This window comes from Serratia sp. GW822-FHT06E05, from assembly GCF_058799445.1.
Window position 1 is genome coordinate 55901 of record NZ_JBXALM010000006.1, and the last position, 115343, is coordinate 171243.

Below are 115343 nucleotides of genomic sequence, written 5' to 3' on the forward strand. Positions count from 1 at the left end.
TGCATTGGTCACGCGGTTGAACTGATCCAACTGGGCAAGCAGGACGTGGTCTTTGCCGGCGGCGGTGAAGAGCTGTGCTGGGAAATGGCCTGTGAGTTCGATGCGATGGGCGCACTGTCCACCAGCTACAACGACACTCCTGAAAAAGCTTCTCGTACTTACGACTCTGCGCGTGACGGTTTCGTCATCGCCGGCGGCGGCGGTATGGTGGTGGTTGAAGAGCTGGAACACGCTCTGGCGCGTGGTGCGCACATCTATGCTGAAATCATCGGCTACGGTGCGACCTCCGACGGTGCCGACATGGTGGCTCCATCAGGTGAAGGCGCGGTGCGCTGCATGAAGATGGCGCTGCAGGGCGTTGATACCCCAATCGACTACATGAACGTTCACGGCACCTCCACGCCGGTGGGCGATGTGAAAGAGCTGGGTGCCATTCGCGAAGTGTTTGGCGACAACACCCCGGCAATCTCTTCCACCAAGGCCATGACCGGTCACTCACTGGGTGCCGCGGGCGTGCAGGAAGCGATCTACAGCCTGCTGATGGTTGAACACGGCTTTATCGCGCCGAGCATCAACATCGATAACCTGGATGAGAAAGCCGCTGGCATGAACATCGTGACTGAGCCAACTCAACGTGAGTTGACCACCGTGATGTCCAACAGCTTCGGTTTCGGCGGCACCAACGCCACGCTGGTGATGCGCAAGCTGCAGAAGTAATTCCGGCCTCAAGGTTCTGGATCAAGCCCGCATTTTTGCGGGCTTTTTAATGCCTGCAATCCCTGCCGACGGGCCGCTAGGAGTTATCCCAAATTACATCTCCTGACGGATCATTAACGCTTTGTTCAGCCTTTTGCGCATACAATGGCTCAATAGCGCGAATATCACTCGGCGTAGCGTTTCAGAGTGATCGAACATTGAGGCAAGAGTATGAAAAAGTTAATTGCGGTTGGATTGCTGTCGGTCATTCTGGCTGGGTGCGCGACCGATTCCCCTTGTGTCCCGGTCTATGACGACCAGGGCCGTCTGGTGCACACCAATACCTGCATGAAAGGCACCACGCAGGACAACTGGGAAACCGCTGGCGCCATCGCCGGTGGGGCAGCGGCAGTTGCCGGTCTGACGCTGGGTATTATCGCGTTGACCAAATAACCTTCCGTCGGAGAGTCTCCCGGTTTAAAAGCCCAGCATCTGCTGGGCTTTTTGTTTGGGTAATCCGCCGCCAGTTGATTGAAGTCATGGCATTTATATTACCGGCCCACAGATGGGCAATTCTTTGTCAGCGGATGTAAATTCCATTCCTGCGCCCGGTCCGGGTCGATATACTCCCGCTATCTCCCACTCTGGAACGATCTGATGTCGGCTTTGGCGTCCATCTCCTTATCCATGCACCGCCTGCGCTTTGCTAAAAAGCGGGCCTGCGCATGGTTATTGGTCGTCAGCTGGCTGTTGTTAAATACTCAACTGGCGTTGGCCAGCCACAACTGCAACCTGCAGTTCAGCGGTGAAGCGCCGATGGCTCAGCATATGATGCATATGCAAAACAGCGTGCCGTCGCAGCAGCAGATGCAGACCCAAGAGCCGCTGTGTGAGAAACACTGCGTTCCGGAGTCAGCCCAACAGGATCACAGCAACCTGACGTTGGCTGCGCTGCCCACCAGCAGCGAATTGGCCGTTATTACGCCTTTCCCGTCTCGTTCAGTCCCCTCCAATACCTGGCAAACGCCCCCGATAACAGGTCCGCCGGCAGAGATCGTTTTCTGCCGGTTCCGTGAATAGTTCTGACAACCGCTTTGCCGTCCCCGACGGTTTTCCGCGTTTGTTAACTATTTTATGGAGTACCCGTTATGCGTAATGTATTTGCTGCCGTAGTGATCGCCCTGTTTTTCTCCTTTAGCGCCAGCGCTGCCGATATGGCAATGCAGGATCCTGCCGCAAGAACTGCCGTTGAAATCCACAGCCAGGGCGTCGTCAAAAGCTGGGATGAGCGAAAGGTGTCTATCGCGCACCAGGCCATTCCTGCACTCAGTTGGCCGCCAATGACCATGAGCTTCCTGCTCCCTTCATCGCCTTCATTCGCCGTCTTGCCGGTGGGTACCGAGGTTGATTTCAGCTTCCTGCCGATCGACGGCGGTTATCAGCTGATCGCCATCGCCGCTGCTCGACCATAACGGAGGCGTTATGACCATTATCCTTTCTCACCCTTGGCGGGTGGGCTGGCTGCTGCTTGCCTGTTGGGCACCGGCCACCCTGGCGGCGGGTCTGACGCTGCAACAGTCATTGACGGCGGCCGAAGGTTATTCGGCGGAGTTATCCGCTAATCGTCATCAGGTTGACGCCTTGCAGAACATGGCGGATTCGGCAATGCAGTTGCCCGATCCCAAGCTGAAGTTCGGCATTGAAAACGTGCCGGTGCAGGGCGGCAACGCTCAGCGTTTTACCCGCGAAGGCATGACCATGGGACGAATCGGCATCATGCAGGATTACGTCAGCAGCACCAAACGTCAGCGTAAAGCGGATACCCTGCGCGCCGAAGCCAGCCAGACGGATGCGGGCAGCGCCACCATTCGCGCTCGCCTTCAACAGCAAACCGCACAGGCCTGGCTGGCGCTGGCGCTGAGTCGACAAACCCTGCGGGATGCCTCAGCCCTGGTGACGGAGAGTGAACGCCAGATTGCCACTCAGCGTGCTGCGGTGGCCGGTGGGGGAACCCCTGCGAGTGGAGTGCTGGATGCCAGGCTGACGCTGCTAAGCATGCAGGATCGCATCAGCGAGGCGCAGCGTGATGTTGCTGTCGCGCAGGCGCGTCTGACGCAGTTGACCGGCCTGTCTGCGACGGATACCGCCGGGGCCATGCCGCGCTTTGAACGTTTACCGGCGGACAGCGAAGTGTTGCGGCAGGCCATCAGGCAACACCCCGAGGTGTTGCAGGCCAGCCGTGAGGCGGACGTCGCCAAGGCGCGTTCGGCGCAATCAGAGGTGGCGGCGATACCGGACGTCGGCGTCGAGGTGTATTACGGCAAACGGGCCGATGAGTACGAGGATTTGGCCGGGGTGATGTTTACCGTCGATCTGCCGTTGTTCCGCTCGCAGCGGCAGGATAAGGACTATGCCGCTGATGTTTCCCGCAGCATGGAGGCCAACGATCGGCTCACGTTGTTGATCCGTGATCATCAGGCACAGCTCGATACGCTGTTGGCGCAATATCAGGCGGCTCAGGCACAGTGGCAACGCCAACAGGAGCAGGCTATTCCCCTGCAACAACAGCGGGTCACTTTGCTGTTAGCGCAGTACCGCAGCGGTAAAAGCGATTTGTCGGCGGTACTGGAAGCTCGGCGGGCGCTGCTCGACAGTCGCCTCAGCGCCGGCAAGGCCGCCAGGGAACTGGCGCAGATTTGGGCCGCCATTCGCTATCTCACCCCTCAGGAATCGATGCAATGAAAATACAATTCAAGCTGGCGCTGTTAGCAGCGCTGATTGGCAGTGGGCTGGCGGGATACTGGTTTGGCGCAGCGGGAGAAGCGCCTGCGCCGGCCGTCAAGAGTGAGCGGCAGGTGCTTTATTGGTACGACCCGATGATGCCGGGGCAGCGTTTTGACCAACCGGGTAAATCGCCCTTTATGGATATGCAATTGGTGCCGCGCTATGCCGATGAGGCTGAGCCGGAAGGGGGCGTGACCATCAGCGCCCGGCAACAGCAGAACCTGGGCGTTCGCACCGAAGCTGCACAATTGCGCCAACTGGAGCCACAACTGAACGCTTTCGGCAGCGTCGCCACCGATGAACGCGGGGTTCAGATTGTCGCCGCCCGCGCCAACGGACTGGTGGAAAAACTCTACGTGCGTGCCAGTCAGCAACAGGTGAAAAAGGGCGAAGCCCTGGCATTGCTGTGGATCCCCGACTGGAGTGCGGTACAGCAGGAATATCTGGCAATACGCAAACTGGGCGATAGCGCACTGACCGCCGCTGCACGCCAGCGGTTGCAGTTGCTGTTTATGCCCGAGGCGGTGATCCGCCAAGTGGAACGTTCAGGTAAACCCGAACCGCGGGTGCAGATAGCGGCACCGGAAAATGGTTTTGTGAATAAGCTGAGCGTGCTCGAGGGCGCTCAGGTGACGGCCGCGCAGGGGCTGTTTGAACTAGCCAGCCTCGATCCGGTGTGGATCGTTGCCGATTATCCGCAGGCGCAGGCCGGATTGTTGAAAGTGGGCGATAAGGTGCAGGCCGCTTCCGTCAGCTGGCCTGGTGAACGATTTGAAGGTGAGGTGAGCGAACTGCTGGCCAATGTCGATCCGCTGACCCGAACCTTCAAAGCACGCATCCTGTTGAAAAACCCTCAACAAAAGCTTCGACCGGGCATGTATCTGCAACTGACATTGTCGCACAGCAGCCTCGGCCAGCCGGTGTTGGCGATACCGCAGGAGGCGCTGATCGACAGCGGCGATCGCAATAGGGTGTTGATCGCCGAAGGCAATGGGCACTTCACGCCGGTTGACGTGGTGGCTGGTCGTGCGCAGGACGGCTGGGTAGAAATCAAACGTGGGCTGAATGCTGGGCAAAGGGTAGTGACCTCCGGCCAATTCCTGATTGATTCCGAGGCCAGCATGCGCAGTGCCTTGCCACAAATGGCGGCGCAAAACGAGGTGAAACAATACCAGGCCGAGGGGGTGGTGGATGCCGTGAACGAGAGCACCATCACGCTGTCCCACGGCCCCGTGCCGGAACTACAGTGGCCGGCAATGACCATGGATTTTGCCCTGCCGCCAGGGGGAATACCTGCCGGTATCAAACCCGGTGATAGCGTAAAAATCCACTTTAGCGTTGATGAACAAGGTTCACATATCAGCCAAATCGTGCCGACAAGCGCTGAACACGGGGGCCACTTATGATTGCTTTCGTGATCCGCTGGTCGCTGCGCAACCGGCTCTTGGTGCTGCTGGCTTCGGTGCTGTTGGCCGGTTGGGGGATCTGGGCATTGCAGAAAGCGCCGCTGGATGCGCTGCCGGACCTGTCCGACGTACAGGTGATTGTCCGTGCCACCTATCCGGGCAAGGCACCGCAGGTGATTGAAGATCAGGTGACCTATCCGCTGACCACCACGTTGCTCTCGGTGCCGGGGGCCAAAACGGTACGGGGTTTTTCCATGTTTGGCGACGCCTACGTTTACGTGTTGTTCGAGGACGGCACCGATTTGTACTGGGCGCGTTCGCGGGTGCTGGAGGCGCTCAGCCAGGTGCAATCCTCATTGCCGCCGCAGGTGAAGGTGGCACTGGGGCCGGACGCCACCGGCGTCGGCTGGGTGTACGAGTATGCCCTGGTGGATAAAAGCGGCAAGCACAGCCTGGCCGACCTGCGCGCGCTGCAAGACTGGACGCTGAAGTTTGAACTGAAAACCGTCCCTAACGTGGCGGAAGTGGCCAGCGTGGGCGGCATGGTACGCCAGTATCAGGTGGTGCTGGATCCACCCAGCCTGCGCGCGCTGAACATCACCCATCAACAGGTAGTCAGTGCCATTCAGGATGCCAACCAGGAAGGCGGCGGGGCGCTGCTGGAAATGGGGGAGGCGGAGTATATGGTTCGCACCTCGGGCTACCTGAAAAAACTCAGCGATTTTGCCAACGTGGTAATCACCGTGCGTGACGGTGTGCCGATCCTGCTGTCGCAAGTGGCAACACTGCGCGAAGGGCCGGAGATCCGCCGGGGCGTGGCGGAGCTGAACGGCGAGGGCGAAGTGGCGGGCGGCATCGTCGTGATGCGCTACGGCAAAAATGCCCTGGAAACCATCAACGCGCTGAAGGTCAAGCTGCAGGAGGTTCAGCAGACCCTGCCGCCGGGTGTGGAAATTGTGACCGTGTACGACCGTTCCCAACTGATCGAACATGCAATTGAAACCTTGTCCCACAAGCTCCTGGAGGAGTTTATCGTGGTGGCTTTGGTGTGCACGCTGTTCCTGTTCCATTTTCGTTCGGCGCTGGTGGCGATGATCACGCTGCCGCTCGGTATTCTTGGCGCCTTTGTGGTGATGCATTACCAGGGCGTAAACGCCAATATCATGTCGCTGGGGGGAATCGCCATCGCCATTGGCGCCATGGTGGATGCGGCCATCGTCATGATTGAGAACATGCATAAGGTGCTGGAGCAGTGGCGGCAACGCCATCCCGGACAGCAGCCGACGTCGACGGATTATTGGCGCATTTCAGAGCAGGCGGCGGTGGAGGTGGGGCCGGCGCTGTTTTGCAGTTTGCTGATTATCACGCTGTCCTTCATTCCGGTGTTCACCCTGCAGGCGCAGGAAGGCCGGATGTTCTCCCCGCTGGCCTACACCAAAACCTACGCCATGGCGGTGGCGGCCGGTCTGGGCATTACGCTGGTGCCGGTGCTGATGGGCTACTTTATCCGCGGCCGCATTCCCGACGAACATGCCAATCCGATCAACCGCTGGCTGATCCGCCTGTATCAGCCGGTGCTGGCGTCGGTGTTGGCACGGCCAAAAACCACGCTGGGGATTTCGTGCCTGCTGTTGCTGTTAACCGCCTATCCGCTTAGCCGGTTGGGCAGCGAATTTATGCCGCAGCTCGACGAAGGTGACCTGTTGTATATGCCTTCCTCGCTGCCGGGGATGTCGGCGCGCGAGGCCAGCAGGCTACTGCAACTGACCGACAGGTTGATCAAAACCGTGCCGGAGGTAGCGACGGTGTTCGGTAAGGCCGGCAGGGCGGAAAGCGCTACCGATCCCGCGCCGCTGACCATGCTGGAAACCACCATTCGTTTCAAACCGCGTGACCAGTGGCGACCGGGTATGACCATGGACAAGCTGGTGGCGGAACTGGATGCGGTGGTCAAGGTGCCGGGTATTGCCAACGTCTGGGTTCCGCCGATCCGCAATCGGCTGGACATGTTGGCCACCGGAATCAAAAGTCCGGTGGGCATCAAGGTGAACGGCAATAACATGGCCGATATCGAACGGATTTCCGGGCAGATTGAGCAGGTGGTGAAGCAGGTGCCGGGCGTCACTTCGGCGCTGGCAGAACGCATCACCGGCGGCCGCTACGTGGATATCGATATCGACCGTCAGCGGGCTGCGCGCTACGGCGTTTCGGTGAAAGAGCTGCAATCCATGGTGGCGACGCTGGTGGGCGGCGAAAACATTGGCGAAACCGTCGAGGGCCGGGCGCGTTACCCGATCAATGTGCGTTATCCGCGTGAGGTGCGTGATTCGGTACAGCAGTTGCAGGCGTTACCGGTACTGACCGCCAGCGGTGGCCAGGTGCCGCTGTCGATGCTGGCGGATATTCGGGTTAGCGAAGGGCCGCCGATGCTGAAAAGTGAAAACGCGCGGCTCTCCAACTGGATTTATGTCGATCTGCGCGGGCGCGATCTCAAATCGGCGGTGGAAGAGATGCAGCAGGCCGTCGCGCAGCAGGTCAAGCTGCCGGCCGGGGTGTCGTTGAGCTGGTCCGGGCAGTTTGAATATCTTGAACGTGCCAGCGCTCAGTTGAAAATCGTACTGCCGGTAACATTGGCAATCATTTTCGTGCTGCTGTTTGTCACCTTCAGCAGCGTGCGTGATGCGTTGTTGATCATGGCGACGCTGCCGTTTGCGCTGATCGGCGGGGTGTGGCTGCTCTATCTGCTGAACTACAACCTGTCGGTGGCCGGGGCAGTTGGCTTTATCGCGCTGGCGGGTGTGGCGGCGGAATTCGGCGTGATAATGGTGCTGTACTTGAACCATGCGTTGGAAAAACATCGCCAGCCGGGACAGCCGCTCACGCAAAAACAGCTGATGGATGCCATCATCGAGGGGGCGGTATTGCGGGTGCGACCAAAAGTGATGACCGTTGCCACCATCATGGCCGGGCTATTGCCGATCATGTGGGGTAACGGTGCCGGTTCTGAGGTAATGCGGCGCATTGCGGCACCGATGATTGGCGGCATGCTCAGTGCACCGCTGTTGTCGATGTTGGTGGTTCCTGTGGTCTACCTGTTACTGCACCGAAAAGGATAAGCAAGCGGGGCGCAGTGCACTGCGCCCCGTCTTTACCGCACAGAAACTATTTCACCAGAAACGCCTTGAACTGCGGCGTCATTACGGCGCTGAACCCATCATCGGTTTTGCTGATCAGGTAAACCGCCAAGCCTTTTTCTTCCGCCAGTTTGAGCGCTTTTTCCGTCCCCAACACCATCAACCCGGTATCCCAGCCGTCGGCTTCCAGCGCGGTGGGCGCTATCACCGTAGCGGATACCAGGCGATGAGTAATCGGCCTGCCGGTTGTGGGATCGATCACGTGCGAATAGCGCTGCCCGTCCTGTTCAAAATAGTTGCGGTAGCTGCCGGCGGTGCTGATGCCGTAACCTTGCAAATCAACCAGTGCCTGAACCGCATTTTCGCGGTCGGTCGGTTTTTGGATCGCCACGCGCCAGGGTTTGCCCTGCCCGTTAATGCCGCGCGAGGAAACCGCACCGCCGACCGACACCAGATAGTGGGTGATACCATTACGGGCCATCAGCTGCACCAACTGATCGACGCCATAGCCTTCGCCCAACGTCGAGAGATCAACATACATCCCGGGCAAGTCCTTTTGCAGCCATTCGCCACGGCTGTCGCTGAGTAGCTTCAGGTGCTGCAGGCCAATATTTTTTTGTGCCGCCTCTATTTGCTGTTGGCTCGGTACCTTGACCACACGCTTGTCTGGGCCAAAGCCCCATAAATTCACCAGCGGACCCACGGTGATATTCATCGCGCCCTGAGTGTCGCGGCCAATGCGCTGAGCCATCAGGATAATATCCGCCATTCCGCGCGGGATCGGCTGTGGCTCGGTACTCTGGGTTTGATTAAAACGCGAAAGCACAGAATCATTGCGATAGGTGGAGATATCGTCATTGGCGCGTTCCAGCACGGCGTCAATCTGCTGTTGCAACTGCTGTTTATTGACCGCCTCGTCACCGCTGACCTTGACGCTGTAGAAGGTGCCCATGGTTTTGCCTTCAATGTCGATCTGTGGGCGGGTATCCGGGTCATTACAGGCAGCCAGTAAGCCGATGGTCACACTCAGCAACAGCCCTTTGGCAAAAACGTTAGCCATGAAAACATCCTTTGAAACAGTGAAAGGCGCTACAAATAAAGTAAAGCGCGGCAAATGAAAAGCAGTTAACTGTAAAAGAGCATTTTGCTGGCGTTGCCTCCGTGCTTGGGCTAACGTCTGGTTCCTGATCCCTGGTTGTTTTTTTGAAGCGCTCAACATGAGTTCAAACGCCGTTTCCCGGCTGATTCAGCCGTTCCTGAAAGATCGTTTTTTGCATATTTTGCTGTTAGTCGGCGTACTGATGGCGGCCTTTAACCCGCAACAGCTGCCTGCGTTAAACAGTTTTATCGACTGGCGCACCATCATTACGCTGCTTGGATTGATGTTACTCACCAAGGGCGTCGAGGTCAGCGGTTATTTCGATTTTGTTGGCCGCAAAATCATCAATACGCTGCACAGCGAGCGGCGATTGGCGCTGTTTCTGGTGTTTTCCGCCGCGTTGCTGTCGTCGTTCCTGACCAACGACGTGGCGCTGTTTATCGTCATTCCGCTGACCATCACGCTGAAAAAACTGTCGTCGTTACCGATTGGCCGGTTGATTATCTTCCAGGCGCTGGCGGTCAATGCCGGTTCATTGCTGACGCCGATTGGCAACCCGCAAAACATTCTGCTGTGGAGCAAGTCTTCACTCTCTTTCCTGGGGTTCATTGGCCAAATGGCACCGTTTGGCGTGGTGATGCTGGTCAGTTTGCTGCTGCTGACCGGGTTCTGCTTCCCGGCGCGGGATATCGTTAAAGCGCCGCACACCGAAGGTTATCCGTATCAGCTACGCCTGTTGCTGAGCTGTGTGGCGCTGTACGTGATTTTTCTGCTGTGTCTGGATCTTGATCTGCCGCTGTATGGCCTGTTGGCGGTGTTCGTCGGTTTTTTACTGCTGGCGCGTCGGGTATTGCTGCAGATCGACTGGAGCCTGATTTTTGTCTTTATCGCGATGTTCATCGACGTGGGGCTGTTTACCCGGTTGCAGGCGATCCAGCCTTGGTTCGCCGATATCGCTACGCTGGGTAACGGGGGCATTTACGCTTTGGGGATTGGCCTGTCGCAGGTGATCAGCAACGTGCCGGCGACCATTTTAATGCTCAACTACGTGCCTTCCAGCCAACTGCTGGCCTATGCGGTCAACGCCGGTGGATTTGGGTTGGCGATCGGTTCGCTGGCGAACCTGATTGCGCTGCGTATGGCGGACGAGGGCAAAATTTGGCTGAAATTTCATTACTTTTCGTTGCCGTTACTGGTATGGGCCAGCTTGCTTGGCTGGCTGTTGGCTTAAGCGCGGTATTTTCCTGCCATACCGCGCTTTTACACCATGGCGTCTAACCGCGTGCCGCCAGCAAGCAGATGCTGCGAGTCACCTGATAGGATTTCACAAAGGCGCTGATCGGCAGAAACTCAAAGCGCGAATGGAAATTGTGCGCGCCGGTGAAGTAGTTCGGCGTCAGCAGCCCACGGCTGGAGAGTGCGGCGCCGTCGGTGCCGCCGCGCATCGGGATCACCTTGGGGGGAATGCCGTGGGCGGCCAGGGCACCGAAAATCAGCTCAATGGCTCGCTGGTCTTCCCCGATAGAGTTGCTGATATTGCTGTAGATATCCGTCACCTTGCAACTGACCTTGGCGCGCGGGTAGTTTGCCGCCACCTGTTGCACCACTTCCTGAATGCGCTCTTTACGCGCATTGAACCCGGCCAGGTCAAAATCGCGGATCGACACTTTCAACGTAGCGAGGTTGGCATTGGCGGTCAGATCGTTGAACCAGAAGTAGCCTTCGCGCCCCTCGGTATGTTCCGGCGTGTCCTTGATGTCGAATTGGTTGATGATGTCGTTGGCGATGCGAATCGGGTTGATCAGCACGTTCTTCGCCGACATGGGGTGCGCGGTGACCCCTTCGATACGGATCTCCGCACCTGCGGCATTGAAGTTCTCATACACCACTTCCCCCAACTCGCAGCAGTCGATGGTATAGGCAAAATCCACCTCGAAACGCGTCAGATCCAGCGCTTTGGCGCCGCGCAGGCCAATTTCCTCATCCGGGACAAAGGCCACCACAATGTCGCCGTGGCGATCGGAGGCGCTCAGGTTGGCCAGCAGGGTCATGACCACCGTGACTGCCGCTTTGTTATCGGCGCCGAGCACGCTGGTGCCGTCGCTGAAAATAATTTCTTCATTCGGATAGGCCAGGATCTCCGGATGTTCGGCGGTGCGCAGCCAGATATCGTGTTCGGCATTCAGGCACAGATCCTGGCCGGTAAAGCGCAGGCGCTGCGGGTGAATATGGGCCGACAGGCCAACGTCAACGGTATCGATATGGGTGATAAAGCCGATACGCGGAGCGCCTGGCTGATTGCCGGGTTTGCGGGCGGTCACGGTAGCGTGATCGTCGATTTGCACGTCTTGCATGCCTAGCTGGCGCAGTTCGGCCGCCAGCAGCTTGGCCATATCATGTTGGCCCGGCGTGCTGGGCAAGGTGGTTACGGCGGCGTCGCTCTGGCTGGTCACCGCCAGATAGCGGAAGAAACGTTCGGTGAGCTGTTCGGCAATGGCGCTGGTCATGCGGGTTCCTCTCGATAAGCGGTCTAACGGTTTTAAAGCTAAATCAGCCGGTTGTCCAATGGTGCAATGCTTTCGCTGCCGGAATGCGAGATGCCGCGCAGAATAAAAAAATAGCGGCACAACTAGGAAATAGTCTCGGGTAACTGCGGCAAAATCGTTGTTAGCTGTGGGGGAACGGGTGCCCCCAAATAATAGGATCGTTAAAGGAGAATACATGCGCTCACGTCATGCTTTACTTATCACTTTGTTATCCCTGGGAATATCGCATACGGCCTGGTCATCCACCGATGGTGGCCATGCCAACAGCAACGCCAATAGCCGTGAAGTAGCCAGTGCGCTTGGCGGTCTGAAAAACAAAACCTATAGCCTGGAGCAGGCACCGAAGATCCGCGTAGCCAGCTTCAATATCGCCGCCGGCAAGGTCAGCGACATGACCGCAATCGCCAAAGCGATCAAGGCGATGAATGTCGATGTGGTGGCGCTGCAGGAGGTGGACAAACTGACCGGCCGCAGCGGCAAGCTCGATCAGGCGGAGGAACTGGCCAAACTGACCGGTATGCACGTCGCGTTCGGCCGCGCGATTGATTTTGACGGCGGCGAATATGGGCTGGCGTTCCTATCGAAATACCCGCTGCATGACAGCAAAATTTACCCGTTGCCTTCCGGTCAGCGCGAACAGCGAATTGCATTCAGCGCCCAGACCGACGTGCCCGAGTTCCCGGCGCCGATTACCCTGATCAATACCCATCTGGACACCAAGGAAGATCCGGCGATGCGGCTGGATCAGGTGCGCGAACTGAATGACCGCACGATTGAAATGCGCGGTATCAAGCTGTTGTTCGGCGACATGAACGACGTACCGGGCAGCGTCACCTGGACTGAGCTGAGCCGCTATTGGAACGACATCATGCCCAAGCAGCAGGATGGCCGCAGCTGGCCGGCGGAAAACGCCGAAATCAAGGTCGATTATATCTTTAGCGGCAATGCCCAGCGCTGGCATCTGGACAGCCTGACGGTGCCGAACGCCAGCGGCGACTGGAACGGCATTCACTGGCCGGCAGTCAGCGATCACCTGCCGTTGGTGGCCGAGCTGCGGTTGACCGAGCAATAACCTGACTCGGGGCCGCCAAGCGCCCCGCAAGGTCAAGCAGGCGAGATCCGCGTCAACCGCTCGACGGCGGCGCGGATCTCGCCCGGTGTCAGGGCGGAAAAGCCCAGCAGCCAGCCGTCGCGCTGCAGGCTCGGGGTTTGGTACTGTGCCGTCAATCCGGGCGTGACTATGCCCAGGCGCTGCGCCTGCTGAGTCAGGGCGCTCTCCTGCCCGGGCGGCAGCCAAACGCTGAGCTGCAAGCCGCCCCCTGCCGGTTGCGGGGTGGCGAAATGCCCAAGCTTTTCCTGCACCTCCACCAGTAACAGGTCACGTCGGCTGCGGTACAGCTGGCGCATATAGCGGATATGGGCGGCAAAGTGCCCCTGCTGGATAAATTCGGCGGTCACCGCCTGCATCAATTGGGCGCTGTGGCCGTCGTATACCGTGCGTGCGGTGGTAAAAGGCTCCACTAACGCCGGTGGCAACACCAAATAAGCCAGCCGCAGGGAAGGAAACAGCGCCTTGGAAAAGGTGCCCAGATAAAGCACGTTGCCGTGCCGATCCAACCCCTGCATCGCCGGCATCGGCTGGCCGTCATAGTGAAACTCGCTGTCGTAATCATCTTCAATAATCCAGGCCCGCTGCCGTTGTGCCAGCGCCAGCAGCTCGAGCCTGCGTGGCAGGCTGAGTGCTACGCCGGTGGGGTATTGATGCGAGGGCGTCAGGTAAATCAGTCGAGGTGCAGGCAGGTGTTCATCGGGCATCAGTCCGGCGTCGTCCACCTTGACCGGGACAAGTTCGGCTCCGACGCTGCTAAAGGCGTTTCTGGCACCGCGATAACCGGGGTCTTCCATCCACACTTTGTCACCGCTATCCAACAGCAGGGTGGCAATCAGCTGCAGGGCCTGCTGCGAACTGGTCAGCACCACGACCTGCTGCGCATCGCAGTTAACGCCGCGCGTCTGGCTGACATAGCCGGCAATGGCTTCGCGTAGCGGAAAGTAGCCCTGAGGATCGCCATAGCGCATCAGAGCTTCCCCACGCAGACGCAGTTGTTGAGCGGTGAGCTGTTTCCACAGTTTTAGCGGGAAAGCACGTAAATCCGGCGATCCGGCAGCGAAGGGCAGAGGCTGCAGTGGATCGTGGCAGCCACCGGTTTGCGCGATCTGCGTGCCGCGTTGTGAAAGGCGGGGTTCGCCGCTGACTTTGGCGGCGGGTGGTGACTTGACGATGTTGATCGCCACGAAGGTGCCTTGACCAACGCGGCGCTGCAGATAGCCTTCGGCTTCCAACTGGGCATAGGCTGCTTCGGTGGTTACGCGCGAGACGCCCAAATCTTCAGCCAGGACCCGCGATGAGGGCAAGCGTTGCCCAGGGCCAAGAGCCCCATGATGAATAGCCCGGCGCAGCGTGCTGCAGACGCGTTCACGCAAGGTGCCACCGGCGTGTTCCGGTTGATGAAACAGAGTGGGCAATGCGTTAGCCATAATGGGACTTATCCATGGGCGAAAATGGGTATCAAGCATAAGACCAAAATCAGGCAATATTGTCATCAGTCTTTCTCTACAGGAGTGAATTCCATGGCGGTATCTTCATTGGTTTTGGCTTTTCCACCGGGCAGCGCGGTGCAGAGCCTGGATTATCTGGCCGCAAAGCTGAGTTATTACGCGGATGCGTGGGACGTGGCGGAGGATCTGCGCAACGGGGTCAGTGAGATCCTGGTGATCGATACCCGTGCAGAGGCACTCTATGCGGCCGGGCATATTCCCGGCGCTATCAGTTTGCCGCACCGGTTGATGGACGAGGCGGGCACGGCGCATCTGGATCGCGACAAGGTCTATGTCACTTATTGTGATGGTATCGGCTGCAACGGTTCGACCAAAGGGGCTTACAAACTGGCTCAACAGGGACTGCGGGTGAAAGAGCTGATTGGTGGATTGGACTTCTGGATACGTGATGGTCATCCCCTGGCCACCGGTGAACAGCCGGGCTCGCTGGTGGGAAGTGCCAGTGGAGAGGACTGTGGCTGCGCCTGACGTTGGCCGGAGTTACCGCGAAGTTAATATCAGCATTCGAGTCTGGCCCTGGACAGGGCATCCACAGGCCAGAAATCGTTTGGGAAGGGAAAGCGTTAAAACACCAGCGCCAATACCAGAGCTAGCACCAAAATGAACAGGATAAGCGTCACCGCCGGTTTGCTCAGCGCTTTTTGTAGCGGCTGGGGCAGGGCGGCAATCAGCGGATTGAGCAGCGGTTGCGGCTCGGTAGCGTTGCCGATGATCGGCTGAGCATGACCGGCTTTTTCCAGACGACGTGCAAATAGCTGGTTGATGACGTCGCTCATCTGCGGGTGGGTCAAGGGGGCGCTGGCATTGCAGTTGAAGCGGGACTGGCAGTAGTCATTCAACTGCTGCTGCTCCTGCGCATCCGCCGGCTGTTTGAGCACGGCGAGCAGGTTGTTCAGCGTCGGCGCGGTTTGTGGACTCAGCGCGACCTTCACCTGCAAAAACTGGTTCAGCAGTTGGAAGTGGCGCGCCGGCAGCGGATCGTTGGTTTTAACCCCGGTCAGATCAAACAGCGTTTGCCAGATCTTGGCTGGCGACTCGCCGGTGGCGGCACTGAGCTTGGTGACCTGCTGCTGCAGGCTTTGATGCTCGGCAGGCAGCAGCGGGCGATCGCTGGTGGCAGTTTGCTGCGGGTGAGGGATCGTCAGGCTGCCGGTCTGTAACAGATTCAGTACCTGCTGCAACTGCGAGTGGCTCAACTGGCTCAGTACCGTGTGGCCAAACTGCTGGCGAATGAAATCACTCACCGCCTGGCGGTTATTGCCCTGCGGCAACAGTTCGGTAAGCTGCTGCATCAGTTGGCGACTGGCATGGTTTTGCTGTACCTGCGTCAGACGGTTTTGCAGCAGTTGCTCGGCCGGCTGAAAATGACGCGCCAGCAGTTCACTGCTGTTGTCTGTCTGCAGATCGTGACGCAGCGTGACCCAAATCTCTGCGGATTTGGCCGGGCTTAGCGCCATGATTTTGACCACCAGCTTCTCCAGCGTCGTACGCTGCGCCGGGGAGAGCGGGCTATCGTCTGTGGGGGTGGTTTTGCCCGGGGTTGAAGGACGATCGCTGGCGATCGGGGTGCCCGGTCCACTCAAAGGTTGCATATCACCTGTCCTTCGCTGTGTATCCCCCAGTTTAGCTGGCGTTGCCGCGGTGTGGTCTGCGCAATCTCACTCGAAACACTTACCTGAGTAAGCTCATCGAGACTCGCTTGCTGCCGCCTTGCCGCAACACCCATGACTTTGGGGAAAGAATAATCGTCGTACCCGGCGAAAAGCGCAGGTGTGCGCCTATGATACCCGTAAATGCCCGCCATCAATACCGTCGTAAGACATTTCTTTACAGGCAAAACATTGCTAAACGCGCCTGCGCCGCTAAGATAAGCGCAGACTTGGAATTGAGGGCGGCATGGTTAAACAGCAGCGGATTGCGAAATGGTTTTTATGCCTGGCTTGCCTGGTGGTGCTGACCTGCATGACTCAGCGCATGGCGAGCCTGCATGCGTTGCAGCAAGCGATGGGGATTCCTGCTGCCAGCGCTGCGCCATCCGCCGGCGACGATGCCGCCGAACTGCAACCTACCCCCTGTGAACTGAGCGCTAAATCCTTATTGGCCTCACCGCCGGTGATGTTTGAAACCGTGCTGCTCGGGCTTGGCCTGCTGCTGGCGCTGTTGGCGCCTACCGTGGCTGCGCGCTTGCGCATTCCTCCTCCCAGAGTGATTTCCCCTCCCACCCTCAGGGTGCATCTCCGATTATGCGTCTTCCGTGAATGAGTTAATCGCCCGTTTGTTTTGGTGATTGTCTTATTTATGGAGAAAAAACATGTTGAATATCATCAGGTCGACGTTTGTCTGCCTGTTAATGCTGTGGCTGCCCGCTTTGCAGGCGGCGGACAGCGGCTGGTTGCAAAGCCCGACCAACGATCATGCCAAGGTGCGACTCCGCGCTGACACCTCGCAGCCAGGAGAAACCCGTCTGCTGTTGGCTATTGAGCTGCAAAAAGGCTGGAAAACATACTGGCGTTCGCCGGGGGAAGGCGGCATTGCGCCGGCAATAACCTGGCAAGGCAATCCGCCTCCGGTGACCTGGTATTGGCCTACGCCGCAGCGTTTTGAGGTGGCCGGCATTTCCACGCAGGGCTACCACGATCGGGTAGAGCTGCCGATGGTGATGAAAGGAACGGCAACGCGCCAGTTGGCGGGGACGCTGACGCTGTCCACCTGCAGCAACGTCTGTATTTTGACCGACTATCCGTTCAGTCTGGATCTTGCCGCGCCGTCTGACGCGCAGTTTGACCATGACTTTGCCCAGGCGATGGGCCAGGTGCCGATCGCCGAGGGCCTGGTGGAGAGCATCAAGGCCGGTTATCTCAATGGCGAATTACAGATCAGCGCCGAGCGAGCCGCCGGTTGGCAACAGCCGGAGCTGTTCTTCGACACCTTGGAGGACGCAGACCTCGGCAAGCCACAGGTCAGTAGCGAAGGTTCACTGATGACGGCGCGGGTACCGGTCAGCGATGGCTGGGGTGACAGCGCCCCGGATCTGCGCGGTAAAACCCTGACGTTGGTAATCGGCGACGGCGGCATGGCACAGCAGGTGACGCTGCCGATTGGCGGGCCGCTGACGCTGCCGAGCGCCGCCAGTTTCTCGCTGTGGCAAGCGGTGCTAATGGCGTTGGCGGGGGGCCTGATCCTCAACCTGATGCCCTGTGTGCTGCCGGTTCTGGGCATCAAACTGGGATCGATTTTGCAGGTGGAGCAGCGCGACCGACACAGCATTCGGCTGCAGTTCCTTGCGTCCTCGTTTGGCATTGTGGCGTCCTTTATGGCGCTGGCGTTGCTGATGACGCTGCTGCGCTTGAGCAATCAGGCGTTGGGCTGGGGTATTCAGTTCCAAAACCCGTGGTTTATCGGCTTTATGGTGTTGGTGACGCTACTGTTCAGCGCTAACCTGTTTGGCCTGTTCCATTTGCAGCTGTCCTCCTCCCTTAATACCAAATTGGCGACCCATAACGGCCGTGGCCTGAGCGGGCATTTCTGGCAGGGCGCATTTGCCACCTTGCTGGCGACGCCCTGTTCAGCTCCCTTCCTGGGCACTGCCGTGGCCTTTGCACTGGCTGCGCCGCTGCCGGTGCTGTGGGGCATGTTTGTCGCCTTGGGTATCGGCATGAGCCTGCCCTGGCTGCTGATCGCCGCATGGCCTGCTTTAGCGCTGCGCCTGCCGCGTCCGGGGCGTTGGATGAACACTTTACGGTGGGCCATGGGGCTGCTGATGCTGGCTTCTTCACTGTGGCTGCTGAGCCTGATGGTCAATCATATTGGCACCTTGCCGACGCTGGCATTGGGCGGTATCGCACTGTTGGCCTTGTTGTTGGCGGTAGGCTGGCAACATGGGGTTCGTCTGGCGGCCAAGCTGGCGGCCGGCACGCTGGTGCTGGTCGGCGTGGTGTTATTGGCCGGTTCGCTGACCGCCGGGCTGTGGCGTCAGCCGCTGCACGACAATGTCACCTGGCAACCGCTAAGTGAACAGGCGATCGCCCAGGCACTCGCTCAGAACAAACGGGTGTTTGTCGACGTCACCGCAGACTGGTGCGTAACCTGTAAAGCCAACAAATTCAACGTGCTGTTGCGTGATGACGTGCAGAAAGCGCTGAGCGCCAGCGACGTCGTCGCCCTGCGAGGAGACTGGAGCCGTCCTTCGGCCGAGATTAGCGCTTTCCTGCAAAAACGCGGCAGCGTTGCCGTTCCTTTTAACCAGATTTATGGCCCCGGCAACCCTGATGGCGTGGTGTTATCCCCGCTGTTGACCCGCGATGCCGTCTTGCAAACCCTGTCCGCCGCCAAAGGAAATTCACAATGAAAAAATTACTGATGTTACTGATGCTGATGGTTACTCCGGTCTGGGCTGCGGCTCCTTTTACCCCGGAACAAGAGGTGCGGATTAAAGAGCTGATCCGCGAAACACTGGTGTCGAACCCGGATATTCTGGCGCAGGCGGTGGATGCCTGGCAGCAACAGACCGCCGGTGAGCAAATCAGCCAGGCGATCAAGCAAAACGCCAAAACCCTATACGAAGATCCGGCCAGCCCACGTTTGGGAGCGGCCAACGCCAAACTGACGCTGGTGGCCTTTACCGATTACAACTGCCCATACTGCAAGCGTTTTGACCCGATGCTGGAAAAAATCGTCAAACAGTATCCTGATGTGGCGCTGGTGGTAAAACTGCTGCCGTTCAAAGGAGAGAGCTCCGTCAGTTCTGCACGCGTGGCGCTGACGACCTGGCAGCAACACCCGGACCAATTCTGGGCGCTGCATCAGCGGTTGATGGCGAAAAAAGGCTTCCATGACACGGCCAGCATCGCTGCCGCACAGCAGAAAACCGGGGTTAAAGCCGTTGCACCAAGCGAACAGAGCATGACCACCTTGCGCACCAATATGGCATTGGCGGAGCAGCTTGGAGTACAAGGAACGCCGGCCACCCTGATCGGCGATCAAATGCTGCCTGGCGCGGTGTCGTATGAGGATCTGGAGGCGGTAGTGAAACAACAGCTTGCGAAGGTTAACAATGGCTAAGCTGCGGCGTTGGGGCCGCGAACTGCTGATCCTGTTGTTGATTGTGCTGGCGGTTGCGTTCGGAATGGACTGGTTACGCGCGCCGCAGCCACCGGCGGCGTTCGATTCGCAACCGTTGACGACTCTGAACGGTGAACAAGTTTCGCTGGCGCAGCTCAGCCAGGACAAGCCGCTGCTGGTTTATTTCTGGGCCAGCTGGTGCGGGGTTTGCCGGTTTACCACGCCGTATGTTGCCAGACTGGTCGGCGAGGGCGGCAACGTATTGACCGTGGCGCTGCGTTCCGGCGACGATCGTCAGGTGGAACAGTGGCTGGCGGGCAAGCGTGTGACGTTGCCGGTGGTTAACGATCCCCGTGGCGAGCTGTCGGCGCAGTGGCAGATCGGCGTCACGCCCACCTTGGTGGTCATTTCCGAGGGCAAGGTGGTGCAAAGCACCACCGGCTGGACCAGCTATTGGGGAATGAAGCTGCGGCTATGGTGGGCCGGGCTCTGAACCGCGGCCTATTCTGAAGTGATGACCTCATTAATCGCCCGACACAGTCGGGCGATACCTTCCTCTATCTGCGGCGGCGTATTGGCGGCGAAATTCAATCGCAGGCCATGTGCGCCTTGCTGTTGTTCGGCATAAAAGCACTCCCCACGCGCAAAGGTCACGCCGTGTCGCCAGGCCAGGGGCATCAGTGCCTCGGTGCTGACGGCGGCAGGCAGCGTCAGCCAGATAAACAGTCCACCCTCAGGCGTTTCAAACTGACAGCCGGGCGGCAGTTGCTGCTGCAAGGTTGTCACCATTACGTCTCTATGCTGACGATATAAACGTCCGGTGCGCCGAAGTTGTTTTTCGTAGCGGCCGATGGTGACAAACGCGTCTAGCGCGCGTTGGATCAGACTCGAGCTGGTAAAACTGTCGACGTGTTTCAGACGAGCGACTCGCTGATAGTGTTCGCTGTCCGCCACCAGGTAACCGATACGCATGCTGGGCAGCAGCATTTTTGAAAAGGTACTGACGTAAATCACCGCCCCCGGCTGCGCCAGCGCTCGCAGCGACGGCAGCTGTTTGCCGTTGTAGCGCAAATCGCCGACAAAATCGTCTTCCAATATCACTACACCGGCCTGCTGGGCCAGTGCCAGCAGGCGTCGACGGCGCGCTTCACTCATGCAGCGGCCGGTGGGGTTATGAAAATTGGGAATAGTGTAAATCAACTTCGGTTGGTGTTTTTCGATCAGTGCGGGCAGCTGTTCAACCAGCATGCCGTGCCGGTCGCTGGGGACGGTGACGATATTGATGCGGTGCTGGCGCAGTAGCCCCAGCGCTTCGGCGTAGGTCGGTTGTTCGACAATCACCGTGTCGCCCGGCTCCAGCAGGCTTTGCACTATCAGGCTGATGGCGTGTTGCGAACCGTTGGTGATCAGCAGTTGCTCTGCATGGGTCGGAATACCCTGAGCGGTGAGGATCCGCCCCAGGGTATCGCGCAGCGGATAATAGCCGCAGTATTCGCCATAGCTAAAGGCTTCTTCCGCATGGCGGCTGAGTACCGACAGCAGTATCTTGCGGAACTCCTCTTGGGGGAAGACTTTCGGGCTGCCGACGCCGGCGGCAAAGTTGATGATGTTGTCCGGCAACGGCGTATCGGGGTAGCCATCCAGCCGGGAGGTCAGGGTAGTAAAACGTTCTGCTGGGAAAGTGCTATCGCTTGCTGGGCGTGGCAGCGCGAGCTGGGGCAGTGGGTGCGAAACATAGGCACCGCTGCCGCGCCGTTGACGCAAAAAACCTTTGGCCGCCAGTTCGGCATAGGCGTTGTCCACCGTCAACCGGCTGACCGCTAATTTGGCGGCGAGCGTACGCGTGGAGGGCAACTTATCGCCATCGACAAATACGCCGCTGAGGATTGCCCGCCGCAGCGCTTCCTCAATTTGCAGATACAAAGGAATGCTCTGCTGACGGTCTAAGGGAATATGCATGCGTAATTGGCTCGGTTATCGATGGCGATTTTAACTATACCCCATAGTTACAGGGCTTCAAGCGGTTAAAAGTGGCCTGTATGACATCGGGGAAAAGTGGCTCTGGCGGTAAAACTGCGCGGCGCTAGAATCTCGCCTGAGTTCACTATCGCCGTTTTTTGAGGGTGTCATGTCATTACCATCGGGTATCTCAGCCAGGCCGGTTTTCCCGGGGGCGCGCATTTTACAGGGCAGCAGTCAGGGGTATGTGATTGCTATCGTCAGCGCCATGTTGCTGGCCTTTACCGCCATTATTATCCGCGTGCTGACGGAGTATTATCACCTGCCGACCTTTGTGCTGGCTTTTTGGCGTGCGGCGCTGGTTGCTCTGGTGCTGTTGCCGGTACTGCTGCTGTTCAAACCCGAATGGGCGCGTTTACAGCGCTCGCAGGTCCTCTTTTATGCCTGCTATGGTCTGCTGTTGGCAGTGTTCAACAGTCTGTGGACGCTGTCGGTGGCGCTGAACGGTGCGTCGGTGGCGACCATCCTGACCTACTGCTCGGTCGGTTTTACCGTGTTTCTCGGTTGGATGATGTACAGCGAATGCCTTAGCCTGCGCCAGTTGGTGGTGATTGTGGTCAGCCTGGGCGGCTGTTTTCTGGTCAGCAACGGCGACAGCATGGGCAACAGCCATTTTAACCTGTTGGGGCTGGTGGTGGGCATGCTGTCCGGCATCGGATACACCCTCTATACGCTGGGCGGGCGGGTCGCGACCGAACGGCGTTACCCGGTGTGGAACACCATCCTGTACGTGTTCGGCTTTTCGGCGGTCTATCAATGGTTGTTCAATGCCGCGCTGACCTTTTACCCACTGGAGGCGTTCCACGGCATGACGGGGTCATTGTGGTTCCTGTCCCAGGGCGTTCAGGGTATCGAGTGGGGGGGCTGGTGGTTGCTGCTGACCCTGGCTGCCGGCCCAACGCTGTTGGGGTTCGGCCTGTACAACATCAGTTTGAAAACCTTGCCGCTGGCGGTGGCAAACCTGATTCTGTCGCTGGAACTGGTGTTCACGGCAGCGATCGCTTACTTCCTGCTGGGGGAAAGTATGAATCAGTTACAGCTGCTGGGCAGTGCGTTGGTGATGGGCGGGGTGCTGATGCTGAAGAGCAAGACGGCTGCGACGTGATTTGTTAACATTAGGGCCGGATGTGGAGGCAACAATGACCAATAACCCAAGATTAAAACGGGCGTTAATCGCTTAAAGCGGCAGTGTTTTACGACCAAAAAACACTGCCACAGACATTTGGCTGTGGCTCTTGCAATGAATATAGAGAAAGCGCCATGACTGAAAAACACTGGTCAAAAACAGAACTGTTACACCAAACGGTGACCAACCCCAATATTATCGTCAAAGGGACTCACAGCTATTACAGCGACTACCTGGATGACGGCTTTGAGCGCTCCGTGGTGCGTTATTTGCACGGCGACGAGGTCAGCCAACAGTGGCAGCCGCTAGGAACGATAGACCAATTGCTGATCGGCGATTATGTCTGCATTGCCGCCGAGGCGGTGATCCTGATGGGGGGCAACCATACCCATCGTGCCGATTGGTTCTGCCTGTATCCGATGATGGAAAGCATTCTGGCTTCCTATCAGCCGAAGGGTGATACCCGGTTGGGGGACGGCTGCTGGATAGGCATGCGGGCGATGCTGATGCCGGGCGTGACGATTGGGGAAGGAGCGATAGTCGCCGCCGGTAGCGTTGTGACGAAGGATGTTGAGCCTTACACCCTGGTGGGGGGCAATCCGGCGCGACCAATAAGACTGCGATTTGCTCCGCAGATCGTAGCCAGGTTACTCGCTTTGCGTATTTATGATCTGTCGGCCGAGGATTTTGCTCAGGTGCAGCCTTTGCTGGCCAATGACGATATTGCGGCCCTTGAACGGGCGATAAGCGAAATTAAACGTTAAATGAAAAGGGCGGAGTTAATACTCCGCCCTTTTGCTTATTCGGCCTTGGCCGCTTCCGCCGTCAGGCGGCGTTTGCGTATTCTGCGCAACAGCAGCGGCAGCACCAGCACGGATACCGCCAGCACCAGCAGCGTTTGCGCGATGCCACTACCCCACAGGATGCTGAACTCACCGTTGCTGATCGACAGCGCGCGGCGCAGGTTTTGCTCCAGCATTTCTCCCAGAACGAAGCCCAGGATCAGCGGTGACATCGGGAAGTGCATCTTCCTCAGTATGTAACCAAACACCCCCAGCCCAACCATCAATAGCAGGTCAAAGGTGGTACTGTGCACCGCGTAAACGCCGACCGCCGACACCGCGGCAATCGCCGGTACCAGGAACCACAAAGGGATGGTCAGCATGCGGGTAAACAGGCCCACCAACGGCAGGTTCATGATCAGCAGGATCACGTTGGCAATCAGCAGCGCGGCAATCAGCCCCCAGACAATATCCGGCTGTTCGGTGAACATTGCCGGACCTGGCGTGATGTTGTACAGCGTCAGCGCCCCCATCATTACCGCTGTGGTGCCGGAACCCGGTACGCCCAGCGTCAGCATCGGAATGAACGAACCGCAGGCCGAGGCGTTATTGGCCGCTTCGGGCGCAGCAACGCCGCGGATATCCCCTTTGCCGAAGGTTTCGCTGTTGCCGCTGATCTTCTTTTCGGTCATGTAGGTGAGGGCGCTGGCGATGGTGGCCCCGGCACCCGGCAGAATGCCGACGAAGAAACCGATCACCGAAGAACGCAGCGTGGGGCCCACGCACTCGGCGGCCTCTTTACGGTTAAACAGCAGGCGGCCGGTCTTACGCACCAGTTTTTGCCCAGCGCTGGTGCTTTCGAGCATCAGCAAGATTTCACTGACCGAGAACAGGCCAATCACCACCACGATAAATTGCACGCCATCGGAGAGGTGGACGCTGTCGAAGGTGAAACGATAAACGCCGGTATTGGCGTCCACCCCGACCGTTGCCAGCCCCAGACCAATCAGCGCCGCCAGCAGCGATTTCAACGGGTTTTGGCTCATCATGCTTCCCAGGCAGGCGATAGCGAATACCATCAGGGCGAAATATTCTGCCGGACCAAATGCCAGTGACCAACGGGCCAGCAGCGGGGCAAACAGAATGATCCCGCCGATGGCAATCATCGAACCGACAAAGGAGCTGACCGCCGAAATCGACAGCGCGACGCCGGCACGGCCTTGTTGTGCCATGGGGTAACCGTCCAGTGCGGTCATGATCGCAGCAGCGTCTCCCGGTACGTTGAGCAATATCGAGGAGATGCGGCCGCCGTACTCGCAGCCGATATACACCGTCGCCAGCAAGATCAGTGCCGACTCGGCCGGTAATTTGAGGGCAAACGCCAGCGGCAGCAGGATCGCCACGCCGTTGATCGGCCCCAGACCCGGTAGCAGGCCGACAATGGTGCCGACGAAGCAGCCGATCAGGGCGATAATCAGGTTCTGGGGCACCAGCGCCACCTCGAACCCTTGAGACAAATACATCCAGGTTTCCATCATCGCCCCCGTTAGCTCAGCCAAACGCCGAGTGGCAGTGTCACATCAAGTAAGCGGTCAAAGGCGTAATAGAGCGCAACGCCCATGATCGCGCCAGACACCAACGCCGCTATCAGGCTGGCCTGGAACAGCAGGCCAATGCTGAAGGTCAGCAGTGCGGTTGCCAGCGGAAAGCCCAGCCACTCGAAGCCCCAGGCGTACAGCACCAGCGTGATCACCAGCACCAGCAGACGTTGCATCACCTTGTTATGCGGCCATTCAACGGCCTGCGGTTTGTTCAACAGCAGCAGCGCCGCACACAGCGCCATCAGGCTGAGAATAGCCAGTGGGAAGGGCCGCGGACCCAGTGGTTCATAGCTGTATTCACTCTGGATGCCCCAGCCGATAAACAGGCCGCCGATACACAGCAGCAGCCAGAACCCGGCAAAAATGCGATCGCTCATGGTATGCCCCCGGTTATTTTGCCAGGCCGAAAACTTTGGCCTGTTCGCGGTACTGATTGACCTGGTTTTTCACGTAGGCGTCCAATTCCTTGCCGGTCAGGTCGAATTCAAACAGGCCGCGCAGATCGCGCTGTTGCTTGAATTCCTCGGTCGCCATCATTTTCTTGAAGGTATCGAGCCACCACTGGTACTCCTCTTCCGTGACCTTCGGGCCAACGTAGAAGCCGCGAATGATCGGCCAGACCAGATTGAACCCTTGCTCTTTGGCGGTCGGAACATCGGCTAACTGACCCGGCAGGCGCTGTTCGGAATACACCGCCAGCACGCGAATTTTGTCGCCCTGCAGGTAAGGCACCATTTCGCTCAGATCGCCGGAAACTGCCTGGATGTGGTTGCCGAGCAGGGCAGTAACCGGCTCGCCGCCGCCTTCGAACGCCACGTAACGCATCTTGTGGGGATCGACGCCGACTTCGCGCGCCAGCAGGGCGGTTTTCATCCAGTCCTGGCTACCGATAGAAGCGCCTGCGCCGAACACCACGCTGTTGGGATCTTTTTGGAAGGCGTTCATCAGGTCTTTCAGGGTTTTGTACGGTGAGTCGGCACGCACGGCGATCATGCCGTAGTCGGTGCCGACAGCGGCCAACCATTTGACGTCATCGACGTTGTAACGGCCGAATTTTCCCTGTGACAGATTCAGCAGCGAGCCGCCGGAGAAGGCGACTACCGTGCCGAATTCCGCCGGGCGCTGAGCCACGATGGCGTTGTAAGCCACCGCACCTACGCCGCCGGGCATATAGGTCACGCGCATCGGTTTGTCGATGGCTTTAGTTTCTTGCAACGAGACCTGGATCAGCTTGCAGGTCAGGTCAAATCCCCCGCCAGGCTTGGCAGGAGCGATACATTCGGTGCGTTTCGGCGCTTCCAGGGCAAAAGCCTGATGGGTGGCCAGCAGCAGAGCGGTAGCGGTCAGTGTGCGGGTGATTATTTTTTTCATTGCTTTCCCCAAGGTATTTTTCAGTCGGTGTGGATCCCCGCCGATACGGGTTGCTGGATTGTTAAATCAACAACCTTTCATTTACCTTTCAACCGAGGGAAAAGTTTCCGGGATGTGATACGTGTCTCCTGTTAGCGAGAATTACACGACTGAGCATCGTCCTGATTGCCCGCCGGTTAACACATACGACAGGGGAATAACAGCCCGTAAAACCTGCTGAAAGCCTGCGTAATGTCAGTTTTGGTCGTTCTTTCTTGCGATAAAATGCCGAAAAATAAAATGTATGAAGGTGCGGTATTATGTTTTCATTAGGGAAGTTATTCGGCAGCAAGGACAGCAATAAAGTAAGTGCCATCAAGATGTTGCCCGCGGCTTATGCCGAGGCTGTTGGGGAGGAAGGCCATTGTCGACTGAAGCGCCTGCGTGCAGATATCGGCGTTTTTGAACTGCATTTTTCAAATGGCAAAGGCGAAAAATACACTAGCTACATGACCGCCTGTGTTACTGGCATAGATCTGGTTTTCTCCACCAACAATCGTTTGGTACTGGTGTCTCCACCGTTTACCCCCACCAAATTGAAACCGGTATTTGATATCGCTCTGGCTGACTGCGAATTCGAAATGTAGTGGCTGGATAAACGAATTAGCCCTGTTGCCGGCGGCTCAGGGTTTATTCCGTGTCGCAATTGTGTTCCAGCTCCCAAAACTGAATGGGGGCAACCCTTCTATCACTGCGTCTTCCGTGCCATCCTGCTGTTATAAAGATGTTAATTGACAATAAGTCGGATGCTGGCGCTATCGCTCAGTATTCGGCCTGCGGGCATAGAAAAATCAATGGAATGGAAACATGCGTCTGTTATTGGTTGAGGATCATCCCGAGTTATCCCACTGGCTGCAAAAGGCGTTAACCGGCGTCGGTTTTGCCGTCGACGTCGCGCCGGACGGGCTGGCGGCCGATCATTTGTTGTTAAACGAATCCTATGCGCTGGTGGTGCTGGACGTGGCGTTACCGCGGCTGAACGGGCTGGATCTGCTGGCCCGTCTGCGCAAGCGAGGGCAGGATTTACCGGTGCTGTTGCTGACGGCCAGAACCGACGTCGCCGATCGGGTTAAAGGGTTGAACCTGGGGGCCGACGATTATCTCACCAAGCCTTTCGAACTGGATGAGTTGGAGGCGCGCATTCGGGCGTTGCTGCGCCGCAGCGTTGGCGTGACCCAGCAGGCGCTGCAATACGGTGCGCTGACCTATCACGATGAAGGCTATTTTCAGCTGGACGACAAACCTCTGCAATTGACGCCGCGTGAACTGGCGGTGCTGACCGCGTTGATCCACCGCCGTGGTCGGCCGGTGGCCAAACAGCAGTTGTTTGAACAGGTGTTTACTTTGGCCGACGAGGCCAATCCGGAAAGCATCGAACTCTATGTCCACCGGCTGCGAAAAAAACTGCAGGGCAGCAACGTGGCGATTATCACTCTGCGCGGTCTGGGCTACAGCCTGGAGCTTTGCAATGAGGTGGTTTAACGCGCCGCAATCGCTGTTTTATCAACTGCTGTTGTTTTTTGGCCTGCCGCTGCTGGTGTTAGGCGGTATCTCGATTTATACCCACTACTTCAGCGCGATGAATGCCGCTACGCTGGCTTACGATCGTACGTTGCTGGCGTCAGCGCGTACCGTGGCGGAACGGTTGGTGGTGCGAAATGGCCGGCTTGAGGCGGATGTGCCCTACGTGGTGCTCGACAGCTTTGAGCGCAACATGAACGATCAGCTCTACTACGAAGTGATCTCCCCGCAGGGCGTAAGTATCTCCGGCTATGACGATCTGCCGACGATGCCGCCGCATATTTTACGCTCAAGCCTGTACCCGGCGCTGGTGCATTTCTATGACGCCGAATATCGCGGTCGACCGATCCGCGTCGCTGCCCTGTACCAGCCGGTCAACGAATCCGGAGTGATGGGCATGGCCACCATTCTGGTGGCGGAAACCCTGGAGTCGCGCCGCTATCTGGCAAGGCAGATGATGCTTTCCGCTTTGCTCAGCCAGGGAACCGTGGTTGTGCTGACCATGATCCTGGCCTTTGCGTTGCTCAAGCGGGTGCTTAAGCCGATGCGCAAGCTTTCCGGCATTATGCTGCGGCGTGACCCGGGTGAACTGACGCCATTGCCGATGGTGTTGCCCTGGTCGGAAATGCAGCCGCTGTTGCTGGCATTCAACCGCTATATTGAACGGCTGCGGGTGATGGTCGCACGACAGGAACGTTTTAGCGCCGACGCTTCACATCAGCTGCGCACGCCGTTAACCGTATTGAAAACCCAGGTGGGGGTGGCGCTGGCCAGCGATAAGCCGGAGCAGTGGCGGGAAAGCTTGCTGGCCATGAGCGCAACGCTGGATAACACCGTGGCGCTGACCGATCGCTTGCTCTATCTCTCACGGCTCAAAGCTCATGAGCATCACGCCGATCGCCAACTGCAGCCGGTAAACCTGGCGCAGGTGCTGCGCGATGCCTGTTTTTCACGTTTACCCCAGGCCCGCAGCAAGCGCATCGATTTGGGGTACGAGGGAGAATCGGTTTGTTGGGTCGGCGGAGAAACGCTGTTGCTAACCGAACTGTGCGCCAACTTGCTGGATAACGCACTGAAATATACGCCGCATCAGGGCACGGTCACCGCACGTTTAACCCTGGACAAGCAGGCCGGGGAGGGAATATTGGAAATTGAAGACAGCGGCCCGGGCATTGCCCAACAGGATACCGCGCAGGCGCTGCAGCCGTTTCATCGGTTGGATAACGTGGGTGATCAACCCGGTGCCGGGTTAGGGCTGGCGCTGGTCAGCGATATCACCCGTTATCACGGCACCCGCCCGGAGCTGTTGACCTCGGCCACGCTGGGTGGCCTGCTGGTGCGGGTGCGTTTTCAATTATTATCTTAGCTCTGACACTCCGCGGCTTGTTTGGCCTTGCGTCCCAGCGGTGTGCGCAGACGCTGCGACAGGATCACGCCCAGCAGGGTAATGCCGCCGCCGATCAGATGGTAGCTGTGTAGATGTTCATGCAGGAACAGCACCGCAATGATGGCGGTAAATACCGGTGCCAGGTTCATAAAGATCGACGCGGTATTGGCCCCCAGACGCATAACGCCGTGGATCCACAGATAAGGTGCGACAATCGAGGCCGGAATGCCGGCAAACAGCACCAGCGGGATGTTTTGGCTGGTCAGAGACACGTCTTGTGCCATCAGGAAGTTCGGCAGTAACAGCACCACGCCGAACAGGATCTGCACATACAACGACTGCCAGTTCGGCAGGGCAATCGCCCAACGTTTGGTCAGCACGCCGTACAGCGCATAAGAGGCGGTGGCGGCGAACATCATCAATTCCCCCTTGCCGATGCCGTGCTGCAGCAACTCACCCGGGTTACCGGCACTCACCAGCCAGATCAAGCCGCCCAAAGACAACAGGCTGCCGATGGCAATACCTACCGTGGGAGCGACCCGCAACAGCACGATGCTGATCAGAATGGTCAGTAATGGGATCAGCGAGACAATAATACCCATAAACAGCGCGCTGACGCTGTGCGCCGCGTAATAGGCCAGACTCTGATACAGCACCATGCCCAGCATGCCGAGAACCAGCAATTTCCACCAGTTGGTGCGTATTGCCGACCAATGGCGGATCACGCCGGGCAGCACGAACGGTGTAAGGGTGATCAGCGCCAGCAACCAGCGGTAGAAGGAGATCGCGGCCGGATCGATAGCGGTGGCCGAGAGTTTGCTGACCACGGCGTTGATTGACCAAATCAGAACCGCCAGCAAAGGGAAGAGCATATTCATGATAATTATTCTCATTAACGACTAACATGCTGGCTAGTTTACTCGTGTCCGGTTTATTATATATAGCGATATTCAGACAAATTTTCTGCCAAACAAGACAAGTAACGGGGCGAAACCATGCCAGAAATCCGCCATTTCCCAGAAGCCTTGATCCCGGCGCCGCGGCCGGTGCAGTTCCGCTGCGAAGAGTTCAATGCTCGTACCGAGTTCCAGCCACATCGCCACAGCTGGGGACAGTTGATGTGGGTAAAAGCTGGCGTCATGGTGCTGCGTATCGGCGGCCAGCGCTTTTTGGCGCCGCCAGAGTTTGTGTTGTGGGCGCCGGCGGAGATTGAACACTCCTGCTATAACCAGCGCTTGGCGCAGTGTCGCATGGTGGATATTGCGCTGCCGCTGTGCGCCGGTTTGCCGGAAGAACCTTGTCTGGTCAGCGTGACCCCGATTTTCCGCGCCATTGCCGAAGATTTTTACGCTCGCAAACAATACATCCCGCAAAGCAAACAGGATTTACGCCTGTGCCGCGCGTTGATCGACCAACTGCATATATCACCGGTGCAGCAAACTTATCTGCCGACCTCCGAAGACAAATTTTTGGCACCGGTGTTGGAAGCCCTGGAGCACTGTCCGTCGGACAATACCTCGCTCGCCATCTGGGCCACTCGGGTCTACACCACTGAACGCACGCTGTCGCGCCGTTGCCAGCAGGACTTGGGGATGTCGTTTAGCGAATGGCGCCAGCGCCTGCGTTTTTTGCATGCCGTTTCGCTGTTGGAGCAGGGTAAAACCGTACAAGAGGTTGCGCTGGAAGTAGGCTATAGCTCTGCGTCGGCGTTTATCGTCATGTTTCAGCAAATCGCCGGCACCACCCCCGAGCGCTTTCGCCGGGCATGATTCAGTGGCACACTATTTCCCAGATAACGCTTCATACTTGACGCCGCCTCTGCGTTGGCTGCGAGCACTCACCCCAGTCACTTATTTGAGTAAGCTTCTGGGGACTCCTGCTCTTACCGCCTTGATGCAGCGCCAATTATTTTGGGTATAAATAGCCGTAAACCGTCGGAGCAACAAGTGAAAATCCTGGTTGATGAAAATATGCCGTACGCGACTGAATTGTTCAGTCGCTTGGGGAACGTACAGGCCGTGCCTGGCCGCCCAATTCCGAGTGATGCGTTGGCGGATGCCGATGCGTTGATGGTGCGCTCGGTGACCAAAGTGAATGAAGCGCTGCTTGCCGGCACCCGCATTGGTTTTGTCGGCACCGCGACAGCCGGCACCGATCACGTAGACGACGCCTGGCTGCAACAGCAGGGTATAGGTTTTTCTGCGGCACCGGGGTGCAACGCCATTGCCGTGGTGGAATATGTCTTCTCCGCGCTGATGTTGCTGGCTGAGCGTGACGGTTTTCACCTGCGCGATAAAACCGTCGGTATTATCGGCGTTGGCAACGTAGGTTCACGGCTGGATGCCCGTTTGAAAGCCCTGGGCGTACGTACCTTACTGTGCGATCCGCCGCGTGCCGATCGTGGTGACAGCGGCGAGTTCTGGCCATTGGAGAAGCTGGTGGCGGAAGCTGACGTGCTGACCTTCCATACGCCGCTCAATAAATCCGGCCCTTATCATTCATTGCACCTGGCGGATGCCGAACTGCTGGCGGCACTGCCGGACAATCGCATTCTGATCAACGCTTGCCGCGGTCCGGTAGTCGACAACGCGGCGCTGTTGCAGGCGCTGGAAAAAGGCAAAAAGCTGAGCACGGTGCTGGACGTGTGGGAACCTGAGCCGGAGCTGTCTCTGCCGCTGCTGGCGCGGGTCGATATCGGTACCGCGCATATCGCCGGTTATACGCTGGAGGGTAAGGCGCGCGGCACGACGCAGGTCTTCGAGGCCTTCAGCCGCCACCTGGGACAGCCGCAGCAGATCGAACTGGCCTCATTGTTGCCGGTGCCTGAGTTCAGTCAGATCCAGCTCAATGGGCCACTGGACGAAGGCAAATTAAAACGATTGATGCACTTGGTGTATGATGTGCGCCGCGACGACGCGCCGCTGCGTAAAGTGGCCGGGCAACCGGGCGAGTTTGATCGTCTGCGCAAACATTATCAGGAGCGCCGTGAATGGTCTTCATTACGCGTCCAGTGTGATGATAGCGCCAGTGCGGAGCTGCTGCACAAGCTGGGCTTTTCGATCGCGTAAGGCTTTCTTAAGCCACAGTGACTAATTTTGTTATCAGGGCGGCGAATCAGTCGCCCATCTGCATTTGAAAAATACTCTGGAGAAACCCAATGTCTGACGGCTGGAATATCGCTCTGCTTGGCGCCACTGGCGCGGTAGGTGAAGCGTTGCTGGAATTGTTACAGGAACGCCAGTTCCCGGTGGGCGAACTCTATCCTTTGGCCAGCGAACGCAGTGCCGGTGCCACGGTGCGCTTCAATGGCAAATCGGTTCTGGTGCAAAAAGCGGAAGAATTCGACTGGTCACAGGCCCAATTGGCGTTCTTCGTCGCCGGTAGCGAAGCCTCGGCCCGCTATGCGGAAGAAGCCGGCAATATGGGCTGCCTGGTGATCGACACCAGTGGCCTGTTTGCGCTGGAGCCGGACGTTCCGCTGGTGGTACCGGGGGTTAACCCGCAGGTGCTGGCGGATTACCGTAATCGTAATATCGTCGCCGTGGCCGACAGCATGGTCAGCCAACTGCTGACGGCCATCAAACCTTTGACCGAACAGGCCGGGCTTTCCCGTCTGCACGTCACCACCCTGATGTCGGTCTCTGCCCGCGGAAAAGTGGCGGTAGACGATTTGGCCGGTCAGAGTGCGCGCCTGCTGAACGGCATTCCGGCCGAGCCGGGCGTGTTTGCCAAGCAGCTGGCGTTCAACCTGCTGCCGTTGATGACCGACGAGCAGGGCAGCGTGCGCGAAGAACGGTTGATCGTCGACCAGGTGCGTAAAGTGCTGCAGGACGAAGGGCTGCCGATCTCGGTGAGCTGCGTGCAGTCGCCGGTGTTTTACGGTCATGCGCAGGTGGTGCATCTGGAAGCGCTGCGCCCAATTTCTGCGGAAGAAGCGCGCAGCGAGCTGGAGCAGGTAGACGATATCCAACTGAGCGAAGAAGACGACTATCCGACTCAGGTCACTGAAGCTTCCGGCAGCGATGCGCTTAGCCTGGGCTGCTTGCGCAATGACTACGGCATTCCTGAAATTCTGCAGTTCTGGTCGGTCGCCGACAACGTACGCTTCGGTGGCGCGCTGATGGCTATCGAAACCGCAGAGCGTCTGGTGCAGGAGCAGATGTACTGATGTCAGAGGTTGTTTTGCCCACCCAGCCGACCCTGAAAATCGCGCTGGGGATTGAATATGACGGCAGCCGTTATTATGGCTGGCAGCGTCAGCAGGAAGTGGCCAGCGTGCAGGCCTGTCTGGAACAGGCCTTGAGCAAGGTGGCCAATGCGCCGATCAACGTGCTGTGCGCCGGACGTACCGACGCCGGAGTGCACGCTACCGGTCAGGTGGTGCATTTTGAAACCACCGCGCAGCGCAAGGACGCCGCCTGGACGATGGGGGTCAACACCCATCTGCCGCCGGATATCGCTGTGCGCTGGGTAACCGGCGTGCCTGAAGATTTCCATGCGCGTTTCAGCGCCACCGCGCGCCGTTACCGCTACATTATTTATAATCACCGCTACCGCCCAGCGGTATTGCAGCAGGGGATGACCCATTTTTATCACCCGCTGGATGCCGACCGGATGGAAAGGGCGGCGCAGGCGCTGCTGGGCGAAAACGACTTTACGTCGTTTCGCGCCGTGCAATGCCAGTCGCGTACTCCCTGGCGTAACGTAAAACACGTTAAGGTTACGCGCCACGGTGAATATATTGTGGTAGATATCAAGGCGAATGCCTTTGTGCATCATATGGTTCGCAACATTGTCGGTAGCCTGATGGAAATTGGCTGCGGCAATCAGGACGAGAACTGGATGGCCGAGTTGCTGGCGCTGAAGGATCGCAATCTGGCTGCGGCTACGGCGCGGGCCGAAGGGTTATACCTGGTGAGCGTTGATTATCCTGAGCACTTTGCTTTACCCCGGCCACCGATGGGGCCACTGTTTTTACCCGACGATTAAACGCCGGCGCGACTGACGCGTTGCTCCCTTGTGTACCTGCCGGGTGGGTGAGACACCCGGTCAAAGAGAGAACCTATGGACATCATCAAGTTTGTGATTGATTTTATTCTGCATATTGACGTGCATCTGGCCGAGCTGGTGGCGCAATACGGTATGTGGGTGTACGGTATTTTGTTCCTGATCCTGTTTTGCGAAACCGGCCTGGTGGTGACGCCTTTCCTGCCGGGGGATTCTCTGCTGTTTGTTGCAGGGGCGCTGGCGGCATTGCCGACCAACGATCTGAATGTGCACACCATGGTGGCGTTGATGATCGGCGCGGCGATACTCGGGGATGCGGTGAACTACACTATTGGGCGGTTGTTCGGGGAAAAGCTGTTCAGTAACCCGAATTCGAAAATCTTCCGCCGCAGCTACCTGGATAAAACCCACCAGTTTTATGAAAAACACGGCGGGAAGACGATCATTCTGGCGCGATTTGTGCCGATCGTGCGTACTTTTGCGCCGTTCGTCGCCGGTATGGGGCATATGTCCTATCGCCATTTCGCTGCCTACAACGTGATTGGCGCATTGGTTTGGGTGCTGCTGTTCACCTATGCTGGTTACCTTTTCGGCGACTTGCCGATCGTGCAGGAAAACCTGAAACTGTTGATCGTGGCTATCATCATTGTTTCAATTCTGCCGGGCATCATTGAAATTTGGCGCCACAAGCGCGCGGCTGCTCGCCAGCAAAAACAGTAAAAACATCGCTCAACCTGTCGGTTCGACCAGTTTTTTATCCACAGTGTCGGGCCGATATGGTTTAATGAGCGACATTTATGGTCTGTTCCTGTTAACAACCTTGAAACCAGTGCCTCTGTCGCGCGCTAGTCGCGTTTTGCTCAGGCACTTTTTCATTGGGTTTGTTTTCGGGGGGATTGTTAAAGCATGAACTGCGGACTGGCGTCTGCCAGGTTCAAACAGAAAGGTCATCGATGAGCTGGATTGAACGAATTCTTAACAAGAGCAATATTACCCAAACCCGTAAGGCAAGTATTCCTGAAGGGGTTTGGACCAAATGCGATAGCTGCGGCCAGGTTCTCTACCGCGCCGAGCTGGAGCGTAATCTGGAAGTGTGCCCGAAATGCGACCACCACATGCGCATGACTGCGCGTATGCGTCTGCATACCCTGCTTGATGAAGGCAGTGAAGTGGAGCTGGGCAGCGAACTGGAGCCGAAAGACGTTCTGAAGTTCAAGGATTCCAAGAAGTATAAGGACCGCCTGGTTGCCGCGCAGAAAGCGACCGGTGAAAAAGATGCATTGGTGGTGATGAAAGGCACGCTGTACGGTATGCCGATCGTCGCCGCTTCATTCGAATTCGCCTTCATCGGCGGTTCCATGTCGTCCGTGGTCGGCGCGCGTTTTGTTCGTGCGGTTGAGCAGGCGCTGGAAGACAACTGTCCGCTGGTGTGTTTCTCTGCCAGTGGCGGCGCTCGTATGCAAGAAGCGCTGATGTCGCTGATGCAGATGGCGAAAACCAGCGCAGCGTTGGCAAAATTGCAGGAACGCGGTCTGCCGTACATTTCGGTGCTGACCGACCCGACCATGGGGGGCGTTTCCGCCAGTCTGGCCATGCTGGGCGATATCAATATCGCCGAGCCGAAGGCGCTGATCGGCTTTGCCGGCCCACGCGTCATCGAGCAGACAGTGCGTGAAAAACTGCCGCCGGGCTTCCAGCGCAGTGAGTTCCTGATTGAGAAAGGCGCGATCGACATGATCGTGCGTCGCCCGGAAATGCGCCAGACCTTGGCGAGTATCCTTTCCAAGCTGACCAACCAGCCGCAGCCGCATTTCGATGAGGTTGCGCCGGTGGCCGGGCAGGAAAGTCAGGCCGACGCCTGAGGCTGATAAGTCACCCGCGCGGCGCAGGTCTCGCGGGTTTCAACCGTCATTTTGTGGCTAAGTGACGGTTGAAATACCCTTGTAGATTGAGCGTAGCGGTCCATTCCGACGCTTGGAAGACAACGGGTATCATGCAGAGCATCGCCTTTACCGCGGTGAGGGTGGTGCCCTGATGGATTAATGAACCCAAGTTCAGTGACGGGACTCATGCAAAACCACCAAATTCCCCAAGCCACGTCGCCATTGAGCTCGTGGCTTTTCTATCTTGAGCGTCTGCACAGCCAGGCGATCGAACTCGGCCTGGAACGCGTACAGCGCGTTGCAGCGCATCTTGATTTACTCACCCCTGCACCGACGGTGTTCACCGTTGCCGGTACCAACGGCAAAGGCACCACCTGCCGCACCCTGGAAGCCATTTTGATGGCGGCCGGTCTGCGCGTCGGCGTTTATAGCTCGCCGCACCTGGTGCGCTACACCGAGCGTGTGCGCATTCAAGGCGATGAGCTGAGCGAGGCCGAACACTGCCGTTCGTTTGCCGCCATTGAAGCGGGCCGGGGCGAAACCTCACTGACTTACTTCGAATTTGGCACCCTGTCGGCGTTGCAGCTGTTCAAACAGGCTAAGCTTGACGTGGTGATCCTGGAAGTGGGCCTGGGCGGCCGCCTGGACGCAACCAATATCGTCGATCCGAGCGTGGCGGTGGTAACCAGCATCGCGCTGGATCATACCGACTGGCTGGGCAGCGATCGCGAAAGCATTGGCCGCGAAAAGGCCGGTATTTTCCGTGGTGGTAAACCTGCGGTGGTGGGTGAACCGGATATGCCGGCGACCATTCAGCATGTGGCGGATACGCTGGGGGCGCAGCTGTATCGTCGCGGCGACGCCTGGACCTTCAGCGAACAGGGCGAACGCTGGCAGTGGGAGGGCGGTGGCACCTTGCTGACCGACTTGCCGATGCCAAATGTGCCGCTGGCGAATGCCGCGACGGCGTTGGCGGCGCTGCATTTTTCTGCGCTGGAAATCGATGAACGTGCGATCTTCGCCGGTCTGCAGCAGGCGACGTTGCCTGGGCGCTTCCAGATTGTGCGCCGCGATCCGATGTTGATCCTCGATGTCGCGCATAACCCGCACGCAGCCGGTTATCTGGCCGGGCGTCTGGCGACGCTGCCGCGCAATGGCGGTAAAGTGCGCGCGGTGGTGGGCATGCTGTCGGACAAAGACATCGCCGGTACGCTGGCCTGTCTGAGTGAGCAGGCCGATGAGTGGTATTGTGCGCCGCTGGAAGGGCCGCGCGGTGCCAGCGCCGAGCAGTTGGCGCAACATTTGACGGAACCGCGGCAGTTCGCCGATGTCGAAACTGCCTGGCGTCAGGCTATGCAGGACGCTGATATTCAGGATATTGTGATCGTCTGTGGATCGTTCCACACCGTTGCACAGGTAATGGCGGCGTTAGACGAGATGCGGGGAGTGTGAGTGGCAAGTAAATTTCAAAACCGATTGGTCGGTACCGTCATTTTGGTTGCGCTGGGGGTGATTATCCTGCCAGGGCTGCTGGACGGTAAAAAGAAACATTATGAGGACGAGTTCGCCGCCATCCCTTTGGTGCCGAAGGCCGGTGATGTGGAAGAAAACGACGTGGTGCCGCCGGTAAGCCAGACGCTGCCGGCCCAACCGCCGGAAGGCGCGGGCGCGATGGTGGAGCAGCAGGCTGCCAATGAAGCGGCGACGCAACAGGCCATCCGCCAGCCAGCTCAGCAACCGACCCAGGTTACGCCGCCGCCGGTTGAAACCCGACCGGTACAGCAGCCGAAACCGAAACCGGTTGAGACCAAGCCGGTGGAAGTGAAATCGAAACCGGTACAGCAGCCGAAACCGGTGGAAGTGAAGCCGGTGGTGAAACCTGAACCTAAGCCAGAGCCGAAACCGGAGCCTACGCCGACACCGAAGCCTGAACCTGCACCCGTGCAGAAACCGGCGGAAGAGAAAGCGCCGGCAGGGCAGGCATATGTGGTGCAGCTCGGGGCGCTGAAGAACGCCGCCAAGGTCAATGAGGTGGTGGCGTCGCTGAGGCTGTCCGGCTATCGTGCCTTTACCGTGCCGTCAACGCCGGTACAGGGGCAGATCACCCGGATTTATGTCGGGCCAGACGCCTCGAAACAGAAACTGCAGTCTTCTCTGCCCGCGCTGAATTCTATCAGCGGCTTGAGCGGTCAGGTGAAGCCGTACGGCGTACGTTAACCGCAGGGGGCACAGCATGCTGTGCCCCGGAACCGAAAGATGACGGTATAATCATTAAAAAAACTGTGCCTTTCGTAGCTGAAATGGCCTATGTAGGCGCGGCGATTGGGAATTTTTTTATCGCCGCTTTTTATTTGTAACGTGGTAGGAAAACCCCTACGCAAACGTTTTCTTTTTCTGTTAGAATTCGCCGCGAATTGGATGCAGGGGCGATTCATCATTGGAATAGTTCATGGTCTGGATTGATTACGTCATTATAGCGGTGATTGGATTTTCGGCTCTGGTTAGCCTGATCCGAGGGTTTGTTCGCGAAGCATTGTCACTTGTGACATGGGGATGTGCGTTTTTTGTTGCCAGCCATTTCTACTCTTACCTTGCGGTCTACTTCACTCGTTTTGAAGATGAACTGGTGCGAAACGGCATCGCGATTGCCATCTTGTTTATCGCGACCCTGATCGTAGGAGCTATTGTTAACTATGTGATTAGCTCACTGGTAGAGAAAACCGGGTTATCAGGCACCGACCGGGTGCTGGGCGTCTGTTTCGGCGCACTGCGCGGCGTGTTAATCGTTTCGGCGATACTGTTTTTCCTGGATACCTTTACCGGCTTTTCACAAAGCGCAGACTGGAAACAGTCGCAGCTTATTCCCCAGTTCAGTTACATCATCAGGTGGTTCTTTGACTACCTGCAGAGCACGTCGAGTTTCTTACCGACCCATTTACCGGGGCGGTAGCGCTGATGAGGAAAAGACAACATGTGCGGTATTGTCGGTATCGCCGGTTTTATGCCGGTAAACCAGTCGATTTATGATGCGTTGACGGTGCTACAGCACCGTGGCCAGGATGCCGCAGGCATCGTCACCATCGATGCCCATAACGGGTTCCGTCTGCGTAAGGCAAACGGTCTGGTGAAGGATGTGTTCGAGGCACGCCATATGCAGCGCTTGCAGGGCAACATGGGTATTGGCCATGTGCGCTACCCGACGGCTGGCAGCTCCAGTGCCTCAGAGGCTCAACCTTTCTATGTAAACTCACCGTTCGGCATTACGCTGGCACACAACGGCAACCTGACCAACGCCCATGAACTGCGTCAAACGCTGTTTGAAAGCGGTCGCCGCCATGTCAACACCACCTCCGATTCCGAGATTTTGCTGAACGTACTGGCCAGCGAGCTGGACCGTTTCCAACACTATCCGCTGGAGTCCGACAACGTATTCACCGCCGTTGCCGCCATGCATCAGCAGCTGCGCGGCGCTTACGCCTGCGTCGCGATGATCATCGGCCATGGCCTGCTGGCGTTCCGTGACCCTAACGGCATCCGCCCGCTGGTGATTGGCAAACGCACGCTTGAAGACGGCCGCAACGAGTATATGGTGGCTTCCGAGAGCGTGGCGTTGGATACGCTGGGCTTCGAGTTCCTGCGCGATGTGGCACCGGGGGAAGCGGTGTACATCACCGACAAGGGCCAACTGTTCACTCGTCAGTGTGCAGAGAACCCAAAAACCAACCCGTGCCTGTTCGAATACGTTTACTTCGCCCGTCCAGACTCCTTTATGGACAAGATTTCGGTCTACAGCGCCCGCGTACGCATGGGGCAGAAGCTGGGTGAGAAAATTGCCCGCGAATGGGAAGACTTGGACATCGACGTGGTGATCCCTATCCCGGAAACCTCCTGTGATATCGCGTTGGAAATCGCCCGTATCCTGGACAAGCCGTATCGTCAGGGCTTTGTGAAGAACCGCTACGTCGGCCGTACCTTCATCATGCCTGGTCAGCAGGCGCGTCGCCAATCGGTACGCCGCAAGCTGAATGCCAACCGCGCCGAATTCCGCGACAAGAACGTTCTGCTGGTGGACGACTCCATCGTGCGCGGTACCACGTCTGAACAGATCGTGGAAATGGCGCGCGACGCCGGGGCGAAGCGTGTTTATCTGGCTTCCGCAGCGCCGGAGATTCGTTTCCCCAACGTGTACGGCATCGACATGCCAAGCGCCAACGAGCTGATTGCCCACGGCCGTGAAGTGGATGAAATCCGCCAGATCATCGGCGCCGACGGTTTGATCTTCCAGAATCTGGACGATCTGATTGAAGCGGTGCGTGAAGAGAACCCGGACATCAGCCAGTTCGAATGCTCGGTATTCAACGGTATCTACGTCACCAAAGACGTCGACCAGAGCTACCTCGAGTATCTGGAATCGCTGCGCAATGACGACGCCAAAGAAATGCGTAGCCAGACCGAAGCGGAAAATCTGGAAATGCACAACGAAGGTTAAGCCTTCGCACTGACCAAAATGGTGCACCGCGGCGGTCGCTGCGGTGCATTATTCCCGCCTGACTTGCTTATATAGCGCCATTGCGGCAAAGTCTGCCTGATCCTATTTTTTCCGTGGCAGAGGCCAGCTTTATGAAACGAATCATCATCGGTATTTCCGGCGCCAGCGGCGCTATCTACGGCGTGCGCCTGCTGCAGGTATTGCGTGACGTTGCAGAAGTGGAAACCCATTTGGTGATGAGTAATGCAGCGCGACAAACGCTGTCGCTGGAAACCGCGCTCAGCCTGCGCGAAGTGCAGGCGCTGGCCGATGTGGTACATGACTCGCGCGATATTGGCGCCAGCATCTCTTCCGGATCGTTCAAAACTATCGGGATGGTGATTTTACCTTGCTCAATCAAAACGTTGTCCGGTATCGCCAACAGCTACAGCGATGGTCTGCTGACGCGCGCCGCTGACGTGGTGCTTAAAGAGCGTCGCCGGTTGGTGCTGTGCGTGCGTGAAACTCCGCTGCACGTGGGCCACCTGCGCCTGATGACTCAAGCGGCAGAAATGGGGGCCGTCATTATGCCGCCGGTGCCGGCGTTTTATCACCGCCCCGAAAGTGTAGAAGACATCATCGACCAAACGGTGAACCGGGTGGTCGATCAGTTCGATATTGAATTACCCAAAGATTTATTTTCCCGCTGGCAAGGTGCCAATTAACAAATTTCTCTCCAATTTGGCACATTTGTGCAACACCGCACTGAATTAGGGCGGCACCTGCACCATAATGATCCCACTTCATCACGTTCACTGTTTCAAGGCGCTGGTATTTCTCCATTGCCCGTGGCGCGGCCCAGCCAGGCCGATTTAATTTTGCGGTTATCGTCCCAGGAAACAGTTTTGTGAAGGTCGGAGCCGTTCCCTCCGCCTACAGCAACCAATGTGGCACGATTACTGCAAATTGATTTGGTGGAAAAATAATGCCCGCAGTGGCATCGAAAAAATCAATTTGAGGGTAATTTATGAAAAAGCTGGTTAAGGTTCTTCCTTTAGTCTTGGCTTTAAGCGCAGCAAGCAGCGCATTTGCCGCCGTACCATCGACCTTGAAGATAGGTACCGATCCGACCTATGCACCCTTTGAGTCCAAAAATGCCAAAGGTGAGCTGGTCGGCTTTGATATCGATCTGGCCAAAGAGCTGTGCAAACGCATAAATACCCAATGTACCTTTGTGGAAAGCGATTTTGACGCGCTGATCCCTTCTCTGAAGGCGAAGAAAATTGACGCCATCATCTCTTCTTTGTCGATCACCGAAAAACGCCAGCAGGAAATTGCCTTTACCGACAAGCTGTATGCCGCGAACGCCCGCCTGATCGCGCCGAAAGGATCGAAACTGTTGCCTACCGTGGATGCGCTGAAAGGCAAGAGCGTCGGCGTGCTGCAGGGCACCACTCAGGAAGCCTATGCCAACGCCATGTGGCAACCTAAGGGCATCACCGTTGTGCCTTATCAGAACCAGGATTTGGTCTACGCCGACCTGGCATCCGGCCGTATCGATGCCGCCTTCCAGGATGAAGTCGCAGGGAGTGATGGCTTCCTGAAACAGCCTCCAGGCAAGGATTACGCTTTCGCCGGCGAATCGGTGAAGGATGACAAATTCTTTGGCGTAGGTACCGGCATGGGCCTGCGCAAGACCGATACCGAGCTCAAGGCGGCGCTGGATAAGGCCTTTGCCGAAATGCGCAAAGACGGCACCTACGACAAGTTTGCGAAGAAATACTTCGACTTTGACGTCTACGGCGGTTAATGCCGCATACCCTTCCATGTTGTGACTACGGGGCCGGTCTGCCGGCCCCGATGGTTCGGGATCCTATGACGACAGGGTGAAGTAAATGCTGCAAGGCTACTCCCAATTGATATTTGAGGGCGCTCTGGTGACGCTGGAGCTGGCCCTCAGTTCCGTACTGCTGGCGGTGGTGATTGGTTTGATCGGCGCCGGTGGCAAGCTTTCCCATAACCGTCTGCTTTCCACGCTGTTTGGCGCTTATACCACGCTGATCCGTGGCGTACCCGATCTGGTACTGATGCTGCTGATTTTCTACGGCCTGCAAATTGCACTTAACAACATCACCGAACTGCTTGGTTTTTCGCAAATCGATATTGATCCGCTCAGCGCGGGGATCATCACCCTCGGGTTTATCTACGGTGCCTATTTCACTGAGACTTTCCGTGGGGCCTTTTTGGCGGTGCCGAAAGGGCAGATAGAAGCGGCCACTGCCTACGGTTTTTCCGGTTCGCAAATATTCCGCCGCATTCTGTTCCCTGCCATGATGCGTTTTGCCCTGCCTGGCATCGGCAATAACTGGCAGGTGATCCTCAAGGCGACGGCGCTGGTGTCGATTCTGGGCCTGAACGACGTGGTGAAGGCCACCCAGCTGGCCGGTAAAGGCACCTATCAACCGTTCTTCTTCGCGATCGTGGCCGGGGTGGTTTATCTGGTCTTCACCACCGTGTCCAATGGCGTGCTGTTGTGGCTTGAACGGCGTTATTCCCTCGGCGTCCGGAGGGCTGAGCTATGATCGAAATTTTGCAACAGTATTGGCAGTCGTTGTTGTGGAGCGACGGTTATCGCTTTACCGGCGTGGCGGTCACGCTGTGGTTGCTGATCTCCTCGGTGGTGATGGGCGGTTTGCTGGCGATCCCGATGGCGGTGGCGCGCGTTTCCTCCATCAGTTGGGTGCGCTTCCCGGTATGGCTGTATACCTACATATTCCGCGGCACGCCGTTGTATGTGCAATTGCTGGTGTTCTACTCCGGCATGTACAGCCTGGAAATCGTGCGCGGTACGGACTTCCTCAACGCCTTCTTCCGCAGCGGGCTCAACTGCACCATTTTGGCGCTGACGCTGAACACCTGCGCCTATACCACCGAAATCTTCGCCGGGGCTATTCGCGCGGTACCGCACGGTGAAATCGAGGCAGCCAATGCCTATGGTTTCTCACGCTTTAAAATGTACCGCTGCATCATTTTACCTTCCGCGCTGCGCACCGCGTTGCCTGCCTACAGTAACGAAGTGATCCTGATGCTGCACTCTACCGCGCTGGCGTTTACCGCCACCGTGCCGGATCTGCTGAAGATAGCGCGAGACATCAATGCGGCGACCTATCAACCGTTTTATGCCTTCGGCATTGCGGCGGTACTGTATCTGATCATCTCCTACGGGTTAATCAGCCTGTTCCGCAAGGCGGAAAAGCGCTGGATGGCACACGTTAATCACTGATAATGACGGGAACACACTATGTCTGAGAATAAATTAGCCGTCACCGAACTGCATAAGCGCTATGGCGAACACGAAGTGTTGAAAGGCGTATCGCTGGCGGCCAACGCAGGGGATGTGATTAGCATCATCGGTTCTTCCGGGTCCGGTAAAAGCACCTTTTTGCGCTGCATTAATTTCCTGGAAAAGCCGAGTGAAGGATCCATTAGCCTGAACAATGAAGATATCCGCATGGTGCGCGACAAGGACGGGCAGCTTAAGGTGTTCGACAAGAAACAGCTGCAGCTGCTGCGTACCCGCCTGACCATGGTGTTTCAGCACTTCAACCTGTGGAGCCACATGACGGTGCTGGAGAACGTGATGGAAGCGCCAGTGCAGGTACTGGGGTTGAGCAAGACCGAGGCGCGTGAGCGCGCGATACGCTATCTGGATAAGGTCGGCATCGATGAACGTGCCCGCGGCAAATACCCGGTGCACCTGTCCGGCGGGCAGCAGCAGCGCGTGTCGATCGCCCGGGCATTGGCGATGGAGCCGGAAGTTTTGCTGTTTGATGAACCGACGTCGGCGCTGGATCCTGAGCTGGTAGGGGAAGTGCTGCGCATCATGCAAAAGTTGGCGGAAGAGGGGAAAACCATGGTGGTGGTGACGCACGAGATGGAGTTTGCTCGCCACGTGTCCAGCCACGTGATTTTCCTGCACAAAGGGCTGATTGAAGAGCAGGGTCCACCGGCCGAACTGTTTGGCAATCCGAAAAGCCCGCGTTTGCAGCAGTTTCTTTCCGGCGCATTAAAATAATCGATTGTCGGGGCCGGATTTTTCTGGCCCCGATATCTTCCTCAGCGGACTGGGTCCCGCTGATTGATCACATCATCCAGCGCCTGCTCCAGCTCCAGAAAGCGGAAGCTGAAGCCTGCCTCTTCCAGCCGTTTCGGCACCGCACGTTGCCCACCCAAGACCAACACTGCCGCTTCCCCCATCAATAAATGCATGGCGAATGCCGGTACGCGCAAAAATGCCGGTCGATCGAGCACGTTGGCCAACTGAGCGGCAAACTGCTCGTTGTGAACCGGGTAGGGGGCAACCATATTGAAAGGGCCTTGCAGAGTCTGGTGCTCCAGCAAATAGATAATGCCATTGACCATGTCGTCCAGGTGGATCCACGGCAGGTATTGACGGCCACTGCCGATGGGCCCGCCCAGTCCGAAGCGGAACGGCGGCAACATCTTCGCCAGCGCGCCGCCTTTTGCCGCCAGCACTACGCCGGTGCGCAGCAGACAGACGCGGGTGGCATCGCTTTGCGCCTGCAACGCCAACGATTCCCAACGTTGACACAGCTGATGGGTGAACTCGTCATGCGGCGCTTCGTCTTCGGTGACCACCGCCTGGCCCTGATCGCCATAATAACCGGTCGCGGAACCGGAAATCAGCACGCTGGGCGGGTTGCTGCCGGTGTTAATCAATTTCACCAACTGCTCGGTCAGATCCCAACGGCTGTGGCACAGGCGTTCTTTCTGCGCCTTACTCCAGCGCTTGTCGGCGATCGGCTCGCCGGCCAGGTTGATCACGGCGTCAAAGCCATCGAGCGAAGGCTGATCCTGCAACGTTGACCAGTAGCTGACCTGTTCACCGAAGCGCTCACGAGCGCGGGGCACGTTACGGCTCAGCACCGTGACTTGGTGAGAAAGGCCCAACAGCCGCCGCGTCAGGCTGCTCCCTATCAATCCTGTGGCGCCGGTGATCAGGATCCGCATGGTCGATTCTCCCTGAAACAGGTGGTTTTCAGGCCCGGCGATAGCTCATGGTCATCGAAACCGAGTCGGCGTAGCGCAGGGCCAGTAGTTTATCTATCTCTACTTCAGCATAGGTTACCCAGGCATGTTGTTTCACGATATCGAGCACATCCTGAGTTAATTTTTCCAGCAGGGCGAAGCGGTTATCTTCCACATGGCGGATGATGGCTTTGGTGATGGTGCGGTAATTGAGCGCGTCGTCGATATTTTCACTGTCGCGCGCTTTATCCGCCGGGTAGTGGATCACTACGTTAATCAGGATGTCCTGACGATTGTTAATTTCTTCTTCCTTGATACCGATGAAAGTACGCAACCGCAGGTTTTTTATACGAATAATGGCGTCGGGTTGACTGAATGACATCAGAAGATCTCCACAGGTCTGATTATTGCCGCTCAGAATACACGGAAAGTAAGGAAAAGATAACGAGCTAAAGGAAACTCCCCGCGGGTCGGGGAGCGGGAAATTTAGCCCTGTTCGGCCAGCTTGTAGGCGCGTGCGGTAGCGGGACGGTTGCTGATGCGTTCAAACCAGTTGCGTACCGCCGGGTAATCCGCCAGATCGATGCGCTGGCGTGGGTGAGACACCACCCAGGGGTAAGTCGCAATATCAGCGATGCTGTAGTTGTCGCCGCCCAGGTACGGGTGTTTTTGCAGCTCGGCTTCCAACACGGCATACAAACGCTTGGTTTCCAGATGGTAGCGTTCGATGGCGTAGGGCACCGGCTGCGGCGCGTAATGGTTAAAGTGATGGTTTTGCCCGAGCATCGGCCCAAAGCCCGCGACTTGCCAGAACAACCACTGTAGCGTAGCAGCACGCTCGCGCAGACCTTTGCTCAGCAATTTGCCGGTTTTCTCCGCCAGATACAGCAGGATTTCGCCGGATTCGAACAGGCTGATCGGCGCACCGCCATCAACCGGCTGCTGGTCGACGATGGCCGGAATTTTGTTGTTGGGTGAAATGCTCAGAAAATCTGGCTTGAACTGGTCGCCGGCGCTGATATTTACGCGATGGATACGGTAGGGTAAGCCAACCTCCTCCAGAAACAGGGTAATTTTGTGACCATTGGGAGTAGGCGCGTAATACAGGTCAATCATGTTGCCTCCTGCGGTAAGGTGATCTGTAAGTCATTACACGTTGTTGCGGTCTTCGCCGCGCACAAAGGTATATCAGAGATCTTTCTATAGGGTTACCAACAATAGCAGCTAAGAATAGCAGGCTATGTGAGATTCGTCTGATGCTATCTCTACAACATGCATCACAATTCCGGGTCTTCAGGAATCGCTTCCTCGGCAGCCTTGCCGTCGCTGGCCACTGCGATAAAATAGCCGTTATTTCCCTGCCAAAGGAAAGGTTATGAAGCTGATATTCGCCTCCGATATACACGGTTCGCTACCCGCCACCGAGAGCGTGCTGGAACGTTTTGAGCAAAGCGGTGCCGACTGGCTGATCCTGCTGGGTGATTTGCTGAATCACGGTCCGCGAAATGCGCTGCCAGCGGGCTATCAACCGGCGCAGGTTGCTGAACAATTGAATCGCTATAGCGACAAGATCATCGCCGTTCGCGGCAACTGTGACAGTGAAGTTGATCAGATGTTATTGTCATTTCCCATCACCGCGTCTTGGCAGCAGGTGCTATTGCAAAAAAGACGATTGTTTTTAACCCACGGACACCTTTATCATCCTTCCGCACTGCCGCCGTTATCTGCCGGTGATGTGCTGGTCTACGGGCACAGCCATTTACCGCAGGCGGAACGGCAGGGCGAAATTTACTGCTTTAATCCAGGGTCGGTCAGCATTCCGAAAGGGGGCTTTCCCGCCAGCTATGGCATACTGGAGGACGGAATTTTAAGTGTGGTCACTTTGGACGGCGGCAAGGCTGTTGCAGAGGTGGCATTAACGCACTAATTTATACACACACAATAAAAATCTTTGAAAAACACTCATTGATTAACCAGTGCGCGGGATGCATCGCGCCAAAATAGAAGGTTTTAGAGGATGGCGGAACAGGGTCAGGCTGCAGATACCGAGTGGGTTGATATCGTCAACGAGCAAAATGAAGTGATTGCTCAATCCAGTCGCCAACAGATGCGTGCTCAACGGCTGCGTCATCGTGCTACCTATATTGTGGTGCATGATGGAATGGGAAAAATTCTGGTGCAGCGTCGCACCGACATTAAAGATTTCTATCCGGGTTGGCTGGACGCCACTGCCGGTGGCGTAGTGCAAAGCGGGGAGAACGTGCTGGACTCCGCTCGCCGCGAGGCGGAAGAGGAACTGGGCATTGCCGGCGTGCCTTTTGCCGAGCACGGGCTGTTCTACTTTGAAGAAGAGCAGTGCCGGGTGTGGGGGGCGCTGTTCAGCTGTGTCTCGCATGGCCCCTTTGCACTGCAGGAAGAAGAAGTGGTTGAGGTTAGCTGGCTGACGCCGGAAGAAATCACCGCCCGCTGCGACGAATTCACGCCGGACTCGTTAAAAGCGCTGTCGCTATGGCTGACGCGCAACAACGAACAGGCCTATGGCAAGCCATTGCGCGATAGCGATGAAAATGCCTGATGCGTTCGCGCAAATAAAAAAACCGGTCAATTGACCGGTTTTTTTTATCTGATAATTCGGGGATTATCAGGCTTTGACTGCTGCTGCATCAGCCTGGGAAGACTGAATGGCGGTCAGGGCGACGGTATAAACGATGTCGTCTACCAGTGCGCCACGTGACAGGTCGTTCACCGGCTTGCGCATGCCTTGCAGCATTGGCCCGATGGACACCAGGTCAGCAGAACGCTGTACCGCTTTGTAGGTGGTGTTACCGGTGTTCAGGTCTGGGAAGATGAACACGGTAGCCTGGCCTGCAACCGGAGAGTTTGGCGCTTTGGACTTGGCGACGTCGGCCATGATGGCGGCGTCGTACTGCAGTGGGCCGTCGATGATCAGGTCAGGACGTTTTTCCTGCGCCAGACGGGTCGCTTCACGCACTTTCTCAACGTCGCTACCCGCGCCGGAATTGCCGGTGGAGTAGGAAATCATGGCAACGCGTGGTTCGATACCGAAGGCCGCAGCGGAGTCTGCCGACTGGATCGCGATTTCAGACAGCTGTTCAGCGGTTGGGTCCGGGTTGATCGCACAGTCGCCGTATACCAGAACCTGGTCAGGCAGCAGCATGAAGAACACGGAGGACACCAGCGAGCTGCCCGGTGCCGTTTTGATCAGCTGCAGCGGTGGACGGATGGTGTTGGCGGTGGTGTGAACTGCGCCTGAAACCAGGCCGTCGACTTCGCCTTTCTCCAGCATCAGGGTGCCGAGAACCACGTTATCTTCCAGTTGCTCGCGGGCAACCACTTCGGTCATGCCCTTGCTCTTACGCAGCTCAACCAGACGTGGAACGTACTGCTCGCGCACGGCGACCGGATCAACAATCTCGATGCCTTTGCCGAGCTCAACGCCCTGCGCAGCGGCAACGCGCTGGATCTCTTCCGGGTTACCCAACAGCACGCACTCAGCGATACCACGCTCGGCGCAGATAGCCGCCGCTTTCACGGTACGCGGCTCGTCGCCTTCCGGCAGCACGATGCGTTTGCCGGCTTTACGCGCCAGCTCGGTCAGCTCATAGCGGAACGCCGGTGGAGACAGGCGACGCGAACGCTCGGAGGTCGCAGTCAGTGACTCGATCCATTCGGCGTTGATGTGGCTGGCCACGTAGTTCTGCACTTTCTCGATGCGCTGGTGGTCATCCGCCGGCACTTCGAGGTTGAAGCTTTGCAGGCTCAGCGAGGTCTGCCAGGTGTTGGTTTCGACCATAAAGACCGGCAGACCGGTTTGGAACGCACGTTCACACAGCTTTCTGATTGGCTCGTCGATAGCGTAGCCGCCGGTCAGCAGCACTGCGCCGATTTCCACGCCGTTCATCGCGGCCAGACAGGCAGAAACCAGCACGTCAGGACGGTCTGCCGAGGTGACCAGCAGTGAACCCGGACGGAAGTGTTCCAGCATGTGCGGAATGCTGCGCGCGCAGAAGGTTACAGACTTCACGCGACGGGTCATGATGTCGCCTTCATTGACCACGGTGGCCTTCAGGTGACGGGCCATGTCGATAGCCCGGGTCGCGATCAGGTCGAAGCTCCACGGCACGCAGCCCAGCACTGGCAGCGGGCTGTTGGCGAACAGTTGCGCCGGGTCAACGTTGGTTACGCTGGCCTTGGTGGAGTCGTCGAAGATCTCGGACAGGTCAGGACGGGTGCGTCCCTGCTCGTCAACCGGGGCGTTCAGCTTGTTGATGATCACGCCGGTGATGTTTTTGTTCTTGCTGCCGCCGAAGCTGCTGCGAGCCAGCTCGATGCGCTCTTTCAACTGAGCCGGGGAATCATTGCCCAGTGCCAGTACAAAAACGATTTCCGCATTCAGGGTCTTGGCGATTTCATAGTTGAGCGCGTTGGCGAACTGGTGTTTACGGGTCGGCACCAGGCCTTCGATCAGCACCACTTCCGCGTCTTTGGTGTTCTCGTGATAGCGCGCCACGATCTCTTCCATCAGCACGTCTTGCTGGTTGGAGCTCAGCAGGCCTTCAACGTAGCTCATGCGCAGCGGCTCGGCCGCCGTGATGGTGGAGTTGCTGCTGCGGATGATGGTGGTGGTCTGGTCGAGCGAGTCGCCGCCGGTGCGTGGTTGAGCGATAGGTTTGAACACGCTCAGGCTAACGCCTTTTTGCTCCATGGAGCGGATGACACCCAGGCTGACGCTGGTCAGGCCGACGCTGGTGCCGGTGGGGATCAACATAATTGTACGTGACACAGAATAGTCCTCTTCACGAATTAACATGAGGCTAAAACAGCACCGTCAGCCTGGGCTGACGGTGTCGGAGAGCGTTACGCGGTCAGACGGGATGCGTCTTGCGCGATGACCAACTCTTCGTTGGTCGGGATAACCAGCGCCAGGCGGCTGCCGTCTTTGGTGATGGCGCCGGATTTACCGAAGCGAGCGGCCATGTTGCGTTCGTGGTCAATCTCGAAGCCCAGCAGGCCCAGTTTGTCCAGGGTCAGCTCACGCACCATACCGGCGTTTTCGCCGATGCCGCCGGTGAAGATCACCGCGTCCAGACGGCCGTCCATCAGTGCGCTGTAAGCGCCGATGTACTTGGCCAGACGGTGGCAGAATACGTCCATAGCGCGTTTTGCATCGGCTTTGGTTGCGTAGTTGTCTTCAACGTAACGGCAGTCGCTGGTGACTTCGGTCAGGCCTAGCAGGCCGGATTCTTTGGTCAGCATTTTGTTGATTTGATCAACGCTCATGCCCAGAGAGTCGTGCAGGTGGAAGATGATCGCCGGATCGATGTCACCGCTGCGGGTGCCCATGACCAGGCCTTCCAGCGGGGTCAGACCCATAGAAGTGTCAACGCATTTGCCGTTGCGCACTGCGGTTACGGAACCGCCATTGCCCAGGTGGCAGGTGATCAGGTTAACTTCTTCAACCGGCTTGTTCAGCACTTTCGCAGCTTCTTGAGTTACGTAGAAGTGGCTGGTGCCGTGTGCGCCATAGCGACGAACGCTGTGGTCGCGGTACAGGCTGTACGGCAGGGCGTACAGGTAGGATTCTTCCGGCATGGTCTGGTGGAACGCGGTGTCGAACACGGCAACGTTTTTATCCGCCAGTTTAGGGAAGGATTTCAATGCCTCAGCGATACCGATCAGGTGCGCTGGGTTATGCAGTGGTGCAAATGGCACCGAATCTTTGATACCCTGCAAGACTTCGTCATTGATTACGGCAGAAGAAGTGAACTTCTCGCCGCCGTGCACAATGCGGTGACCGATAGCGGTCAGCTGTGCAGAAAGCTCCGGTTTTTGTGCCAGAATAGTATTAACAATGTAGTTCAGTGCTTCGCTGTGCGCAGCGCCGGCACCCAGAGCCGCTTCGTGTTTGGCGCCGTCCATCTTCCACTTGAGGCGAGCCTCAGGCAGGTGGAAACATTCGGCCAGGCCGGAGAGGTGTTCTTCACCGTTGACAGCATCGATGATAGCGAACTTCAGGGAAGAACTGCCGCAGTTCAGGACCAGTACTAGCTTACTCGACATGGAAGTACCTACTTAAATAGTTCGTGTTGTTAAAGGAAATACCAAAACACGTGGTGAATTAATCGTCAATCAGACAACAAGCGTAGCGCATAATGCCGTTGACATTTATGATTAACATCATGTGAATTGCACAAACCACATGACGATGAAAAAACCGATGATTTCTCTGCGGTTTAAATAATCTTGATTTTTATAGGGCTAAAAGTTGACAGAATTATTGTCATCTTCTACCGGCCAAAAGGCCGGCCTAGGATACCGATAGCCCGAGGCAAACACAAAATAAATTTAAAGCTTCAAATTTTTTAGTATGTGTTGGCCGTGCCCTTATTTTTCTTTGTGACGTTGAGGTACGCGATGACGAGCAAACCGTCCGGTTCCGTAAGCTGGTTTCAGGTCTTCCAGCGCGGGCAGCATTACATGAAAACCTGGCCGTCAGACAAACGTCTGGCTCCGGTCTTTCCGGAGAATCGCGTTGCGAGTGCCACCCGTTTTGCCGTCCGCTTTATGCCGCCGCTGGCGGTGTTTACCCTGACCTGGCAGATTGCCCTGGGGGGCCAACTGGGCCCGGCGATCGCCACCGCACTGTTTGCCTGCAGCATGCCGATGCAGGGTCTGTGGTGGTTGGGCCGCCGTTCGGTTACCCCGTTGCCGCCCACGCTGCTGCAGTGGTTCCATGAGGTACGCAACAAGCTGACGGAAGCCGGTCAGGCCGTCGCGCCGGTAGAACGCACGCCAACCTACCAGTCGCTGGCAGACCTGCTGAAGCGCGCCTTCAAGCAGCTGGATAAAACCTTCCTGGATGATCTTTAACACTAAAAATGGCCGTATTGCCGGCGGCCATTTTAGCGTTCTGGCCAATAACCCCCGTTCAAATCAAAGAACCGGCGAGTTGTGATTTCCTGTGATATTGCGCTGTGCGATGCTTTCGCCATGAGTAATTTATCGAGGAAATTATAATGGAAATGACCCACGCCCAACGCCTGATCCTGTCGAACCAATACAAGATGATGACCCTGCTGGACCCGGATAACGCCGAACGTTACCGTCGCTTGCAGACCATTATCGAACGCGGTTTTGGCCTGCAGATGCGCGAGCTGGATCGCGACTTCGGCGAAATGAGCGAAGACGTGTGCCGCACCATTATCAACGTGATGGAAATGCACCACGCGCTGCAGGTTTCCTGGGACAATCTGAAAGACAAACAAGGTATTGAAGCCCGCCGCCTGGCGTTTCTCGGCTTTGACGCCGCGACCGAGGCGCGCCATCTGAGCTACGTGCGTTTCCTGGTTAACACCGAGGGGCGCTATACTCATTTCGATTCCGGCAGCCACGGCTTCAACGCCCAAACCAAAATGTGGGAAAAGTACCAGCGTATGCTGGCTATCTGGCTGTCATGTCCACGCCAGTATCACTTGAGCGCCGTTGAGATAGCGCAAATTATCAATGCCTGATTAAAAGAGGTTTCCTGTGGAGTGTAAGGGTTTTCTGTTCGATCTTGATGGGACGTTGGTGGATTCATTGCCTGCAGTAGAGCGCGCCTGGGTTAACTGGGCCAAACGCCGCGGCGTTGATCCGCAGGACGTGCTGGATTTTATTCACGGTAAACAGGCCATTACCTCGTTGCGTCATTTTATGCCGGGTGAAAGCGAGGCGGCGATCCAGCAGGAGTTTCTGCTGCTGGAACAGGTGGAAGCGCAGGACACCGAGGGCGTTACCGCACTGCCCGGCGCCGCTGCCTTGCTGGCACGCTTGAATCAACTCGACATCCCCTGGGCGATCGTCACTTCCGGCTCGATCCCGGTAGCTACCGCTCGGCGGAACGCCGGTGGCCTACCACAGCCGGAGGTTTTCATTACTGCCGAGCAGGTGAAAAAGGGCAAGCCGCAGCCGGATGCGTACCTGCTGGGGGCTGAGCGCCTGGGGTTGGCACCGCAAGATTGTGTGGTGGTGGAAGACGCCGCTGCCGGCATTCTGTCCGGGTTGGCCGCAGGCTGCCAGGTGATTGCCGTCAATGCTCCAGCCGATGCGCCAAAGTTGGATCAGGTCGATCTGCTGCTGTCATCGCTTGAGCAGATCGCCGTGAGCAAAACGGAGCAGGGCGCCGCGATTAACCTGGTGGCGTAACGCGTTATCTTCACCCAAATTGATTAGACCCCGCACCCGCGGGGTTTTTTTATGCTAATTTTTAAGCCCTTGGATATCTCTGCCGGGTGAGGCCGTTTTGAACAGCGAATTACTGTGGGTGCTGAGTTTACTGTTGATTGCCATTGTGTTGTTTACCACCAATAAACTGCGTATGGACGTAGTGGCGTTGCTGGTGATCATCGCCTTTGTGCTGAGCGGTACCCTGACCCTGCCGGAGGCCACGGTCGGGTTCAGCGACCCCAACGTGATCCTGATTGCTGCGCTGTTCGTGATTGGTGAAGGGCTGGTGCGTACCGGGGTGGCTTATCAGGTGGGAGACTGGCTGGTGAAGGTCGCCGGCAGTAGCGAAACCAAAATGCTGATGTTGCTGATGGTCACCGTCGCCGGCCTGGGGGCATTCATGAGCTCGACCGGCGTGGTGGCAATTTTTATCCCGGTAGTGCTCAGCGTGGCGGTGCGAATGAAAATTGCCCCGGGAAGGTTGATGATGCCGCTGAGCTTTGCCGGCCTGATCAGCGGCATGATGACCCTGGTGGCGACCCCGCCGAACATGGTGGTAAACAGCGAGCTGGTGCGCGAAGGCATCAGCGGTTTTGGCTTCTTCGGTGTGACGCCGGTAGGTCTGGCGGTGCTGGTGTTGGGCGTGGGCTATATGCTGGTGGCTCGCCGTTGGCTGGGTAATGAAGACGGCGATAAGGCGCGCGAAACCTGGCAGCGACGCACCTTCCGCGATCTGATCCGTGACTACAAGCTGACCGGCCGGGCGCGTCGGCTGGCGCTGCGCAGCGGTTCGCCGCTGGTGGGACATTCCCTTGACGAGCTGCACCTGCGTGCTCGCTACGGCGCCAATGTGGTGGGCATTGAACGTTGGAAGCGCTTTCGGCGGGTAATGGTCAGCGCATCCGGCAGCACCGAGCTGCGCGAAGGCGATGTGCTGCTGCTCGACATGTCGGACAGCCAGGTCGATTTACGGGAATTTTGCAGTGAGCAGCAACTGGAACCTATGGTTCTGCGCGGCGACTATTTTTCCGAGCAGTCGCGCAACGTCGGTATGGCGGAAGTGTCGTTGATTCCTGACTCGACGCTGTTGGGCAAAAGCCTGCGCGAATCCGCCTTTCGCAGCCGTTACGATCTGAACGTGGTGGGGATCCGCCGTAATGGCGAAACCCTGGCGGGCAAGCTGGTGGATGAGCCCCTGGCGTTGGGTGACATTCTGTTGGTGATTGGCGACTGGAAGGCAATTCGCCAGCTGCAGGCGAAAACCCACGATTTTATCGTGCTCAATCTGCCCGCCGAGGTCGACGAGGTTGCACCAGCCATCACCCAGGCGCCGCACGCATTATTCTGTCTGGCATTGATGGTGGCGATGATGCTGACCGACGAGATCCCCAATCCGATCGCCGCATTGATTGCCTGCCTGCTGATGGGTAAGTTCCGCTGTATCGACATGGAAAGTGCCTACAAATCGATCCACTGGCCGAGCATTATTTTGATTGTCGGCATGATGCCTTTTGCTCAGGCATTGCAGAAGACTGGCGGGGTGGATTTGATCGTACGCGGGTTAATGGACGTTGCCGGTGGTGCCGGGCCAAGGGTGATGCTGGTGTGCCTGTTTGTTCTGTGCGCCACTATTGGGCTGTTTATCTCCAATACGGCAACCGCGGTGTTGATGGCGCCAATCGCCATTGCCGCCGCCCGCGAAATGGGGGTGTCACCGTACCCGTTTGCCATGATTATCGCCATTGCCGCTTCGGCGGCCTTTATGACGCCGGTTTCTTCACCGGTGAACACGTTAGTGTTGGGGCCAGGGAACTATAAGTTCGGTGATTTTGTGCGTATGGGCGTGCCGTTCACGCTGTTGGTGATGCTGGTTAGCGTGATTATCGTGCCCTGGCTTTATGCTTTTTAACGGCGCAGCGTGCTGCGCCATAAGATTTACAGGGAGGAGTCGAGGCTGATTTCGTCCAGCGACAGGCTGAAGCTGGGAATAAACACGTTCATGAAATAGTCCATTTCCGGGCTGCTGCGCTGCTGCAAGGTCTTGTCCAATCGCGCCTTCGCCAGCTTGAATTCGTTATTGCCGGCAGACAGCTCCTCCAGACACTTCAGGTAGGCGCATAGCGCATCGGCCTGCTTCACCACCAACTTTTCGTCTTCGGTGTAATAGTGCTCGTCGAGAATCGAGCGGAAATCGTTGCGCAATTCGGCCGGGATCATATCCAGCAGTTTCTGCTGGGCGATCTTTTCGATCTTCTTGTACTCGTGGGCGATCTGCGGATTGTAGTATTTGATCGGCGTCGGCATATCGCCGGTGATCACTTCACTGGCATCGTGGTACATCGCCAGCAGGGCGACACGCTCGGCACTCAGGTTGCCATTGAACTTCCGGTTCTTGATCACCGCCAGCGCATGGGCGACAAATGCCACCTGCAGGCTGTGCTCGGAAACGTTCTCGGTACGTACATTGCGCATCAGCGGCCAGCGGTTAATCAGTTTCAAACGTGACAGATGGGCAAAAAAGTGGCTCTGGCTCATGGTGCTCTCTTATACAACGGCAAGTGAGGGTTCCATTGTGAGCAGTGATGGCGGGTTATGCAACTCAGGCAGTGCGGTGATGGGGGAGAAGGGCGCAGCAGGCTGCGCCCATCATGACTATTGACGATAGCCTTCCAGGAAGCGGCCCAGTTTGCCGACCGCCATTTCCAGTTCATCTACGCGCGGCAGCGTAACGATGCGCACATGATCCGGGTACGGCCAGTTGAAGGCGCTGCCCTGCACCAGCAGCACTTTTTCCTGCAGCAGCAGATCCAGCACCAATTTCTGATCGTCGTGAATATTAAAACGTTTGGCATCGATGCGTGGGAACATATACAGCGCGCCCTGAGGTTTCACGCAGGAAACCCCTGGGATTTCGTTCAACAGTTCCCAGGTGCGATTACGCTGTTCATACAGACGGCCGCCGGGTTGAATAAATTCGCTGATGCTTTGGTAACCGCCCAGTGCGGTTTGAATAGCGTGCTGCATCGGTACGTTAGCGCACAGACGCATCGACGCCAGCATTTCCAGGCCTTCGATATAGCCTTTGGCGTGTTTTTTCGGCCCGTTCAGCACCATCCAACCCTGACGGAAACCCGCCACACGGTAAGTTTTGGACAATCCGTTAAAGGTGACGGTCAGCAGGTCCGGTGCCAGCGCGGCGATCGAATGGTGTTCGGCTTCGTCATACAGAATTTTGTCGTAAATCTCATCGGAGAAGATGATCAGGTTGTGCTGACGGGCGATCTCGACGATCTGCTCCAGCAAGGCCTTGCTGTACACCGCACCGGTGGGGTTGTTCGGGTTGATGATCACGATGCCGCGGGTGCGAGGAGTGATCTTGCTGATGATGTCATCCAGATCCGGGAACCAGCCGGCTTGCTCATCGCACAGATAATGCACGGCTTTACCGCCGGACAGCGAAACTGCTGCGGTCCACAGTGGGTAATCCGGCGCCGGCACCAGCATTTCGTCACCGCTATTGAGCAACGCCTGCATGGATTGCACGATCAGCTCGGAAACCCCGTTGCCAATGTAGATATCCTCAACGGTCACGTCGCGTATGTTGCGGGCCTGGTAGTGCTGCATGATCGCTTTGCGCGCCGAGAAGAGCCCTTTGGAATCAGAATAGCCTTGCGCCGTGGGCAAATTGCGGATCACGTCGACCAGGATTTCATCAGGAGCATCGAAACCGAAAGGGGCAGGGTTGCCAATATTCAGTTTAAGGACTTTGTTGCCTTCTTCTTCAAGACGTTTAGCTTCTTTGAGCACCGGGCCACGAATGTCATAGCAGACGTTGTCCAGTTTGCTGGATTTCTCAATGGGGGACATAAAAAGTTGAGCCTTTTGCTGGGATGGGGGCGTTCCTACCGTGGAACACCGCAACCTGCCCAATGTACTCCTGGCGCGGGCGCTTTTGAAGGGCCATGCACGCCTTTGGTGCAAACGCAGGGGGGAACGCAGGAACCCAAGTGAGATAAGCAATGTTAAAGTGTTTTTGTGGTTTTTAATATTGCTATTTTTTATTTATTTGGTTTTTTGTTCTGCTTGTCGGGTGGCGTACAGTCATAATTACCCACACTCACGCCGTGTGAGAAAGGAAACTTGGAAAACTGTTAAGCGGTGCCAGAGATTAAAGAAGTTAAAATGTAAAGAAATGATAATGCCGGAGTAGTCTGATAGCGGGATGGCAATCGGCGATCCACACTGAAAGACAACAATGAATTACATTAGCCATATTTCAGTTTCTATCTTAAGCAGCGTTTAAGTAGTTATTAGAGATTTATTCACGCATAAAATGTTACTGGTTGAATTTATTAAAGTCGTGAAAAAATGAACCGAACGTTACGCTGCGAGCTACTTACTTTTCAGTATATAAAATGACGCTGAGGCCAGTCTGGATGCGGGGGTTGTGCAGCACGATTGGTGTGGAAATCTCACGCGTTGAATGAGTAAAATATTTAGCCCGGTCAAAATCAAACACTTTCACCACTTATAAAGTACGGCATTCGATAAGCATTTACGATAGATCACATTTTAAAAGGCGATAGAGGTAACGAAATAAAAGTAATTTTTTTGCCCTCCACTAATGAGTGGGGTACTGTCATGTCTGACATCGCCCTTTAAACGATGTCTTAGAAACACACCAGGGTAGTTTGTAAATTAGAATTCAAAAAGTGAAGAAAACACTATGACAACTGCAAATCGTCCGATACTCAATCTCGACCTCGATCTGCTAAGAACCTTTGTAGCTGTTGCTGATTTGAATACCTTTGCGGCGGCGGCAGTCGCCGTTTGTCGTACTCAATCAGCCGTCAGCCAACAAATGCAGCGGTTAGAGCAGCTGGTTGGCAAAGAGTTGTTTGCCCGTCATGGGCGCAACAAATTACTGACCGAACACGGTATTCAGCTTCTCGGTTACGCCAGGAAAATCCTGCGTTTCAACGACGAAGCTTGTACTTCATTGATGTATAACAATATAAAGGGTGTTCTGACTATTGGCGCTTCCGACGATACCGCCGATACCATCCTGCCTTTCCTGCTAAACCGCGTCACGTCGGTGTATCCAAAACTGGCGATTGACGTTCGGGTAAAGCCGAGCTCGTTCATGATCGACATGTTGGAAAACGGTGAAGTTGATCTGGCGATTACCACTCTAGCGGCAGCGACAGCCGATCGTCCGCACATTGTGCTGCGTACTTCGCCAACCCTGTGGTATTGCGCGGCGGATTACTATTTCCAGGCCGGTGAGCCGATCCCGTTGGTGGTGATGGACGATCCAAGTCCGTTCCGCGCGATGGCGATCAAACACCTGGACGACGCTGGGATCCCATGGCGGATCGCCTATGTGGCTTCGACGCTTTCCGCCGTTCGCGCTGCCTGCAAGGCCGGTCTGGGTATTACCGTTCGTCCTATCGAAATGATGAGTCCGGATCTGCGAGTGCTTGGCACAGCGGAAGGGTTGCCAGCACTTCCTGATACTCAATATAGCCTGTGCAAAGACTCCCAGTGCGGTAACGAGCTGGCTATGGCGATTTTCAGCGCTATGCAGAATGGCAATGACAACTACAGCTTCAACGGACCTGGGGCATCGTTGCAAGATGATGCTTGTTTGGTTGATGATGAAGAATAACGCCGAAACGCGTTAAAACGGGATGATAAAACCTCTGCTTCGGCGGAGGTTTTTTTTGGCCAAAATTCGGTAAAAGTTTTATTTATGTCGAGTTCGTTTGATTCAGATATCGAAGTGGGTATTTATTTGAGTTTTGCTGGGTAATGAGAACGGTTATCAGACGAAAAAAATGACTTTCGCTGTTTTTTTGAACGATTAATTTCGCTGCTAAAGACCTGGAATAAATAGGGTTATTTTGATAGCGTGTCACGGCAATTTTTACCGCCAGAATTGACAAAATTTATTAAAGGGCCACACTTTTTTTGAGGTTTTATGCTGAAAACGTGTCCTGGATCAAAAAAATACCCCTAGGTAGTGAGTGGAAGAACAGGAGATTCCTGAGACAATGGTATAGTAAAACTGAAATGTGCATGTTGGTTTATATCTATCTGTTTCTACACGGCAATTAACTGACACGATTTAGCCTAAGCCAGGCGCATCAAATGTTAATTAAATGATACGTATGTAAACTAGTGTGTAGATACTTTTGTCAAAGTTGACAAAAGGTTATAGAAAGGAGTAAAAAGCCCACAGTAAAACGCTGCCTAACTCGCTGTAAAAGCAGTTTGTTTGTGTGGTTTATTTATCCTTCCCTTAAATCGATGTGGTGCACTAACTGCCAGATACAAGAGCAGAGCGATCGACGCCACTTTTGATGAGTAAGCATAGAGTATGTCAACAACCACTGAAGTTATCGCTCATCACTGGGCGTTCGCCGTATTTTTTGTCGTGGCTATCGGGCTTTGCGGTTTAATGCTGCTGGGCGCGTTCTTCCTGGGTGGGAGAGCCCGTGCGCGTGCCAAACATACCCCGTTTGAATCAGGCATCGACTCTGTCGGCACGGCGCGTATGCGTCTGTCCGCCAAGTTCTACCTGGTCGCCATGTTCTTCGTTATTTTCGATGTTGAAGCCTTGTACCTGTACGCCTGGTCGGTCTCCATTCGCGAGAGCGGTTGGGTTGGCTTCATCGAAGCCGCCATTTTCATTTTGGTGCTATTGGCCGGTCTGTTTTATCTGGTGCGTATCGGCGCATTGGACTGGACACCGTCGCGTTCCAAACGTCTGAGTAAACCAGGCACGATCACTAACACCAACAGTCATCCGCAGTAGTCGGTAAAAAACGAGGCATTAAGATGGACTATACGCTCACCCGCATAGACCCGAACGGTGAGAACGACCGTTACCCCCTGCAAAAACAGGAGGTCGTCGCCGATCCCCTGGATCAACAGGTTCACCGCACGGTTTACATGGGTAAACTCGAACATGCATTGCATGACATGGTGAACTGGGGGCGTAAAAACTCTATTTGGCCCTATAACTTTGGCCTTTCGTGCTGTTACGTGGAGATGGTGACGTCGTTTACCGCCGTTCACGACGTGGCTCGTTTTGGTGCCGAAGTATTGCGTGCTTCGCCGCGTCAGGCTGACCTGATGGTCGTAGCCGGTACCTGCTTTACCAAGATGGCCCCGGTTATTCAGCGCCTGTACGAACAGATGCTGGAGCCTAAGTGGGTGATCTCCATGGGTGCCTGTGCCAACTCCGGCGGTATGTACGATATCTATTCCGTCGTGCAGGGCGTGGACAAATTCTTGCCGGTCGATGTGTATATCCCGGGTTGTCCACCGCGTCCAGAAGCTTACATGCAGGCACTGATGCTGCTGCAGGAATCGATCGGTAAAGAACGCCGTCCGCTGTCCTGGGTTGTTGGCGATCAGGGCGTTTACCGCGCCAATATGCAGTCTGAAAGAGAGCGTAAACACGGCGAGCGTATCGCGGTGACCAACCTTCGGACGCCTGACGAGATTTAAGACGTTCATTTAACGTCCATCTTAGTGCGCTATTGGTTAACACAGCGAAAAGTGAACTTGCGGCGAAATAACCCTTTAGTGTGGTGAAAAAAAATTATGACAGATTCAACGACGCACGACGCCTTGCCGGCCTGGCAGACCCGAGATCACCTCGACGATCCGGTGATTGGCGAACTGCGCAACCGTTTTGGGCCGGAAGCCTTCACTGTTCAGCCCTCCCGTACCGGAATGCCCGTGGTATGGGTCAAGCCTGACCAGTTACTGGAAGTAATGACGTTTTTGAGAAAACAGCCGAAGCCTTACGTCATGCTGTTCGATCTGCATGGCGTGGACGAACGTCTTCGCACCCACCGCGACGGTTTGCCGGCCGCGGATTTTTCTGTTTTCTACCATCTGATTTCTATCGAACGCAACCGCGATATCATGCTGAAAGTGGCGCTGTCTGAAAAAGACCTGCACGTGCCCACAGCAACCAAGGTTTTCCCTAATGCCAACTGGTATGAGCGTGAAACCTGGGAAATGTTCGGTATTACCTTCGACGGCCACCCGCACCTGACGCGCATCATGATGCCGCAAACCTGGGAAGGCCACCCGCTGCGTAAGGATTACCCGGCGCGCGCCACCGAGTTCGATCCCTTTGTGTTGACCAAACAGAAAGAAGATCTGGAAATGGAAGCGCTGACCTTCAAGCCGGAAGACTGGGGCATGAAGCGTGGCACCGAGAACGAGGACTTCATGTTCCTCAACCTTGGCCCGAACCACCCATCTGCGCACGGTGCATTCCGTATCATTCTGCAACTGGATGGCGAAGAGATCGTCGACTGCGTTCCGGATATCGGTTACCACCACCGTGGCGCCGAGAAAATGGGCGAGCGTCAGTCCTGGCACAGCTACATTCCGTACACCGACCGTATCGAGTACCTCGGCGGCTGCGTGAACGAAATGCCTTACGTGTTGGCGGTTGAAAAGCTGGCCGGTATCAAGGTGCCGGAGCGCGTTGACACTATTCGCGTGATGCTGTCCGAACTGTTCCGCATCAACAGCCACCTGCTGTACATCAGTACGTTCATTCAAGACGTCGGCGCCATGACCCCGGTGTTCTTCGCCTTTACCGACCGTCAGAAAATTTACGATCTGGTGGAAGCGATCACCGGTTTCCGTATGCACCCGGCCTGGTTCCGTATTGGCGGTGTTGCACACGATCTGCCGCGCGGTTGGGATCGTCTGCTGCGTGAATTCCTGGAGTGGATGCCAAAACGCCTGGATTCCTACGTCAAGGCTGCGCTGAAGAACAGCATCCTGAAAGGCCGTTCCGTGGGTGTTGCATCCTACAATGCCAAAGAGGCATTGGAGTGGGGCGTGACCGGCGCCGGCCTGCGCGCCACCGGTATCGAGTTCGACGTGCGCAAATGGCGTCCGTATTCCGGCTATGAGAATTTCGACTTCGAAATCCCGGTCGGCGACGGCAACAGCGACTGCTACACCCGCGTGATGCTGAAGGTAGAAGAGCTGCGCCAGAGCCTGCGCATCCTTGAGCAGTGCCTGAACAACATGCCGGAAGGCCCGTTCAAGGCCGATCACCCGCTGACCACGCCGCCGCCGAAAGAGCGTACGCTGCAGCACATTGAAACGCTGATCACCCACTTCCTGCAGGTTTCCTGGGGCCCGGTGATGCCAGCCAACGAATCATTCCAGATGATTGAAGCCACCAAAGGGATCAACAGCTACTACCTGACCAGCGACGGCAGCACCATGAGCTACCGCACCCGGGTACGTACGCCAAGCTTCGCGCACCTGCAGCAAATCCCAGCGGTAATCCGTGGCAGCCTGGTCTCCGACCTGATCGTCTATCTGGGTAGTATCGATTTTGTAATGTCAGATGTGGACCGCTAACTATGCATGATCAAAAAGACAATCACGCGAATAACGAAGCGCTTGAACCCATCAATGCGGCCGCTCCTCAGAGCGGCGTTGATGCATTTGAGCTGAGCGCGGAAGAACGTGATGCGATCGAGCACGAAAAGCACCATTACGAGGATCCACGCGCCGCCTCAATCGAAGCACTGAAAATTGTGCAGAAGCAGCGCGGCTGGGTTCCGGACGGTGCGATTTATGCCATCGCGGAAGTGCTGGGCATTCCTGCCAGCGACGTAGAAGGCGTGGCCACGTTCTACAGCCAGATTTTCCGTCAGCCAGTAGGACGTCACGTGATCCGTTATTGTGACAGCGTTGTTTGTCACATCACCGGTTACCAGGGCATTCAGGCCGCCATCGAGAAGAAGCTGAGCATCAAACCGGGTCAAACCACCTTTGATGGTCGCTTCACTCTGCTGCCAACCTGCTGTCTGGGCAACTGCGATAAAGGGCCGACCATGATGATTGATGAGGACACTCACAGTCAGCTGAAGCCTGAAGATATCGAGACGCTACTGGAGCAGTATCAATGATTAAAGACATTGTACGCACTCCCGAAATGCACCCGCTGACCTGGCGACTGCGCGATGACAAACAGCCGGTCTGGCTGGATGAATACCGCAGCAAAAACGGCTATGCGGGCGCCGAAAAGGCCATTAAAGGCCTGGCTCCGGACGAGATCGTCAACCTGGTGAAAGACGCCGGGTTGAAAGGTCGCGGCGGCGCAGGTTTCTCCACCGGTCTGAAGTGGAGCCTGATGCCGAAAGACGAATCCATGAACATCCGTTACCTGTTGTGTAACGCCGATGAAATGGAGCCGGGCACCTACAAAGACCGCTTGCTGATGGAACAGATGCCGCACCTGTTGGTGGAAGGCATGCTGATCTCGGCTTTCGCGCTGAAGGCTTACCGCGGCTATATCTTCCTACGCGGTGAGTACATCGAAGCGGCGGTGCATTTGCGCCGTGCGATTGCCGAAGCTACCGAAGCCGGGTATCTGGGCAAGAACATCATGGGCAGCGGTTTCGACTTCGAGCTGATTGTTCATACCGGTGCCGGTCGCTACATCTGCGGCGAAGAAACCGCGCTGATTAACTCGCTGGAAGGCCGCCGCGCCAACCCGCGCTCCAAGCCACCATTCCCGGCTTCCTCCGGCGTATGGGGCAAACCGACCTGCGTTAACAACGTAGAAACCCTGTGTAACGTGCCGGCCATTCTGGCGAACGGCATTGACTGGTACAAGGGGATCTCCGCCGGCAAAAGTAACGACGCCGGGACCAAACTGATGGGCTTCTCCGGCCGGGTGAAAAACCCAGGCGTTTGGGAGCTGCCGTTTGGTACCACCGCACGTGAAATTCTGGAAGATTACGCCGGTGGCATGCGTGACGGACTGCGTTTCAAAGCCTGGCAGCCAGGTGGTGCAGGGACCGACTTCCTGACTGCCGATCATCTCGATTTGCCAATGGACTTCGAGAACATCGGTAAAGCCGGCAGCCGTCTTGGCACCGCGCTGGCGATGGCGGTGGACCACGAAATCGGTATGGTTCCGTTGGTGCGCAACCTGGAAGAGTTCTTCGCTCGCGAGTCCTGCGGTTGGTGTACGCCATGCCGTGACGGCCTGCCGTGGAGCGTGAAGATCCTGCGTGCGTTGGAAAATGGCCAAGGGCAGCCGGGGGATATCGAAACCCTCGAGCAGCTGTGCCGTTCCCTCGGCCCGGGCAAAACCTTCTGCGCCCACGCGCCAGGTGCCGTAGAGCCACTGCAAAGCGCAATTAAATATTTCCGTGAAGAGTTCGAAGCGGGCATCGCCGTGAAGCATTTCAGTAACGCGCATGCGATTGGCGGCATTCAGCCGAACAACCTGCTGAAGCAACGCTGGTAAGCCGACTCGCCCCGACGACACGGCCAGAATTTTTGATTAACGCCTGCTGCAAAGCAGGCCACTTGGAAGCATGCTGACTATGGCTACGATTCATGTAGACGGCAAAGAATACGACGTAGATGGAGCTGACAACCTGTTGCAGGCTTGTCTCTCTCTCGGCCTCGATATTCCTTACTTTTGCTGGCATCCGGCGCTGGGAAGCGTCGGCGCTTGCCGCCAATGTGCGGTAAAGCAATACCAAAACGCGGAAGATACGCGTGGCCGTTTGGTGATGTCTTGTATGACACCGGCATCCGATGGAACCTTTATTTCCATCGACGATGCCGAAGCCAAACAGTTCCGTGAAAGCGTGGTTGAGTGGTTGATGACCAACCACCCGCACGACTGTCCGGTGTGTGAAGAAGGCGGTAACTGTCACCTGCAGGATATGACAGTAATGACCGGCCACAGCTTCCGTAAATACCGCTTCAGTAAGCGTACCCACAACAACCAGGAACTGGGGCCGTTTATCTCGCATGAGATGAACCGCTGCATCGCCTGCTACCGTTGTGTGCGCTATTACAAGGATTATGCGGACGGCACCGACTTCGGTGTGTACGGTGCGCACGATAACGTCTACTTCGGTCGTGTTGAGAGCGGCACGCTGGAAAGCGAGTTCTCCGGCAACCTGGTAGAAGTGTGCCCGACCGGCGTGTTCACCGACAAAACCCACTCCGAGCGTTATAACCGTAAGTGGGACATGCAGTTTGCGCCAAGCATTTGCCAGCAGTGCAGCATCGGCTGTAACACCAGCCCGGGCGAGCGCTATGGTGAATTGCGTCGCATCGAAAACCGCTATAACGGCAGCGTGAACCACTACTTCTTGTGCGACCGCGGCCGCTTCGGTTATGGCTACGTGAACCAGAAAGATCGTCCACGTCAGCCACAGCAGCTGCGCGGCAACGACTGGATCACCCTGAACGCCGAACAGGCTATGCAGGGCGCGGCGGACATCCTGCGTCAGGCGAAGAAAACCATCGGTATCGGCTCACCCCGCGCCAGTCTGGAAAGCAACTTCGCACTGCGTGAACTGGTCGGTGCCGAGAATTTCTACACCGGTATTTCACAGGCGGAACAGGGTCGTCTGAACCTGATGCTGAACGTGCTGCAAAACAGCGGCGTTCACACGCCTGCGCTGCGCGAAATTGAAGGCTACGACGCGGTATTGGTGCTGGGTGAAGATCTGACCCAGACCGGCGCACGTATTGCTTTGTCGGTACGTCAGGCGGTGAAGGGCAAGGCTCGCGCCATGGCTGCAGCCCAGCGCGTTGCCGACTGGCAGATTGCCGCGATACAAAACATTGGTCAGCATGCCAAGTACCCACTGTTCGTCACCAACGTGGACAACACCCGTCTGGACGACATCGCTGCGTGGAACTACCGTGCACCGGTAGATGAGCAAGCGCGTCTCGGCTTCGCCATCGCCCACGGGCTGGATAATGCGGCACCGGCGGTCAACGATTTGGCTGACGGCCTGAACAAGAAAGTCGATATCATCGTTCAGGCGCTGACCGACGCACGTAAACCGCTGATCGTCACCGGTAGCAACGCCGGCAGCGAAGCCATCATCGAAGCGGCGGCCAACATCGCCAAAGCGCTGAAGGATCGCGGCTCTGATGTGGGTATCACCTTCGTGGCCAGCGCGGCCAACAGCATCGGTTTGTCGATGATTGGCGGTGGTTCGCTCGATCAGGCGCTGTCGCAGTTGGAAAACGGCGAAGCAGACACCGCTATCGTGATGGAAAACGATCTCTACCGGCATGCGCAGGCGGCAAAAGTGGACGCCGCGTTGGCCAAGGTCAGCAACCTGATCGTGGTTGATCATCAGCGCACCGCGATCATGGATCGGGCCAACCTGATCCTGTCGGCGGCCAGCTTTGCAGAAAGCGACGGTACCCTGGTCAACCAGGAGGGCCGCGCACAGCGTTTCTTCCAGGTTTACGATCCGGCCTACTACGACGACGCGAAAAAAGACGTTTACACCGTAATGCTGGAAAGCTGGCGTTGGATGCACTCGCTGCATTCCACCTATACCAGCCGTCACGTGGACTGGACGCAGCTCGATCACGTTATCGAAGCTTGTGTTACCGCGTTGCCGCAGCTGCAAGGCATTGTTGAAGCCGCGCCGGACGCAAGTTTCCGCATTCGCGGTCAAAAGCTGGCACGTTCGCCACATCGTTCCAGTGGTCGTACGGCAATGCGCGCCAACATCAGCGTGCACGAGCCGCGTCAGCCGCAGGATAAAGACACCATGTTCGCCTTCTCGATGGAAGGGAACAACAGCCCGCTGGCCGATCGTCAGCAGATCCCGTTCGCCTGGGCACCAGGTTGGAACTCACCGCAGGCATGGAACAAGTTCCAGGCCGAAGTGGGCGGCAAGCTGCGTCATGGCGATCCGGGCGTGCGTCTGATCGAAGCAGGGGAGGGCAAGCTGGATTACTTCACCCAGGTGCCTGCCGCCTTTGATCATGAGCAAGGCTGGCGTGTCGCGCCTTATTACCACCTGTTCGGCAGTGATGAAATGTCACAGCGTTCCGGCGTGATCCAGCAGCGTATGCCAGAGGCCTACGTGATGGTGAACCCGGCGGATGCCGCTACGCTTGGCGTGAATGCCGGTGCGCTGGTGGAGTTCAGCTGTGCGGGCCAGACGCTGCGTCTGCCGGTGCGCCTGAGTGAAACGCTGACCCAGGGCCAGGTGGGCTTACCGCTCGGCTTGCCAGGGATCCCGCCGGTATTGGTGGGTGCGACGGTTGAAAATCTGCGGGAGGCAACACGATGAGCTGGTTTACCCCTGAGGTGATCGACATTCTGATCTCCGTGCTTAAAGCGGTAGTGATCCTGCTGGTCGTCGTCACCTGCGGTGCTTTCATGAGCTTCGGCGAACGTCGCCTGCTCGGCCTGTTCCAGAACCGTTACGGACCAAACCGTGTCGGCTGGGGCGGTTCGCTGCAGTTGGTCGCCGACATGATCAAAATGTTCTTCAAGGAAGACTGGGTTCCGAAATTCTCCGACCGGGTGATCTTCACCCTGGCGCCGATGATCGCCTTCACTTCCCTGTTGCTGGCATTTGCCATCGTCCCGGTCAGTCCGACCTGGGCGGTGTCCGACCTCAACATCGGTATTTTGTTCTTCCTGATGATGGCCGGCCTGGCGGTATACGCCGTGCTGTTCGCCGGCTGGTCGAGCAACAACAAATACTCGCTGTTGGGGGCGATGCGTGCTTCTGCGCAAACCCTGAGCTACGAAGTGTTCATCGGCCTGTCGCTGATGGGCGTGGTGGCGCAGGCGGACTCCTTCAACATGCAGACCATTGTTGAATCTCAGGCGCATCTGTGGAACGTCATCCCGCAATTCTTCGGTTTCGTGACCTTTGCGATTGCCGGTGTTGCGGTGTGTCACCGTCACCCGTTTGACCAACCGGAAGCCGAGCAGGAACTGGCTGACGGTTACCACATTGAATACTCCGGCATGAAGTTCGGTCTGTTCTTCGTGGGTGAGTACATCGGTATCGTCACCGTTTCTGCCCTGATTGTGACGTTGTTCTTCGGTGGCTGGCAGGGTCCATTCCTGCCGCCATTCATCTGGTTCGCGCTGAAAACGGCTTTCTTCATGATGATGTTCATTCTGATTCGTGCTGCTCTGCCACGTCCGCGCTATGACCAGGTAATGGCCTTCGGCTGGAAAGTGTGTCTGCCGCTGACGCTGCTGAACCTGCTGGCAACTGCCGCAGTCATTTTGTACAACGCTCAATAAGGGGTGAATAAACCATGACATTGAAAGAGTTATTGGTTGGTTTCGGCACCCAGGTGCGCAGCATTTGGATGATAGGCCTGCATGCCTTCGCCAAGCGCGAAACCCAGATGTATCCGGAAGAACCGGTTTACCTGCCGCCGCGTTACCGTGGCCGTATCGTGCTGACGCGCGATCCGGACGGTGAAGAGCGTTGCGTAGCCTGTAACCTGTGTGCGGTTGCCTGCCCGGTGGGCTGTATCTCGCTGCAAAAAGCAGAACAGAAAGATGGCCGTTGGTATCCGGAGTTCTTCCGCATCAACTTCTCGCGCTGCATTTTCTGCGGCCTGTGCGAAGAAGCTTGCCCAACTACCGCGATCCAGCTGACGCCGGATTTCGAAATGGGTGAGTTCAAGCGCCAGGACCTGGTGTACGAAAAAGAAGATCTGTTGATCTCGGGGCCGGGTAAATATCCGGAATATAACTTCTACCGGATGGCCGGTATGGCGATTGACGGCAAAGCCAAGGGCGAAGCCGAAAACGAAGCCAAACCGATCGACGTCAAAGGTCTGTTGCCTTAAGGAGCCAGCAAGCATGGAAATTGCCTTTTATCTGGCAGGTTTGATTGCGGTGATCGCGACCATTCGCGTGATCTCGCATACCAACCCTGTGCATGCGTTGCTGTATCTGATCGTCTCGCTGTTGGCGATCTCTGCAGTCTTCTTCTCACTCGGCGCGTACTTCGCAGCGGCGTTGGAGATCATCGTTTACGCCGGTGCCATCATGGTGCTGTTCGTGTTCGTGGTCATGATGTTGAACCTCGGCAGCGCGGTACAAAAGCAAGAGCGCGACTGGCTGAAGCCGTCGGTATGGATCGGCCCGGGCCTGCTGTCGTTGCTGCTGCTGGCGGTGCTGATTTTCGCGATTCGCAGCGTGTCCGATCAGGGCATCAGCGGTGAGATGGTAGACGCCAAAGCCGTGGGGATCAGCCTGTTCGGTCCTTACGTGTTGGCGGTTGAGCTGGCTTCAATGCTGCTGTTGGCAGGTCTGGTTGTTGCCTTCCACATTGGCCGTGAGCACAAACCGGGTGAGGTGTTGAGCAACGCGCCGGTCGGTGGCGAAATGGCGAGAAGAAAATCGGAGGAGCAAGCATGATCCCTCTTCAACATGGCCTGATTCTGGCGGCGATCCTGTTCGTCCTGGGTCTGACCGGGTTGCTGGTTCGTCGTAATCTGCTGTTTATGCTGATCAGTCTGGAAGTGATGATCAACGCCGCAGCATTGGCGTTTATCGTGGCGGGTAGTTACTGGGGCCAACCGGATGGGCAGGTGATGTACATCCTGGCGATCAGTTTGGCGGCAGCCGAGGCCAGTATCGGTCTGGCGTTGCTGCTGCAGCTCTACCGTCGCCGTCATACCCTGAATATTGATACTGTCAGTGAGATGCGCGGATGAACCTATTATATTTAACTATTCTGCTACCGCTGATCGGGTTCCTGCTGTTGGCCTTTTCACGAGGCCGCTGGTCTGAGAACGTCTCGGCAACCATTGGCGTAGGCTCTATCGGCCTGGCTGCGTTGGTCACGGTGCATGTGGCGATGGATTTCTTCGCCCAGAAAGCGACGGGCGTGCAGCTGTTTGAGCAGAGCCTGTGGAACTGGATGACCGTCGGTAACTTTAATATCGGCGTGACTCTGACGCTGGACGGCCTGTCGTTGACCATGTTGTCCGTGGTCACCGGCGTGGGCTTCTTCATCCACATGTTCGCGTCCTGGTACATGCGCGGTGAAGAGGGCTACTCGCGCTTCTTCGCTTACACCAACCTGTTTATCGCCAGCATGGTGGTATTGGTACTGGCAGACAACCTGTTGCTGATGTACTTGGGCTGGGAAGGCGTGGGCCTGTGCAGCTACCTGCTGATCGGCTTCTACTACAAGGATCCGGCCAACGGTGCGGCGGCGATGAAAGCCTTCATCGTGACCCGCGTCGGCGACGTGTTCCTGGCGTTCGCGCTGTTCATCCTCTACAACGAGCTGGGCACGCTGAACATCCGCGAACTGATGATCCTGGCACCGCAAAAACTGGCGGTCGGCGATACGGCGATCACCTGGGCTACCCTGATGTTGCTGGGTGGCGCGGTCGGTAAATCAGCGCAGCTGCCGTTGCAGACCTGGCTGGCAGACGCCATGGCGGGTCCAACCCCGGTTTCCGCACTGATCCACGCGGCGACCATGGTGACCGCGGGCGTTTACCTGATTGCCCGTACGCACGGCCTGTTCCTGATGGCGCCGGAAGTGTTGCATCTGGTGGGCATTATCGGGGCAGTGACCCTGGTGCTGGCTGGCTTTGCCGCGCTGGTACAGACTGACATCAAACGCGTACTTGCCTACTCCACCATGAGCCAGATTGGTTACATGTTCCTGGCGTTGGGTGTGCAGGCGTGGGATGCAGCAATCTTCCATCTGATGACCCATGCGTTCTTCAAGGCGCTGCTGTTCCTCTCCTCCGGTTCAGTGATCCTGGCTTGCCATCACGAGCAGAACATCTTCAAGATGGGCGGCCTGCGCAAGAGCATTCCACTGGTTTACGTCTGCTTCCTGGTGGGGGGCGCTGCGCTGTCGGCACTGCCGCTGATCACCGCAGGCTTCTTCAGTAAGGATGAGATCCTGGCGGGTGCGATGGCCAACGGCCACATCAACCTGATGATTGCCGGCCTGGTCGGTGCGTTCATGACCTCGCTGTACACCTTCCGTATGATTTTCATCGTGTTCCATGGCGAAGAGAAAATCAAAGCGCATGCCGGTAAAGGCATCACTCACCACCTGCCGCTGTTGGTACTGCTGGTGCTGTCCACCTTCGTTGGCGCGATGATTGTTCCGCCACTGCAGGGCGTACTACCAGATACCACCGAGCTGGCGCACGGTAGCGTGCTGCAGTTGGAGATTACCTCCGGCGTAGTGGCTATTGTTGGCATCCTGTTAGCGGCGGCGCTGTGGCTGGGCAAACGTACCCTGGTTACCCGCATCGCCAATAGCGCACCGGGACGTTTCTTCTCTACCTGGTGGTTCCATGCCTGGGGCTTCGACTGGCTGTACGACAAAGTATTCGTCAAGCCGTACCTGGGTATTGCGAAGTTGCTGCAACGTGATCCGCTGAACTCGATGATGAACTTGCCGGCCATTTTCTCCCGCTGGGGGAACCGTGGTCTGACAGTGAGCGAGAACGGTCAGGTGCGTTGGTATATAGCGTCTATGGGTGTGGGTGCAGTGGTCGTATTGGCTCTGTTGATTTTGGTTTAATTGAATAATTTAAACAGACGCATTTTTCGGGCGTAGCGCTCTGCAGGGCAGGCGCTACGTACAAAGTTTGAAATTATTCGTATAAGGGACACAAAACGCCATGCTATTACCTTGGCTAATTCTTATCCCCTTTATTGGCGGTCTGCTGTGCTGGCAGTTTGAGCGCTTCGGTACTAAGGTGCCGCGCTGGATTGCGTTGATCGCAATGGGGCTGACATTGGCGCTTTCTCTGCATCTGTGGATGCAGGGCGGCTACACGTTGACTACGCCGAAAGGCATTCCGCAGTGGCAGTCTGAATTCCTGCTGCCGTGGATCCCACGCTTTGGCATTTCCATCCACCTGGCGCTGGACGGACTTTCACTGCTGATGGTCGTGCTGACCGGCCTGCTGGGCGTGTTGGCTATCCTCTGTTCCTGGCGTGAAATCCAGAAATACCAGGGCTTCTTCCACCTGAACCTGCTGTGGATCCTGGGTGGGGTTATCGGCGTGTTCCTCGCCATCGACATGTTCCTGTTCTTCTTCTTCTGGGAAATGATGTTGGTGCCGATGTACTTCCTGATCGCACTCTGGGGTCACAAGGCGTCGGACGGGAAAACCCGCATCACTGCGGCTACCAAGTTCTTCATCTATACCCAGGCCAGCGGTCTGGTGATGCTGATTGCCATTATGGGCCTGGTGTTTGTGCACTATAACGCGACCGGCGTGTGGACCTTCGATTACGAAGACCTGCTGCAAACGCCAATGTCGCACAACGTGCAATACCTGTTGATGCTGGGCTTCTTCATTGCCTTCGCGGTGAAAATGCCGGTGGTGCCGTTGCACGGCTGGTTGCCGGATGCGCACAGCCAGGCTCCTACCGCAGGTTCTGTCGACCTGGCGGGGATCTTGCTGAAGACCGCGGCCTATGGCCTGTTGCGCTTCAGCCTGCCGCTGTTCCCGGAAGCTTCGCATGAGTTCGCGCCAATCGCCATGTGGCTGGGTGTTATCGGTATCTTCTACGGCGCCTGGATGGCGTTTGCGCAGACCGATATCAAGCGTCTGATCGCTTACACCTCGGTTTCCCATATGGGCTTCGTCCTGATCGCCATCTACACCGGCAGCCAACTGGCTTACCAGGGGGCAGTGATCCAGATGATTGCACACGGCCTGTCTGCGGCCGGTATGTTCATCATCTGTGGCCAGTTGTACGAACGTCTGCACACTCGCGACATGCGTGAAATGGGCGGCCTGTGGGGGCGTATCAAATACATCCCTGCGCTGTCGCTGTTCTTCGCGGTGGCTACGTTGGGGATGCCGGGTACCGGTAACTTCGTCGGTGAATTCATGATCCTGTTCGGCAGCTATCAGGTTGTGCCGGTGATCACCGTGATTTCTACCTTCGGTCTGGTGTTTGCTTCGGTTTACTCGTTGATCATGATGCAGCGTGCCTACTACGGCAAAGCCAAGTCTGACCAACCTTTGCCGGGCATGACCGCGCGTGAGCTGTTCATCATTCTGCTGTTGGTGGTGTTGCTGGTTCTGTTGGGGTTCTACCCACAACCGATTCTGGACACTTCTAATGCGGCGATGAGCAACGTGCAACACTGGTTTGGTTCGTCAGTTTCAGCAATTTCAACAACAAGGCCGTAATTCGCCATGACAATAACTCCTCAACAACTGATCGCACTGTTGCCGCTGTTGATCGTCGGATTGACGGTGGTGGTTGTGATGCTAGGCATTGCGTGGCGACGCGACCACTTTATCAACGCCACCTTGACCGTGATCGGGCTAAACCTGGCGCTGCTTTCGCTGTACTTTGTCGGCCAGGCAGGCCCAATGGATGTCACCCCGCTGCTGCGGGTTGACGGCTACTCGATGTTCTATACCGGGCTGGTGATACTGGCGAGTCTGGCGACCTGTACCTTTGCCTATCCGTGGCTGGTCGGCTACCCGGACAACCGCGAAGAGTTCTACCTGCTGGTGCTGATTGCTACCCTGGGTGGCATTCTGCTGGCGAGCGCCAACCATCTGGCCTCGCTGTTCCTCGGTATTGAACTGATCTCGCTGCCGCTGTTTGGTCTGGTGGGCTACGCCTACCGCCAGAAGCGACCGCTGGAAGCGGCCATCAAGTACATGCTGCTGTCCGCCGCGGCGTCGTCCTTCCTGCTGTTCGGTATGGCGCTGCTGTATGCGGAGTCCGGTGACCTGTCGCTGGCTGGCCTGGGCAAGAGCCTGCAAGAAAACATGATGCACCAGCCGCTGATCCTGGCCGGTATGGGCATGATGATTGTCGGTCTGGGCTTCAAGCTGTCGCTGGTGCCGTTCCAACTGTGGACGCCGGATGTGTATCAGGGGGCGCCTGCGCCGGTTTCAACCTTCCTGGCCACCGCCAGCAAGATTGCTATCTTTGCGGTCGTTATGCGTCTGTTCCTGTATGCGCCTGCTGCCGACAACGAAGCGCTGCGCATGGTGCTGTCGATCATTGCCGTTTGTTCGATTCTGTTCGGCAACCTGATGGCCATCAGCCAGACCAACATCAAGCGTCTGCTGGGTTACTCGTCGATTGCCCACCTGGGTTATCTGCTGGTGGCGCTGATTGCGGTGCAAACCCACCAGCTGTCGCTGGAAACCGCCGGGGTTTACCTGGCAGGTTACCTGTTCAGCAGCCTGGGCGCGTTCGGCGTGGTCAGCCTGATGTCCAGCCCGTACCGTGGTCCGGATGCAGATTCACTGTTCTCCTACCGCGGTCTGTTCTGGCATAAGCCCATTCTGTCCGCCGTCATGACGGTGATGATGCTGTCACTGGCCGGTATCCCGATGACCCTGGGCTTTATCGGTAAGTTCTTCGTGATCGCAATGGGCGTCAGCGCTCACCTGTGGTGGTTGACCGGCGCCGTGGTGCTGGGTAGCGCCATTGGTTTGTACTACTACCTGCGCGTCACCGTCAGCCTGTTCCTCAGCGCGCCGGAAGCGCTGCAGCGCGATACCCCAAATAACTGGGCGTTGACCGCAGGCGGCGTAGTGGTGCTGATCTCCGCCGCGTTGGTGCTGTTGCTGGGTGTTTATCCGCAGCCGCTGATTACGCTGGTACAGATGGCACAACCGATGTTCTGATGGGCATCAGGGCAGTAAAAAAGGTCGCTTCGGCGACCTTTTTTTATGGCGTGGGGAACGGATTAGAGCATCATCTGCGACGGGCTACAGCGGTATAACTCTGCCAGTTTTTCCCGGGTTTTTTTTTGCGGTTTAGAGTCAATGGCTTCCCACTGAGAAACGGCAGATTGGGTAGTCCCCAGTCTTGTCGCCACATCGTACTGCGAGAAGCCGCGGAAAATTCGCCATGCGGCTATCAGACTGATGTTCTGATCCAGCATGATAGAGACCACTTCATGAGGAACAGTTTCATCATCGTGCGCATCGCTATGATAGGGAACAGACTCATAGTCATCTTGCCGGCCTACCAGCTTTTTATATTCATCGAGAGGCAATATCACGTACAGCGGCTTGCCTGATTCATCATGGATATATTGTAACTTCGCCATCTGGCATACCTCGGATTATAAATTTCAGCTCAACGCGGTTTAGTAAGTTGTCGACGTTCTACGCTTCACTTGTTGGATCAGACAGACAATAGGTTCACCATCACTCATCTCAAAAATAATGCGATAGCTGCCGACGCGCAGGCGAAATTGGCTGTCAGCACCATGCAATTTTTTGATATCCAGTCTGGCGGCCGGAAACGCGCTTAACAGCCCGACCTTGTCTCTAATGGCTGAGCGATCCTGAGTAGGTAGCATCATCAATTGTTTAACTGCTTTGCGCGACCAGTTAACCTTTGCCATCATTCCCTCGACAGTGGGGGCACGTCCTGTGCGTTAATTAGATAATAAGCTTTTTATCTAATCATGACAATGTGGTGAAACGGGATAAGAGGGGCAGGGTAAGTCACCCTGACCCCTGAGTAGGGGGGTCAGCCGGGATTATTTGTAAATGAGGTTTCCAGCGCCTGGACTACGGCACGCACCCTGGCGGCACGCTGCAGGTCAGGATGCAGCACCAGCCAGATATCTACCCAGTCTTTGTTTTCCGGGAAAATTCGCACCAGGTCCGGGTCCTTATCCGCCAGGAACGAGGACAGCAGGCCAATCCCCAGACCATTGCGCGTTGCCGAACGCAGCAACAACTGCGAATTGCACTGCAGCACCACGTTAGGATCGATCAGTGTTTCGCCACAGAAGTTGTTCCAGTGACGGGGCACCAGTTCTCGCGGGAACATCAGCAGGTCATGACCCCGCAGATGGTCGCCCTTGGTCGGCATGCCGTGTTTGTCGAGATAGTCCTGCGTCGCATACAGCCCCATTTCTATGGTGGCCATGCGTTTGATAATCAGCTCATCGGATTCGGGACGGGCGCCGCGGATCGCCAGATCTGCGCCACGGTACGAAATATCAGAGATATTGACCGCCGTCAGCATGGTGACAGTGATTAACGGGTATTGCTCTCGCAGCGCCTTCAGCGCCGGGATGACAAAAGCCTCGGCCATGGTATCGGTGGTGGCGATGCGTACGTTACCGCACAGGCTGTCGTCGCCACTGGTGGCTTTGCGGCCAATCGCCTGCACCGAGTTCTCCATGTTCATCACGTCCGCCAGCATTTCCTCTCCCAACGGACTGAGGGAGAACGATTTTGGCGTACGGATAAACAGTTTGGATCCCAGGCTCTCTTCAAAAGCGGTAATACGCCGTCCGACGGTGGCTTGGTCGACGTGTAGTTCATTGGCGGCTTTTCGTAAAGTGCCGCAGCGTGCGACCGCCAGGAAGAAGCGTGCATCATCCCAATTCATCATGCCATTTCCTTTGTGCAGGCTTATCGGTCTTGTCTGTGTTCATTATTGCGCAACCGTACCGGCTCTGGTTTTGGCTGCAAATGAGGCCCACGTATCATAATTATTAATTATGTTTCAGGATATGAATAAATGCATCAACGTGAAGCAGTTTTGCATCTTTATTTTTACCCGACAATCTTTATGCTTATCAACGTTTATGCTGTGATCTGGCGCACATTTTGTGCCAATGTTACCCTGAACGCGTAAGCAGACGCGCATGAGAGCCTGTCTCTGTGGGCTAATCGCCTGGTGGGATCGACTCTGAATCTAGGTTGGCCCACCACGACTGGACATTGAAAATGGAGTCTCACGCAGAGAAGTTATACACCCCCGTAGCACTGGCAACTGCGGACGGTGTCAGAGTTATTGCAACCCCCGGTGCGAAAGCGGCAACGCAAAGCAACGCTGATGCGATTATCCAGAGTCTCGAAGCTCGCGGCATTCAGCACATATTCCTGGTACCCGGCAAGCTGGTGTACCCATTGATAAAATCCATTGAACATTCAGGCATTGCCGGCATCGTCGGCGCCCATGAAACCGCCTGCGGCTTTATGGCGGACGGTTATGCCCGCGCCAGCCGCAAGTTTGGCGTTTGTCTGGGCATCTCCGGTCCCGGCACCATGAATTTCCTGCCGGCGATGGCGGCGGCGCAGGCCGACAAAATTCCGGTGTTGTATCTGGCCGGCGGCATTGCCACTTATCATGAAGCGCAGGGTGCCTTCCAGGACGGCAGCAATAGTGGCATCGATGAGCTGACTATCGTCAAACCGCTGCTTTCCGCTGCGATAGAAGTGAAAAATAATCTCACGTTGCAGCACGAACTGCGGCGCAGTCTGTCCTTCCTGAACACTCAGCGAAAAGGTCGCACCTATCTCAGCGTACCGGTCGATATGCAAAAGAAAGAGGTGGCCGGCGGTCACGAAGTTAGCCCGCCACGCACGCCGCAGTGCCGAGAGGCCGCCATCGACCCACAGGCATTGGATCAGGTGCTGGATGACTATCTGCTGCGCGGGCTGAACGTCGCCTGCCTGGTGGGTAACCGCATGAATAATCCGCTGGATGCCGCCCTGTTGCTGCGCCTGGCGGAGAAATACCGTCTGCCGGTTGCCACTACGCTGTCCGGCAAGGGCGCGTTTCCCGAAGGGCACGAGCTGGCGCTGGGGTTGTACGGTTTTGCCGGTCATACCCGGGCGGTGGAAACCATCAATGGCGATGAAGTGGATGTGCTGCTGGTGCTGGGTTGCGATCTGAGCCAACGCGATAGCCTGAACTGGAATCCGCGACTGCACGGCACCAAAACGTTGGTGGTGATTGACGAGGATTTCGATAAGGTCAGCTCGCATTATCAACCGGATATGCAGATTTTCTCCAGCCTGACCGGCTCGTTGCACCACCTGCTGGATGCGGTCAGCGACGATGACGCGCACCTGAACAGTATTAAGCGCTTGCGTAACGGCTGGCTGGAGCAGGTGGGTCAACTGCCGCTGGAGCAGCAACGGCCCGATTTGCAGGTGCGTCTTGCCGAGGGTGAGGCCAACATGTACCCCGGCGACGCCATCAAACGCATCCGCAGCCGTATGAATCAGGACACCAACGTGGTGGTCGATTCCGGCGCACACCGTATCTTTATGGCGCACCACTGGCAGGCCAGCGGCCGGGGCGATTACCATACCTCAAGCTCCCTGGCGCCGATGGGCTGGGCGATTTGCGCCGGCATTGGCATCAAACTGGCAGCGCCGCACCGCGACTGCGTGGTGGTCACCGGCGACGGCTGCATGCTGATGCACGGCATCGAGATCCAGACGGCCGCCCGTTATCAGGTCAAAATGACCTTTGTGGTGATGAACAACTGCGCTCACGGAGCGATGCACATCGACACCTTGCAAAACCGTGGGGTATCTGCGGACTATACCGCGTTGCCGAACCATGACTGGAAGGCCTTCGCCAACAGCCTGGGGGTTGCCTCCGCCAAAGCGGCGACGCTGGAGGAACTGGACGAAGCGCTGACCGCCGCGGCTGAGCACGAGGGGCCTTTCCTGATAGAAGTGTTGGTAGGAAATCATGTGGCGCCTAATCGATACTATGCCGAGAGCATCGTAGAATACGAGCAGCGTATCAAAGGCTTGTAAAGGCGTAACCCCAGATTCCAGGAGTCGTCATTCATTGTCCTTTGTATCACGCCATTCTATTTTGTTCACCGTAGTCATGGAGCGATAACAATGTATAAACTGACACTTCTGGCATTAATGATGGCATTTCAAGGCGCTGCACAGGCCGCAGAGGATCACGGCGAAGGCATAAACAAAGAAACCTTGCTGAAAACCGAAACCTCATGGGAGGGGACGCCGTACCAGCATTATCCGGCCGGCGCTCCGCAGATCACCATGTTGAAGGTCACGGTGGAACCGAACAAGGTGCTCGCCTGGCATACTCACCCGTGCATCAGCGCGGTGTATATGACCGGGGGCAGCGTTTCGCTGACGGTCAAGAAAACCGGCGTGAAACACACCTTTAAGCAGGGCGACTCCTTTACCGACACGGTAGATATCGTTCACCAAGGGGTTTCTGGTGATAAAGGCGCTGAGATGCTGGTATTCTTCGCCTGCGCTGATAATAAACCGCTGACGGTGAAAGCTGCCGAATAATATTCCCGCCGTTTTTCAAGCTGCGGCGCTGTTGACTGCATTAGCCGTAGGGGGCGAATCAATTCGCCCCGTTTTATTTTGTCGCCCGTTGGGGTGATATACCGAGGAAATCATGGTTGCTTTGTGGATGGTCGTCGCCAGCGGGTTCTTTGCGTTGATGGGGGCCAGCATCAAACTGGCTTCGGCCAAGGTCGGTTTTTTCGACATCATTTTTTACCGCTCTGTCATCAACGTCCTGATCGTTGCCGCGCTGATCCATGTGAAAAATCTCGGTTTCCGCACCCAGCATTTGGGGTTGCACATGAAACGCGCCGCCATTGGCAATGCGGCGATGTACTGCGGTTTCTACTCACTAATCCATCTGCCGATCGCCACGGCCACCACGTTGGGCTACACGAATCCTATCTTTCAGTCGGCGATTGCCTTTGTCACTAGCAAAGGCCAGCTGACAGGCAAGCTGCTGTTCTCGGTACTGCTGGGTTTTATCGGCATTTTGGTGCTGCTGCGCCCCGATACGCCGAACGGCGAGTATGCCGCGACCCTGATTGGCCTGCTTTCCGGCCTGCTGACCGCGCTGGCCTATTTTAACGTCGGTAAGCTGGTGCGCAGTGGCGAACCCGAACTGCGAGTGGTGTTTTACTTCTCGTTGGTGGGCACCCTGGTGGGCGGCATGATGACCACTGTGGTGGGGTTTACCGCGTTGGACAGCGCCATGATGCTGTGCGTTTGCGCCATCGGTGTGTTCGGCAGCCTGGGGCAAATCACCATGACCCGCGCCTACGGCAGCGGCAATGCGGTGATTGTCAGCATTCTTTCCTATAGCACCATCATTTTCTCCACGCTGCTCGGCTATCTGTTGTTTGGCGAGAAGCTGTCCTACATTGCTGCGGGCGGCATGGCGCTGATTATTTTCTCCGGTGCGTTGGCGATAGTGAAACGCGCTCCGGCAAAAACCTCGAAGGCAGCGGCGGTGTAAAGAGCACGGCATTAAGCGCTGGCGGGCGTCAGTGCAAATGCATTAATGAATCACTATGATGCATTCTTGGCTATTTTGACCGTTATACCCGAAAGGTATGATAAACGCGTTTCCTGAGGAGTTTGGTTTTCAGGGTTAGGTGTTTATCCAGATTGTTTCGGGAGAGAAAAATGTCTGAAGGTGTGGCTGTTGATGAAGCCGCTAAAGCGAAGTTGGGTGAGTCGCATTTTGCCATCCTGCTGTTTTTAGCCCTGGCATTGATGTCAGCATTGCTGAACAGCAGTGCGCCGACACCGCTTTACCCGCTTTATCAACATGAGTTGGCGCTAAGCTCGGTCAGCCTGACCGTCATTTATGGCGCCTATGCCGCCGGCGTGCTGATTTCGCTGTTCGGCGTGGGCAACATGGCCGGCAAGGTCAAAGATCTGCGCAGCATGATTGTACCGGCGCTGCTGGTGGTGTTGGCCGGGGCCTTGCTGTTTTCGATGGCCGATTCGTTTTTGATGATGTTTATGGCGCGTCTGCTGGCCGGGATCGGCACCGGGGCTTTGACCGGTGCGGCTAACATTGCGCTGGTGCGTTTTGGGCCGAAGGACGGCGGTAAAAATGCGGCGCTGATTGCCACGCTGTCATTCACCACCGGTCTGGCTTTGGGGCCGATTTTCAGCGGCGTGGCGCTGCAAACCGGGTTCCACACGACTTCGCTGCCGTTCATTATCATCATGGCGGTGGCGGCAGTTGCCGCACTGGGCGTGATGCTGAAATGGCCGGTTGAAGCCGTTGCGGTACCCCTCAGTGGGGCACCGGCAGCAGAAGCCGCGGCAGAAAAAAGTTCGTTGGCGGATGGCCTGCGCGCTACCGGAGGCAAGTTCTTCCTGTGTGCTGGCGCGTTGTTCATCTGCTGGGCAGTGGCTGCCAGTATTCTGGCGATAGGGCCAAGCGTATCGGAAAAGCTGTTGGGCATGCACAGCCGGGGCGTTTACGGCTATGTGATTGCGGTTTATCTGGTGATTGCCGGTATTAGCCAGATCCTGAGCCGTCGCGTTAATGCGCGCCATTCGCTGATGTTTGGCTGTCTGGCGCAGGCGCTGTCAGTGGTGGTGTTCGCCGAGGCGATTCAGATCCACTCGCTGGCTCTGGCCAGTGCCGGTATGGTGATTGCCGGTTACGCCTACGGGGCGATTTTTGTCGGCAGTGCCACCTTGGTGAACCTGATTTCACCGAAGGCCAGCCATGCGAGACTGATTTCACTGTTTTACGTAATCGCCTATATCGCCAACTGGGTTCCGATCCTGCTGGGGGCGGTTATCGACCATGCCAGCCTGCATCTGGCGGTCAATCTGTTATTTCTGGTCAGTGCCGTGGTTTGCTTATCTTTGAGCTTCATGGTGACCCGCGCGGGTTTCCCGCGCTGATACCCGCCGAGTTTCAGGTTGTCCGTCGGCAACGTGAAATTCGCAGGGTAGCTGAACAACGATTTTAGCCACGCAAGGTGGCGAACGATTTCCCTGGTGTTGTTGTGTGTCATTTCCAGCGTGCTAGTCACGCTGGTTTTTTTTGTGACAAATTCCTCAATTCTGCAATTTCAGTATTTCTCATTACAAAATTTTTGTGATTTACATCACTTGAATTTGCCGATTTTCGCGTAAACTGCGCGCTTTCTTTGCTGCGGGTCAGTTTATGAACGTTCTTTTTGCCATTGCTGTGACTACCGGGATCCTCTCCGGCGTGTGGGGATGGGTGGCTGTTAGCCTGGGGCTGATCAGTTGGGCCGGTTTCCTGGGCTGTACGGCCTATTTTGCTTGCCCGCAGGGGGGGCTGAAAGGGTTGTTGATCAGCACACTGACCTGCTGCAGCGGGGTATTTTGGGCGATGGCGATCATTCACGGCAGTGAGCTGGCGCCCGGCTGGAGCCTGCTCGGTTATCTGCTGACCGGCGCGGTGGCTTTTCTGATGTGCATTCAGGCAAAGCAGCAGTGGCTGGGTTTTGTGCCCGGCACCTTTATCGGCGCTTGCGCCACCTTCGCCGGCGGCGGCAATTGGTCTCTGGTGACCCTTTCCCTGTTGGTGGGATTAGTGTTTGGCTACGCGATGAAAAACAGCGGCCTGTGGCTGGCGGCGCGCAGCGAAAAACCGAAACCGGCGGCCGCTGTTACCGAACATGTTAACCGCTGAGTTAAATGGTGCCGCCGAGTGAGATGCGGTAGTGCAGATCAACGCGCTCAATGCACGGCACCCCTTTAATGCGTTTCAACAAGATCTCTGTGGCCACCTTGCCGATATCAAACCTGGGTGTAATAACGCTGGCGATGCCCGGCGTGGTGGCTTTGCCGATATCCAGGCCGTGAAATCCCGACAAAGCGATATCCTGCGGAACCCGCAGCCCCAGCCGCAGACACTCCTGTAAGACCCCAACGGCCAGATCGTCATTGGTGCATAAGATACCGTCCAAATCCGGGTAAAGCTGCCGTGCCATGGCCAGCATATCGGAGCCGACCGTCACCGACGAAACACGGTGCGGTGTGATTTGGCGCGGTGTCAGGCCCTGTTTTTCCATCGCCCGGCAGTAGCCCTGAAAACGTTTAGTGTCGCGCGCATCGGACATGGCGCCAAAATAAACCACCTGACGTTTACCGCTGGCCAGCAGCGCTTCGGTCATGTCGTAACCCGCCTGGAAGTTATCGAACCCCACGGCGATCCTTCCTTCCGGACCTTCCAGATCCATCACCTGCGCCACCGGGATTTTGGCGGCCGTCAGGTACTTTTCCGCCCGCAGAGTATGCTCCGAATCCGTCAGGATCAGCCCGGCAATCGGGTAAGCCAGCAGTTGGACGATATGCTCTTCTTCGCGCTGCCGACTGTAGTCATAGTTCACTACCAGCGTTTGGTAGCCCTGTTCCAGAGTGATGGATTCGATTCCGGCCAGCAGATCGGCGAAAATTTGGTTGTTGAACGAGGGGATCAAAACGCCAATGCGCGGCTTTTGCGTTGAGCGTGCTTCATCGCCGTCGGTAAAGTTAACTTCCTTCATCACCTGGGCAATTTTCTCGGCGGTTTCGGCCGCCACCTTTTCCGGCGTTCGCAGATAGCGGCTGACGGTCATTTTGGTCACGCCGGCGAGCAGCGCAATATCTTGCAGCGTGACGCGTTGGTTCTTCATTCTGAGGCCTTAACAGGGTGGGGCGGCGAAATCGCGAATAACGCCATGTTAACAAATCGATTTAGTGATAACAATCGACGACATAAAGTATAAAAATCTTATTTTTCAATGAAATGTGTTGAGTTTGTTTCCCGCGAGATTGCGTGGCTTCACGTTAAAGGTAACAGGTTTTAGTAACACTGTTTTAAGTGATCGTCATCACGTTTTTGCCGGCGGCGATCCGCTGAGATAGGCACCTGTCTTATCTGAATGACACTGCCGGGGACGTTATGAACAACTTATTTTCACTGGATAATAAAAAAGTACTGATTACCGGCGCTTCTCGGGGCATTGGTTTTCTGCTGGCGCGTGGGCTGGCGGAGTACGGCGCTCACATCTTGGTCAATGCGACCACCGAAGAAAACGCCCAGCGAGCCGTTGAAGCACTGCGCCGTGAGGGCTTCCGCGCCGATGCAGCGGCCTTTGATGTCACTAACTCTCAGGCCATTCATGCCGCTATTGAGAAAATTGAGGCGCAAAGCGGTGGGATCGATGTGTTGATTAACAACGCGGGCATACAGCGTCGCCACCCGTTTACCGAATTCCCGGAAAAAGACTGGGACGACATTATTGCCGTCAACCAGAAGGCGGTATTTATGGTGTCACAAGCCGTAGCCCGCCATATGGTGCAGCGTCAAAGCGGTAAAATCATCAATATCGGCTCGATGCAGAGCGAACTGGGCCGCGACACCATCACCCCCTATGCCGCTTCCAAAGGGGCGGTGAAAATGCTCACGCGCGGCATGTGCGTAGAGCTGGCGCGCTACAACATTCAGGTCAATGGTATTGCCCCGGGCTACTTCAAAACCGAAATGACTCAGGCACTGGCGGACAACCAAGAGTTTACCGCCTGGCTGACCAAGCGTACCCCGGCTGCCCGTTGGGGCGATCCGCAGGAGTTGATTGGCGCGGCGGTGTTCCTGTCGTCCAAAGCCTCTGATTTTGTCAATGGTCACCTGCTGTTTGTCGATGGCGGAATGTCGGCCGCGGTATAGCCGTCTGCTTATGAGAATATGATGATGAAAATTCAAACCCAATCCTGCGTGGTCAACGGCAAATATGACGTGGCGGTAGTGGAGCAGGAGGTTGAGTACCAGGGCCACGGCACGCTGGTGAAAATCACCCGTGGTGGCATCTGCGGATCAGACCTGCATTATTATCAGGAGGGTAAAGTCGGCAGTTTTCAGGTGCGTCAGCCGATGGTGCTGGGCCATGAGGTGATCGGCGAAGTGGTCGCCAGCGACACGGCTCGTCTGCCCGTGGGCCAGAAAGTGGCGTTAAACCCCAGCAAGCCCTGCGGGCAGTGTAAGTATTGCCTGGCGGATCAACAAAACCAATGTACTCAAATGCGCTTTTTCGGCAGCGCGATGTACTTCCCACATGTTGACGGCGCTTTTACCCAGTACAAGGTGGTTGATAGCGCGCAATGCATTGCGTTCGACGCCAACTGCGACGAGAAGGTGATGGTTTTTGCCGGGCCGCTGGCGGTGGCGATACATGCCGCCAGGCAGCCCGGTGAAGTGAAAGGGAAAAAGGTGTTTGTGTCCGGCGTCGGCCCGATAGGCTGCCTGCTGGTGGCGGCGCTGAAGGCGTTGGGCGCCGACGAAATTGTCTGCGCCGATCTCAGCCCGCGTTGCCTGGATATCGCCGGAGATATGGGGGCATCCCGCTGTCTGCACGCCGGCAATGACGATTTCAGCAGCTATCAGCAGGAAAAAGGGGACTTTGATATCGCTTTTGAAGTCTCCGGCCATCCACTGTCGTTGCAGCGTTGTCTGGAGGTCACCCGCGCCAAGGGGACGGTGGTGCAAGTCGGTATGGGAAGCAGCTTCCCGGATTTCCCGCTGATGCTGTTGATCGCCAAAGAGCTGAATCTGCTGGGATCCTTCCGGTTTGTTGAAGAGTTCGCCTTGGCGGTGACGTGGCTGGCCGAGGGGACAGTCAATCCGCTGCCGCTGCTGTCCGCCGAGTTCGACAATCGTCAACTGGCTGAGGCGCTGACGTTTGCCGGTGACAAGAGTCGAGCTGCCAAAGTCCAACTGGTGTTCTGATTTTAGCCATCAGTCTGATGGCGGGGATCGGCGATCCTTGTCTATAGTTAAGGGCCGTTTCATTTTTTAAACACGGAGAACTTACCATGGCGAGAAATACGGATGCGGATCAAACCACGCTCGATGACGATCTGAGAATGCTGAGCGACACGCTGGAAGAAGTGTTGAAGTACTCCGGCGATCGTGCCGATCAGGCCTATATCGATATCAAAGCTCATGCCGAAGAGGCATTGAGTGAGGTCAAGTCGCGGTTGGCTGACACCACCGAGTCCTACTATGCGCGCGCCAAGGACGCCGTTTGCCGAACCGACGGATACGTGCGTGAAAACCCCTGGTGCAGCGTAGGGATCGGTGCCACGGTTGGCCTGGTACTGGGCTTGTTGCTGGCGCGTAAATAACGGCCTGTATACCCGTCATACTTCAAGCTGCTTGGGTGTTGGCTGCACTATTCGGCCCATCCTTGGGCCTCACCCCTTACGGGGCCGCTGCAAGCAACGTTCAAATCTGCTCCCGGCAGATTTGCCACTCACCCCAGGATCGATCTTGAGTAAGCTCCTGGGGCTTTGCTCAGTTGCCGCCTACAAGCAACTCGAATTATTTTTGGTATAGACGTTGGGCGCGGCACCCGCCGCGCCCCGATATTTACTGCCCCAATGTCACTTCCACCTGATGGATTTTGCCATCGTCTACCAGCGTTATCACGGCTTCCGACTGTTTTTCACCGTCGACGCTGACCTGCGCCGCGCCTTGCCCCTGACGGACAATCAACCGATATTCGCTGCTACCCTCCCGGTAGTTAAGCGTCACCTGTGGCCAGTCTGCCGGCAGGCGGGTGTTGACGCTCAGCCGATCGCCATGGCGTTTCAGACCCAGCAGTGACTCGAGGATCAGCCGATACATCCAACCGGCAGAGCCGGTATACCAGCTCCAGCCGCCGCGACCGACGTGCGGCGCCACCGCGTAAATATCGGCGGTAACCACATACGGCTCGACCTTGTAGCGTTCCGCCGCGGTACTGTCCAGGCTGTGGTTGATCGGGTTGATCAGCGCCATCAGTTCCCAGGCGCGCTCGATATTGCCCATTTCGGCGAAGGCCATCACCGCCCACACCGCGCCATGGGTATATTGTCCGCCGTTTTCCCGCACGCCAGGCAGATAGCCGCGGATATAGCCCGGATTCGGGCCGTTGCCGTCAAAAGGCGGCGTCAGCAGTTTGATCAGGCCGGCCTGGTTGTCGACCAGGTGTTTATCCAGCGACTGCATGGCTTGCAGGCTGCGCGGCTCATCACCGGCACCGGACAGCACTGACCAACTTTGGGCAATGGCGTCAATACGGCACTCCGCCGACTGATGAGAGCCCAGCGGTTCCCCGCTGTCGAAATAGCCCCGACGGTACCATTCGCCGTCCCAGGCATGGTCACGCAGATTATTGCGCAGCGTCTCGGCCTGTTGGCGGCACAGCGTCGCCAGTTCGTCGTCATGACGCGTGGTTGCCAACTTGCCGTAACGCTGCAGGATATGGAACAGGAAGAAGCCAAGCCAGACGCTCTCGCCACGTCCCTCCAGGCCCACCATATTCATGCCGTCGTTCCAGTCACCGGCTCCCATCAGCGGCAGACCGTGTTCGCCGAAGTTCAATCCGTGTTTTAACGCCCGGACGCCATGCTGATACAAGGTTTCTTGCGTTACGCTCTGCGCCGGTTGTTCATAGGAAGACTCCTCGCCGGGTGCCAGTTTGCGCGCCTCCAGATAGCCCACCTGTTCATCCAGGATGCTCTGATCGTCGGTGGCGTCCAGATAGTGGCAAATGGCCAGCGGCAACCACAAATAATCATCCGAACAGCGGGTGCGCACGCCGTTGCCCTGCGGCGGATGCCACCAGTGTTGCACGTCGCCTTCGACGAACTGGCGCGAAGCGCACAGCAGGATCTGTTCCCGCAGCCGTTCCGGGGCGGCATGAGTCAGTGCCAAAGTATCCTGCAGTTGATCGCGGAAGCCAAAGGCACCGCCGGATTGGTAGTAACCGCTGCGCGCCTGAATACGGCAGGCAAGGGTCTGGTACAGCAGCCAGCCATTGGCCAGTAAATCGACGGCCGGTTGCGGCGTCCCTATCTGCACTTTGTTGAGAATACCGTCCCAGTGCGCAGCCATCTGTTGCAACTCATCCTGCAGGTTGTCCTCCTGGAGGTATTTGTGCAGCAGCGCTTCGGCTTCTTCGGCGTTTTGCCCCAACCCGAGGGCGAACACAAAGCTGCGTTGATCGCCGTCGATCAGGCTGATGGCCGACTGCACCGCGCCGCACGGATCCATACCGGCGCCGACTTTGTCAGACAGGCGCCGCAGTTTTAGCACCGCCGGATTGGTCAGCGAACCATTACGACCGATAAATTCACGCCGGTCGCCAGTGAGCGAACAATGCGCACCCGAGACGCCGAAGAACGCGGTGCGATCCGATCCGTTGCCCCCATAGTGGTTGGTCGCCAGGATACCGCAGCCGTTTTCAGACGAAGCCGCCTGGGTGACGATATGCATGGCCGACTTTTGCCGCAGATCGCCGAGGATAAACTCCACATAACCGGTAGCCGAGAGCTTGCGGGTGCGTCCTGAGGTGTTGGTCAGCGTCAGCAGGAACAGTTTTACCGGGGCATCTTTGGCCACCAGCAGGGTGAACTGGCTGTCGATGCCGCTTTCGCGGTGATCGAAAACGCTGTAGCCGAAACCGTGACGGGTCAGGTAATGGCCACGGCCCCGGGCGGGCAGCGGGGTTGGCGACCAGAAATGGCCGCTCTCTTCGTCGCGCAGGTAGAAAGCTTCGCCGCTGCGGTCACAGATGGGATCGTTGTCCCAAGGCGTGAGACGGTATTCGTGGGCGTTTTCGTACCAGGTGTAGGCCTGGCCGCTTTCCGAAACCACCGAGCCGAACATCGGGTTGGCCATCACGTTCGACCAGGGCGCCGGGGTGATCTTGCTTTCGTTCATCGCAATCACATATTCGCGGCCATTCTCCGAGAAGCCGCCGAGGCCGTTATAGAACTGCAGCGCGGCAATGTCGGGCAACTGCGGCGAATGCAGGTTGCGCGGCAAATTATCCACCGTCGCCAGTTTCGACGAGGCGGTCACCGGCGACAGCGGTTGCTGCAGGATCTGCGGCAACTGCAGGCGCTGGTTGAGCTGCTCGGTTAAACCGCCGCGTCGATCGTCGAGGTAAATACGCGCGACGCTGAGCAGCAGACGATGATCTTCCGGTGACATATGTTCGCTGGTGCGTACGAAGATGCCGCCCGGCTTATCGGTTTGGGTCGATTCCATGCCGGCGGCGATCAGGCCCATGATCTGGTTCTGCAGATCCTGACGGTAGCCGCCAATGTCCTCGTTGAGGATCACCAGATCCACCTGCAACCCTTTCAGACGCCAGTAGTTGTGCGCCTGGATCAGTTGCCGAACCAGCTCGATGTTTTCGCCGTCGGTCACGGTCAGCAGCACAATCGGCAGATCGCCGGAGATTGAATATCCCCACAGCCCAGACTGGCCACGGCGGTTGTTAATGATTTCGCTGCTGGCGGCGCGCATTTCCTGCGCCGGGAAGACCACCGCGCTGGCCAGACGATTGAACAGGTTGGCGTCATCCTCATTGGCGTTCAGTTGACGCAGTACCACCTGGCTGTGCGACCAGGCCAGTTCAAACACCCGGTCTGCCAAATGGCGATCGCGGTATTTTTCCAGCATCGCCAGGCTGCTGGCGCGGTCTTCACTGACGCCATAGAAGATATCCAGTGTGAGCGGTACATTTGGTTCCAGCACCACGCGCTGACGGATAGCGATGATCGGATCAATGACCGGTCCGGCGCTGTTGCTTAGCGGGGTATTTTGATACAGCGCCTGCGGATTGGCCGGGGTGCGGCCGCGGCCGATAAATTTGGCGCGATCGGTTTCGAACGACGTCTGGCTGGTGCGGCCTTGCACCGTCATCATGTGCAGTAACCACGGGCATTTTTCTTTCGGTTCGCGCGGGCGGCGGTGGCACAAAATGGCGTCTTGATCCGGCAACAGCTCGGTTTGTACGAACAGGTTGCTGAACGCCGGGTGGGCCAGATCATTGCCGGCCGGTGCCAGCACCACTTCTGCATAGCTGGTGATTTCGATGGTGCGCGGTTGCTTGCTGCGGTTGACCAACGTTACGCGGCGCAGCTCAATATCATCTTCCGGCGATACCACCACCTGCGTTTTCACCGACAGCGACCCTTGCTGACGCTGGAACTCGGCCCCGGCGTCGTTGAACACGGCGCTGTACCCCTTGGCGGCACCACCGATCGGCTGCCAGGTATTGCTCCAGACCTCACCGGTTTGCGGATCGCGCAGGTAACAGAAAGCGCCCCAGTTATCGCAGGTGGCGTCTTCGCGCCAGCGGGTCAAGGCCAGATTCTGCCAGCGGCTGTAGCTGCCGCCGGCCTGGGTGAGCATCAGGTGATAGTTGGCGTTGGACAGCAACTGCACTTCGGGAATCGGGGAGTCCACACGGTTGAACTCGCGTGCGGCGAAGCTGGCCGGGGTGATAGTCCCCTCGTGGGTTTCGAAATGGCGACGGGTGCTGTACAGCTCGACCGCATCCGGCACCCGTTCCTGCAGCAACAGCCGCGCTGACTGGAACGCCGGATACTCAGCGAAGCGCGCTACCATAGGCGCATCCAGCAACAGATGCGACAGGGCAAGGAAGCTCATGCCCTGGTGGTGCGCCATATAGGAACGGATGATGACATACAGTTGCCCCCGGCTTAGGCGAGCGGTGGTGTAATCCAGCGCTTCGTAGAAACCGTAGCGGCCTTTGGCCCCATTTTTCTCCAACGTAACCAGGTTATTGCAAGCGGCGTCCGGATCGACAATCAGCGCCATCACCGTGGCGTAAGGCGCCACCACCATATCGTCACCCAGCCCGCGTCGCAGGCCCAGACCCGGAACGCCAAAGGCGTGATACTGATAGTTTTGGTCGGCGTCGAAACCGAAGTAGCCGGATTCGGAAATGCCCCAGGGAACGCCGCGTTCCTTACCCCAGGCAATCTGCCGCTCCACCGCCGCATGGCACATCTGCACCAGCAGTGAATCAGGGTAGGCGGGCATCACCAACTGCGGCATCAGGTACTCAAACATCGACCCACTCCACGACATCAGCGCGGGTTCGTGGTCGATCACGGTGAACAGGCGGCCAAGTGCGAACCAGCTGCGCTGCGGCACCTGATTGGTGGCGATGGCGACGTAGTTGGTTAAACGAATCTCGGAGGCCAGCAGGTCGTATTTACTGCTGTCCATCTTGTTTTGATCGCAGTTAAAGCCAACGGTCAGCAAATGGGTTGATTCGTCATACAGGAAGTTGAAATCCATTTGCGCCATTTTTTCCAACCGCTGCTGCAGGCTTTGCAACTGCGTAAGACGTTCCTGCGCCAGCGCACCCGCCGCGCTCAGCTGATTTTGCTGTTCCGGTGACAGCGTCAACTGGCCCGGCGGGTTAGCCAGCCAGTGCAGGCTGGGCACCTGCTCCAGTTCGGGCATGCCGTCACTCAGCCAGCCGAACCACTGCGCCCATTCGGCACACAGTTCGTTAAGCTGCTGGTGCAAGGCTCCGGCCCAGCGTTTGGTTTCCTCATCATGATTTAGCGCCGGTTCCTGCAGCCCGTTGCTGTAGTTGCGCATGGCGTTCAGTTCTGCCAGCAGAGCTGCCGGGTGGCTGTGGTGGGCCTGCTCCCAATGGTTGCGCAGCTTCGACAGGTTTTTCGGTGCGGCGTCGCCCCAGTGCAGTTCCAGCAGTTGCAGGCTGTCACCAAGACCGGTCAGTACCCGCAGCGGATCTATGGCCGGCTGGTGGGCCAGTGCCGGCAAGCCGGCGCTGAGCGTCAGCAGGTGACCGGCCAGGTTACCGCTGTCGACGCTGGAGATATAACGCGGGTTCAGCGGCTCCAGGGTGCGGGTGTCGTACCAGTTGTACAAATGGCCACGATAGTGTTCCAGCCGATCCAGAGTGTTGAGCGTCAGTTCGATGCGCCGCAGCGCGTCGCTGAGCGTCAGATAGCCGAAATCATAGGCGGTGAGGTTGGCCAATAACGACAGCCCGATATTGGTCGGTGAGGTACGGTGCGCCACCACCGGCTCCGGTATTTCCTGGTAGTTATCCGGCGGCAGCCAGTTTTCCTGCTGGTTGACGAAGGTATTGAAGAAGTCCCAGGTTTGGCGGCTGGTTTGGCGCAGAAAGCGCCGTTGTTCATCGTTGATGGCGGTTTTGCTGCGCTGCGGTTCCTGGCTGAGGTAGTACAGCAGGAACGGCGACAGGATCCACAAGGTGGCGAATGGTAGTGTGATAAACAGCGCCATTGGATTATGCAGGAAACTGAACAACAGCAGTGCGGCACCGGCGACCGGGTTGATCCACATCGCGCGATAGAAGTTTTCCAGCGTGACCTGCTGGCGAGCCTTGGATTGATCGTAGCTGGTCCACTCTTGCAGATTGCGCTTGCTAATCAACAGTCGCCACAGGGTCACGGCAATCGCTTTCAGGCTGTACAGCGCTTCATGCGGCAAAGTCGCCAGCCGCAGTCCGATTTGTGCCAGGCGATGCAGCGAACCGTTTAACGCCAACAGCAGATGTTGCAAGACGGGCCTGCGCGGCGGTTTACGCAGGATGTCCTGCACCAACGCCAACAGGGTCGGTAGCAGCAGGATAAGGGCGAACACCCCGAGCCAGTAACGTGTGTTTGGCAGCCAGACAAAACCGCAAAACAGTAACAGCAACAGGCTGGGGGCAGCCAGGCTGCGGCGCAGGTTATCGAACAACTTCCAGCGCGACAGGGTGCTCAGCGGATTGGCGGTGCGGGTACCGTCCTCGGTTTTCACCCGTGGCAGAAGCCAGTTGAGCAATTGCCAGTCGCCGCGGATCCAGCGCGTGCGGCGTGCGACGTCCACCAGATAATTGCTGGGATATTGCTCGTACAGCAGCACGTCGCTCAGCAGGCCGGAGCGGGCGTAACAGCCCTCCAGCAGATCGTGGCTCAGTACCAGGTTCGCCGGGCAGGTGCCTTTCAGGCTGTGGGAGAACACGTCCACGTCGTAAATGCCTTTGCCGATAAACGAGCCTTCGCCAAACAGATCCTGATAGATATCCGAGGCCATCAGCGTATAGGGGTCATTACCCGGCGTGCTGCTGCACAGGGCGGCATAACGGCCCTGGCCGTAGCTGGGGATTTCTTCGGCCATGCGCGGTTGCAAAATGGCATAGCCTTCAACCACCCGTTGCTGGCGCGCATCGTACTGGGGCTGATTGAGCGGGTGCGCCATCGCAGCGATCAGCTGATGGGCGCTTTCGCGTGGCAGGACGGTATCGCTGTCGAGCGTAATGACATACTTGACGTTTTTCAGCACCTCCAGCCCATCGCCAATCTGCGTGCAGAAGGCGTTACCTCGGTTGCGCAGCCAGTCGTTGAGCGCATTCAGTTTGCCGCGTTTTCGTTCCAACCCCATCCATACTCCCTGTTTTTCATTCCATTCGCGGTCGCGGTGAAACAGGAAAAAGTGGCTGGGCCCTTCGCAGGGATAGCGTCCGTTCAATGCTTCCATCTGTCGGCAGGCGTAATCCAGCAGGGCTGCGTCGTCCGCATGCCGTTGTTGGGGCGCATCGTTGAAGTCGGTGAGCAGGGCAAAGTGCAAATGTTTCATCGCGTTGCCCAGATAACAAACCTCAAGCGCATTGATCAGTTTATCGACGCCGCTTTTGCTGTCGATTAACGTCGGGATCGCTACCAGGGTGCGGAATTCAGCGGGAATACCGCAGGAGAAATCTAACCGCGGCAAGGGTTGCGGCGTGCGGCTGCGGGTAGTGACCTCGCTGAGTAAATTGAGCACGAACTGGCTGACCACGATAGCCATGGGGAAGAACAGCAGCACCAGTCCCCAACTGATGCCGGTGCTGTATGCGTGACGCAGCAGTTCCGCGCAAAATGCGGTGGTGATCAGGCTTAGGCTGCCGAGCCAGGAAAGCAGCGGCGCCTGACTGAGCGCATGGCGCAATTGGGTAATGCGTCCGAGTTTTACCTCTAATTGCTGTTCCAGCTCGGGGCGACCATCGTCAACCAGGTAGTAACCGATGTGATTGCGGCGTGGATCGCTGGACGGGTCTTCAGCCGCTACGCGCGCCATATTAAGCACGTGTTGAGCGACCTGCACTTCATTGTGCGGACAGTGGCGCGCCAGCATTTCGATCACGTGGCGGTAGTTGTCGCGGGTTGTGAAATGCATTAACGGATAAACCCCGGCGGGATCTTCACGCAGGGTCTGTTCTACCTGGCTCATGGTTTCGACAAATTCTGCCCAATCCATTTCGCTTAGCTGGCGCAGGCCGGAGATGCTGTTGCTGACCGACAGCTGGCTGACGGCCAGTTGCTGGTTAAAGCGGTGGATCAATTCATCAGAGGTCAGGCTGACTTCCGCCAGACGCTGCTCTACCCAGGTGAGTGGTAGCGCCAGCATGGTACCGTGCCCCTGCAGACGGCGCACCAGCTCGGCAACAAAGGCGCTGGTGCGTGGGGGATTGGATCGCGCCATATCGGCGATCACCACGATCAGGTTGGCGGGATCGTTTTCCGCCGACTCCAGCATTTTCGTCACCCAGCTGTCGGCCAGATTGCGTTCCTGCTGGGCCTGCGCGACTTCCACGCTGACGCGGCGCAGGTTTTCGATCAACGCCAGGCGCAGCATGCCGGGCAGCGCCCAGAGTTCGCCGAGCGTCAGATTGACTTCTTTTTGATAGGCGGCGATATACCGCGTGAGGCTTTCGGCGTCCCAGTGGCCGTCACCGTGCGCGATGGCTTCGGCAGCCACGTCATAGATCCGCGGACAGTTATGTGGCGGCGCCAGCTGCGGCAGACCGCGACCGAAGGTTTTCGGCAAGTGGTGGCGCACAACGCGGATTTGTTCTTCAATCAGATAGTAATTGTCCAGCAGCCATTCGCCGGCGGGAGTCATGCTGGCTTTCTTGCCGTTGCTGAGCTGGTGGCAGCTTTCCGCCAAAATGCGTTCGTTGTCGTCCAGACGCTTCAGCAGGTAGTAGGGCGTTTTGCGCGTTGCCAGCTTATGGGAACGCGCCAGGCGTTGCCCGTAACGCTCCATTTGATCGACAGAAAACAGTTCTGCCTTAATGGCACCGCCGCTGTTGTCAGGAGCGTCTTTTTGACGCCGCAGCGGCAATGATTTAATTTTCGAATTTTTACGTTGTTTTTTTAACCAATTGATTAGTATTTCTTTCACACAAAAGCTCCTTACATCTGACCCAAAGGACAGCCGGTGAAACCGCTGGGAGAGCGTGAACATCCTGTTTTTAGCGCCAGTAAGATCTGGCGTGGGTTCACAGCAGGCAGGAACATGCTTTCTCAGTATAGTCGTACAATGCATTCTTGGCCGCTTTTTGAGCTGATTGTTTAATTTTAATAAACAATTTGCGGGCCCTGCCGTTGGCGTTATGGCGCTATTTTTCCGCCGTTGATCCTTGATTTACCGTATAATTCCCTACATTAAGTTTGGTTATTGAGGTGGCCGTGGAACAACTTTCGGCATTGCTGCGGCGATTACGCCGGCAGTTTGAACAACATTTTCCCGTGGCGGGCGGCTTCCGCCAGCTTGCACTTCCCGTTCCCGCGCCGTTGACCACTCCCTTGCTGGCATGGTTAGCGGCACAGCCGACATTCCCTCAGTTTTACTGGCATCATCGCGACGGGCATGAAGAGGCCGCGGCCTGCGGTGCTCTGCGCCTGTTTACCCAACCGGAACAAGCACAGGCATTTCTCAAGGCGCATGAAGGTGCGCGGGTGTGGGGGCTGAACGCCTTCGATGGCACGGCGCATTTATTTTTGCCACGCCTGGAAATTTTGACCCGTGAGGGCGAAACACAATTAATGCTGAATCTGTTTTCTGAAAGCTCGCTACGCGACGATGCGCTCGTCGCCGAGTGCTGGCTGGAAAATAGCGTGGCTGCACGGCCTATGACGCCATTAAAGGCGAAAGTGAGAAAGGTGCAGCATCAACCGGAACGTGCCGGGTGGGAAACCATGTTGCACGAAGCGCTGAAGGCGATAGATCGGCAACAGATGGAGAAGGTGGTGTTGGCGCGCAGTACGCTACTGACGCTGGATGGCCCGTTGTTTGCGCCGGCGATGATGGAAGCCAGCCGCAGAGTGAACCACCGATGTTACCACTATATGCTGCGATTTGATGCAGATTCCGCCTTTCTCGGTTCCAGCCCGGAAAGGCTGTATCTACGCAAGGGGCGTCAACTGCTGACGGAAGCTCTGGCGGGCACCGTGGCTAATCACCCCGAACACCAACAGGCTCAGGCCCTGGCGCAATGGTTGCTGCAGGATGGCAAGAACCGGCGCGAAAATCTGCTGGTGGTGGACGACATCTGCCAGCGCCTGCAAGGGGGAGCTAATGCCGTGGATGTGTTGCCGCCGGAAGTGGTGCGTTTGCGTAAGGTGCAGCACCTGCGGCGCCGTATTGAAGGCCGGCTGAAACGTGAGGACGATGCCGATTGCTTGCATCGGTTACAGCCCACTGCGGCGGTCGCCGGCTTGCCGCGTCAGGCAGCACGCGAATTTATCCTGCAGCATGAACCCTTCTCCCGCGGCTGGTATGCCGGTTCTGCCGGCTATTTGTCCGCGTCCCGCAGCGAGTTTTGCGTATCGCTACGCTGCGCGCAGTTAGACGGCGACCGATTACGGCTGTACGCCGGGGCCGGTATCGTGAGCGGTTCCGACGCCGCCGAAGAGTGGCTGGAGATCGAAAACAAGGCCGCCGGGTTGCTGACGTTGTTACAGCCAGACGCTTTGCCCTGAATTTCCCTGCTTGGGTTACGGATTTATTGAGAGAACGGCGCGGTGAGTGTAAACTGCGTGTGATTTTTATGTTTATTTTTTGTTCTAAATCAATTAATTGTCTACCATAAAGTCACCGGGATGTACGGCGTTTTTGCGCTGGCGCAAAAGTCGTAAAGATAACTACTCATATAATGCAGAACATCATTTTGGTATGCCGCCGATCGGCGGGTGCCAGAGGCAGATTCTGTTAACCGACTTGTGAGCGAACTATGTCGACAAGTGTTTTTAATCGCCGGTGGGCGGCGTTGCTGTTGGAAGCGCTGGCTCGCCATGGAGTGCGGCATGTTTGTATCGCTCCGGGATCGCGCTCTACGCCTTTGACGCTGGCTGCGGCGGCCAACAAGTCTTTTATCTGCCATACCCATTTTGACGAGCGCGGGCTGGGCCATTTGGCGCTTGGCCTGGCGAAGGCGTCACGGGAGCCGGTGGCGGTCATCGTCACTTCCGGCACCGCGGCCGCCAACTTGTACCCTTCCTTGATCGAAGCCGGGCTGACCGGCGAACGGCTGGTGTTTCTCACTGCCGATCGTCCACCTGAGCTGATCAACTGCGGTGCCAATCAGGCCATCCGCCAAAACGGCCTGTATGCCAGCCATCCATCTTTGAGTCTCGATCTGCCGCGCCCGACGCCGGATATTTCCGCCAGTTGGCTGGTTTCCACCCTCGACAGCGCCATGGCACGTTTGCATCACGGCGCGCTGCATATTAACTGCCCCTTTGCCGAACCGCTGTACGGCGGCGATGAGCAGCAGTACGACGATTGGTCCGCGACGCTTGGCGACTGGTGGCAAGGCAGCCAGCCCTGGCTGCGTGAAATGGATCCACACGTGGTGCTCAAACAGCCAGACTGGTTCTTCTGGCGGCAAAAACGGGGCGTGGTAGTGGCAGGCCGCATGAGTGCGGAGGAGGGTGAGCAGGTGGCGCAATGGGCCGCCATGCTCGGCTGGCCATTGATAGGCGACGTCTTGTCTCAGACCGGGCAACCGCTGCCCTGTGCCGATTTATGGTTGGCTCAGCCGCAGGCGCAAAAACGGCTGGCGGATGCGCAACTGGTGGTGCAGTTCGGCAGCAGCCTGACCGGTAAACGCCTGCTGCAGTGGCAGGAGCAGTGCCAGCCGCAGGAATATTGGTTGCTCGACGATTTACCGGGGCGACTCGACCCGGCGCACCACCGGGGGCGGCGCATTCGTTCCAGCGTGGCGCAGTGGCTTGAGTTGCATCCGGCCCAGCCTCGCACCCCTTGGGCGGATGAACTGACGCAGCTGGCGGATAACGCGCTGGACGCAGTCTCGGGCCACCTGGTCAACCGCTTTGGCGAGGCGCAGTTGGCGCACCGCCTGCCGGAGCTGCTACCGGAAAACGGCCAGCTGTTTCTGGGCAACAGCCTGATCGTACGCTTGATTGATGCCTTGACCCGCTTGCCGGCGGGTTATCCGGTGTTCAGTAACCGCGGTGCCAGCGGCATCGACGGCCTGATCTCTACCGCCGCAGGCGTGCAGCGGGCCACCGCCAAACCAACGCTGGCGGTGGTGGGGGATCTTTCCGCCCTGTATGACCTGAACGCGCTGGCGCTGCTGCGCCAATGCTCTGCGCCAACGGTGCTGATCGTGGTCAATAATAATGGCGGCCAGATTTTTTCATTGCTGCCAACGCCGGAAGAAGACCGGCAGCGCTTCTACTGCATGCCGCAGGACGTGGAGTTCAGCCATGCCGCAGCGATGTTCCAACTCGCTTACGCCCGCCCGGAAAACTGGGGACAGTTGCTGCAGGCGGTGGAACAGGGGTGGCGCCACAGCGGTGCCACGCTGATTGAGCTGCAGGTGCCGCCGAGCGATGGTGCACAGACGTTGCAGCATCTGGTGCAACAGATGGCGGAGCAATAATGCTGGCGACAAAAGTCTTGCAACAGGGCGAAGCCGATCGGCCCTGGTTAATCTGGCTGCATGGCCTGTTGGGCAACAACAATGAATGGCGGGTGATCGCTTCCCGCTGCCCGGAGTGGCCGTCGCTGGCGATCGACCTCCCGGGCCACGGCGATTCCGTTGCGGTGACCTGCAGCAGCTTTGACGATATCAGCGCGCAAATCAGCAGCACCTTGCAGATGCACGGCATCGAACGCTATTGGCTGGTGGGCTATTCATTGGGTGGGCGCATAGCCATGTACCACGCCTGCTGCGGCGACACTACCGGCCTGCAAGGGGTGATTATTGAAGGCGGAAATCCCGGACTGGCCGATCCGGCCCTGCGTGCTCAACGTCTGACGCACGATGCGGCCTGGGCGGAACGTTTCCGCCACGACCCCATTGAACAGGTGCTGGCGGATTGGTACCAGCAGCCGGTCTTCGCCAATCTCAGCGCGGTGCACCGCGATGCGCTGATCGGTGCCCGCAAGGACAATTCCGGCGCGGCAGTGGCGGACATGCTGGAAGCCACTTCGCTGGGCAAGCAGCCCTGTCTGGTGCCGCAATTGCAACAGCTGGCGATACCGCTGGTGGTGTTGTGCGGTGCCGACGATCACAAATTTCAGCAGTTGGCGCGTGACGCCGGGTTGCCGTTACGCATCGTGCCGCAGGCCGGGCATAACTCGCACCTGGCCAATCCGCAGGATTTCGTCGCCGAACTGCGCACTTTTCTCGTTAACCCTGGTTAAAGGAACAGAACATGCTCTATCCGAATGAAGAACAGCTGTACGCCGCCATCGAGTGGCAGGATTGCTCCGGTGATTTCGAAGATATCCTCTACCACAAGTCCAGCGACGGTATCGCTAAAATCACCATTAACCGTCCGCAGGTGCGTAATGCCTTCCGGCCGCACACGGTGAAAGAGATGATCGAAGCGCTGTCCAATGCCCGCTACGACGACGGCATCGGCACCATTATTCTCACCGGCGCCGGCGACAAAGCCTTCTGCTCCGGCGGCGATCAGAAAGTGCGCGGCGACTACGGCGGTTATCAGGATGAAAGCGGCGTGCACCATCTGAACGTGCTCGACTTCCAGCGCCAGATCCGCACCTGCCCGAAACCCGTGGTGGCGATGGTTGCCGGCTATTCGATCGGCGGCGGTCACGTATTGCATATGATGTGTGACCTGACCATCGCGGCGGATAACGCCATCTTCGGCCAGACCGGGCCGAAAGTGGGGTCGTTTGATGGCGGTTGGGGCGCTTCTTACATGGCACGAATCGTCGGCCAGAAGAAAGCGCGCGAGATCTGGTTCCTGTGCCGTCAGTATGACGCTGCCGCCGCGCTGGACATGGGCCTGGTCAACACCGTGGTGCCCTTGGCGAGCCTGGAAAAAGAAACCGTACGCTGGTGTCGTGAAATGCTGCAAAACAGCCCGATGGCGCTGCGCTGCCTGAAAGCGGCCCTGAATGCCGACTGCGACGGTCAGGCCGGTCTGCAGGAGCTGGCGGGTAACGCCACCATGCTGTTCTACATGACTGACGAAGGTCAGGAAGGGCGCAACGCGTTCAACGAAAAACGCCAGCCGGACTTCAGCAAATTCAAGCGTAATCCGTAATGAATGCTCCGATCCGTAACGCCGCCGTTTACCGTTACAGCCTGCCGATGGAGGCTGGCGTGGTGCTGCGCAACCAGCGGCTGAAAACCCGCGATGGTTTGCTGATCCATCTGCAGCAGGGCGGGCAGGAAGGTTGGGGTGAGATAGCGCCGCTGCCGGAGTTCAGCCAGGAAACGCTGGCGCAGGCCGAGCAGGCTGCGCTGCGTTGGGTACAGGACTGGCAAGGCGGGACCTTGCCGTCAGACAGCCCGTTGCCTTCGGTAGCGTTCGGCACCAGCTGCGCGTTGGCGGAATTGGAACAGCGGTTGCCGCTGCAGGCAGATTACCGCAAAGCGCCGCTGTGTACCGGCGATCCTGACGAACTGTTCGCGGTATTGACCGCGCTGCCGGGAGAGAAAGTTGCCAAGGTGAAGGTTGGGCTGTATGAGGCGGTGCGCGACGGCATGATAGTCAACGTCTTGCTGGAAGCCCTGCCCGATTTGCGTCTGCGGCTGGACGCCAACCGCAGTTGGACTCGTGCCAAGGCGGACGGGTTCGCTAAATACGTGGCACCAGCGCTGCGTGAACGCATTGCTTTCCTTGAAGAGCCTTGCAAAACCCGTGATGAATCGCGGGATTTCGCGCTGGGGACCGGCATTGCTATCGCCTGGGACGAAAGCGTGCGTGAGGCGGACTTTGTGGTGCAGGCCGAACCGGGCGTGGCGGCGATCGTCATTAAACCAACGTTGACCGGCAGTCTGGTTCGTTGCCGTACCCTGGTGGAGCAGGCCCATGCGGCGGGGTTAACGGCGGTGATCAGCTCCAGCATCGAATCGAGCCTGGGGTTGACGCAACTGGCACGCATCGCGCACTGGCTGACGCCGAATACCGTACCTGGACTGGACACGCTGGATCTGATGCAGGCGCAGCTGCTACGCCCCTGGCCGGACAGCGAACTGCCGCTATTGGATACATCAGCGCTGGAGTGTTTATGGCGCAGCTAAAAGACTGGCCGTGGCGGCAGTGGGCGCAGCGACGGCCACAGGCGACGGCGGTAACGGTGGGGCACCAGCCGGTGAGTTGGCTGGTGTTGCGCCGTCAGGTGGATAGGCTGGCGGCAGATTTTCAGCATCAGGGCGTCGAGCCCGGCTGTGGCGTGGCGTTATGCGGCAAGAACAGTTACCCGCTGCTGTTGGCTTATTTGGCGCTGTTGCAGTGCGGTGCGCGGCTGCTGCCGTTGAATCCGGCGCTGCCCGCGGCCCAGTTGGCGACGTTGCTGCCTGATCTGGATATCGATTTTGCTTTCAGTCCGGACCGGTTACCGACCTTACCGGCAACGATCATCCCTTTAACCCCTCCCTCTACCGAATCTCGCTGGCTGAATCCACCGCGTTGGGATGCGCAACGGCTGGCGACGCTGACCTTGACCTCCGGCTCCAGCGGCAGACCAAAGGCCGCTGCGCACAGCTATGCCGCGCATCTGGCCAGCGCCGAAGGCGTACTGCGGCTGATGGACTTCCAACCTCAGGACCGCTGGCTACTGTCTTTACCGCTGTTTCACGTTTCTGGCCAGGGCATTGTCTGGCGCTGGCTGGCGGCGGGGGGCGGACTGGTGGTGCGTGATATGCATCCTCTGGCTGACGCATTGGCAGGGTGTACCCATGCCTCGCTGGTGCCGACACAGCTTTGGCGTTTGTTGGCGCAGCCGCTGGCGGCGCTGACGTTGAAGAAAGTGCTGCTCGGGGGCGCGATGATCACGCCAGAGCTGACCGCGCAGGCGGAGGCGGCAGGCATTCGCTGTTGGTGCGGCTACGGCCTGACCGAACTGGCTTCCACGGTGTGTGCCAAGCGCGCTGACGGGCTGCCAGGCGTTGGGCTGCCATTGGCTGGTCGGGAAGTTAAGCTGGTGAATGAGGAAGTGTGGATCCGTGCGCTGAGTCTGGCGTTGGGATATTGGCAACGCGGTGCGTTGCTGCCGCTCGTCGATGATCAAGGCTGGTTTCATACCCGCGATCGCGGCGTCATGGAACAGGGTGAACTGCGGATCATTGGCCGGTTGGATAATCTGTTTTTCAGCGGTGGGGAAGGTATTCAGCCGGAGGATATCGAACGCGTGCTGGCGGCTCACCCGCAGATCTTGCAGGTGGTGGTAGTGCCGGTGGATGACGCCGAGTTTGGCCAACGACCGGTGGCAGTGATCGACAGTGGGGTACCGCTTTTGCTGGAAGATCTGCTGGCGTGGTCGCAGGATCGTCTGGTGAATTTCCAACGGCCGGTTGCTTTGTTGGCGATGCCCGCCGAGTTGAAAACCGGGGGGATCAAGATCTCCCGCCGTCAACTGCAGCAATGGGTGGCTCAACAGCTATCCCATCGATAAAAAAGGCCGCCCAAAGGCGGCCTCAGACTGCTGACAAACCTGCGAAACGGCTAAACCGGTAGGGGTCGAACATGTTCGACCCGATTTAACCCATTGATTATGCTATCGGGCGCAGCATGCAGCGCCCCTACTATTAAACAACAGAGCACTTTGTCAACGGCCTCAGTGACTGCCGACGGTTATTTCAGACCCAGCGCTTTGGCTACGCCAGCGCCGTAATCCGGATGCACTTGGGTGAACAAATCGACCTGACGGCGCTGGATCTGTTCCGGCACCTGCGACAGCTCACCGGCGATACGGGTGAACATACGCTGATGTTCTTCCGCGCTCAACAGGTTGAACAGCGCGCGCGGCTGGCTGAAGTAATCCCCGTCTTCACGGTGATTCCAGTGGTCGGCGGCTCCTTCAATGCTCAACGGTGGCTCTCTAAAGTCCGGTTGCTCCTGGAACAGGCCAAAGCTGTTTGGCTCGTAGGTCGCGCCGTTACCGCTGTTGCCGTCCACGCGCATCGCGCCGTCGCGGTGGTAGTTGTGGAACGGGCATTTTGCGCCGTTAACCGGGATTTGATGATGGTTAACGCCCAGACGGTAGCGGTGGGCATCCCCGTAAGAGAACAGGCGACCCTGCAGCATTTTATCCGGCGAGAAGCTGACCCCAGGCACTACGTTGGCTGGGTTCAACGCCACTTGTTCCACTTCCGCGAAGTAGTTTTCCGGGTTGCGGTGCAGCTCGAAGAAGCCAACGTCGATTAACGGGTAATCGCCGTGCGGCCATACCTTGGTCAGATCGAAGGGGTTGTAAGGCGTCTGCGAGGCTTCGTGTTCCGGCATGATCTGAATCTGCAGTTTCCAGCGCGGGTAATCACCCCGCTCGATGGCTTCATACAAATCGCGCTGTGAGCTTTCACGGTCTTTGGCAATGATCGCCTCCGCTTCGTCATCCATCAGGTTTTCAATGCCTTGTTCGCAGCGGAAGTGGAATTTAACCCAGAAGCGCTCGTTGTTGGCATTGATAAAGCTGAAGGTGTGGCTGCCGAAGCCGTGCATATGGCGGTAAGATTTCGGGATGCCGCGGTCGCTGAAGTCTATGGTCAATTGGTGCAGGCTTTCCGGCGACAGCGAGAAGAAATCCCATTTATAAGTTGGGTTGCGCAGATTGGTACGCGGATCGCGTTTGACCACGTGGTTAAGATCGGGGAATTTCAGCGGGTCGCGCAGGTAAAACACCGGGGTGTCGTTACCCACCAGGTCCCAATTACCCTCCTCGGTATAAAACTTCATCGCGAAACCGCGAATGTCGCGTTCGGCGTCGGCGGCCCCGCGCTCACCGGCTACGGTGGAGAAGCGGATAAACATGTCAGTTTGCTTGCCGATTTCAGAGAAGATTTTTGCGCGGGTGTACTGGGTAATATCGTGGGTGACGGTAAAAGTGCCGTAGGCGCCGGATCCTTTGGCGTGCATGCGGCGCTCGGGGATCACTTCACGGTCGAAGTGAGCCAGCTTTTCCAGGAACCAAACGTCCTGCAGCAGCATCGGGCCGCGTTTACCTGCGGTGATCACGTTATTATTATCGACAACCGGGGCTCCGGCTGCGGTGGTCAGTCCTTTCTTGCTCATCACTTGCTCCTTATCGTATTGCAATTGAGTGAAGACTTGGGCGACTCAAGCTTTCATCATAATCCGCCAGGGCGTTCTCACCCTGACCCTAATCAATGCCACTACTAGTTGTAGACCTATTGAACGCACTCGGCAAATAGGTCTGGGTTATCGTTGCTATTGCCACCCGGGAGGACGCTTTTCCTTGCAAAACTTTACATTCATTTGATTACAGAAGAATTTTTTCGCTTTTATCCCTTAAGAACTGGTTGTGGTTTGGTATAGACTCGTGACGGTATTATTACGGGTTAACTCATATCATTCTTAATGGATGAAGTAGCAAGAGGGATAGACGATGAAAAAGACTTTGGTCGCCTACGCGGCAAGCATGCTGTTTATGACCGGTGCGGCGAACGCGCTCAGCCTGTCTGGCGAAGCCGGCAAGCATTACACCAACCTCGGCTTCGGTCAGGACACAGGCACCAGCGGTTTGGGTTTAACGGGTAACTGGGCCCGTAGCGATCATAACGGCAACGTTGGCAGCCTGGGGCTGAACTTCGGCCTGCCATTGGGACCGTTGACTGCGACGTTAGGGGGCAAGGCGCTGTATCTGAGCCCGAAGGACGGTAAGAGCGGTGGGGCTTTGGCACTGGGCGGCGGTCTTGACTGGGCAATCACGCGTTCTCTCAGCCTGCATGGCGAAGGCTATTTCGCCCCGGAATCACTGACCAGTGGCGTTAAGGCTTACAACGAAGCCAGCGGCGGCCTGCGTTGGACGGTTTTCCGCCCGCTTAGCGTAGATGTGGGTTACCGCTATATTCAGATGCAAGGTAAGGACGGGCGTCGTGACAACACCTTGGCCGATGGCCCTTATGTTGGCGTGGGTCTGAGCTTCTGATACAAACAGCGAAGGGGCCAATTGGCCCCTTCGTTTTATCGAAAAATCTATTAGCCGACGGCCGGCAGGATACCGCTGGCGATACCCACCTGAATGGCAATCACCGTCACCCCGCAGACAAACACCACCGCCAGCGCCGGAGTCCCCCCCCAGACGCGGTATTTCGCCTGATGCTGTTGACGCGTTTTCCACACCAGCATTGACGGTAGCAGCAACGCCAGCACTGCCAGTGCGATGGCGGCGAAGCCCAGCGCCAGCACAAAGCCACGTGGATAGAACAACGCGAAAGCCAGCGGCGGCAAGAAGGTGATGGCACCGGTCTGCAGACGGCCTCGTACGTTATCCTGGCGCTTGAACAAATCGGCCAGGAAATCAAACAGCCCGAGCGCTACCCCCAGGAAGGAGGTTGCCAGCGCCAGATCGGCAAACAAATGCACCGCCAGTTCGACATGTGGGGAAGCCACGACGTCGCGCACCGCCTGCAACAGGCCGTTCAGACCGGCTTGCTGTGCCAGGATACCGACGAAAGTGGTGGAGCTGATGCTGCCGAGCGTGGCCAACTGCCAGAAAATATAGGCTATCAGCGGAATGGCGCTGCCGATAATGAACACCCAACGCAGCTTGCGGATGTTGCCGCCCATGTAGTTCACGATGCTTGGCACGCTGCCGTGAAAGCCGAACGACGTGAAGATCACCGGAATGGCCGACAGCGCCAGCCCTTGCTCCAGTGGGAGCGTCATCAGGTTGGTCTGGTGGATATTGGGCAGCATCAGGCCCAGCATGACAATCAGAAACACCACTTTGGCGCTGAACAGAATACGGTTAAACAGATCGACCGAGTGGGTACCGATGCAGACTACGCCGCCGGCCACCAGAGTAAACAGCAAGACGCCAAGCGTGGTGGGGAAGTCCTGCGACGTCCACTGGCTGATGCTGGCCGCCAGCAATTCACCGGCGCCGCTGATATAGGCGGCAGTCAGGGCATACATCAAAAACATCATGCTGAAGCTGGTCAGCCATTGGCCGCCGCCGCCGAGGTAGCGCTTTGCCAGGGTACCGAGGCCGGTATCGGCCTGTTCATGTTGATAGACTTCAACCAGCAGCAGTGCGGTATAACACATCAACAGCCACAGGCCGACTAACAGAGCCAGGGTGACGCCGAAGCCTACACCGGCCGCCGCCAACGGCATTGCCAGCATCCCGGCGCCGATGGTGGTTCCTGCTACGATAAATACACTGCCAAGCGTGCGATTTTTCACGTTTTTCTCTATCAACCAAAGATTTTGGAAAATTATAGGTAACTGATTCTAAGTGCGGCAGGATAGTTGATGGAATATTTCGTGTCAAACGGACGTTACGGGTGCTGTTAACTTATCTTTACGATGTTGCAGGCTGCGCTATCTCGCAAAAAAATGCCTTTAACCGAAATTAACTGGTGGTACCTAGTGAAAACTTATTTACAGGCTTCTATAGTGGAAAGATCGGAAAATGTGGGAGAGATCAATGTTAAGGGTGGAGATGCTCAGCACCGGTGATGAGGTGCTACACGGGCAAATTATAGATACCAACGCCGCCTGGCTGGCAGACTATCTGTTCCAGCAGGGCATGCCGATGAGCGGCCGTGAAACGGTGGGGGACAGTCTCTCCTCTCTGATCGAAACATTACAGGAACGCAGTCATATCGCCGACGTGCTGATCGTTAACGGCGGTCTGGGGCCGACCAGTGACGATCTCAGTGCTCAGGCGGCCGCGACCGCCTGCGGCGTCGAGCTGGTTGAACATGCTGAATGGATGGCGCGTATCGAGGCGTATTTTGCCGAGCGCGGCAGGCCGATGGCGGCCTCAAACCGCAAGCAGGCGCAGATCCCCGCTAACGCAGAGATGCTCGACAATCCGGTTGGCACCGCCTGTGGTTTTGCTTTGCAACTGAACCGATGCATGATGTTTTTCACGCCCGGCGTGCCATCTGAATTCAAAGTGATGGTCGAACAGCAAATTGTGCCGCGCCTGCGTCAGCGTTTTACCTTACCGGCACCACCGCTGTGCCTGCGGTTAACCACTTTTGGTACTTCGGAAAGCGATCTGGCTGCTGAGCTGGACGGCATGCCGCTGCCGCCGGATGTGGTTCTGGGTTATCGTTCCTCCAGCCCGATCATTGAACTGAAGCTGACCGGCCCGGTTGCCCAGCGTGCGGCGATGGAGCAAGCGTGGGAGCGGGTTCGTCAGGTTGCGGGTGATAACACCCTGTTTGAAGGAACCCTTGGCCTGCCGGCAGTGCTGACACAGCGGTTGAATCAGCAAGGGCTGAAGTTGGCGCTGAGCGAACAGTTCAGCGCCGGGCTGATCAATCTGCAACTGCAAAGCGAAGGGGCGCCGTTGGCCGGTGGTGAATTGTTGCCGTCGCACTGCGTGGAAACGCTGGAAACCACGTTGGCGCGCGCTCGTTCGTTGGCGGAACTGACCGGGGCGCAGCTGGCATTGGCGGTCAGCGCCATGAGCGGCGATCGGGTGAGCATTGGGCTGCATACGCCAAAAGGCAGCATCGGGCAGACGGTACGTTATCGGGCTGCGCGGCATAGCCTGCGGTTAAGGCAAGAGTCGGTGGCGATGCTGGCGCTAGACATGCTGCGGCGGTGGTTGAACGGTGGGCCGGTATGCGGCAGGAATGCCTGGCTGGAGACGCTGGAGATTATCGAATAGGGAGGCTTGAGACTGTTGGTCTTGGGCATTGTGTGGCAAGGCGGATAGATGAAAGCCCCAAACTGTATTGACTCTCAATCAGAATGGGGCTGCACATACCGCCTAGACACCGTTACGCTAGCCTCTTCACAGCAAGGAGGCAAGCATGCAGTTAAAGCAGGTGTTTCACTCGTTAGCCGTTGTATGTATTACGATTTTGGTATTTATACCCGTCGTCTTTCAAGCTGCAGCGTTGTTGGCTACAACTCGAAAGTCATAGGGTATATTCAGGTGATTGAAGGATGTTCTTGAAAATCAGATTTCCAACTCGATATCCGTCAGCGGCATGCAACAGCAAGGCAGGATTTCACCCTGGTTGATAAACGCCAATGGCTGTTGGCGGTAGGTCACTTCACCTTTTACCAGCTTCAGGCGGCAGGCGCCGCAGTAGCCGGAACGACACTGATACTCCACCTCAACGTCGTGCAATTCGAGCACGTCGAGCAGGCAATTTTCACTTTTGGGGCAGGCAAGCTGCGTACCCGTGGTACGCAGCGTCACGATTGATGATGCCATCGCTTAGAGTTCGAAGTCGCTCAGGTCGTCGGCATGGACTTCCGAGTCGATCTGCCCTACCAGGTAGGAGCTGACTTCCACTTCCTGTGGTGCAACCTGCACGTTGTCGGAGACCAACCAGGCGTTAATCCATGGGATTGGGTTAGAGCGGGTGGCGAACGGCAGGCCAAGGCCCACTGCCTGCATGCGGATATTGGTAATGTATTCCACGTACTGGCACAGAATGTCTTTGTTCAGGCCGATCATCGAGCCGTCACGGAACAGGTATTCCGCCCACTCTTTTTCCTGCTCGGCCGCCAACACGAACAGATCGTAGCACTGTTGCTGACACTCAACGGCGATTTCTGCCATTTCCGGGTCATCGGCACCGGAGCGCATCAGGTTCAGCATGTGCTGGGTACCGGTCAGGTGCAGCGCTTCGTCACGGGCGATCAGCTTGATGATTTTGGCGTTGCCTTCCATCAGTTCGCGTTCCGCGAAGGCAAATGAACAGGCGAAGCTAACGTAGAAGCGGATGGCTTCCAGCGCGTTAACGCTCATCAGGCACAGATACAGCTGTTTTTTCAGCGCGCGCAGGCTAACGGTAACGGTGTTGCCGTTGACCTGATGCGTGCCTTCACCCAGCAGATGGTAATAGCCGGTCATCTCGATCAGATCGTCGTAGTAGCCGGAAATGTCCTTCGCACGCTTGAGGATCTCTTCGTTGGTGACGATATCGTCAAACACCAGCGCCGGATCGTTAACGATATTACGGATGATATGGGTGTAAGAACGTGAGTGGATGGTCTCAGAGAATGACCAGGTTTCCACCCAGGTTTCCAATTCCGGGATCGAGATCAGCGGCAGCAGCGCCACGTTCGGGCTGCGGCCCTGAATCGAATCCAGTAGCGTCTGGTATTTCAGGTTGCTGATGAAAATGTGTTTTTCATGTTCCGGCAACGCCTGGTAGTCGATACGGTCGCGGGAAACGTCAACCTCTTCCGGGCGCCAGAAGAAGGACAGTTGTTTCTCAATCAGTTTTTCGAAAATTTCATGTTTTTGCTGATCGAAACGCGCAACGTTAACCGACTGGCCGAAAAACATCGGTTCCAGCAACTGGTTGTTTTTATTCTGAGAAAATGTGGTGTAAGCCATAAGCCTGAGTCCATCGTATCGTGGCTAAATGAAGGGGCCGGAAGAGTTCCGGCCCGCTGTTTCAAACTTTAGATCTTGCAGGCGCCGCTTTCGCAGTCATCATCGCCGCCCTTGGCCGGCAACAAATCTTCCTGGACGTCTTCCGCGCCGTCGCGGGTGTTCTGATAGTACAGCGTCTTGACACCAAACTTGTAGGTGGTGAGCAGGTCTTTCAACAGCTGCTTCATTGGCACCTTGCCGCCCGGGAAACGGGTTGGGTCATAGTTGGTGTTGGCAGAGATCGACTGGTCGATAAACTTCTGCATCAGACCGACCAGTTGCAGGTAGCCGTCGTTGTTCGGCATTTCCCACAGCAGCTCGTAGTCGTTTTTCAGACGTTCGTACTCCGGCACCACCTGGCGCAGGATGCCGTCTTTCGACGCTTTGATGCTGATGTGACCACGTGGCGGCTCAATGCCGTTGGTGGCGTTGGAAATCTGCGAAGAGGTTTCCGAAGGCATCAGCGCCGACAGGGTTGAGTTGCGCAGACCGGTTTCCTTGATCTCTTTACGCAGGGTTTCCCAGTCGTAGTGCAGCGGCTCCTGGCAGATGACATCCAGATCTTTCTTGTAGGTGTCGATCGGCAGGATCCCCTGCGAATAGGTGGTTTCATTGAACCACGGGCAAGCCCCTTGTTCCTGAGCCAGACGGTTCGAGGCCTTCAGCAGGTAATACTGGATAGCTTCGAATGTCTTGTGAGTCAGGTTGTTGGCACTGCCATCGGAATAACGCACGCCGTTTTTCGCCAGATAGTAAGCGTAGTTAATCACGCCGATACCCAGGGTGCGACGACCCATGGCACCACGGTGTGCGGCTTTGATTGGGTAGTCCTGGTAATCCAGCAGGGCGTCCAATGCGCGCACTGCCAGGGTAGCCAGCTCTTCCAAATCGTCCAGGCTTTCGATGGCGCCCAGGTTAAAGGCGGACAGCGTACACAGGGCGATTTCGCCGTTTTCGTCGTTGACGTCGTCCAGCGGTTTGGTCGGCAGGGCAATTTCCAGGCACAGGTTGGACTGGCGCACCGGCGCGATCTGCGGATCAAACGGGCTGTGGGTGTTGCAGTGGTCAACGTTCTGGATGTAGATACGGCCGGTAGAGGCGCGTTCCTGCATCATCAGCGAGAACAGTTCGACCGCTTTCACGCGTTTCTGGCGAATGCTGTCGTCTTGCTCGTACTTGGTATACAGACGTTCGAACTCGTCCTGGTCGGCGAAGAATGCGTCATACAGGCCCGGGACGTCAGAAGGACTGAACAGGGTGATGTCCTGGCCCTTGATCAGGCGCTGGTACATCAGGCGGTTCAACTGCACGCCGTAGTCCATGTGACGAACGCGGTTGCCCTCAACACCACGGTTGTTTTTCAGCACCAGCAGGCTTTCAACTTCCAGATGCCACATCGGGTAGAACAGCGTCGCTGCACCACCGCGTACGCCGCCCTGAGAACAGGACTTCACCGCGGTCTGGAAGTGTTTGTAGAACGGGATGCAGCCAGTATGGAAGGCTTCACCACCACGGATCGGGCTGCCGAGCGCACGGATTCGACCGGCGTTGATACCGATGCCGGCGCGTTGCGAAACGTATTTCACAATGGCGCTGGAAGTGGCGTTGATGGAATCCAGGCTGTCGCCGCACTCGATCAGCACGCAAGAGCTGAACTGGCGGGTAGGGGTGCGCACGCCGGACATGATTGGCGTAGGCAGTGAGATTTTGAAGGTGGAGATCGCGTCGTAGAAACGTTTAATGTAGTCCAGACGGGTCTCACGCGGGTAGTTGGAGAACAGGCACGCGGCCACCAGGATATACAAGAACTGCGCGCTCTCGTAGATCTCGCCGCTGACGCGGTTCTGCACAAGATACTTCCCTTCCAGCTGCTTAACGGCCGCGTAGGAGAAGTTCATATCACGCCAGTGATCGATAAAGGAGTCCATCTGCTCGAACTCTTCAGTGCTGTAGTCTTCCAGCAGATGCTTATCGTACTTGCCCATTTCTACCATGCGCGTCACGTGAGCGAGCAGCTTTGGCGGCTCGAACTGACCGTAAGCTTTTTTACGCAGATGGAAGATGGCCAGGCGCGCGGCCAGATACTGGTAATCCGGCGCGTCGCGCGAGATCAGATCGGCTGCTGCTTTGATAATGGTTTCATGAATATCAGCAGTTTTGATGCCGTCATAAAACTGAATATGGGAACGCAACTCTACTTGAGAAACGGAGACGTTGTTTAACCCTTCCGCGGCCCAGTCGATGACACGGTGGATTTTGTCGAGGTTGATGCGCTCTTTACGCCCATCGCGTTTAGTAACAAGCAGACTTTGGTTCATGTGGTGTTTTACCTGTCCGTATGGTGCCCCTAAGCAGAAGTGTAGTAGCTCTGCTCAGTATGTAAACACTATATATAGGGGGTGTATGTCGGTGAGGTAACAAGATAGTGAGAAAACAGGGCGTTTGCAAGTGAACAAAAGTGGCCTAATTTGTGGATAACTTGGGGGTGAAATGTGACTTGTCTTTCGCAGTGCGCGCTGTGACTGGTGCGACAAGCTTGTCAATAAGCGGGATAAGATTTTCCCTATAATCAGAAAAACGTGATCGTTTGCCGCTTTATTAAACGTTAGAAAAAAACGGCATATTGTTAGCCATCAAAGTTCTAAAAATTCATAAACAAGAAGAACAATGGGCTGGCGCAATCTTTTGTCCAATGTCTGCCTGTGTGATTCCACATAGCTACTTTACCCCAAAATGAGGACTGCCATTAACCACGGTTTCTCGTCCGTGCGATGGGAGTGATAGGTACCAGACAAGAGATTGCGGTCTCCAGCCCTTGCTTTCGCAATAGAGCGTTTGCGTCACAAGAGGTTTACGGGAGCTTTCATGTCGCCTCACTCCCGTAAATTGATCATTTTTAGGCATCGACTGACGGCGGTTGATACGGCTAGCTTTCGCATCGCGTGGGGATCAGCACCTCTTTGCTTTGATATTTATAAGGAATAAAATATTCTTTATGGCCCTGTTCCTCACTTTTGCTTTTTTGCCCGGCTGCAATCGCCACCATCAATTGAGCGATTTCCAGAGAAAGCTGTTGTTGCGATATGGCCCCGCTTAGCAGCCGGCCGGCATCCACATCCATATCATCAATCATGTTTTCAAACGTTTGGCTGTTGCCGGTGATTTTTATCACGGGGGCAACCACGGAGCCCACTACGCTGCCGCGACCGGTGACAAAAAAGATAATATGGCTACCGCAGGAGATAAGATCCATCAGCCCTTCATTATCATTAGGGTTAGTGATGCCAAATTGCATCCAGTGAGGATCTGGCGTGCTATCAAGTAACCATAGGCCTTTTCGCTGGGGACAACCGCTGACTTTAAGCACGCCTTGAATGGGGCGAGAGCCGCTCTTTATTACGGCGCCCATGCTTTTTTCTTCGATTGTGGATAGTCCACCGGCAAAGTTTCCTGGACTGACCGAGTATTGCCTCACCGATTTGCAGTAATCGAGCGCCTTATTGTAGGTGGCAACGATTTCATCCTTAGCGCTTTCGGATGCCGCGCGCTGGGACAAAGTATCAATCAAGCCTATGGCTTCCACGATCTCTTCAAAAATTGCCGTACCGCCCGCATCGACCAACCAATCAAAAAAGTTGCCCACCGCCACATTGCCCGCCAGCCCGCTGGTATAGTCGCTGCCCCCACACTCACTGCCGATAATCAAGTCTGCAAAGCCCATAGGCACTCGGCTGGTGCGCGTTAATTCTGTCTGTATTCTCCTGACATGCTCAACGCCTAACTCCACGCTGCCTTTTGTGCCGCCGGTTTGCTGAATATAGAACCAGGCCGTCGGCTTTCCTTCTTCTTTTGCGATATTGCTGAGCCACTCTGGCTGGATGTACTCACACCCTAACCCTACGGCAAGGACACCACCGACATTAGGATGGCGAATTAATGAGATCAGCATTCTTACGGCGTACTCATTGTCGGTACAACCGGAAAACCCAACCGCTTCAACTTCGGCGTCATTCACTTTTTCGGTTATCTTATCGGCCACAAAATGGGCGCATTCCACGGTGTAAATAACCAATATTTTATTGCGGATCCCCTTGGTGCCGTTCTGGCGCTGGTAACCTGACCACGTCACCGATTTCAGGCTTTCTAACTTATTCATATTTGACATCCTTAGGGGCACCGGTCACCAGATCCAGATGGGATGAGCGTTCGTCATAGTTGCTATGCATAACGTGCAGGTGAACCCAATCGCCGGTTTTTATCGCTTGGGTCGCACTGCCTATGTTGATGCCGTATTTAATGATGGGGTCGCCCATGGAAATGGGGCATAACGCTATTTTATGGCCGATATTGATATTCTCATTGGCGATGACGGTGTCATTCCCACAGCCGCGAACCGAGACTTTGCCGGTTTGTATAGGCGTTAGCGCCGTAGCGACATTATCAACGTCATTAATCTTGTATGCGACTTGCTCCATAATAGCCCTCCTGATCTTATTATTTAGACTGGATATTCAGTGCTATCACCAAGCAATAGCACTGGCTAATCAATCAGAAACCAATCAGAGCGCCACCATCAACCACCAGAACCTGACCGCTGATAAAGGCGGCTGCCTCTGAAGCCAAATAAGTAGCGGCCCAGCCAATGTCTTCTGGCTTGCCGAATTTCTTCATCGGGGTTCGTCCGAGAATTTTATTTCGGCGCTCATCATCTCCTTCAATGGCCTTCCGCAGCATGGGTGTGTCGATCCAGCCCGGGGCGATGCCGTTGACGCGTATGCCTGCCCCAGCCAGTTCGGTGGTCAGCGCGCGGATAAGCCCCAGGTAGGCCGATTTCGCCGCCGCATAGCCGGCGACATAGGGCTGTCCGAGAAATGACGTCATGGAGGCGGTAAACAGAACGCTGGCATTGCCATGCTGCTTCATGTGCGGGACTAACGCTTTGGTCAAGGCAAACGCTGCGACAACGTGAACATCAAGAACGGATTCAAAATCCTCAACGCTCATCTCCTCGATGGGCTTTTTGCAATGGTTGCCCGCGTTGTTGACCAGGATGTCGATCTGCCCAACCTGGTCGAGCAAACCGTTCACCCATGCCTGGGTTTTGGTGGTTTCACTGACGTTAAATTGACTGTAGGTTGCCATAGGACCGAGGTTTTCAGCAGCCTGCTGAGCGAGTGGGCCATTGAGGTCGGCTATGATGACTTTTGCGCCACTGCCCACCATGCATTCAGCCATTGCGTAACCCAAGCCGCTGGCCGCGCCAGTAATTAATGCCGTTTTACCTTCGAGTGAAAATGCATTTTTTAACATAGTTATAATCTCTGATTAATTGCGGTTAAAAGGCGATAAGTATTTTGGTCACGGCACCAGGATCGGCTGCCCACGCCATAAAGGCTTCACCTGCCTGGTCGAGCGGGTAATGAGTGGTGATAATTGAATGCAGGGGATAGCGCTGTTGTTCCATCAAGGCCAGTACGGCGCGAAAATCTGCCACCGTGGCGTTTCGTGAGCCGCGGATATCCACCTCTTTCAGCAAAAAAAGCGCGCTGTTGTAGTTAACCGGTTTTTTTGCGTAGCCGACGTAAACGATGCGGCCAGAAAAGGCGACCAGTTCGAGAGATTGCTCGATTGAAGAAGTTTGCCCGGCTGCCTCAATGACCAATGCCGGGCCACGGCCTTCGTCGATCCTGCCCAGCTCGTCGG

The 115343-nt window shown here is 56.9% G+C and carries 100 protein-coding genes (2 of these 100 running past the window's edge); 70 read left to right on the forward strand and 30 right to left on the reverse strand.

Annotated elements, in window-relative coordinates:
- From fabB to AC1RKC_RS15235, 7 genes are all read left to right on the forward strand, one after another.
- Window positions 1-717, forward strand: the 3' portion of a protein-coding gene (gene fabB, locus AC1RKC_RS15205) for a beta-ketoacyl-ACP synthase I (RefSeq protein WP_020827904.1). The gene continues 498 nt to the left of window position 1, outside the view; the window shows 717 of its 1215 coding nt (coding positions 499-1215); the start codon falls outside the window, past its left edge; its stop codon occupies window positions 715-717.
- 210 nt (window positions 718-927) lie between these two features.
- Window positions 928-1149 carry a putative periplasmic lipoprotein gene (locus AC1RKC_RS15210; protein WP_020827903.1) on the forward strand — a complete coding sequence of 74 codons (222 nt, stop codon included), beginning with the start codon at window positions 928-930 and terminating at the stop codon, window positions 1147-1149.
- 204 nt (window positions 1150-1353) lie between these two features.
- Window positions 1354-1776, forward strand: a complete 423-nt coding sequence (locus tag AC1RKC_RS15215; protein WP_020827902.1) for a hypothetical protein — start codon at window positions 1354-1356, stop codon at window positions 1774-1776.
- Window positions 1777-1844: 68 nt separating this feature from the next.
- A complete protein-coding gene (locus AC1RKC_RS15220; protein ID WP_020827901.1) occupies window positions 1845-2168 on the forward strand; it encodes a copper-binding protein in 324 nt (107 codons plus the stop codon).
- 10 nt (window positions 2169-2178) lie between these two features.
- On the forward strand, window positions 2179-3438 hold the full coding sequence (locus AC1RKC_RS15225; protein WP_234530893.1) for a TolC family protein: 1260 nt from the start codon (window positions 2179-2181) through the stop codon (window positions 3436-3438).
- The gene (locus tag AC1RKC_RS15230; protein WP_493092273.1) at window positions 3435-4886 is read left to right on the forward strand and encodes an efflux RND transporter periplasmic adaptor subunit; all 1452 of its coding nucleotides are present in this window, start codon (window positions 3435-3437) and stop codon (window positions 4884-4886) included. The genes AC1RKC_RS15225 and AC1RKC_RS15230 overlap by 4 nt, the downstream gene beginning before the upstream one ends.
- On the forward strand, window positions 4883-8002 hold the full coding sequence (locus AC1RKC_RS15235) for an efflux RND transporter permease subunit (RefSeq protein ID WP_258090601.1): 3120 nt from the start codon (window positions 4883-4885) through the stop codon (window positions 8000-8002). Before AC1RKC_RS15230 ends, AC1RKC_RS15235 begins: the two co-directional genes overlap by 4 nt.
- Window positions 8003-8048: 46 nt before the next feature.
- Here the strand turns inward: AC1RKC_RS15235 and apbE are convergent, their stop codons facing one another.
- Window positions 8049-9080 (reverse strand): FAD:protein FMN transferase ApbE, encoded by a 1032-nt coding sequence (gene apbE / locus AC1RKC_RS15240; RefSeq protein ID WP_493092274.1) that lies wholly within the window; start codon window positions 9078-9080, stop codon window positions 8049-8051.
- Window positions 9081-9237: 157 nt separating this feature from the next.
- On the opposite strand from apbE, the gene AC1RKC_RS15245 reads away from it, so the two are divergent.
- On the forward strand, window positions 9238-10350 hold the full coding sequence (locus AC1RKC_RS15245; RefSeq protein ID WP_493092275.1) for an SLC13 family permease: 1113 nt from the start codon (window positions 9238-9240) through the stop codon (window positions 10348-10350).
- Between the two features lie 43 nt (window positions 10351-10393).
- Here the strand turns inward: AC1RKC_RS15245 and pepT are convergent, their stop codons facing one another.
- Window positions 10394-11626, reverse strand: a complete 1233-nt coding sequence (pepT, locus tag AC1RKC_RS15250; RefSeq protein WP_115058395.1) for a peptidase T — start codon at window positions 11624-11626, stop codon at window positions 10394-10396.
- Between the two features lie 214 nt (window positions 11627-11840).
- Here pepT and AC1RKC_RS15255 point away from each other — a divergent pair, with 214 nt between their 5' ends.
- Window positions 11841-12737: an endonuclease/exonuclease/phosphatase family protein gene (locus tag AC1RKC_RS15255; RefSeq protein ID WP_020827894.1), complete on the forward strand. Its 897-nt coding sequence runs from the start codon at window positions 11841-11843 to the stop codon at window positions 12735-12737.
- Between the two features lie 32 nt (window positions 12738-12769).
- Here AC1RKC_RS15255 and pdxR (AC1RKC_RS15260) read toward each other — a convergent pair whose 3' ends face one another.
- Window positions 12770-14203 carry a MocR-like pyridoxine biosynthesis transcription factor PdxR gene (pdxR, locus tag AC1RKC_RS15260; protein ID WP_493092276.1) on the reverse strand — a complete coding sequence of 478 codons (1434 nt, stop codon included), beginning with the start codon at window positions 14201-14203 and terminating at the stop codon, window positions 12770-12772.
- Window positions 14204-14296: 93 nt separating this feature from the next.
- On the opposite strand from pdxR (AC1RKC_RS15260), the gene AC1RKC_RS15265 reads away from it, so the two are divergent.
- On the forward strand, window positions 14297-14752 hold the full coding sequence (locus tag AC1RKC_RS15265; protein ID WP_048762983.1) for a rhodanese-like domain-containing protein: 456 nt from the start codon (window positions 14297-14299) through the stop codon (window positions 14750-14752).
- Window positions 14753-14847: 95 nt separating this feature from the next.
- Here AC1RKC_RS15265 and flk read toward each other — a convergent pair whose 3' ends face one another.
- Window positions 14848-15876 (reverse strand): flagella biosynthesis regulator Flk, encoded by a 1029-nt coding sequence (gene flk / locus AC1RKC_RS15270; protein WP_046373034.1) that lies wholly within the window; start codon window positions 15874-15876, stop codon window positions 14848-14850.
- 304 nt (window positions 15877-16180) lie between these two features.
- On the opposite strand from flk, the gene AC1RKC_RS15275 reads away from it, so the two are divergent.
- The 4 genes from AC1RKC_RS15275 to AC1RKC_RS15290 are packed head-to-tail and all read left to right on the forward strand — an operon-like array spanning window position 16181 to window position 19838.
- Entirely contained in the window at window positions 16181-16546 is a 366-nt protein-coding gene (locus AC1RKC_RS15275; protein WP_046373035.1) for a hypothetical protein, read from the forward strand.
- A 49-nt stretch (window positions 16547-16595) separates the two neighbouring features.
- Window positions 16596-18632, forward strand: coding sequence for a protein-disulfide reductase DsbD family protein (locus AC1RKC_RS15280; protein WP_261139132.1), 2037 nt, complete (start codon window positions 16596-16598; stop codon window positions 18630-18632).
- On the forward strand, window positions 18629-19345 hold the full coding sequence (locus AC1RKC_RS15285; RefSeq protein ID WP_115058399.1) for a DsbA family protein: 717 nt from the start codon (window positions 18629-18631) through the stop codon (window positions 19343-19345). The genes AC1RKC_RS15280 and AC1RKC_RS15285 overlap by 4 nt, the downstream gene beginning before the upstream one ends.
- Window positions 19338-19838, forward strand: a complete 501-nt coding sequence (locus tag AC1RKC_RS15290) for a protein disulfide oxidoreductase (RefSeq protein ID WP_116690055.1) — start codon at window positions 19338-19340, stop codon at window positions 19836-19838. The genes AC1RKC_RS15285 and AC1RKC_RS15290 overlap by 8 nt, the downstream gene beginning before the upstream one ends.
- Before the next feature lie 8 nt (window positions 19839-19846).
- Here the strand turns inward: AC1RKC_RS15290 and pdxR (AC1RKC_RS15295) are convergent, their stop codons facing one another.
- Window positions 19847-21304: a MocR-like pyridoxine biosynthesis transcription factor PdxR gene (gene pdxR / locus AC1RKC_RS15295; protein ID WP_149572619.1), complete on the reverse strand. Its 1458-nt coding sequence runs from the start codon at window positions 21302-21304 to the stop codon at window positions 19847-19849.
- 169 nt (window positions 21305-21473) lie between these two features.
- On the opposite strand from pdxR (AC1RKC_RS15295), the gene AC1RKC_RS15300 reads away from it, so the two are divergent.
- Together AC1RKC_RS15300 and AC1RKC_RS15305 are read left to right on the forward strand one after the other, a co-directional pair.
- The gene (locus AC1RKC_RS15300; protein ID WP_261135621.1) at window positions 21474-22469 is read left to right on the forward strand and encodes a DMT family transporter; all 996 of its coding nucleotides are present in this window, start codon (window positions 21474-21476) and stop codon (window positions 22467-22469) included.
- A gap of 155 nt (window positions 22470-22624) precedes the next feature.
- Window positions 22625-23254, forward strand: coding sequence for a CatB-related O-acetyltransferase (locus AC1RKC_RS15305; RefSeq protein WP_128864618.1), 630 nt, complete (start codon window positions 22625-22627; stop codon window positions 23252-23254).
- A 35-nt stretch (window positions 23255-23289) separates the two neighbouring features.
- Here AC1RKC_RS15305 and AC1RKC_RS15310 read toward each other — a convergent pair whose 3' ends face one another.
- From AC1RKC_RS15310 to AC1RKC_RS15320, 3 genes are read right to left on the reverse strand one after another with little or no spacing between them, the layout of a single operon-like run.
- Window positions 23290-24807, reverse strand: a complete 1518-nt coding sequence (locus AC1RKC_RS15310; protein WP_020827884.1) for a tripartite tricarboxylate transporter permease — start codon at window positions 24805-24807, stop codon at window positions 23290-23292.
- An 11-nt stretch (window positions 24808-24818) separates the two neighbouring features.
- The gene (locus AC1RKC_RS15315) at window positions 24819-25250 is read right to left on the reverse strand and encodes a tripartite tricarboxylate transporter TctB family protein (RefSeq protein WP_020827883.1); all 432 of its coding nucleotides are present in this window, start codon (window positions 25248-25250) and stop codon (window positions 24819-24821) included.
- 13 nt (window positions 25251-25263) lie between these two features.
- Window positions 25264-26244 (reverse strand): Bug family tripartite tricarboxylate transporter substrate binding protein, encoded by a 981-nt coding sequence (locus tag AC1RKC_RS15320; RefSeq protein WP_020827882.1) that lies wholly within the window; start codon window positions 26242-26244, stop codon window positions 25264-25266.
- Window positions 26245-26543: 299 nt separating this feature from the next.
- On the opposite strand from AC1RKC_RS15320, the gene AC1RKC_RS15325 reads away from it, so the two are divergent.
- The 3 genes from AC1RKC_RS15325 (at window position 26544) to AC1RKC_RS15335 (ending at window position 29170) form a co-directional block, all read left to right on the forward strand.
- A complete protein-coding gene (locus tag AC1RKC_RS15325; RefSeq protein ID WP_046373043.1) occupies window positions 26544-26870 on the forward strand; it encodes a hypothetical protein in 327 nt (108 codons plus the stop codon).
- Window positions 26871-27090: 220 nt separating this feature from the next.
- On the forward strand, window positions 27091-27765 hold the full coding sequence (tctD, locus tag AC1RKC_RS15330) for a transcriptional regulator TctD (protein WP_020827880.1): 675 nt from the start codon (window positions 27091-27093) through the stop codon (window positions 27763-27765).
- Complete coding sequence (locus AC1RKC_RS15335) at window positions 27752-29170, forward strand: sensor histidine kinase (RefSeq protein ID WP_020827879.1); 1419 nt, start codon at window positions 27752-27754, stop codon at window positions 29168-29170. Before tctD ends, AC1RKC_RS15335 begins: the two co-directional genes overlap by 14 nt.
- On the opposite strand, the gene AC1RKC_RS15340 is transcribed toward AC1RKC_RS15335, so the two are convergent.
- Window positions 29167-30069, reverse strand: a complete 903-nt coding sequence (locus AC1RKC_RS15340) for a DMT family transporter (RefSeq protein WP_046373044.1) — start codon at window positions 30067-30069, stop codon at window positions 29167-29169. The two genes, AC1RKC_RS15335 and AC1RKC_RS15340, sit on opposite strands and share 4 nt — an antisense overlap.
- Window positions 30070-30186: 117 nt before the next feature.
- On the opposite strand from AC1RKC_RS15340, the gene AC1RKC_RS15345 reads away from it, so the two are divergent.
- The 15 genes from AC1RKC_RS15345 (at window position 30187) to hisP (ending at window position 44624) form a co-directional block, all read left to right on the forward strand.
- Window positions 30187-30960, forward strand: a complete 774-nt coding sequence (locus AC1RKC_RS15345) for an AraC family transcriptional regulator (protein WP_046373045.1) — start codon at window positions 30187-30189, stop codon at window positions 30958-30960.
- A 177-nt stretch (window positions 30961-31137) separates the two neighbouring features.
- Window positions 31138-32259 carry a 4-phosphoerythronate dehydrogenase PdxB gene (gene pdxB / locus AC1RKC_RS15350; RefSeq protein WP_046373046.1) on the forward strand — a complete coding sequence of 374 codons (1122 nt, stop codon included), beginning with the start codon at window positions 31138-31140 and terminating at the stop codon, window positions 32257-32259.
- Between the two features lie 89 nt (window positions 32260-32348).
- A complete protein-coding gene (locus tag AC1RKC_RS15355; protein WP_046373047.1) occupies window positions 32349-33359 on the forward strand; it encodes an aspartate-semialdehyde dehydrogenase in 1011 nt (336 codons plus the stop codon).
- Window positions 33359-34180: a tRNA pseudouridine(38-40) synthase TruA gene (gene truA / locus AC1RKC_RS15360; protein WP_020827874.1), complete on the forward strand. Its 822-nt coding sequence runs from the start codon at window positions 33359-33361 to the stop codon at window positions 34178-34180. Before AC1RKC_RS15355 ends, truA begins: the two co-directional genes overlap by 1 nt.
- A 75-nt stretch (window positions 34181-34255) precedes the next feature.
- Complete coding sequence (locus tag AC1RKC_RS15365; RefSeq protein ID WP_020827873.1) at window positions 34256-34918, forward strand: DedA family protein; 663 nt, start codon at window positions 34256-34258, stop codon at window positions 34916-34918.
- 233 nt (window positions 34919-35151) lie between these two features.
- Window positions 35152-36060, forward strand: coding sequence for an acetyl-CoA carboxylase, carboxyltransferase subunit beta (accD, locus tag AC1RKC_RS15370; RefSeq protein WP_020827872.1), 909 nt, complete (start codon window positions 35152-35154; stop codon window positions 36058-36060).
- A gap of 207 nt (window positions 36061-36267) precedes the next feature.
- On the forward strand, window positions 36268-37533 hold the full coding sequence (gene folC, locus AC1RKC_RS15375; RefSeq protein ID WP_046373048.1) for a bifunctional tetrahydrofolate synthase/dihydrofolate synthase: 1266 nt from the start codon (window positions 36268-36270) through the stop codon (window positions 37531-37533).
- Entirely contained in the window at window positions 37534-38298 is a 765-nt protein-coding gene (gene dedD / locus AC1RKC_RS15380; protein WP_046373049.1) for a cell division protein DedD, read from the forward strand. It begins immediately after the preceding gene.
- A 232-nt stretch (window positions 38299-38530) separates the two neighbouring features.
- On the forward strand, window positions 38531-39031 hold the full coding sequence (cvpA, locus tag AC1RKC_RS15385; protein ID WP_020827869.1) for a colicin V production protein: 501 nt from the start codon (window positions 38531-38533) through the stop codon (window positions 39029-39031).
- Window positions 39032-39052: 21 nt separating this feature from the next.
- Entirely contained in the window at window positions 39053-40570 is a 1518-nt protein-coding gene (gene purF, locus AC1RKC_RS15390; protein ID WP_020827868.1) for an amidophosphoribosyltransferase, read from the forward strand.
- Window positions 40571-40701: 131 nt separating this feature from the next.
- Window positions 40702-41274 carry a UbiX family flavin prenyltransferase gene (locus AC1RKC_RS15395; protein WP_020827867.1) on the forward strand — a complete coding sequence of 191 codons (573 nt, stop codon included), beginning with the start codon at window positions 40702-40704 and terminating at the stop codon, window positions 41272-41274.
- 302 nt (window positions 41275-41576) lie between these two features.
- Window positions 41577-42359, forward strand: coding sequence for a histidine ABC transporter substrate-binding protein HisJ (hisJ, locus tag AC1RKC_RS15400; RefSeq protein WP_020827866.1), 783 nt, complete (start codon window positions 41577-41579; stop codon window positions 42357-42359).
- An 85-nt stretch (window positions 42360-42444) separates the two neighbouring features.
- Complete coding sequence (locus AC1RKC_RS15405) at window positions 42445-43131, forward strand: histidine ABC transporter permease HisQ (RefSeq protein ID WP_020827865.1); 687 nt, start codon at window positions 42445-42447, stop codon at window positions 43129-43131.
- Window positions 43128-43832, forward strand: coding sequence for an ABC transporter permease (locus AC1RKC_RS15410; RefSeq protein WP_020827864.1), 705 nt, complete (start codon window positions 43128-43130; stop codon window positions 43830-43832). Before AC1RKC_RS15405 ends, AC1RKC_RS15410 begins: the two co-directional genes overlap by 4 nt.
- 18 nt (window positions 43833-43850) lie before the next feature.
- Window positions 43851-44624: a histidine ABC transporter ATP-binding protein HisP gene (hisP, locus tag AC1RKC_RS15415; RefSeq protein ID WP_020827863.1), complete on the forward strand. Its 774-nt coding sequence runs from the start codon at window positions 43851-43853 to the stop codon at window positions 44622-44624.
- A gap of 41 nt (window positions 44625-44665) precedes the next feature.
- Here hisP and AC1RKC_RS15420 read toward each other — a convergent pair whose 3' ends face one another.
- The 3 genes from AC1RKC_RS15420 to yfcG form a co-directional block, all read right to left on the reverse strand.
- Window positions 44666-45580, reverse strand: a complete 915-nt coding sequence (locus AC1RKC_RS15420) for a TIGR01777 family oxidoreductase (protein WP_261139137.1) — start codon at window positions 45578-45580, stop codon at window positions 44666-44668.
- A gap of 28 nt (window positions 45581-45608) precedes the next feature.
- Complete coding sequence (folX, locus tag AC1RKC_RS15425; RefSeq protein WP_012146035.1) at window positions 45609-45980, reverse strand: dihydroneopterin triphosphate 2'-epimerase; 372 nt, start codon at window positions 45978-45980, stop codon at window positions 45609-45611.
- A 104-nt stretch (window positions 45981-46084) separates the two neighbouring features.
- The gene (gene yfcG, locus AC1RKC_RS15430; RefSeq protein ID WP_020827861.1) at window positions 46085-46714 is read right to left on the reverse strand and encodes a GSH-dependent disulfide bond oxidoreductase; all 630 of its coding nucleotides are present in this window, start codon (window positions 46712-46714) and stop codon (window positions 46085-46087) included.
- A gap of 259 nt (window positions 46715-46973) precedes the next feature.
- On the opposite strand from yfcG, the gene yfcE reads away from it, so the two are divergent.
- Window positions 46974-47525 carry a phosphodiesterase gene (gene yfcE / locus AC1RKC_RS15435; RefSeq protein WP_020827860.1) on the forward strand — a complete coding sequence of 184 codons (552 nt, stop codon included), beginning with the start codon at window positions 46974-46976 and terminating at the stop codon, window positions 47523-47525.
- Between the two features lie 90 nt (window positions 47526-47615).
- Window positions 47616-48173 carry an NUDIX hydrolase YfcD gene (gene yfcD / locus AC1RKC_RS15440; protein WP_020827859.1) on the forward strand — a complete coding sequence of 186 codons (558 nt, stop codon included), beginning with the start codon at window positions 47616-47618 and terminating at the stop codon, window positions 48171-48173.
- Window positions 48174-48239: 66 nt separating this feature from the next.
- Here the strand turns inward: yfcD and pta are convergent, their stop codons facing one another.
- A complete protein-coding gene (pta, locus tag AC1RKC_RS15445) occupies window positions 48240-50402 on the reverse strand; it encodes a phosphate acetyltransferase (protein ID WP_041415539.1) in 2163 nt (720 codons plus the stop codon).
- A gap of 74 nt (window positions 50403-50476) precedes the next feature.
- The gene (gene ackA / locus AC1RKC_RS15450; RefSeq protein ID WP_020827857.1) at window positions 50477-51679 is read right to left on the reverse strand and encodes an acetate kinase; all 1203 of its coding nucleotides are present in this window, start codon (window positions 51677-51679) and stop codon (window positions 50477-50479) included.
- A gap of 354 nt (window positions 51680-52033) precedes the next feature.
- On the opposite strand from ackA, the gene yfbV reads away from it, so the two are divergent.
- From yfbV to AC1RKC_RS15470, 4 genes are all read left to right on the forward strand, one after another.
- Entirely contained in the window at window positions 52034-52489 is a 456-nt protein-coding gene (gene yfbV / locus AC1RKC_RS15455) for a terminus macrodomain insulation protein YfbV (protein WP_493092277.1), read from the forward strand.
- 146 nt (window positions 52490-52635) lie between these two features.
- Window positions 52636-53130 carry a YfbU family protein gene (locus tag AC1RKC_RS15460; protein ID WP_020827855.1) on the forward strand — a complete coding sequence of 165 codons (495 nt, stop codon included), beginning with the start codon at window positions 52636-52638 and terminating at the stop codon, window positions 53128-53130.
- 16 nt (window positions 53131-53146) lie between these two features.
- Window positions 53147-53803 (forward strand): sugar phosphatase, encoded by a 657-nt coding sequence (locus AC1RKC_RS15465; RefSeq protein WP_046373051.1) that lies wholly within the window; start codon window positions 53147-53149, stop codon window positions 53801-53803.
- A 97-nt stretch (window positions 53804-53900) separates the two neighbouring features.
- Window positions 53901-55733: an SLC13 family permease gene (locus AC1RKC_RS15470; RefSeq protein WP_232103204.1), complete on the forward strand. Its 1833-nt coding sequence runs from the start codon at window positions 53901-53903 to the stop codon at window positions 55731-55733.
- Between the two features lie 26 nt (window positions 55734-55759).
- Here AC1RKC_RS15470 and yfbR read toward each other — a convergent pair whose 3' ends face one another.
- Both yfbR and AC1RKC_RS15480 read right to left on the reverse strand, forming a co-directional pair.
- Window positions 55760-56359, reverse strand: a complete 600-nt coding sequence (gene yfbR, locus AC1RKC_RS15475; protein WP_020827852.1) for a 5'-deoxynucleotidase — start codon at window positions 56357-56359, stop codon at window positions 55760-55762.
- A gap of 117 nt (window positions 56360-56476) precedes the next feature.
- The gene (locus AC1RKC_RS15480) at window positions 56477-57691 is read right to left on the reverse strand and encodes a pyridoxal phosphate-dependent aminotransferase (protein WP_020827851.1); all 1215 of its coding nucleotides are present in this window, start codon (window positions 57689-57691) and stop codon (window positions 56477-56479) included.
- A gap of 859 nt (window positions 57692-58550) precedes the next feature.
- On the opposite strand from AC1RKC_RS15480, the gene lrhA reads away from it, so the two are divergent.
- From lrhA to nuoN, 14 genes are all read left to right on the forward strand, one after another.
- Window positions 58551-59492, forward strand: a complete 942-nt coding sequence (lrhA, locus tag AC1RKC_RS15485; RefSeq protein WP_041414784.1) for a transcriptional regulator LrhA — start codon at window positions 58551-58553, stop codon at window positions 59490-59492.
- A gap of 711 nt (window positions 59493-60203) precedes the next feature.
- A complete protein-coding gene (locus tag AC1RKC_RS15490; RefSeq protein ID WP_020827849.1) occupies window positions 60204-60641 on the forward strand; it encodes an NADH-quinone oxidoreductase subunit A in 438 nt (145 codons plus the stop codon).
- 23 nt (window positions 60642-60664) lie between these two features.
- On the forward strand, window positions 60665-61339 hold the full coding sequence (locus tag AC1RKC_RS15495) for a NuoB/complex I 20 kDa subunit family protein (protein ID WP_012146021.1): 675 nt from the start codon (window positions 60665-60667) through the stop codon (window positions 61337-61339).
- A 96-nt stretch (window positions 61340-61435) separates the two neighbouring features.
- Entirely contained in the window at window positions 61436-63232 is a 1797-nt protein-coding gene (nuoC, locus tag AC1RKC_RS15500; protein WP_020827848.1) for an NADH-quinone oxidoreductase subunit C/D, read from the forward strand.
- A gap of 2 nt (window positions 63233-63234) precedes the next feature.
- Window positions 63235-63786, forward strand: a complete 552-nt coding sequence (gene nuoE, locus AC1RKC_RS15505) for an NADH-quinone oxidoreductase subunit NuoE (protein ID WP_104410952.1) — start codon at window positions 63235-63237, stop codon at window positions 63784-63786.
- On the forward strand, window positions 63783-65135 hold the full coding sequence (gene nuoF, locus AC1RKC_RS15510; RefSeq protein ID WP_020827846.1) for an NADH-quinone oxidoreductase subunit NuoF: 1353 nt from the start codon (window positions 63783-63785) through the stop codon (window positions 65133-65135). Before nuoE ends, nuoF begins: the two co-directional genes overlap by 4 nt.
- A 79-nt stretch (window positions 65136-65214) precedes the next feature.
- Window positions 65215-67953 (forward strand): NADH-quinone oxidoreductase subunit NuoG, encoded by a 2739-nt coding sequence (gene nuoG / locus AC1RKC_RS15515; protein WP_115060980.1) that lies wholly within the window; start codon window positions 65215-65217, stop codon window positions 67951-67953.
- The gene (gene nuoH / locus AC1RKC_RS15520; protein ID WP_020827844.1) at window positions 67950-68927 is read left to right on the forward strand and encodes an NADH-quinone oxidoreductase subunit NuoH; all 978 of its coding nucleotides are present in this window, start codon (window positions 67950-67952) and stop codon (window positions 68925-68927) included. The genes nuoG and nuoH overlap by 4 nt, the downstream gene beginning before the upstream one ends.
- A gap of 14 nt (window positions 68928-68941) precedes the next feature.
- On the forward strand, window positions 68942-69484 hold the full coding sequence (gene nuoI / locus AC1RKC_RS15525; protein ID WP_004947256.1) for an NADH-quinone oxidoreductase subunit NuoI: 543 nt from the start codon (window positions 68942-68944) through the stop codon (window positions 69482-69484).
- A 13-nt stretch (window positions 69485-69497) separates the two neighbouring features.
- Entirely contained in the window at window positions 69498-70058 is a 561-nt protein-coding gene (gene nuoJ, locus AC1RKC_RS15530) for an NADH-quinone oxidoreductase subunit J (protein WP_020827843.1), read from the forward strand.
- Complete coding sequence (nuoK, locus tag AC1RKC_RS15535) at window positions 70055-70357, forward strand: NADH-quinone oxidoreductase subunit NuoK (protein WP_012146014.1); 303 nt, start codon at window positions 70055-70057, stop codon at window positions 70355-70357. The genes nuoJ and nuoK overlap by 4 nt, the downstream gene beginning before the upstream one ends.
- Window positions 70354-72201 carry an NADH-quinone oxidoreductase subunit L gene (gene nuoL, locus AC1RKC_RS15540; protein WP_020827842.1) on the forward strand — a complete coding sequence of 616 codons (1848 nt, stop codon included), beginning with the start codon at window positions 70354-70356 and terminating at the stop codon, window positions 72199-72201. Before nuoK ends, nuoL begins: the two co-directional genes overlap by 4 nt.
- A 100-nt stretch (window positions 72202-72301) precedes the next feature.
- Complete coding sequence (gene nuoM, locus AC1RKC_RS15545) at window positions 72302-73831, forward strand: NADH-quinone oxidoreductase subunit M (protein WP_020827841.1); 1530 nt, start codon at window positions 72302-72304, stop codon at window positions 73829-73831.
- Window positions 73832-73837: 6 nt separating this feature from the next.
- Entirely contained in the window at window positions 73838-75295 is a 1458-nt protein-coding gene (nuoN, locus tag AC1RKC_RS15550) for an NADH-quinone oxidoreductase subunit NuoN (protein WP_044552632.1), read from the forward strand.
- Between the two features lie 62 nt (window positions 75296-75357).
- Here the strand turns inward: nuoN and AC1RKC_RS15555 are convergent, their stop codons facing one another.
- From AC1RKC_RS15555 to AC1RKC_RS15565, 3 genes are all read right to left on the reverse strand, one after another.
- Entirely contained in the window at window positions 75358-75723 is a 366-nt protein-coding gene (locus tag AC1RKC_RS15555; RefSeq protein ID WP_046373053.1) for a helix-turn-helix domain-containing protein, read from the reverse strand.
- 39 nt (window positions 75724-75762) lie between these two features.
- Window positions 75763-76023 (reverse strand): type II toxin-antitoxin system RelE family toxin, encoded by a 261-nt coding sequence (locus AC1RKC_RS15560; RefSeq protein ID WP_046375003.1) that lies wholly within the window; start codon window positions 76021-76023, stop codon window positions 75763-75765.
- Window positions 76024-76151: 128 nt separating this feature from the next.
- Window positions 76152-77027 (reverse strand): LysR family transcriptional regulator, encoded by an 876-nt coding sequence (locus AC1RKC_RS15565; protein ID WP_020827837.1) that lies wholly within the window; start codon window positions 77025-77027, stop codon window positions 76152-76154.
- 338 nt (window positions 77028-77365) lie between these two features.
- Between AC1RKC_RS15565 and AC1RKC_RS15570 the strand changes: the two genes are divergently transcribed.
- From AC1RKC_RS15570 to AC1RKC_RS15590, 5 genes are all read left to right on the forward strand, one after another.
- Window positions 77366-79195: a thiamine pyrophosphate-binding protein gene (locus AC1RKC_RS15570; RefSeq protein ID WP_116690067.1), complete on the forward strand. Its 1830-nt coding sequence runs from the start codon at window positions 77366-77368 to the stop codon at window positions 79193-79195.
- A gap of 90 nt (window positions 79196-79285) precedes the next feature.
- Window positions 79286-79711 (forward strand): cupin domain-containing protein, encoded by a 426-nt coding sequence (locus AC1RKC_RS15575; RefSeq protein ID WP_046373055.1) that lies wholly within the window; start codon window positions 79286-79288, stop codon window positions 79709-79711.
- A gap of 112 nt (window positions 79712-79823) precedes the next feature.
- Entirely contained in the window at window positions 79824-80687 is an 864-nt protein-coding gene (locus AC1RKC_RS15580; RefSeq protein ID WP_046373056.1) for a DMT family transporter, read from the forward strand.
- Window positions 80688-80857: 170 nt separating this feature from the next.
- A complete protein-coding gene (locus AC1RKC_RS15585) occupies window positions 80858-82102 on the forward strand; it encodes an MFS transporter (RefSeq protein ID WP_046373057.1) in 1245 nt (414 codons plus the stop codon).
- A gap of 265 nt (window positions 82103-82367) precedes the next feature.
- On the forward strand, window positions 82368-82862 hold the full coding sequence (locus AC1RKC_RS15590) for a DUF1097 domain-containing protein (RefSeq protein WP_020827831.1): 495 nt from the start codon (window positions 82368-82370) through the stop codon (window positions 82860-82862).
- A 1-nt stretch (window position 82863) separates the two neighbouring features.
- On the opposite strand, the gene AC1RKC_RS15595 is transcribed toward AC1RKC_RS15590, so the two are convergent.
- The gene (locus tag AC1RKC_RS15595; RefSeq protein ID WP_020827830.1) at window positions 82864-83847 is read right to left on the reverse strand and encodes a LacI family DNA-binding transcriptional regulator; all 984 of its coding nucleotides are present in this window, start codon (window positions 83845-83847) and stop codon (window positions 82864-82866) included.
- 269 nt (window positions 83848-84116) lie between these two features.
- On the opposite strand from AC1RKC_RS15595, the gene idnO reads away from it, so the two are divergent.
- From idnO to elaB, 3 genes are all read left to right on the forward strand, one after another.
- The gene (gene idnO / locus AC1RKC_RS15600; RefSeq protein ID WP_020827829.1) at window positions 84117-84881 is read left to right on the forward strand and encodes a gluconate 5-dehydrogenase; all 765 of its coding nucleotides are present in this window, start codon (window positions 84117-84119) and stop codon (window positions 84879-84881) included.
- 24 nt (window positions 84882-84905) lie between these two features.
- Window positions 84906-85937, forward strand: coding sequence for an L-idonate 5-dehydrogenase (gene idnD / locus AC1RKC_RS15605; protein ID WP_493092278.1), 1032 nt, complete (start codon window positions 84906-84908; stop codon window positions 85935-85937).
- Window positions 85938-86023: 86 nt separating this feature from the next.
- Window positions 86024-86335, forward strand: a complete 312-nt coding sequence (gene elaB, locus AC1RKC_RS15610) for a stress response protein ElaB (RefSeq protein ID WP_020827827.1) — start codon at window positions 86024-86026, stop codon at window positions 86333-86335.
- Window positions 86336-86579: 244 nt separating this feature from the next.
- On the opposite strand, the gene AC1RKC_RS15615 is transcribed toward elaB, so the two are convergent.
- Window positions 86580-95222, reverse strand: coding sequence for a glycoside hydrolase family 94 protein (locus AC1RKC_RS15615; protein WP_493092279.1), 8643 nt, complete (start codon window positions 95220-95222; stop codon window positions 86580-86582).
- Window positions 95223-95509: 287 nt separating this feature from the next.
- Between AC1RKC_RS15615 and menF the strand changes: the two genes are divergently transcribed.
- From menF to menE, 6 genes are all read left to right on the forward strand, one after another.
- Complete coding sequence (menF, locus tag AC1RKC_RS15620; protein ID WP_262243918.1) at window positions 95510-96802, forward strand: isochorismate synthase MenF; 1293 nt, start codon at window positions 95510-95512, stop codon at window positions 96800-96802.
- Between the two features lie 251 nt (window positions 96803-97053).
- Window positions 97054-98727, forward strand: coding sequence for a 2-succinyl-5-enolpyruvyl-6-hydroxy-3-cyclohexene-1-carboxylic-acid synthase (gene menD, locus AC1RKC_RS15625; RefSeq protein WP_187961702.1), 1674 nt, complete (start codon window positions 97054-97056; stop codon window positions 98725-98727).
- Complete coding sequence (gene menH, locus AC1RKC_RS15630) at window positions 98727-99494, forward strand: 2-succinyl-6-hydroxy-2,4-cyclohexadiene-1-carboxylate synthase (protein ID WP_174574472.1); 768 nt, start codon at window positions 98727-98729, stop codon at window positions 99492-99494. The genes menD and menH overlap by 1 nt, the downstream gene beginning before the upstream one ends.
- An 11-nt stretch (window positions 99495-99505) precedes the next feature.
- The gene (gene menB / locus AC1RKC_RS15635; RefSeq protein ID WP_020827822.1) at window positions 99506-100363 is read left to right on the forward strand and encodes a 1,4-dihydroxy-2-naphthoyl-CoA synthase; all 858 of its coding nucleotides are present in this window, start codon (window positions 99506-99508) and stop codon (window positions 100361-100363) included.
- An 11-nt stretch (window positions 100364-100374) separates the two neighbouring features.
- Window positions 100375-101346, forward strand: coding sequence for an o-succinylbenzoate synthase (gene menC, locus AC1RKC_RS15640; protein WP_261286990.1), 972 nt, complete (start codon window positions 100375-100377; stop codon window positions 101344-101346).
- Window positions 101334-102719: an o-succinylbenzoate--CoA ligase gene (gene menE / locus AC1RKC_RS15645; RefSeq protein WP_493092280.1), complete on the forward strand. Its 1386-nt coding sequence runs from the start codon at window positions 101334-101336 to the stop codon at window positions 102717-102719. Before menC ends, menE begins: the two co-directional genes overlap by 13 nt.
- Window positions 102720-102898: 179 nt before the next feature.
- Here menE and katA read toward each other — a convergent pair whose 3' ends face one another.
- Window positions 102899-104335, reverse strand: coding sequence for a catalase KatA (katA, locus tag AC1RKC_RS15650; protein WP_020827819.1), 1437 nt, complete (start codon window positions 104333-104335; stop codon window positions 102899-102901).
- Between the two features lie 334 nt (window positions 104336-104669).
- On the opposite strand from katA, the gene AC1RKC_RS15655 reads away from it, so the two are divergent.
- Window positions 104670-105212 carry a YfaZ family outer membrane protein gene (locus tag AC1RKC_RS15655; RefSeq protein WP_493092281.1) on the forward strand — a complete coding sequence of 181 codons (543 nt, stop codon included), beginning with the start codon at window positions 104670-104672 and terminating at the stop codon, window positions 105210-105212.
- A gap of 50 nt (window positions 105213-105262) precedes the next feature.
- Here the strand turns inward: AC1RKC_RS15655 and tyrP are convergent, their stop codons facing one another.
- Window positions 105263-106471, reverse strand: a complete 1209-nt coding sequence (tyrP, locus tag AC1RKC_RS15660; protein ID WP_041414776.1) for a tyrosine transporter TyrP — start codon at window positions 106469-106471, stop codon at window positions 105263-105265.
- Between the two features lie 244 nt (window positions 106472-106715).
- Here tyrP and AC1RKC_RS15665 point away from each other — a divergent pair, with 244 nt between their 5' ends.
- Window positions 106716-107912, forward strand: coding sequence for a nicotinamide mononucleotide deamidase-related protein YfaY (locus AC1RKC_RS15665; RefSeq protein WP_046373064.1), 1197 nt, complete (start codon window positions 106716-106718; stop codon window positions 107910-107912).
- A gap of 294 nt (window positions 107913-108206) precedes the next feature.
- Here AC1RKC_RS15665 and yfaE read toward each other — a convergent pair whose 3' ends face one another.
- The 7 genes from yfaE to AC1RKC_RS15700 form a co-directional block, all read right to left on the reverse strand.
- Window positions 108207-108467, reverse strand: coding sequence for a class I ribonucleotide reductase maintenance protein YfaE (yfaE, locus tag AC1RKC_RS15670; RefSeq protein WP_048759285.1), 261 nt, complete (start codon window positions 108465-108467; stop codon window positions 108207-108209).
- Window positions 108468-108470: 3 nt separating this feature from the next.
- Complete coding sequence (nrdB, locus tag AC1RKC_RS15675; protein WP_020827814.1) at window positions 108471-109601, reverse strand: class Ia ribonucleoside-diphosphate reductase subunit beta; 1131 nt, start codon at window positions 109599-109601, stop codon at window positions 108471-108473.
- A 68-nt stretch (window positions 109602-109669) separates the two neighbouring features.
- Window positions 109670-111958 carry a class 1a ribonucleoside-diphosphate reductase subunit alpha gene (gene nrdA / locus AC1RKC_RS15680; protein ID WP_020827813.1) on the reverse strand — a complete coding sequence of 763 codons (2289 nt, stop codon included), beginning with the start codon at window positions 111956-111958 and terminating at the stop codon, window positions 109670-109672.
- 608 nt (window positions 111959-112566) lie between these two features.
- Window positions 112567-113796, reverse strand: a complete 1230-nt coding sequence (locus tag AC1RKC_RS15685; RefSeq protein ID WP_493092282.1) for a UxaA family hydrolase — start codon at window positions 113794-113796, stop codon at window positions 112567-112569.
- Window positions 113789-114115 carry a UxaA family hydrolase gene (locus AC1RKC_RS15690; protein ID WP_020827811.1) on the reverse strand — a complete coding sequence of 109 codons (327 nt, stop codon included), beginning with the start codon at window positions 114113-114115 and terminating at the stop codon, window positions 113789-113791. The genes AC1RKC_RS15685 and AC1RKC_RS15690 overlap by 8 nt, the downstream gene beginning before the upstream one ends.
- A gap of 73 nt (window positions 114116-114188) precedes the next feature.
- Entirely contained in the window at window positions 114189-114950 is a 762-nt protein-coding gene (locus AC1RKC_RS15695) for an SDR family NAD(P)-dependent oxidoreductase (RefSeq protein ID WP_493092283.1), read from the reverse strand.
- Between the two features lie 25 nt (window positions 114951-114975).
- On the reverse strand, window positions 114976-115343 hold the end of the coding sequence (locus AC1RKC_RS15700) for a zinc-binding alcohol dehydrogenase family protein (RefSeq protein ID WP_493092284.1). It continues 646 nt past the right edge of the window; the window shows 368 of its 1014 coding nt (coding positions 647-1014); the start codon falls outside the window, past its right edge; it ends in the stop codon at window positions 114976-114978.

What these genes read in the sequence shown, in the direction of transcription:
- AC1RKC_RS15590 (WP_020827831.1), top strand. Translation starts at nt 82,368, where the DNA reads ATGAACGTTCTTTTTGCCATTGCTGTGACTACCGGGATCCTCTCCGGC.
- AC1RKC_RS15495 (WP_012146021.1), top strand. Translation starts at nt 60,665, where the DNA reads ATGGACTATACGCTCACCCGCATAGACCCGAACGGTGAGAACGACCGT.
- nuoL (WP_020827842.1), top strand. Translation starts at nt 70,354, where the DNA reads ATGAACCTATTATATTTAACTATTCTGCTACCGCTGATCGGGTTCCTG.
- AC1RKC_RS15230 (WP_493092273.1), top strand. Translation starts at nt 3,435, where the DNA reads ATGAAAATACAATTCAAGCTGGCGCTGTTAGCAGCGCTGATTGGCAGT.
- hisJ (WP_020827866.1), top strand. Translation starts at nt 41,577, where the DNA reads ATGAAAAAGCTGGTTAAGGTTCTTCCTTTAGTCTTGGCTTTAAGCGCA.
- AC1RKC_RS15695 (WP_493092283.1), bottom strand. Translation starts at nt 114,950, where the DNA reads ATGTTAAAAAATGCATTTTCACTCGAAGGTAAAACGGCATTAATTACT.
- pdxR (WP_493092276.1), bottom strand. Translation starts at nt 14,203, where the DNA reads ATGGCTAACGCATTGCCCACTCTGTTTCATCAACCGGAACACGCCGGT.
- nuoG (WP_115060980.1), top strand. Translation starts at nt 65,215, where the DNA reads ATGGCTACGATTCATGTAGACGGCAAAGAATACGACGTAGATGGAGCT.
- AC1RKC_RS15265 (WP_048762983.1), top strand. Translation starts at nt 14,297, where the DNA reads ATGGCGGTATCTTCATTGGTTTTGGCTTTTCCACCGGGCAGCGCGGTG.
- AC1RKC_RS15555 (WP_046373053.1), bottom strand. Translation starts at nt 75,723, where the DNA reads ATGGCGAAGTTACAATATATCCATGATGAATCAGGCAAGCCGCTGTAC.
- AC1RKC_RS15210 (WP_020827903.1), top strand. Translation starts at nt 928, where the DNA reads ATGAAAAAGTTAATTGCGGTTGGATTGCTGTCGGTCATTCTGGCTGGG.
- nuoC (WP_020827848.1), top strand. Translation starts at nt 61,436, where the DNA reads ATGACAGATTCAACGACGCACGACGCCTTGCCGGCCTGGCAGACCCGA.
- AC1RKC_RS15275 (WP_046373035.1), top strand. Translation starts at nt 16,181, where the DNA reads ATGGTTAAACAGCAGCGGATTGCGAAATGGTTTTTATGCCTGGCTTGC.
- nuoN (WP_044552632.1), top strand. Translation starts at nt 73,838, where the DNA reads ATGACAATAACTCCTCAACAACTGATCGCACTGTTGCCGCTGTTGATC.
- AC1RKC_RS15335 (WP_020827879.1), top strand. Translation starts at nt 27,752, where the DNA reads ATGAGGTGGTTTAACGCGCCGCAATCGCTGTTTTATCAACTGCTGTTG.
- menD (WP_187961702.1), top strand. Translation starts at nt 97,054, where the DNA reads ATGTCGACAAGTGTTTTTAATCGCCGGTGGGCGGCGTTGCTGTTGGAA.
- flk (WP_046373034.1), bottom strand. Translation starts at nt 15,876, where the DNA reads ATGCAACCTTTGAGTGGACCGGGCACCCCGATCGCCAGCGATCGTCCT.
- AC1RKC_RS15365 (WP_020827873.1), top strand. Translation starts at nt 34,256, where the DNA reads ATGGACATCATCAAGTTTGTGATTGATTTTATTCTGCATATTGACGTG.
- ackA (WP_020827857.1), bottom strand. Translation starts at nt 51,679, where the DNA reads ATGTCGAGTAAGCTAGTACTGGTCCTGAACTGCGGCAGTTCTTCCCTG.
- AC1RKC_RS15585 (WP_046373057.1), top strand. Translation starts at nt 80,858, where the DNA reads ATGTCTGAAGGTGTGGCTGTTGATGAAGCCGCTAAAGCGAAGTTGGGT.
- nuoH (WP_020827844.1), top strand. Translation starts at nt 67,950, where the DNA reads ATGAGCTGGTTTACCCCTGAGGTGATCGACATTCTGATCTCCGTGCTT.
- menE (WP_493092280.1), top strand. Translation starts at nt 101,334, where the DNA reads ATGGCGCAGCTAAAAGACTGGCCGTGGCGGCAGTGGGCGCAGCGACGG.
- AC1RKC_RS15480 (WP_020827851.1), bottom strand. Translation starts at nt 57,691, where the DNA reads ATGTCCCCCATTGAGAAATCCAGCAAACTGGACAACGTCTGCTATGAC.
- AC1RKC_RS15345 (WP_046373045.1), top strand. Translation starts at nt 30,187, where the DNA reads ATGCCAGAAATCCGCCATTTCCCAGAAGCCTTGATCCCGGCGCCGCGG.
- pdxR (WP_149572619.1), bottom strand. Translation starts at nt 21,304, where the DNA reads ATGCATATTCCCTTAGACCGTCAGCAGAGCATTCCTTTGTATCTGCAA.
- yfbR (WP_020827852.1), bottom strand. Translation starts at nt 56,359, where the DNA reads ATGAGCCAGAGCCACTTTTTTGCCCATCTGTCACGTTTGAAACTGATT.
- nrdB (WP_020827814.1), bottom strand. Translation starts at nt 109,601, where the DNA reads ATGGCTTACACCACATTTTCTCAGAATAAAAACAACCAGTTGCTGGAA.
- AC1RKC_RS15395 (WP_020827867.1), top strand. Translation starts at nt 40,702, where the DNA reads ATGAAACGAATCATCATCGGTATTTCCGGCGCCAGCGGCGCTATCTAC.
- yfaE (WP_048759285.1), bottom strand. Translation starts at nt 108,467, where the DNA reads ATGGCATCATCAATCGTGACGCTGCGTACCACGGGTACGCAGCTTGCC.
- folX (WP_012146035.1), bottom strand. Translation starts at nt 45,980, where the DNA reads ATGTCATTCAGTCAACCCGACGCCATTATTCGTATAAAAAACCTGCGG.
- AC1RKC_RS15320 (WP_020827882.1), bottom strand. Translation starts at nt 26,244, where the DNA reads ATGAAAAAAATAATCACCCGCACACTGACCGCTACCGCTCTGCTGCTG.
- AC1RKC_RS15565 (WP_020827837.1), bottom strand. Translation starts at nt 77,027, where the DNA reads ATGATGAATTGGGATGATGCACGCTTCTTCCTGGCGGTCGCACGCTGC.
- nuoJ (WP_020827843.1), top strand. Translation starts at nt 69,498, where the DNA reads ATGGAAATTGCCTTTTATCTGGCAGGTTTGATTGCGGTGATCGCGACC.
- AC1RKC_RS15685 (WP_493092282.1), bottom strand. Translation starts at nt 113,796, where the DNA reads ATGAATAAGTTAGAAAGCCTGAAATCGGTGACGTGGTCAGGTTACCAG.
- AC1RKC_RS15280 (WP_261139132.1), top strand. Translation starts at nt 16,596, where the DNA reads ATGTTGAATATCATCAGGTCGACGTTTGTCTGCCTGTTAATGCTGTGG.
- purF (WP_020827868.1), top strand. Translation starts at nt 39,053, where the DNA reads ATGTGCGGTATTGTCGGTATCGCCGGTTTTATGCCGGTAAACCAGTCG.
- AC1RKC_RS15490 (WP_020827849.1), top strand. Translation starts at nt 60,204, where the DNA reads ATGTCAACAACCACTGAAGTTATCGCTCATCACTGGGCGTTCGCCGTA.
- apbE (WP_493092274.1), bottom strand. Translation starts at nt 9,080, where the DNA reads ATGGCTAACGTTTTTGCCAAAGGGCTGTTGCTGAGTGTGACCATCGGC.
- nuoK (WP_012146014.1), top strand. Translation starts at nt 70,055, where the DNA reads ATGATCCCTCTTCAACATGGCCTGATTCTGGCGGCGATCCTGTTCGTC.
- AC1RKC_RS15570 (WP_116690067.1), top strand. Translation starts at nt 77,366, where the DNA reads ATGGAGTCTCACGCAGAGAAGTTATACACCCCCGTAGCACTGGCAACT.
- AC1RKC_RS15405 (WP_020827865.1), top strand. Translation starts at nt 42,445, where the DNA reads ATGCTGCAAGGCTACTCCCAATTGATATTTGAGGGCGCTCTGGTGACG.
- AC1RKC_RS15665 (WP_046373064.1), top strand. Translation starts at nt 106,716, where the DNA reads ATGTTAAGGGTGGAGATGCTCAGCACCGGTGATGAGGTGCTACACGGG.
- accD (WP_020827872.1), top strand. Translation starts at nt 35,152, where the DNA reads ATGAGCTGGATTGAACGAATTCTTAACAAGAGCAATATTACCCAAACC.
- AC1RKC_RS15655 (WP_493092281.1), top strand. Translation starts at nt 104,670, where the DNA reads ATGAAAAAGACTTTGGTCGCCTACGCGGCAAGCATGCTGTTTATGACC.
- truA (WP_020827874.1), top strand. Translation starts at nt 33,359, where the DNA reads ATGTCAGAGGTTGTTTTGCCCACCCAGCCGACCCTGAAAATCGCGCTG.
- AC1RKC_RS15305 (WP_128864618.1), top strand. Translation starts at nt 22,625, where the DNA reads ATGACTGAAAAACACTGGTCAAAAACAGAACTGTTACACCAAACGGTG.
- AC1RKC_RS15560 (WP_046375003.1), bottom strand. Translation starts at nt 76,023, where the DNA reads ATGGCAAAGGTTAACTGGTCGCGCAAAGCAGTTAAACAATTGATGATG.
- AC1RKC_RS15355 (WP_046373047.1), top strand. Translation starts at nt 32,349, where the DNA reads ATGTCTGACGGCTGGAATATCGCTCTGCTTGGCGCCACTGGCGCGGTA.
- AC1RKC_RS15255 (WP_020827894.1), top strand. Translation starts at nt 11,841, where the DNA reads ATGCGCTCACGTCATGCTTTACTTATCACTTTGTTATCCCTGGGAATA.
- AC1RKC_RS15290 (WP_116690055.1), top strand. Translation starts at nt 19,338, where the DNA reads ATGGCTAAGCTGCGGCGTTGGGGCCGCGAACTGCTGATCCTGTTGTTG.
- elaB (WP_020827827.1), top strand. Translation starts at nt 86,024, where the DNA reads ATGGCGAGAAATACGGATGCGGATCAAACCACGCTCGATGACGATCTG.
- AC1RKC_RS15410 (WP_020827864.1), top strand. Translation starts at nt 43,128, where the DNA reads ATGATCGAAATTTTGCAACAGTATTGGCAGTCGTTGTTGTGGAGCGAC.
- AC1RKC_RS15245 (WP_493092275.1), top strand. Translation starts at nt 9,238, where the DNA reads ATGAGTTCAAACGCCGTTTCCCGGCTGATTCAGCCGTTCCTGAAAGAT.
- AC1RKC_RS15315 (WP_020827883.1), bottom strand. Translation starts at nt 25,250, where the DNA reads ATGAGCGATCGCATTTTTGCCGGGTTCTGGCTGCTGCTGTGTATCGGC.
- AC1RKC_RS15300 (WP_261135621.1), top strand. Translation starts at nt 21,474, where the DNA reads ATGTCATTACCATCGGGTATCTCAGCCAGGCCGGTTTTCCCGGGGGCG.
- AC1RKC_RS15595 (WP_020827830.1), bottom strand. Translation starts at nt 83,847, where the DNA reads ATGAAGAACCAACGCGTCACGCTGCAAGATATTGCGCTGCTCGCCGGC.
- AC1RKC_RS15220 (WP_020827901.1), top strand. Translation starts at nt 1,845, where the DNA reads ATGCGTAATGTATTTGCTGCCGTAGTGATCGCCCTGTTTTTCTCCTTT.
- tctD (WP_020827880.1), top strand. Translation starts at nt 27,091, where the DNA reads ATGCGTCTGTTATTGGTTGAGGATCATCCCGAGTTATCCCACTGGCTG.
- AC1RKC_RS15235 (WP_258090601.1), top strand. Translation starts at nt 4,883, where the DNA reads ATGATTGCTTTCGTGATCCGCTGGTCGCTGCGCAACCGGCTCTTGGTG.
- AC1RKC_RS15225 (WP_234530893.1), top strand. Translation starts at nt 2,179, where the DNA reads ATGACCATTATCCTTTCTCACCCTTGGCGGGTGGGCTGGCTGCTGCTT.
- AC1RKC_RS15325 (WP_046373043.1), top strand. Translation starts at nt 26,544, where the DNA reads ATGTTTTCATTAGGGAAGTTATTCGGCAGCAAGGACAGCAATAAAGTA.
- nuoM (WP_020827841.1), top strand. Translation starts at nt 72,302, where the DNA reads ATGCTATTACCTTGGCTAATTCTTATCCCCTTTATTGGCGGTCTGCTG.
- AC1RKC_RS15420 (WP_261139137.1), bottom strand. Translation starts at nt 45,580, where the DNA reads ATGCGGATCCTGATCACCGGCGCCACAGGATTGATAGGGAGCAGCCTG.
- AC1RKC_RS15215 (WP_020827902.1), top strand. Translation starts at nt 1,354, where the DNA reads ATGTCGGCTTTGGCGTCCATCTCCTTATCCATGCACCGCCTGCGCTTT.
- cvpA (WP_020827869.1), top strand. Translation starts at nt 38,531, where the DNA reads ATGGTCTGGATTGATTACGTCATTATAGCGGTGATTGGATTTTCGGCT.
- AC1RKC_RS15575 (WP_046373055.1), top strand. Translation starts at nt 79,286, where the DNA reads ATGTATAAACTGACACTTCTGGCATTAATGATGGCATTTCAAGGCGCT.
- yfcG (WP_020827861.1), bottom strand. Translation starts at nt 46,714, where the DNA reads ATGATTGACCTGTATTACGCGCCTACTCCCAATGGTCACAAAATTACC.
- nuoE (WP_104410952.1), top strand. Translation starts at nt 63,235, where the DNA reads ATGCATGATCAAAAAGACAATCACGCGAATAACGAAGCGCTTGAACCC.
- AC1RKC_RS15310 (WP_020827884.1), bottom strand. Translation starts at nt 24,807, where the DNA reads ATGGAAACCTGGATGTATTTGTCTCAAGGGTTCGAGGTGGCGCTGGTG.
- katA (WP_020827819.1), bottom strand. Translation starts at nt 104,335, where the DNA reads ATGAGCAAGAAAGGACTGACCACCGCAGCCGGAGCCCCGGTTGTCGAT.
- menB (WP_020827822.1), top strand. Translation starts at nt 99,506, where the DNA reads ATGCTCTATCCGAATGAAGAACAGCTGTACGCCGCCATCGAGTGGCAG.
- folC (WP_046373048.1), top strand. Translation starts at nt 36,268, where the DNA reads ATGCAAAACCACCAAATTCCCCAAGCCACGTCGCCATTGAGCTCGTGG.
- hisP (WP_020827863.1), top strand. Translation starts at nt 43,851, where the DNA reads ATGTCTGAGAATAAATTAGCCGTCACCGAACTGCATAAGCGCTATGGC.
- AC1RKC_RS15580 (WP_046373056.1), top strand. Translation starts at nt 79,824, where the DNA reads ATGGTTGCTTTGTGGATGGTCGTCGCCAGCGGGTTCTTTGCGTTGATG.
- AC1RKC_RS15460 (WP_020827855.1), top strand. Translation starts at nt 52,636, where the DNA reads ATGGAAATGACCCACGCCCAACGCCTGATCCTGTCGAACCAATACAAG.
- nuoI (WP_004947256.1), top strand. Translation starts at nt 68,942, where the DNA reads ATGACATTGAAAGAGTTATTGGTTGGTTTCGGCACCCAGGTGCGCAGC.
- menH (WP_174574472.1), top strand. Translation starts at nt 98,727, where the DNA reads ATGCTGGCGACAAAAGTCTTGCAACAGGGCGAAGCCGATCGGCCCTGG.
- idnO (WP_020827829.1), top strand. Translation starts at nt 84,117, where the DNA reads ATGAACAACTTATTTTCACTGGATAATAAAAAAGTACTGATTACCGGC.
- nuoF (WP_020827846.1), top strand. Translation starts at nt 63,783, where the DNA reads ATGATTAAAGACATTGTACGCACTCCCGAAATGCACCCGCTGACCTGG.
- yfbV (WP_493092277.1), top strand. Translation starts at nt 52,034, where the DNA reads ATGACGAGCAAACCGTCCGGTTCCGTAAGCTGGTTTCAGGTCTTCCAG.
- nrdA (WP_020827813.1), bottom strand. Translation starts at nt 111,958, where the DNA reads ATGAACCAAAGTCTGCTTGTTACTAAACGCGATGGGCGTAAAGAGCGC.
- AC1RKC_RS15285 (WP_115058399.1), top strand. Translation starts at nt 18,629, where the DNA reads ATGAAAAAATTACTGATGTTACTGATGCTGATGGTTACTCCGGTCTGG.
- lrhA (WP_041414784.1), top strand. Translation starts at nt 58,551, where the DNA reads ATGACAACTGCAAATCGTCCGATACTCAATCTCGACCTCGATCTGCTA.
- AC1RKC_RS15690 (WP_020827811.1), bottom strand. Translation starts at nt 114,115, where the DNA reads ATGGAGCAAGTCGCATACAAGATTAATGACGTTGATAATGTCGCTACG.
- AC1RKC_RS15340 (WP_046373044.1), bottom strand. Translation starts at nt 30,069, where the DNA reads ATGAATATGCTCTTCCCTTTGCTGGCGGTTCTGATTTGGTCAATCAAC.
- yfcE (WP_020827860.1), top strand. Translation starts at nt 46,974, where the DNA reads ATGAAGCTGATATTCGCCTCCGATATACACGGTTCGCTACCCGCCACC.
- yfcD (WP_020827859.1), top strand. Translation starts at nt 47,616, where the DNA reads ATGGCGGAACAGGGTCAGGCTGCAGATACCGAGTGGGTTGATATCGTC.
- pepT (WP_115058395.1), bottom strand. Translation starts at nt 11,626, where the DNA reads ATGACCAGCGCCATTGCCGAACAGCTCACCGAACGTTTCTTCCGCTAT.
- idnD (WP_493092278.1), top strand. Translation starts at nt 84,906, where the DNA reads ATGAAAATTCAAACCCAATCCTGCGTGGTCAACGGCAAATATGACGTG.